102 protein-coding genes (1 of these 102 running past the window's edge) are annotated in these 112,604 nt (G+C 71.5%); 63 read left to right on the plus strand and 39 right to left on the minus strand.

Going from position 1 to position 112,604, the window contains the following annotated elements; translation table 11 throughout:
* Window positions 1–95: 95 nt before the first annotated feature.
* Window positions 96–1,823: a chitinase gene (locus ACFC0Z_RS10840; RefSeq protein WP_376435105.1), complete on the minus strand. Its 1,728-nt coding sequence runs from the start codon at window positions 1,821–1,823 to the stop codon at window positions 96–98.
* Between the two features lie 283 nt (window positions 1,824–2,106).
* Between ACFC0Z_RS10840 and ACFC0Z_RS10845 the strand changes: the two genes are divergently transcribed.
* The 12 genes from ACFC0Z_RS10845 (at window position 2,107) to ACFC0Z_RS10900 (ending at window position 11,323) form a co-directional block, all read left to right on the plus strand.
* Entirely contained in the window at window positions 2,107–3,018 is a 912-nt protein-coding gene (locus ACFC0Z_RS10845; protein ID WP_376435107.1) for a hypothetical protein, read from the plus strand.
* Window positions 3,015–3,722 carry a Flp pilus assembly protein CpaB gene (cpaB, locus tag ACFC0Z_RS10850; protein ID WP_376435109.1) on the plus strand — a complete coding sequence of 236 codons (708 nt, stop codon included), beginning with the start codon at window positions 3,015–3,017 and terminating at the stop codon, window positions 3,720–3,722. The genes ACFC0Z_RS10845 and cpaB overlap by 4 nt, the downstream gene beginning before the upstream one ends.
* Before the next feature lie 68 nt (window positions 3,723–3,790).
* On the plus strand, window positions 3,791–5,053 hold the full coding sequence (locus tag ACFC0Z_RS10855; RefSeq protein ID WP_376435112.1) for a CpaE family protein: 1,263 nt from the start codon (window positions 3,791–3,793) through the stop codon (window positions 5,051–5,053).
* 57 nt (window positions 5,054–5,110) lie between these two features.
* Entirely contained in the window at window positions 5,111–5,449 is a 339-nt protein-coding gene (locus ACFC0Z_RS10860) for a TadE/TadG family type IV pilus assembly protein (protein WP_376435114.1), read from the plus strand.
* Between the two features lie 38 nt (window positions 5,450–5,487).
* Window positions 5,488–5,826, plus strand: a complete 339-nt coding sequence (locus tag ACFC0Z_RS10865) for a TadE/TadG family type IV pilus assembly protein (RefSeq protein WP_376435117.1) — start codon at window positions 5,488–5,490, stop codon at window positions 5,824–5,826.
* The gene (locus ACFC0Z_RS10870; RefSeq protein ID WP_376435119.1) at window positions 5,823–7,169 is read left to right on the plus strand and encodes a CpaF family protein; all 1,347 of its coding nucleotides are present in this window, start codon (window positions 5,823–5,825) and stop codon (window positions 7,167–7,169) included. The genes ACFC0Z_RS10865 and ACFC0Z_RS10870 overlap by 4 nt, the downstream gene beginning before the upstream one ends.
* A gap of 15 nt (window positions 7,170–7,184) precedes the next feature.
* A complete protein-coding gene (locus ACFC0Z_RS10875; protein WP_376435121.1) occupies window positions 7,185–8,129 on the plus strand; it encodes a type II secretion system F family protein in 945 nt (314 codons plus the stop codon).
* A 21-nt stretch (window positions 8,130–8,150) separates the two neighbouring features.
* Window positions 8,151–9,038, plus strand: a complete 888-nt coding sequence (locus ACFC0Z_RS10880) for a DUF5936 domain-containing protein (RefSeq protein ID WP_376436628.1) — start codon at window positions 8,151–8,153, stop codon at window positions 9,036–9,038.
* Between the two features lie 229 nt (window positions 9,039–9,267).
* A complete protein-coding gene (locus tag ACFC0Z_RS10885) occupies window positions 9,268–9,483 on the plus strand; it encodes a Flp family type IVb pilin (protein WP_376435123.1) in 216 nt (71 codons plus the stop codon).
* Window positions 9,432–10,091, plus strand: a complete 660-nt coding sequence (locus ACFC0Z_RS10890) for a pilus assembly protein TadG-related protein (protein WP_376436631.1) — start codon at window positions 9,432–9,434, stop codon at window positions 10,089–10,091. Before ACFC0Z_RS10885 ends, ACFC0Z_RS10890 begins: the two co-directional genes overlap by 52 nt.
* Window positions 10,092–10,105: 14 nt before the next feature.
* Entirely contained in the window at window positions 10,106–10,687 is a 582-nt protein-coding gene (locus ACFC0Z_RS10895) for a hypothetical protein (protein ID WP_376435126.1), read from the plus strand.
* A 9-nt stretch (window positions 10,688–10,696) separates the two neighbouring features.
* Window positions 10,697–11,323: an OmpA family protein gene (locus ACFC0Z_RS10900; protein WP_376435127.1), complete on the plus strand. Its 627-nt coding sequence runs from the start codon at window positions 10,697–10,699 to the stop codon at window positions 11,321–11,323.
* 10 nt (window positions 11,324–11,333) lie between these two features.
* On the opposite strand, the gene ACFC0Z_RS10905 is transcribed toward ACFC0Z_RS10900, so the two are convergent.
* Window positions 11,334–11,531, minus strand: a complete 198-nt coding sequence (locus tag ACFC0Z_RS10905) for a hypothetical protein (protein WP_376435129.1) — start codon at window positions 11,529–11,531, stop codon at window positions 11,334–11,336.
* Between the two features lie 14 nt (window positions 11,532–11,545).
* Window positions 11,546–12,397, minus strand: coding sequence for a helix-turn-helix domain-containing protein (locus ACFC0Z_RS10910; protein ID WP_376435131.1), 852 nt, complete (start codon window positions 12,395–12,397; stop codon window positions 11,546–11,548).
* 324 nt (window positions 12,398–12,721) lie between these two features.
* On the opposite strand from ACFC0Z_RS10910, the gene ACFC0Z_RS10915 reads away from it, so the two are divergent.
* On the plus strand, window positions 12,722–13,216 hold the full coding sequence (locus ACFC0Z_RS10915; protein ID WP_376435134.1) for an ATP-binding protein: 495 nt from the start codon (window positions 12,722–12,724) through the stop codon (window positions 13,214–13,216).
* Between the two features lie 44 nt (window positions 13,217–13,260).
* On the opposite strand, the gene ACFC0Z_RS10920 is transcribed toward ACFC0Z_RS10915, so the two are convergent.
* The 3 genes from ACFC0Z_RS10920 to ACFC0Z_RS10930 form a co-directional block, all read right to left on the minus strand.
* Window positions 13,261–15,744, minus strand: coding sequence for a tetratricopeptide repeat protein (locus tag ACFC0Z_RS10920; RefSeq protein WP_376435137.1), 2,484 nt, complete (start codon window positions 15,742–15,744; stop codon window positions 13,261–13,263).
* A complete protein-coding gene (locus ACFC0Z_RS10925) occupies window positions 15,722–16,111 on the minus strand; it encodes a hypothetical protein (protein WP_376435139.1) in 390 nt (129 codons plus the stop codon). Before ACFC0Z_RS10925 ends, ACFC0Z_RS10920 begins: the two co-directional genes overlap by 23 nt.
* 88 nt (window positions 16,112–16,199) lie before the next feature.
* Window positions 16,200–17,117, minus strand: a complete 918-nt coding sequence (locus ACFC0Z_RS10930) for a hypothetical protein (protein ID WP_376435142.1) — start codon at window positions 17,115–17,117, stop codon at window positions 16,200–16,202.
* A 178-nt stretch (window positions 17,118–17,295) separates the two neighbouring features.
* On the opposite strand from ACFC0Z_RS10930, the gene ACFC0Z_RS10935 reads away from it, so the two are divergent.
* Window positions 17,296–17,688, plus strand: a complete 393-nt coding sequence (locus tag ACFC0Z_RS10935; RefSeq protein WP_376435144.1) for a hypothetical protein — start codon at window positions 17,296–17,298, stop codon at window positions 17,686–17,688.
* Between the two features lie 33 nt (window positions 17,689–17,721).
* Window positions 17,722–18,822, plus strand: coding sequence for a mannosyltransferase family protein (locus ACFC0Z_RS10940; protein ID WP_376435147.1), 1,101 nt, complete (start codon window positions 17,722–17,724; stop codon window positions 18,820–18,822).
* On the opposite strand, the gene ACFC0Z_RS10945 is transcribed toward ACFC0Z_RS10940, so the two are convergent.
* Complete coding sequence (locus ACFC0Z_RS10945) at window positions 18,794–19,153, minus strand: DUF192 domain-containing protein (RefSeq protein WP_376435150.1); 360 nt, start codon at window positions 19,151–19,153, stop codon at window positions 18,794–18,796. The two genes, ACFC0Z_RS10940 and ACFC0Z_RS10945, sit on opposite strands and share 29 nt — an antisense overlap.
* A 41-nt stretch (window positions 19,154–19,194) precedes the next feature.
* Between ACFC0Z_RS10945 and ACFC0Z_RS10950 the strand changes: the two genes are divergently transcribed.
* Window positions 19,195–19,944 (plus strand): prepilin peptidase, encoded by a 750-nt coding sequence (locus ACFC0Z_RS10950; protein ID WP_376435153.1) that lies wholly within the window; start codon window positions 19,195–19,197, stop codon window positions 19,942–19,944.
* Between the two features lie 330 nt (window positions 19,945–20,274).
* Here the strand turns inward: ACFC0Z_RS10950 and mgrA are convergent, their stop codons facing one another.
* A complete protein-coding gene (mgrA, locus tag ACFC0Z_RS10955; RefSeq protein WP_376435155.1) occupies window positions 20,275–21,312 on the minus strand; it encodes an L-glyceraldehyde 3-phosphate reductase in 1,038 nt (345 codons plus the stop codon).
* Between the two features lie 128 nt (window positions 21,313–21,440).
* Here mgrA and ACFC0Z_RS10960 point away from each other — a divergent pair, with 128 nt between their 5' ends.
* The 5 genes from ACFC0Z_RS10960 (at window position 21,441) to ACFC0Z_RS10980 (ending at window position 27,383) form a co-directional block, all read left to right on the plus strand.
* A complete protein-coding gene (locus tag ACFC0Z_RS10960; protein WP_376435157.1) occupies window positions 21,441–22,202 on the plus strand; it encodes an isoprenyl transferase in 762 nt (253 codons plus the stop codon).
* Window positions 22,203–22,553: 351 nt separating this feature from the next.
* On the plus strand, window positions 22,554–23,879 hold the full coding sequence (locus tag ACFC0Z_RS10965; RefSeq protein WP_376435160.1) for a PhoH family protein: 1,326 nt from the start codon (window positions 22,554–22,556) through the stop codon (window positions 23,877–23,879).
* Between the two features lie 399 nt (window positions 23,880–24,278).
* Window positions 24,279–25,001, plus strand: a complete 723-nt coding sequence (locus tag ACFC0Z_RS10970; RefSeq protein ID WP_376435162.1) for a transglycosylase SLT domain-containing protein — start codon at window positions 24,279–24,281, stop codon at window positions 24,999–25,001.
* 115 nt (window positions 25,002–25,116) lie between these two features.
* A complete protein-coding gene (locus ACFC0Z_RS10975) occupies window positions 25,117–26,646 on the plus strand; it encodes an AI-2E family transporter (protein WP_376435165.1) in 1,530 nt (509 codons plus the stop codon).
* Window positions 26,643–27,383 (plus strand): hypothetical protein, encoded by a 741-nt coding sequence (locus tag ACFC0Z_RS10980; RefSeq protein WP_376435167.1) that lies wholly within the window; start codon window positions 26,643–26,645, stop codon window positions 27,381–27,383. Before ACFC0Z_RS10975 ends, ACFC0Z_RS10980 begins: the two co-directional genes overlap by 4 nt.
* 62 nt (window positions 27,384–27,445) lie before the next feature.
* On the opposite strand, the gene ACFC0Z_RS10985 is transcribed toward ACFC0Z_RS10980, so the two are convergent.
* The gene (locus ACFC0Z_RS10985) at window positions 27,446–27,979 is read right to left on the minus strand and encodes an alkyl hydroperoxide reductase (protein ID WP_376435170.1); all 534 of its coding nucleotides are present in this window, start codon (window positions 27,977–27,979) and stop codon (window positions 27,446–27,448) included.
* 16 nt (window positions 27,980–27,995) lie between these two features.
* Window positions 27,996–28,550, minus strand: coding sequence for a peroxiredoxin (locus tag ACFC0Z_RS10990; RefSeq protein ID WP_376435173.1), 555 nt, complete (start codon window positions 28,548–28,550; stop codon window positions 27,996–27,998).
* 134 nt (window positions 28,551–28,684) lie between these two features.
* Between ACFC0Z_RS10990 and ACFC0Z_RS10995 the strand changes: the two genes are divergently transcribed.
* Window positions 28,685–29,662 carry a hydrogen peroxide-inducible genes activator gene (locus tag ACFC0Z_RS10995; RefSeq protein ID WP_376435176.1) on the plus strand — a complete coding sequence of 326 codons (978 nt, stop codon included), beginning with the start codon at window positions 28,685–28,687 and terminating at the stop codon, window positions 29,660–29,662.
* A 65-nt stretch (window positions 29,663–29,727) separates the two neighbouring features.
* Here ACFC0Z_RS10995 and ACFC0Z_RS11000 read toward each other — a convergent pair whose 3' ends face one another.
* Genes ACFC0Z_RS11000 through ACFC0Z_RS11010 form a run of 3 tightly spaced genes read right to left on the minus strand, consistent with a single transcriptional unit; the run spans window position 29,728 to window position 33,295 of the window.
* Entirely contained in the window at window positions 29,728–32,094 is a 2,367-nt protein-coding gene (locus ACFC0Z_RS11000; RefSeq protein ID WP_376435179.1) for an ABC transporter permease, read from the minus strand.
* The gene (locus tag ACFC0Z_RS11005; RefSeq protein ID WP_376435182.1) at window positions 32,091–32,774 is read right to left on the minus strand and encodes an ABC transporter ATP-binding protein; all 684 of its coding nucleotides are present in this window, start codon (window positions 32,772–32,774) and stop codon (window positions 32,091–32,093) included. Before ACFC0Z_RS11005 ends, ACFC0Z_RS11000 begins: the two co-directional genes overlap by 4 nt.
* A complete protein-coding gene (locus tag ACFC0Z_RS11010) occupies window positions 32,771–33,295 on the minus strand; it encodes a PadR family transcriptional regulator (RefSeq protein ID WP_376435184.1) in 525 nt (174 codons plus the stop codon). The genes ACFC0Z_RS11005 and ACFC0Z_RS11010 overlap by 4 nt, the downstream gene beginning before the upstream one ends.
* Before the next feature lie 276 nt (window positions 33,296–33,571).
* Between ACFC0Z_RS11010 and ACFC0Z_RS11015 the strand changes: the two genes are divergently transcribed.
* On the plus strand, window positions 33,572–35,842 hold the full coding sequence (locus ACFC0Z_RS11015) for a transglycosylase domain-containing protein (RefSeq protein ID WP_376435187.1): 2,271 nt from the start codon (window positions 33,572–33,574) through the stop codon (window positions 35,840–35,842).
* An 86-nt stretch (window positions 35,843–35,928) separates the two neighbouring features.
* Here ACFC0Z_RS11015 and ACFC0Z_RS11020 read toward each other — a convergent pair whose 3' ends face one another.
* The 3 genes from ACFC0Z_RS11020 to ACFC0Z_RS11030 form a co-directional block, all read right to left on the minus strand.
* Window positions 35,929–37,998: a SpoIIE family protein phosphatase gene (locus tag ACFC0Z_RS11020; RefSeq protein ID WP_376435190.1), complete on the minus strand. Its 2,070-nt coding sequence runs from the start codon at window positions 37,996–37,998 to the stop codon at window positions 35,929–35,931.
* A gap of 320 nt (window positions 37,999–38,318) precedes the next feature.
* Window positions 38,319–38,984: a DUF402 domain-containing protein gene (locus ACFC0Z_RS11025; RefSeq protein ID WP_376435193.1), complete on the minus strand. Its 666-nt coding sequence runs from the start codon at window positions 38,982–38,984 to the stop codon at window positions 38,319–38,321.
* An 84-nt stretch (window positions 38,985–39,068) separates the two neighbouring features.
* On the minus strand, window positions 39,069–40,478 hold the full coding sequence (locus tag ACFC0Z_RS11030) for a class II fumarate hydratase (RefSeq protein WP_376435196.1): 1,410 nt from the start codon (window positions 40,476–40,478) through the stop codon (window positions 39,069–39,071).
* A 117-nt stretch (window positions 40,479–40,595) separates the two neighbouring features.
* Here ACFC0Z_RS11030 and ACFC0Z_RS11035 point away from each other — a divergent pair, with 117 nt between their 5' ends.
* Complete coding sequence (locus tag ACFC0Z_RS11035) at window positions 40,596–42,125, plus strand: ricin-type beta-trefoil lectin domain protein (protein ID WP_376435199.1); 1,530 nt, start codon at window positions 40,596–40,598, stop codon at window positions 42,123–42,125.
* Between the two features lie 127 nt (window positions 42,126–42,252).
* On the plus strand, window positions 42,253–42,780 hold the full coding sequence (locus ACFC0Z_RS11040; RefSeq protein WP_376435200.1) for a hypothetical protein: 528 nt from the start codon (window positions 42,253–42,255) through the stop codon (window positions 42,778–42,780).
* Window positions 42,781–42,801: 21 nt separating this feature from the next.
* Here ACFC0Z_RS11040 and ACFC0Z_RS11045 read toward each other — a convergent pair whose 3' ends face one another.
* Both ACFC0Z_RS11045 and ACFC0Z_RS11050 read right to left on the minus strand, forming a co-directional pair.
* Window positions 42,802–43,425, minus strand: coding sequence for an HAD family acid phosphatase (locus ACFC0Z_RS11045; protein WP_376435202.1), 624 nt, complete (start codon window positions 43,423–43,425; stop codon window positions 42,802–42,804).
* A gap of 167 nt (window positions 43,426–43,592) precedes the next feature.
* Window positions 43,593–43,943: a winged helix-turn-helix transcriptional regulator gene (locus ACFC0Z_RS11050; protein WP_376435205.1), complete on the minus strand. Its 351-nt coding sequence runs from the start codon at window positions 43,941–43,943 to the stop codon at window positions 43,593–43,595.
* An 81-nt stretch (window positions 43,944–44,024) separates the two neighbouring features.
* Between ACFC0Z_RS11050 and ACFC0Z_RS11055 the strand changes: the two genes are divergently transcribed.
* Window positions 44,025–44,690: an NADPH-dependent F420 reductase gene (locus ACFC0Z_RS11055; protein ID WP_376435208.1), complete on the plus strand. Its 666-nt coding sequence runs from the start codon at window positions 44,025–44,027 to the stop codon at window positions 44,688–44,690.
* Between the two features lie 82 nt (window positions 44,691–44,772).
* Here the strand turns inward: ACFC0Z_RS11055 and ACFC0Z_RS11060 are convergent, their stop codons facing one another.
* Window positions 44,773–46,443 (minus strand): fumarate hydratase, encoded by a 1,671-nt coding sequence (locus ACFC0Z_RS11060; protein ID WP_376435210.1) that lies wholly within the window; start codon window positions 46,441–46,443, stop codon window positions 44,773–44,775.
* Between the two features lie 259 nt (window positions 46,444–46,702).
* Entirely contained in the window at window positions 46,703–47,551 is an 849-nt protein-coding gene (locus ACFC0Z_RS11065) for an NAD(P)H-binding protein (RefSeq protein ID WP_376435213.1), read from the minus strand.
* A gap of 262 nt (window positions 47,552–47,813) precedes the next feature.
* Between ACFC0Z_RS11065 and ACFC0Z_RS11070 the strand changes: the two genes are divergently transcribed.
* Together ACFC0Z_RS11070 and ACFC0Z_RS11075 are read left to right on the plus strand one after the other, a co-directional pair.
* Complete coding sequence (locus ACFC0Z_RS11070; protein WP_376435216.1) at window positions 47,814–48,572, plus strand: DUF1707 domain-containing protein; 759 nt, start codon at window positions 47,814–47,816, stop codon at window positions 48,570–48,572.
* Window positions 48,573–48,706: 134 nt separating this feature from the next.
* Complete coding sequence (locus tag ACFC0Z_RS11075) at window positions 48,707–49,078, plus strand: WhiB family transcriptional regulator (RefSeq protein WP_376435219.1); 372 nt, start codon at window positions 48,707–48,709, stop codon at window positions 49,076–49,078.
* A gap of 96 nt (window positions 49,079–49,174) precedes the next feature.
* On the opposite strand, the gene glpX is transcribed toward ACFC0Z_RS11075, so the two are convergent.
* Window positions 49,175–50,209 carry a class II fructose-bisphosphatase gene (glpX, locus tag ACFC0Z_RS11080; RefSeq protein ID WP_376435221.1) on the minus strand — a complete coding sequence of 345 codons (1,035 nt, stop codon included), beginning with the start codon at window positions 50,207–50,209 and terminating at the stop codon, window positions 49,175–49,177.
* Window positions 50,210–50,326: 117 nt separating this feature from the next.
* Between glpX and ACFC0Z_RS11085 the strand changes: the two genes are divergently transcribed.
* Window positions 50,327–50,860, plus strand: coding sequence for a DUF4245 domain-containing protein (locus tag ACFC0Z_RS11085; RefSeq protein ID WP_376435224.1), 534 nt, complete (start codon window positions 50,327–50,329; stop codon window positions 50,858–50,860).
* A gap of 62 nt (window positions 50,861–50,922) precedes the next feature.
* Here the strand turns inward: ACFC0Z_RS11085 and ACFC0Z_RS11090 are convergent, their stop codons facing one another.
* From ACFC0Z_RS11090 to ACFC0Z_RS11105, 4 genes are all read right to left on the minus strand, one after another.
* A complete protein-coding gene (locus ACFC0Z_RS11090; protein WP_376435227.1) occupies window positions 50,923–51,513 on the minus strand; it encodes a malonic semialdehyde reductase in 591 nt (196 codons plus the stop codon).
* 224 nt (window positions 51,514–51,737) lie between these two features.
* The gene (locus ACFC0Z_RS11095) at window positions 51,738–51,980 is read right to left on the minus strand and encodes an exodeoxyribonuclease VII small subunit (protein ID WP_376435230.1); all 243 of its coding nucleotides are present in this window, start codon (window positions 51,978–51,980) and stop codon (window positions 51,738–51,740) included.
* 48 nt (window positions 51,981–52,028) lie between these two features.
* Window positions 52,029–53,276, minus strand: coding sequence for an exodeoxyribonuclease VII large subunit (gene xseA, locus ACFC0Z_RS11100; protein ID WP_376435233.1), 1,248 nt, complete (start codon window positions 53,274–53,276; stop codon window positions 52,029–52,031).
* A 111-nt stretch (window positions 53,277–53,387) separates the two neighbouring features.
* Window positions 53,388–54,764 carry an APC family permease gene (locus tag ACFC0Z_RS11105; RefSeq protein WP_376435236.1) on the minus strand — a complete coding sequence of 459 codons (1,377 nt, stop codon included), beginning with the start codon at window positions 54,762–54,764 and terminating at the stop codon, window positions 53,388–53,390.
* A 54-nt stretch (window positions 54,765–54,818) separates the two neighbouring features.
* Between ACFC0Z_RS11105 and ACFC0Z_RS11110 the strand changes: the two genes are divergently transcribed.
* Together ACFC0Z_RS11110 and ppgK are read left to right on the plus strand one after the other, a co-directional pair.
* Window positions 54,819–55,850 carry a 4-hydroxy-3-methylbut-2-enyl diphosphate reductase gene (locus tag ACFC0Z_RS11110; protein WP_376435239.1) on the plus strand — a complete coding sequence of 344 codons (1,032 nt, stop codon included), beginning with the start codon at window positions 54,819–54,821 and terminating at the stop codon, window positions 55,848–55,850.
* A gap of 29 nt (window positions 55,851–55,879) precedes the next feature.
* Entirely contained in the window at window positions 55,880–56,635 is a 756-nt protein-coding gene (gene ppgK / locus ACFC0Z_RS11115) for a polyphosphate--glucose phosphotransferase (protein ID WP_376435241.1), read from the plus strand.
* 24 nt (window positions 56,636–56,659) lie between these two features.
* Here ppgK and ACFC0Z_RS11120 read toward each other — a convergent pair whose 3' ends face one another.
* Complete coding sequence (locus ACFC0Z_RS11120; protein WP_376436634.1) at window positions 56,660–57,145, minus strand: DUF6542 domain-containing protein; 486 nt, start codon at window positions 57,143–57,145, stop codon at window positions 56,660–56,662.
* A 430-nt stretch (window positions 57,146–57,575) separates the two neighbouring features.
* Between ACFC0Z_RS11120 and ychF the strand changes: the two genes are divergently transcribed.
* Window positions 57,576–58,664 (plus strand): redox-regulated ATPase YchF, encoded by a 1,089-nt coding sequence (ychF, locus tag ACFC0Z_RS11125; protein WP_376435243.1) that lies wholly within the window; start codon window positions 57,576–57,578, stop codon window positions 58,662–58,664.
* Window positions 58,665–58,744: 80 nt separating this feature from the next.
* On the opposite strand, the gene ACFC0Z_RS11130 is transcribed toward ychF, so the two are convergent.
* The gene (locus ACFC0Z_RS11130) at window positions 58,745–59,326 is read right to left on the minus strand and encodes a Uma2 family endonuclease (protein ID WP_376435246.1); all 582 of its coding nucleotides are present in this window, start codon (window positions 59,324–59,326) and stop codon (window positions 58,745–58,747) included.
* 46 nt (window positions 59,327–59,372) lie between these two features.
* On the minus strand, window positions 59,373–60,503 hold the full coding sequence (locus ACFC0Z_RS11135) for a threonine synthase (RefSeq protein WP_376435248.1): 1,131 nt from the start codon (window positions 60,501–60,503) through the stop codon (window positions 59,373–59,375).
* A 219-nt stretch (window positions 60,504–60,722) separates the two neighbouring features.
* Here ACFC0Z_RS11135 and ACFC0Z_RS11140 point away from each other — a divergent pair, with 219 nt between their 5' ends.
* Both ACFC0Z_RS11140 and ACFC0Z_RS11145 read left to right on the plus strand, forming a co-directional pair.
* Window positions 60,723–62,300: a S8 family serine peptidase gene (locus tag ACFC0Z_RS11140; protein ID WP_376435251.1), complete on the plus strand. Its 1,578-nt coding sequence runs from the start codon at window positions 60,723–60,725 to the stop codon at window positions 62,298–62,300.
* A 110-nt stretch (window positions 62,301–62,410) separates the two neighbouring features.
* Window positions 62,411–63,604, plus strand: a complete 1,194-nt coding sequence (locus tag ACFC0Z_RS11145; protein WP_376435252.1) for a DUF4190 domain-containing protein — start codon at window positions 62,411–62,413, stop codon at window positions 63,602–63,604.
* A 169-nt stretch (window positions 63,605–63,773) separates the two neighbouring features.
* Here ACFC0Z_RS11145 and ACFC0Z_RS11150 read toward each other — a convergent pair whose 3' ends face one another.
* Window positions 63,774–65,102, minus strand: coding sequence for a glycoside hydrolase family 18 protein (locus ACFC0Z_RS11150; protein WP_376435255.1), 1,329 nt, complete (start codon window positions 65,100–65,102; stop codon window positions 63,774–63,776).
* 283 nt (window positions 65,103–65,385) lie between these two features.
* Here ACFC0Z_RS11150 and ACFC0Z_RS11155 point away from each other — a divergent pair, with 283 nt between their 5' ends.
* The 6 genes from ACFC0Z_RS11155 (at window position 65,386) to ACFC0Z_RS11180 (ending at window position 72,204) form a co-directional block, all read left to right on the plus strand.
* On the plus strand, window positions 65,386–66,138 hold the full coding sequence (locus ACFC0Z_RS11155) for a GntR family transcriptional regulator (protein WP_376435257.1): 753 nt from the start codon (window positions 65,386–65,388) through the stop codon (window positions 66,136–66,138).
* 178 nt (window positions 66,139–66,316) lie between these two features.
* Window positions 66,317–68,050 carry a purine-cytosine permease family protein gene (locus ACFC0Z_RS11160; protein WP_376435259.1) on the plus strand — a complete coding sequence of 578 codons (1,734 nt, stop codon included), beginning with the start codon at window positions 66,317–66,319 and terminating at the stop codon, window positions 68,048–68,050.
* A 125-nt stretch (window positions 68,051–68,175) separates the two neighbouring features.
* A complete protein-coding gene (locus ACFC0Z_RS11165) occupies window positions 68,176–68,355 on the plus strand; it encodes an SPOR domain-containing protein (protein ID WP_376435261.1) in 180 nt (59 codons plus the stop codon).
* A gap of 26 nt (window positions 68,356–68,381) precedes the next feature.
* A complete protein-coding gene (locus ACFC0Z_RS11170; RefSeq protein WP_376435264.1) occupies window positions 68,382–68,870 on the plus strand; it encodes a (deoxy)nucleoside triphosphate pyrophosphohydrolase in 489 nt (162 codons plus the stop codon).
* Between the two features lie 172 nt (window positions 68,871–69,042).
* Window positions 69,043–69,477: an ATP-binding protein gene (locus tag ACFC0Z_RS11175; protein ID WP_376435266.1), complete on the plus strand. Its 435-nt coding sequence runs from the start codon at window positions 69,043–69,045 to the stop codon at window positions 69,475–69,477.
* Between the two features lie 153 nt (window positions 69,478–69,630).
* A complete protein-coding gene (locus ACFC0Z_RS11180) occupies window positions 69,631–72,204 on the plus strand; it encodes a SpoIIE family protein phosphatase (protein WP_376435269.1) in 2,574 nt (857 codons plus the stop codon).
* A gap of 70 nt (window positions 72,205–72,274) precedes the next feature.
* Here ACFC0Z_RS11180 and ACFC0Z_RS11185 read toward each other — a convergent pair whose 3' ends face one another.
* Both ACFC0Z_RS11185 and ACFC0Z_RS11190 read right to left on the minus strand, forming a co-directional pair.
* The gene (locus ACFC0Z_RS11185; RefSeq protein WP_376435272.1) at window positions 72,275–72,982 is read right to left on the minus strand and encodes a PspA/IM30 family protein; all 708 of its coding nucleotides are present in this window, start codon (window positions 72,980–72,982) and stop codon (window positions 72,275–72,277) included.
* 38 nt (window positions 72,983–73,020) lie between these two features.
* Complete coding sequence (locus tag ACFC0Z_RS11190) at window positions 73,021–75,183, minus strand: TPM domain-containing protein (protein ID WP_376435275.1); 2,163 nt, start codon at window positions 75,181–75,183, stop codon at window positions 73,021–73,023.
* 130 nt (window positions 75,184–75,313) lie between these two features.
* On the opposite strand from ACFC0Z_RS11190, the gene ACFC0Z_RS11195 reads away from it, so the two are divergent.
* Window positions 75,314–76,105: a transglutaminase domain-containing protein gene (locus tag ACFC0Z_RS11195; RefSeq protein WP_376435278.1), complete on the plus strand. Its 792-nt coding sequence runs from the start codon at window positions 75,314–75,316 to the stop codon at window positions 76,103–76,105.
* Here ACFC0Z_RS11195 and ACFC0Z_RS11200 read toward each other — a convergent pair.
* Genes ACFC0Z_RS11200 through ACFC0Z_RS11210 form a run of 3 tightly spaced genes read right to left on the minus strand, consistent with a single transcriptional unit; the run spans window position 76,086 to window position 79,571 of the window.
* Window positions 76,086–76,871, minus strand: a complete 786-nt coding sequence (locus ACFC0Z_RS11200) for a succinate dehydrogenase/fumarate reductase iron-sulfur subunit (RefSeq protein WP_376435281.1) — start codon at window positions 76,869–76,871, stop codon at window positions 76,086–76,088. The genes ACFC0Z_RS11195 and ACFC0Z_RS11200 overlap by 20 nt on opposite strands.
* Window positions 76,868–78,739, minus strand: coding sequence for a fumarate reductase/succinate dehydrogenase flavoprotein subunit (locus ACFC0Z_RS11205; protein ID WP_376435283.1), 1,872 nt, complete (start codon window positions 78,737–78,739; stop codon window positions 76,868–76,870). The genes ACFC0Z_RS11200 and ACFC0Z_RS11205 overlap by 4 nt, the downstream gene beginning before the upstream one ends.
* A gap of 1 nt (window position 78,740) precedes the next feature.
* Window positions 78,741–79,571, minus strand: a complete 831-nt coding sequence (locus ACFC0Z_RS11210) for a hypothetical protein (RefSeq protein ID WP_376435286.1) — start codon at window positions 79,569–79,571, stop codon at window positions 78,741–78,743.
* 221 nt (window positions 79,572–79,792) lie between these two features.
* Here ACFC0Z_RS11210 and ACFC0Z_RS11215 point away from each other — a divergent pair, with 221 nt between their 5' ends.
* The 14 genes from ACFC0Z_RS11215 (at window position 79,793) to ACFC0Z_RS11280 (ending at window position 98,873) form a co-directional block, all read left to right on the plus strand.
* Window positions 79,793–82,084, plus strand: a complete 2,292-nt coding sequence (locus ACFC0Z_RS11215) for an ABC transporter family substrate-binding protein (RefSeq protein ID WP_376435288.1) — start codon at window positions 79,793–79,795, stop codon at window positions 82,082–82,084.
* A gap of 293 nt (window positions 82,085–82,377) precedes the next feature.
* On the plus strand, window positions 82,378–84,279 hold the full coding sequence (gene typA / locus ACFC0Z_RS11220; protein ID WP_376435290.1) for a translational GTPase TypA: 1,902 nt from the start codon (window positions 82,378–82,380) through the stop codon (window positions 84,277–84,279).
* Window positions 84,280–84,745: 466 nt separating this feature from the next.
* Entirely contained in the window at window positions 84,746–86,386 is a 1,641-nt protein-coding gene (locus ACFC0Z_RS11225; protein ID WP_376435293.1) for an ABC transporter substrate-binding protein, read from the plus strand.
* Window positions 86,387–86,557: 171 nt separating this feature from the next.
* The gene (locus ACFC0Z_RS11230) at window positions 86,558–87,490 is read left to right on the plus strand and encodes an ABC transporter permease (RefSeq protein ID WP_376436637.1); all 933 of its coding nucleotides are present in this window, start codon (window positions 86,558–86,560) and stop codon (window positions 87,488–87,490) included.
* Entirely contained in the window at window positions 87,483–88,436 is a 954-nt protein-coding gene (locus ACFC0Z_RS11235; protein ID WP_376435295.1) for an ABC transporter permease, read from the plus strand. The genes ACFC0Z_RS11230 and ACFC0Z_RS11235 overlap by 8 nt, the downstream gene beginning before the upstream one ends.
* Window positions 88,437–88,450: 14 nt before the next feature.
* Window positions 88,451–89,509 carry an ABC transporter ATP-binding protein gene (locus ACFC0Z_RS11240; protein WP_376435296.1) on the plus strand — a complete coding sequence of 353 codons (1,059 nt, stop codon included), beginning with the start codon at window positions 88,451–88,453 and terminating at the stop codon, window positions 89,507–89,509.
* Entirely contained in the window at window positions 89,502–90,587 is a 1,086-nt protein-coding gene (locus tag ACFC0Z_RS11245; RefSeq protein ID WP_376435299.1) for an ABC transporter ATP-binding protein, read from the plus strand. Before ACFC0Z_RS11240 ends, ACFC0Z_RS11245 begins: the two co-directional genes overlap by 8 nt.
* A 104-nt stretch (window positions 90,588–90,691) precedes the next feature.
* Window positions 90,692–91,921, plus strand: coding sequence for an N-acetylmuramoyl-L-alanine amidase (locus ACFC0Z_RS11250; protein ID WP_376435301.1), 1,230 nt, complete (start codon window positions 90,692–90,694; stop codon window positions 91,919–91,921).
* A 54-nt stretch (window positions 91,922–91,975) separates the two neighbouring features.
* Window positions 91,976–93,604, plus strand: coding sequence for an ABC transporter substrate-binding protein (locus ACFC0Z_RS11255; RefSeq protein WP_376435303.1), 1,629 nt, complete (start codon window positions 91,976–91,978; stop codon window positions 93,602–93,604).
* 95 nt (window positions 93,605–93,699) lie between these two features.
* Window positions 93,700–94,623, plus strand: coding sequence for an ABC transporter permease (locus tag ACFC0Z_RS11260; RefSeq protein WP_376435306.1), 924 nt, complete (start codon window positions 93,700–93,702; stop codon window positions 94,621–94,623).
* Window positions 94,616–95,602 carry an ABC transporter permease gene (locus tag ACFC0Z_RS11265; RefSeq protein WP_376435309.1) on the plus strand — a complete coding sequence of 329 codons (987 nt, stop codon included), beginning with the start codon at window positions 94,616–94,618 and terminating at the stop codon, window positions 95,600–95,602. Before ACFC0Z_RS11260 ends, ACFC0Z_RS11265 begins: the two co-directional genes overlap by 8 nt.
* Window positions 95,603–95,608: 6 nt before the next feature.
* Window positions 95,609–96,592 (plus strand): ABC transporter ATP-binding protein, encoded by a 984-nt coding sequence (locus ACFC0Z_RS11270; protein ID WP_376435312.1) that lies wholly within the window; start codon window positions 95,609–95,611, stop codon window positions 96,590–96,592.
* A complete protein-coding gene (locus ACFC0Z_RS11275; RefSeq protein WP_376435314.1) occupies window positions 96,585–97,712 on the plus strand; it encodes an ABC transporter ATP-binding protein in 1,128 nt (375 codons plus the stop codon). Before ACFC0Z_RS11270 ends, ACFC0Z_RS11275 begins: the two co-directional genes overlap by 8 nt.
* A 192-nt stretch (window positions 97,713–97,904) precedes the next feature.
* Window positions 97,905–98,873 (plus strand): hypothetical protein, encoded by a 969-nt coding sequence (locus ACFC0Z_RS11280; protein ID WP_376435316.1) that lies wholly within the window; start codon window positions 97,905–97,907, stop codon window positions 98,871–98,873.
* A 12-nt stretch (window positions 98,874–98,885) separates the two neighbouring features.
* On the opposite strand, the gene ACFC0Z_RS11285 is transcribed toward ACFC0Z_RS11280, so the two are convergent.
* On the minus strand, window positions 98,886–101,045 hold the full coding sequence (locus tag ACFC0Z_RS11285; protein WP_376435319.1) for an alpha/beta fold hydrolase: 2,160 nt from the start codon (window positions 101,043–101,045) through the stop codon (window positions 98,886–98,888).
* 161 nt (window positions 101,046–101,206) lie between these two features.
* Between ACFC0Z_RS11285 and ACFC0Z_RS11290 the strand changes: the two genes are divergently transcribed.
* From ACFC0Z_RS11290 to ACFC0Z_RS11305, 4 genes are all read left to right on the plus strand, one after another.
* Window positions 101,207–101,401 carry a hypothetical protein gene (locus ACFC0Z_RS11290; RefSeq protein ID WP_360811686.1) on the plus strand — a complete coding sequence of 65 codons (195 nt, stop codon included), beginning with the start codon at window positions 101,207–101,209 and terminating at the stop codon, window positions 101,399–101,401.
* 63 nt (window positions 101,402–101,464) lie between these two features.
* The gene (mshB, locus tag ACFC0Z_RS11295) at window positions 101,465–102,358 is read left to right on the plus strand and encodes an N-acetyl-1-D-myo-inositol-2-amino-2-deoxy-alpha-D-glucopyranoside deacetylase (protein WP_376435323.1); all 894 of its coding nucleotides are present in this window, start codon (window positions 101,465–101,467) and stop codon (window positions 102,356–102,358) included.
* On the plus strand, window positions 102,355–102,759 hold the full coding sequence (locus ACFC0Z_RS11300) for a DUF6113 family protein (RefSeq protein ID WP_376435326.1): 405 nt from the start codon (window positions 102,355–102,357) through the stop codon (window positions 102,757–102,759). Before mshB ends, ACFC0Z_RS11300 begins: the two co-directional genes overlap by 4 nt.
* A gap of 73 nt (window positions 102,760–102,832) precedes the next feature.
* A complete protein-coding gene (locus tag ACFC0Z_RS11305) occupies window positions 102,833–105,223 on the plus strand; it encodes a hypothetical protein (RefSeq protein ID WP_376435329.1) in 2,391 nt (796 codons plus the stop codon).
* 210 nt (window positions 105,224–105,433) lie between these two features.
* On the opposite strand, the gene ACFC0Z_RS11310 is transcribed toward ACFC0Z_RS11305, so the two are convergent.
* A complete protein-coding gene (locus tag ACFC0Z_RS11310; protein ID WP_376435331.1) occupies window positions 105,434–105,658 on the minus strand; it encodes a hypothetical protein in 225 nt (74 codons plus the stop codon).
* Window positions 105,659–105,789: 131 nt separating this feature from the next.
* On the opposite strand from ACFC0Z_RS11310, the gene ACFC0Z_RS11315 reads away from it, so the two are divergent.
* Together ACFC0Z_RS11315 and ACFC0Z_RS11320 are read left to right on the plus strand one after the other, a co-directional pair.
* On the plus strand, window positions 105,790–106,629 hold the full coding sequence (locus ACFC0Z_RS11315) for a Scr1 family TA system antitoxin-like transcriptional regulator (protein ID WP_376435333.1): 840 nt from the start codon (window positions 105,790–105,792) through the stop codon (window positions 106,627–106,629).
* The gene (locus ACFC0Z_RS11320; protein ID WP_376435336.1) at window positions 106,601–106,810 is read left to right on the plus strand and encodes a DUF397 domain-containing protein; all 210 of its coding nucleotides are present in this window, start codon (window positions 106,601–106,603) and stop codon (window positions 106,808–106,810) included. Before ACFC0Z_RS11315 ends, ACFC0Z_RS11320 begins: the two co-directional genes overlap by 29 nt.
* Window positions 106,811–107,722: 912 nt before the next feature.
* Here ACFC0Z_RS11320 and ACFC0Z_RS11325 read toward each other — a convergent pair.
* From ACFC0Z_RS11325 to ACFC0Z_RS11335, 3 genes are all read right to left on the minus strand, one after another.
* Entirely contained in the window at window positions 107,723–108,238 is a 516-nt protein-coding gene (locus ACFC0Z_RS11325) for a hypothetical protein (protein ID WP_376435339.1), read from the minus strand.
* Window positions 108,239–108,335: 97 nt separating this feature from the next.
* On the minus strand, window positions 108,336–109,652 hold the full coding sequence (locus ACFC0Z_RS11330; protein WP_376435341.1) for a S1 family peptidase: 1,317 nt from the start codon (window positions 109,650–109,652) through the stop codon (window positions 108,336–108,338).
* 143 nt (window positions 109,653–109,795) lie between these two features.
* Window positions 109,796–110,365 (minus strand): YceI family protein, encoded by a 570-nt coding sequence (locus ACFC0Z_RS11335; protein ID WP_376435344.1) that lies wholly within the window; start codon window positions 110,363–110,365, stop codon window positions 109,796–109,798.
* A 174-nt stretch (window positions 110,366–110,539) separates the two neighbouring features.
* Here ACFC0Z_RS11335 and ACFC0Z_RS11340 point away from each other — a divergent pair, with 174 nt between their 5' ends.
* Both ACFC0Z_RS11340 and ACFC0Z_RS11345 read left to right on the plus strand, forming a co-directional pair.
* Complete coding sequence (locus ACFC0Z_RS11340) at window positions 110,540–111,736, plus strand: glycosyltransferase (RefSeq protein ID WP_376436639.1); 1,197 nt, start codon at window positions 110,540–110,542, stop codon at window positions 111,734–111,736.
* Window positions 111,737–111,841: 105 nt separating this feature from the next.
* Window positions 111,842–112,604, plus strand: the 5' portion of a protein-coding gene (locus ACFC0Z_RS11345) for a hypothetical protein (RefSeq protein WP_376435347.1). Its footprint extends 392 nt past the window's final position; 763 of the gene's 1,155 nt are visible here — the first part of the coding sequence; it begins with the start codon at window positions 111,842–111,844; its stop codon lies beyond the right edge, outside the window.

The raw sequence follows: 112,604 nt of genomic DNA on the forward strand, positions 1-112,604 counted from the left end.
CCCCCGCCTACCCGCCCCCCCCGCCCCGCGGAAACGGCACAGCGCCGCCGGGGGAGCGGCGGCGCTGCGAGTACTGGCGAGGGGTGGGGCGGGGGTTACGGCAGGGCGTGGACGTGCGGGCCCACCGCGTTCGACCAGGCGTTGCCGGCCGTCGCGTCCCAGTTCGTCGACCAGGTCATGGCGCCGCGGAGCGTCGGCCAGGCCTGGGCCGGCTTGAAGGTGCCGCAGCTGGTGAGCTTGGTCAGGCAGTCGAGCGCGTTCTTCACGATCTGCGGGTCGACGTAGCCGCTGCCCGCGCCCCGCGTGGAGGCGGGGACGCCCAGGCCGACCTGGGACGGGGCCAGGCCGCCCTGAATCTGGATGCAGGCGAGCGCGGTGAGGAAGTCCACCGAGCCCTGGCTGTAGACCTTGCCGTCGCAGCCGAGCATCGCACCGCTGTTGTAGTACTGGGTGTTGACGACCGTGAGGATGTCCTTCACGGCGAGCGCGGTCTTGAAGTACTCCGTGCCGGTGCTCTGCATGTCGATGGTCTGCGGGGCCATCGTGATGACCAGGCTCGACCCCGCCTTGGCGGAGAGCTGGCGCAGCGCCTTGGTGAGGTAGGTGGAGTTGATGCCGTGTTCGAGGTCGATGTCGACGCCGTTGAAGCCGTACTCCTGCATGAGCGCGTAGGCGCTGTTGGCGAAGGCGGTCGCGCTCGCGTCACTGTTGATCGTGACGTTGCCCTTCTCGCCGCCGATCGAGATGATCACGGACTTCCCGGCGGCCTTCTTGGCCGCGATGTCGGCCTTGAAGTCGGCGGTGGAGGTGTAGCCGACGGCCGGGTCGAGGTTGAAGGTGATCTGGCCGGGCGTGGCCGTCGAGTCGGCGAAGGAGACGGCGATGATGTCGTACTGCGACTGGACGTCGCGGATCTTCTGCTTGGCCGCGCCGTTGTCGAAGTTCTGCCAGTAGCCGGTCACGGCGTGCTTCGGGACGGCCGGGCCGGGGCCGGTGTCGCCGGGCTTGGCGGTGCGGGCGGAGACGGCGGCGGACTTCGCGGACTCGCCCGCGGTGTTCGTCGCGGAGACCTGGAACTGGTACGCGGTGTCGGGGTTGAGGCCCGAGACGGTGGTGGACGTGCCGGTGACCGCCACCGGGTTGGCGCCGTCGCGGTAGATCTTGTAGCCGGTGGCGCCGGAGACCGCGCCCCAGGTCAGGTCGACGGAGGACGTGGTGGTGGAGCCGGCGGCGAGGCCGGCCGGGGTGGCGGGGACGACCGGGTCGGGGTCCTGGCCGCCGCCCCCGTCGGGGCCGAAGACGCTCACGTCGTCGACGAAGTAGGGCGAGGTGCCGTACCAGCCGTGGGTGTAGATCTCGACGGACGTGGTGTTCGCGCCGGTGGTGAAGGTGGTCGTGAGCTGCTTCCAGGACGGGCTGTCGGGCGTCCAGGTGGAGACGGTTCCGGTGCCGGTTCCGGTGTTGTTGACGCCGAGGTAGGCGTAGCCGCCCTGGACCCAGGCGCTCAGCGTGTACGTCGAGCCGGGCTTCACGGCGACGGTCTGCACGCACTTGGCGTTGTCGAGGCCGCCGGGGGTGGCCTTCAGGGCGCCGGCCCCGGTCCGTACCGGTGTGGAGACGGCGGCGCCGCTTCCGGCCGAGCAGGACCAGTTGGTCAGGCCGTTCTCGAACCCGGCGTTCTTGGCGACGTTGACGTCGGCGGCCTGGGCGGTGCCGGCTCCGCCGACGAGGACGAGCCCGGATCCGACGGCGAGCGCGAGGGCTCCGCCGAGCCATCGGCGGCCCTGCGGGCGGCCGAGCGGGCGGGTGGTGGTGCGGTCCACGTGCATCCTCCGGTGGGGGAGTTGGGAGGTGGGGATGGGGGATGTGGAGAGGGGGATGGGGAGGCGCCCGTACGTCTTCGTCGTCGCACGGAGGGGGCAGAGGCGGTGGCCACCGTCGTGGCAACAAGTTGGTCCAGACCAATCCTGTTGTCAAGACCTCTGGCACCAAGCGGAGTTCGGTGACGAAAAGGAGGACCGCTTGGCGGATTGTGTGTTCGTCACCCCCAGGGGCGTGGATAGAGTGCGGAGACGGGGGACGGTCGGAGTGGACGGGGGTCTGACGGTGACGGTGCCGACAGCGATCGCGGTCACCAGCGCCGACCTGGCGCTGCCCCCCGCCGATCCCCAGACCCCGCACGCCACCGTGCTCCAGCCCCCCGGGGCACGCTCCCTCGACGCCTCGCTCGCCGACGTGCAGCAGCTCCTCGCCCGCCACGGGCACGTGATCGTCGTCTGCCCCACCTCCGCGCCGCCCGCCGTCGCGCAGCGCCTCCGCACGGTCCGGGGGCTCCTCGAAAGCGACCGGATCGCCCTGGTCGAGACCGACCTCCCGCCGCTCGGCGCCGCCGTACTCGTACGCCAGTTACGGCAGTTGTCCGTCTGCGACTTCAGCGCCGGAGTCCTCGCCTCCGCCGCCCGGCTCCTCGCCCACTACATCTACGCCGGGGCCGTCCTGGGCTCGGTCTCGCGCCTCGACCGCGTCCCCGTCAGCCTCTCCTCCCACCTCAAGGGATGGCTCCCCGGCGCCCACTTCGGCGTCCTCGCCGGACCGACCCCGCAGATCGTCCGCGTCGGAGGAAAGGGCGAACAGCTTCTCGCCGGGCCCGAGTTCGCCACCCGTCTCCTCGTCGCCCGCGGCCAGCTCCAGACCGACTGGCCCGCCGCCGCCCTCGCCCCCGCCTGGCGGATCCAGGGCGCCGCCCAGGAGGTGGCCCTGCCGGAGACCTCGGCCGCCTGGTGGGGGACGGGCAAGCTCGTCGAGTTCGTCGCGTACCTCTCCGATCTGCCCGTCCTCTACCAACTGGTCGCGTCCGTACGGCGCGAGACCTGCCGTTGGTGCGGGATGGAACTCATCGGCGACCGCTGCGGGTTCTGCGCGGCGAGCCCGTCGCCCGCCCCGCTGCCGCCGACGACCACGACCCCGACCACGACCCCGACCACGACCCCGCTCACGATCGAGGAAGTACGGCCATGAACTCCCGCCAGCGCCGCGGCGTGATCCTGCTGCTGCTCTCCGTCCTGTGCGCCCTCGGTGCCTTCGCCGGCGTCCTCACGGTCGTCAGCGACGTGAACTCGAAGGTCGGCCCGGAGGTCACCGCGTACCGCGTCAGCGAGAACGTGGCGCCGTACGCCCCGCTGAAGGCGGACCAGTTCGAGAAGATCACCATGCCGAAGCGCTGGCTCTCCTCCACCGCCGTCACCGACCTCCGCCAGATCGAGGGCCGGATCGCCGTCACCACGCTCAGGGCGGGCTCGCTCCTCCAGGCCGACATGATCGTCGACCGACCCGAACTCAAGCCGGGCGAGCAGGAGATCGCGATCATGATCGACGCGGCGACGGGTGTCGCGGGCAAGATCACCCCCGGTGCCAGCGTCAACATCTACGCCACCTTCGCGGGCGAGAAGAAGGGCGACCCCTCCCAGTCCCGCCTGATCGTCGCCGGAGCCCGCGTCCTCTCCATCGGCAAGCTCACCCCGATCTCCGACAGCAGCGACCGCGCGAGCCGCGCCACCAACGCCGTACCGATCAGCTTCGCCCTCTCCCACCTCGACACCCAGCGCGTCACGTACGCCGACTCCTTCGCCGAACACGTACGCCTCGCCCTGGTCTCCCCGGCCACCGGCGGCGCGCCGGCCGCACCGGGCGACCGCACGTACACGCTCGACAAGGACAAGTGACAAGTGGCAAGCGACAAGTAGCAGTAGCAGCAGAGGAAGAAGAGGAAGAAAAGGAAGGTGAGGTCGGTATGACCACCAGGATCCTGCCGGCCGTCGGCGACCCCGACGCGGCCCGGTCCGTCGTCACCCTGCTCAGCCAGCTCCCCGACGCCGAACCCGCCGCACCCGTCACCGACTCCACCCAGCTCGTCGACACCCTCGCCCGGCTCGCCGCCGACTCCCTCGACGAGCTCCCCGAGGTCGTCCTCGTCCACGAGCGCATCGGACCCGTCCCCGCGCTCGACGTGGTCCGCGAGGTCGCCCTCCGCTTCCCGGCCGTCGGCGTCGTCCTCATCACCGCCGACGCCAGCTCCGTCCTCTTCTCCGCCGCCATGGACTCCGGCGCGCGCGGCCTCGTCACCCTGCCCCTGGGGTACGAGGAGCTCGCCAGCCGCGTCCAGGCGGCGGCCCAGTGGTCCGCCGGGGTCCGCCGCCACCTCGGCGCGGGCGCCGAACTCGCCACGGGCCCCGGCGGCACGGTCGTCACCGTCAGCGGCGCCAAGGGCGGCGTCGGCACGACGGTCACCGCCGTCCACCTCGCCCTCGCGGCCCGCGCCTCGGGCCGGAGCGTCGCCCTCCTCGACCTCGACCTCCAGGGCGGCGACATCGCCTCGTACCTCGACGTCCAGTTCCGGCGCTCCGCCGCCGACCTGGCCTCCATCACCGACATCTCGCCGCGCGTCCTCCAGGACGCGGTGTTCGTCCACGAGACCGGCGTCTCCCTGCTCCTGGCCCCGGCGGAGGGCGAACGCGGCGAGGAGGTCACCGACCGCGCCGCCCGCCAGATCGTCAGCGCCCTGCGCGCCCGCCACGAGGTGGTCGTGGTCGACTGCGGCTCCCAGCTGACGGGCGCGAACGCCGCAGCGATCGAGATGGCCGACACGGCGCTCCTCGTGACGACACCGGACGTGGTGGCGGTACGGGCGGCCAAGCGGACGGTACGGATGTGGGAGCGGCTCCAGGTGAGGAAGGCCGAGGAGACGATCACCGTCGTCAACCGGCACAGCAGGTCGACGGAGATCCAGCCGCCGCTGGTCCAGAAGATCACGGGCACGCGGACGGCGGGCGTGTCCGTCCCCGCCCACTTCAAGGAGCTCCAGGCGGTGGTGGACGCGGGCCGGCTGCACGACCTCGACGCGAAGTCGACGGTGAAGCAGGCGCTGTGGGCGCTGGCGGGGGAGCTGGGCCTGGTGGGCCCCGTGTCCGTACCGTCGCAGGCCCCCGCTCCCGGAAAGCAGCTCGCGCGTGCCGGGGACCGGGGGGCGCTGGGCCTGCGGCGGCGGGGGCGCTGAGCCGTGGGAGGGGAGGCCGGGCGACGGCGGGGAGCCCGCCGGGACGACCGGGGCCAGGTGGCGGTCGAGTTCGTCGGCATGGTCCCGCTGATCCTGCTGACGCTGGCGCTGCTGTGGCAGGTGGTGCTGGTGGGGTACACGTACACGCTGGCGGCGAACGCGGCGGACGAGGGGGCGCGGGTGTGCGCGGTCGGCGGCGACTACGACGCGGCCGCGAAGCGGCACCTGGACGGAGCGTGGGCGAACGGCGCGAACGTCAGCGGCTGCGACGCGGCCGCGCCGCTGGCGACCGTGACGGTGACGGTGGACGTCCCCCTCATCGCTCCCGGGACGGCCGGCCTCTTCCCCGTGTCGGCCACGGCGGGAGCGGTCTCGGAGGAGGCGCTCAAGCGATGAGAAGACACGTTCGTCCAAGGGGTCGGGACCGGGGTCAGGTGGCCATCGAGTACCTCGGCTTCCTCCCCGTCCTGCTGCTCGCGGGCCTGGCGGGCCTCCAGCTCGGCCTGGCCGCGTACGTGGCCCAGCAGGCGGGCACGGCGGCCCGCGCGGCGGCGAGGGCGGACACGACCGACGAGCCGTTCCCCGGCGGAGCCGCGGAAGCCGGTTTCGCCTCCATGAGCGGCTGGGTCCAGGGGCGCGCCCAGATCGCCGTCAGCGGCGGCGTAGCCACGGTCACCGTCACGATCCCCGAGGTCGTCCCCTTCTGGAGCTTCGACCCCGTCACGAAAACGGCCACCATGCCCGTACCCCCGGACGAGGAGGACCTGCCATGAGCCTGCGTTCCCGGATCACCGCCCCCGAGGACAAGGGGGCCGCCGGAGCGGGCCGGGAGGACAGCCACCTCGTCGCCGCCTTCCGCGCCAAGCTCCTGGAGGAGATCGACCTCACCGAGATGTCCGCGCTGGCGGCGGCCGAGCGCCGGGCCCGCCTCGAACGCGTCCTCGGCCACATCATCAGCCGCGAGGGCCCGGTCCTCTCCACGGCCGAGCGCGGCCAGCTGATCCGCCGGGTCGTCGACGAGGCCCTCGGCCTCGGCGTGCTCGAACCGCTCCTCGAAGACGCCTCGATCACCGAGATCATGGTCAACGGCCCCGACCAGATCTTCATCGAGCGCGCCGGCCGCGTCGAACTCCTCCCGCTCCGCTTCGCGTCCCACGAGCAGCTCATGCAGACGATCGAGCGGATCGTCTCGACGGTCAACCGCCGCGTCGACGAGTCGAACCCGATGGTCGACGCCCGCCTGCCCTCCGGCGAGCGCGTGAACGTGATCATCCCCCCGCTCTCCCTCACGGGCGCCACGCTCACGATCCGCCGCTTCCCGCGCGCGTACACGCTCCACGAGATGGTCGGCCTGGGCTCCCTGGACGAGCAGATGCTGCTCCTCCTGTCCGGCCTGGTGCAGGCGAAGTTCAACGTGATCGTCTCCGGCGCCACCGGCACCGGCAAGACGACCCTCCTCAACGCCCTCTCCGGCCTCGTCCCCGAGGGCGAGCGGATCATCACCATCGAGGACTCGGCCGAACTCCAGCTCCAGCAGGCCCACGTCATCCGCCTCGAAGCCCGCCCGCCGAACATCGAGGGCCGGGGAGCGATCTCCATCCGCGACCTCGTCCGCAACTCCCTCCGCATGCGCCCCGACCGGATCATCGTCGGCGAGGTGCGCGGCGGCGAGACGCTCGACATGCTCCAGGCGATGTCGACCGGCCACGACGGCTCGCTCGCGACCGTCCACGCGAACTCGGCGGAGGACGCCCTGATGCGCCTCCAGACCCTGGCCTCGATGTCCGAGGTGAAGGTCCCCTTCGAGGCGCTGCGGGACCAGATCAACAGCGCGGTCGACGTCCTCGTACAGCTCACCCGGCATCCCGACGGCACCCGCCGCGTCACGGAGATCGCCGTCCTGGCCTCCCACGGCCGCGAACGCTTCCTCCTCGCCACGATCTGCCGCTTCGAGGCGCAGCCGGTGGCGGCGGACGGGCGGGTGTACGGGCGCTTCGCGTACCACCCGCTGCCGAGGCGGGTCGCCGAGCGCCTGTACATGGCGGGCCAGCCCATCCCGCAGGCGTTCGGGGTGGCCGCGACGGACGCGGGCCTGGCGACCCGAGAAGCGAACTAGGAGTGCTGACCACTGATGGCCACTGATCCCGTCCGGCTGACGCTCGGCGTAGCGGCACTCTGCTGCGTCCTGGCCGTGGTCGGCATCCAGGTGTACGCGAGCGGGGCCCGCCGCCACGCGGCACTCGTCGCCCGGCTCGACGAGACGGGCGCCCCCGAGACGACGGGCCGCCGGAGGCGCCGCTTCCGGGGCGTCGACCGCCGCGTCCGCCGTACGGCCCTGGGCAGGAAGCTGGAGCTGAGGATCGCGGCGACGGGCCTCGACGTGACACCGGGCGAGTTCACGGTGGCGCTCGCGGCGACGGTGGCGGTGCTGTGGGTAGTGGGCCAGGCGGCGCTTTCCCCCTTCTTCGGCCCGATCTGCGGCCTGCTGGGCATCTGGGTGGCGCTCGGCTACCTCAACTGGCAGCGCCAGAAACGCATCGAGAAGTTCATCAACCAACTCCCGGAACTCTCCCGCATCCTGGCGAACGCGAGCCAGGCGGGACTGGCGCTGCGGATGGCGCTGAGCCTGGCGGCGGACGAGATGGAGTCGCCTGCGGGCGACGAACTGGAGAAGGTGGCACAGCAGTTGGCGGTGGGAAAGTCCCTGGACGAGGCGCTGGGCGAACTGGCGGAACGCCTCCCGTCGAGGGAGCTGGTGGTCCTGGTGACGACCCTGGTCCTGGCGAACAGAGCGGGCGGCACAGTGGTGTCGTCGCTCCGCAACCTCACCCAGACCCTGGAGGAACGCAAGGAGACGAGGCGCGAGGTGCGCACGCAGCTCTCCCAGGTGAGCATGACGGCGTACTCGGTCCCGGTCATCGGCGTCGGCTCCCTCCTCCTGATCGACAACATGCAGCCGGGAGCGCTCGACCGCATGACGGGATCGACGATCGGCCAGTTCGCGGTGGTGGCGGCGTTCGCCCTCTACGTCCTCGGCTTCGCCGCGATCCGCCGCTTCTCGAAGATCGACGTCTAGGGACGGGTGGCGCGCGTACTCATGGAACTCCTCCTGGCCCTCCTCGCCGGCCTGGCGGTGGCGGGCATCTTCACCGGCCTCCGCCTCTACCGCGCGGACGCCCGCCTGCCGGATGACCTTCAGCTGGCCCTGGAAGTGGGCTCCACCCGCACGGGCGCGGTGGACTCGATCGTCGACCGCCTCGGCATGCGCTGGTCACCGGCGGTCCTCCGCCTGATGGGCCCGAAGCGCGTGAGCGCGGTACGGCGCCGCATCGACCTGGCGGGCAACCCGGGAGGCCTGACGATCGACCGCTACGGGGCGAGGCGGGCGGTCTACGGCTTCCTCGGCCTCCTCGGCGGCCTGCTGATGCTGAACAAGGGCTCGGTGCTGGTGGCCCTGCTCCTCTTCGCCTTCGGCGCGTTCTGGACGGAGGTCGGGATCTGGTCGGCGGTCCGCATCCGAAAAGACCAGATCGAACGAACCCTCCCCGACTTCCTCGACGTCCTGGCGGTCGTGGTCTCGGCGGGCCTCGGCTTCCGCCAGGCACTGGAGAGGGTGGCGGAACAGTACGCGGGCCCGTGGTCTGACGAACTCCGCATCACTTTGCGCCAAATGGACATGGGAGTCAGCCGGCGTGAGGCCTTCGACGAACTGCGGAGGCGCAACGACTCGGAACAGGTCGCCCAGTTCGTGACGGCGCTCCAGCAGGGCGAAGAGCTCGGTGCCCCCATCGTCGACACCCTGATCCAGATCGCGACGGACATGCGCCGCACGGACGCGCAGAACGCGCGGCGGAAGGCGGCGAAGGCGGTCCCGAAGGCGACGATGATCATCACGACGGTGATGGTCCCGGCGACGATGATCCTGCTGGGAGCGGGGCTGTTCCTGGGAACGGGAACGGACTTCGGCTCGGTGACGGGCGAGTGACGCGAGCGCCCCCTCATGGCTCACAACAGCCCCATCTTCGCCGAACTCCCCACCAAGACCGGCGAGTAGGGCCTAGCCTTTTGACCGGGCGACTGGACGGGGAGGGGTGGCGCGATGTTCCGACTCCGGCACCGCCTACCCACCCACAGGCCCCTGCTGGGGACCCGCTCTGTCTTACGTTCCCTCCCTGGTGGGAGCCGGGGGACTTCACGAGAGCTGAGGGGATCTGATGAAGGACACGCTGCTGAGGACACTGGTCGGGGCGCGGGTTCGGGCCGGGGAGTGGCTGGACCGGTCGGCCCGGGATCGCGGGCAGACGGCGGTGGAGTATCTGGGGATCATTGTGGTCGTGGTGGCGATCGTGCTGGCGATCACTGGTACGGACATCGGGCAATCGATCAAGACCGCCATCTCCGACAAGATTGCAGACCTGGTCGGCGACTAGGAGCGGGAGACGCGGGGCAAGCTTTCCCCGTCTATATCGCTGCGGTAGCTGGACTGTTATTCCTGGGCTTCGCCTATTTCCTGGTGGGGCAGGCTGCATTTACGCGCAACGGCGCCCAGACTGCGGCCGATGCGGCAGCTCTCGCTGCGGCGCAGGACGCTCGGGATCAGTTGCGGCAGGGGTGGCTTGAGGTCATTCGTGATCCCGACCAGTGGGACAGGTTTATTCTGGCAACGGAGTATGAGAGCGGTCCCGCGTGCGATATAGCAGCGGAATACGCGAGGTTGAACCAAGCCGAGCTTTCGGGAGACCGCTGCCTGGACCTGGAACCCAACGGGTTCCGCGTGACAGTGACGACGACGGGTCCGGAGTCAGTGCATGCGACGGCATCTGCTCAAGCAGTCATCGAGCCGCGCTGTGAGGTGCCCGATTACGAGCCGCCTACGGAGCCGCCCTCGCCACCGCCGACACCACCGGCCGATCCGGAGGACGACGCAGATCCGATTGTCGAACTGGAGTGTGGCGGGGAAGCGCTGGACGTCGATCTGGACGACCCTACGTTGCCCGACGCAGTCGACCTCTTCACCGTCCGATTGGCTGACCAGTAAAGGAAGCGCACTCCATGAACGCGTGGTACGCAGCACATTGCCGAAAGGCGGCAGCTTTGGTTGCTGTGGCGTCGGCAACTCTTGTCCTGGCCGCCTGCGGATCTGACGAGAAGCCACAGGATGCCAAGCCGTCCGCAACCACGGCTGCTCCGCAGAAGACGCAGGACGATCAAGGTAAGGAGACTGCGGGAGAACAGAGCGAGCCGATCGTCGTTCTCACCGGGCGCAAGGGGTTGGAGCTGGCGATTGACTCGGTGGAGCGAGATGCCGGCGGGTTTCTGACGATAAAGGGCCGACTGAGCAACGAGGGGGATTCGGGCACCTCGGTTCCCGCTCAAGTCAGCGGTGACGAGACAGAGGTCGTCAAGCACGGCACGTCGTTGGGTGGAGCCACACTTGTCGACTCTGTCGGGAAGAAGCGGTACTACGTGCTGAGGGATACCGATGGCAGGCCGCTGACTACTGCTGGCCTGGGCATCGTTTCTGCGGGCGACTCGCTGGAAGTGTTCATGCAATTCCCAGCACCCCCCGCCTCCACCACCGAGGTCTCCTTCCAGCTCCCCACCTTCGAACCCGCCACCCTCAAACTCTCCTGAGGCGACGCCATGACGACGACACCCCGCCGCCTGGCCGCCACCCTGGCCCTCGCCTCCGTGATCCTGTGGCCGGTCACCGCCCCCACCGCCCACGCGGACGACGGCCCCGGTCCAGGACCCGCCGCCAGTGCCGAGCCGCCCCCCGCCATCGATCCCAACGCGCCCGGCCTCATGCTCCCGGACGGTGCCACCCTCGCCCCCGCCAAGGTTCTCGACATCAAGCAGATCGTCGAGGAGGAGGGCGGCGCGGAGCGCCGGCAGGACACCAACGTGGACGTCACCTTCGCCCTTCAGGCCGAGGTCCTGTTCCCCAAGAACAGCGCCAAGCTGAGCCCTTCCGCCACCGCCCGTATCGCCGCGATCGCGGCCGAGGTGCGGAAGCTGGGGTCCAGCCGCGTCCGTGTCTTCGGGTTCACCGACAACCTCGGGACCTACGAGCACGGGCTCAAGCTCTCCAAGGAGCGGGCTCTCGCCGTACAGCAGGTGCTGGCGCGGAACCTCGAACCCGGTACCGCCTTCGACATCCGGGGCTACAGCGAGGACTACCCGATCGCCGACAACTCCACGGAGGAGGGCCGGAGGAAGAACCGGCGCGTGGAGGTGTCCTTCCCGCGGACCACGGTCGTCCAGCCCTGACCGGCCCGATCTAGAGCAGGTGGTCCGCCTTGCCGGCCTTGATGTCGAGGATGAGGTTGCGCAGGGCGTCTCGGCTGTCGGTGAGGTAACGGTCCTCCTGGCCGAGGACGGCGATGTAGCTGTTGCCGTCCTCGTCCGTCCCGAGGCGGTAGCAGCTCGCGCCCTCGCCGCAGAGGGGGGCTTCCCAGGTGATGTCCGGGTTCGGCATGGTGTCGGTTCTCCTTACAGGCTGTGTGCGATCGCGCGGATGAAGTTCCGGGACTCGTCGGCCGTGAGGGCGATGCGCTCCATCCAGTCGAGGTGGGCGCGGTACTTGGACAACTGTGCCTCGGCGTGCAGGAATTCCGGCCCGTGGGTGCTGTCGACCTGCACGGTGTCCAGGGCGGGGACCGGGCCCTCGGCGTAGTTCACGGTCTGGCCCGCGCCGGGGAAGGCGCCCGCCTCGAAGGGGATCACCCGGAGCGTGACGTGCTTCCGCTCCGTGGCCGCGAGCAGGTGTTCCAGCTGGGCGCGGGCGACGGCTCGGCCGCCGAAGCGCATCCGCAGGGCCGCCTCGTGGACGATGCCGACGTACGGGGGCGGGTTGGCGCCGTCCAGGACCTGCTGGCGCTCGACGCGGAGCGCGAGCCGGAGCGCGACCTCGCGTTCGGGGAGCGGCGGGAGGACGGCCCGGAAGACGGCGAGGGCGTGGTCGTTCGTCTGGAGGATGCCGGGCACATGCACCGAGTGGGCGGTGCGCATGCGGACGGCGTTCGCCTCCAGCTCGGCGATGTCGAGCAGTCCTGCCGGGAGTGATCCCCGGTACCGGTCCCACCACTTGCGCTTGGGTGGCCGGGCCATGGCCACGAGGGCCTCGATGTAATCCCCGTCCGCACAGTGGCAGTTGCACGCCAGTGTGCGGACGCGGTCCTCGCTGATGGCCCGGACACCCTGCTCGATGTTGGAGAGTCGCGCGCGGTCCACGCCGAGGAGTCCGGCCGCCGTCTCGGCGGACATGTCCGCCGCCAGGCGCAACTTGCGCAGCTCGCTCCCCAGGCGCCTCTGGCGCTCGGTCGGGGACGTCCTCTGGGCCATGGCATTCCTTCCCGTATCCCTGTGTGCGAAGTCTGCCGTGCGCACGGCAACTCCGGTGCCAAGGGGCCCAATTGTCGAGAGTGGGTGGCAAATGTGTCCCCATGCTCGCTACATTATGTAGTGCACCGCTCACGCACCGCATGGGTGGAAGTGCATCACGCGGTCCTGCCCGCAACTCCTTCCCTGGGAGGGGCGCGCCCGCGTCAGGGAGACATGCCACCATCCCGCCCCCTCCGTGAGCCATTCGTGCGCGCCGACGATCGAGTGACCGACGCCATCCCCGTACCTCCAGGTCAACCACCCGTCCAGGCAAGGGAGTCCGCCATGTCGCCGACCCTCCGCACCATCCCCGCCCTCCGTACCGTCCTCTGCCCCGTCACCCCGCCCCCGGCCCCGTCCCCGCCCCGCCCGACCCCCCTCGTATACAGCCTCACCCTCCCCGGCGACCCCCGCAGCGCCGCCGTCGCCCGCGTGGCCGTGGGGTCCGCCCTCCGGGCGCACGGGCTCGACGCGTACGGCCTCGTCGTGCTGCTCGCCGTCACCGAGCTCATCGCCACCGCCGCCCGGCTCACGCCCGGCGCCGACCTCTACGTGTCCCTCCGCCACCGCGCCGACGACGCCCTCCGGATCGTCGTCTGGGACCAGCACCCCACCCACCGCCACGACCCGGACGCCGAGACCCTCTGCGCGGACCGCCGGCGGCGTTCGCTCTGGCTCCTGAACGCGGCCGTCGACGACTGGGGAGGGGAGTGGGGTATCCACGAGGAGCCCCAGCCGCCGCAGCGCGGGACGAAGTCCTGGGTGACGCTGCCTCGGTGACGGCGGCGGGAGGCGGGGGCAGGCGGGGGCAGGGCGGATGCCGCTCAGGCCTCGGGCCCGTCCGCCTTCGCCCCCGTTCCCGCTCCCGCTCCCGCTCCCGTTCCCGTTCCACGGCCGTGGAACCAGCGCCGCCACCCTCGTCGGGCGGAGGGGCGGCGCTGCTGGAGCAGGGTTGATTCCAGGAGGTGCCGAGCGACGGCCTCGGCGGGTTCGTCGCCGGTCCGGCGGAAGATGTCCGCAGCCCGGTTCAGGGCGCTGACGGCTTCGTCGAGGCGCTGTAGTTCGCGTAGGGCGAGCCCGAGGTTGTTCAGGGCCTGGCCGTGCCGGTGGACGTCGCCGAGGTCGCGGAAGATGTCCACGGCCCGGCCGAGGTGGGCGGCGCCTTCGTCGAGCCGTCCGAGCTCGTGGAGGATGCCTCCCAGGTTGTTGAGGGTCTGGCCTTCGCCGTGGAGGTCGTCCAGTTCCCGGCAGATCTCGACGCATTGGGTGAGGGCGCTGACGGCTTCCTCGGAACGGCCCGTGGCGTGGAGGGCCAGCGCGAGGTTCGAGAGCGCGAGGCCTTCGCTGTACCGGTCGTCGCCTTGTCGGCAGAGCGCGAGGCCCTTGGCGTGGGCGTCGACGGCTTCGTCCGGTCGGTCCGTGATGCGGAGGAGGACGCCGAGGTTGTTGAGCGCCGCGCTTTCGCTGGCGCGGTCGTCCAGTTCTCGGTACAGGACGAGATTTCGGCGGTGGACCTCGATCGCCTCGTCGAGCCGCCCCACCGCCTGGAGGGCGATCCCCAGGTTGTTCAGGATGCCGAGCTCCAGACGAGGATCGTCGAACGTGCGTGAGAGGGGGGCGGCTCGGGTCAGGACGTCGATGGCTTCGTCGAAGCGCCGGACTTCCCCCAGGGCCATGCCGAGACCGTTGAGCGCCGAGGCGTGGTCTCCGTGGTGGGTGGTGTCCTCGTAGAGGCCGACGGCTCGGGTGTGGGCCGCGATGGCTTCCTCGAAGAGGCGGAGATCGTGCAGGGCCGTTCCGAGCGCGGTGAACGTCCAGGCCTGTTGGGAGGTGTCGTCTCCCTCAAGGGCGGCCGCGACCGCATACGTCCTGGTGACCAGGGCGTCGCGGAACCGGCGTCGGAGGCGCTGATAGGGGCCGAGGATTTCGGTGAGGGGGATGAGTACCCCGGGGAATCCCTGGCTGATGGGGAGCCAGGCCATGAGGTTGGTGTGCTCGGCGTCGAGCCACGCCAGGGCGGCCGTGCGGTCGGGGAACCGGCCGGCGGCCGGTGCGCCGGGCTCGGCGTTCAGCCGGGCTCTGGCCGCTGCTCCGGTGACGGCGTAGTGCGTGAGGGCGCGCCCCACGGCCTCGGCCTCGGCCTCCTGCGGAGGGAGCCCCCTGGCGTACAACCGGATCAGGTCGTGCGTCCTCCAGCGGTCCGAACCCGTCGGGTGTTCGCTGATCAGGCAGGCGCGGGCGAGGGCGGCGAGACCCGCGCGGCTCTCACGGGCGGGGGAGCCGTTCAGGACGGCGGCGCATTCCGTGGACACGTCGGGACCCGGGTGCAGGGACAGCAGCCGGAAGAGGCGGGCGTCCTCCGCCTTCAAGCGCCTGTACGACAGGTCGAAGGCCGCCCGGACCGCCGACGTCCGGCCCTCCACGTCCTCGTGCCGGAGGGACTCAAGCCGGGTTCGCGCGTCGGCCAGGTCGTCGGCCAGGGTGGCGATCGGGAGGCCCGGGTCGTCGGTCAGGAGGGCGGCGGCGATCGTCAGCGCGAGCGGTAGCCCGCCGCAGTGTCCGGCCAGGCGCTCCAGGGCCTCGGGTTCCCGTTCGGCTCGCGGGTCGTCGTCGCGGACCTGGGTGAGCGCCGTCGTCACCAGCGTGACGGCCGACCCCACGTCGAGCTCGTCCAGGGGTACGAGCCTGGGGCGGAAGTCCGGGGCCGTCAGGGCGTCCCGGGACGTGACCAGCAGGCGGTGGGACGGGTGCGCCGGGACCAGGGGCAGCAGCTGGCCCGGGGAGGACGCGTCGTCCGCCAGGATCAGCACCGGGCCGTACTCCTTCGCCCGGCGCGCCAGCTCCGACTGGTAGAGGCCCGACTGTTCCTCGACCGTCGGCGGCAGGTCCTCCGTCCGTACCCCCAGGGCCCGCAGCAGCGACTCAAGGGCCTGTTCGGGGCCGAGCGCGCCGGCGGGGGCGTAACCGCGCAGGTGCACGAAGAGCGTTCCCCCGGGGAAGTGGCCCCGGTCGACGGCCCGGTGGGCGGCGTGCAGGGCCAGGGCGGTCTTGCCCACGCCGGGGAGCCCTGTCACCACCGTGACGGTTCCCGCGCCGGCCTCCGGGGACAGGGCCTTCACCAGGCGGTCCGTCTGTTCCGTGCGGCCCGTCAGGCGTGGCGCGGGCGGCAGGGCCTCCAGGGCCTGTGGCGTGGGGGAGGCGGCCGGGACCCCCATATAGAGGTCTCGGCCGGCCTGGATGACGCGCCCCTGACCGGAGGCCGTACCGGTCTGGGCGGTGGCGCCCTCAGGAACCGGTCGACTGCTCATCGGACTCCGAACCGCCGACCTGCTTCACGCGTCCCCTGCCCGACGCCTCCCCGTGCTGTTCCACCCGGCCGAGGCCGGGGCCGCCGCCGATCTGCGTGACCTCGCCCTCGTCCGTGGCCGTCGCCCGCTGCGTCACCACCCTCTCGGAGGGAGCCGGAGGCGGCGGTGTCTCCCGGCCCGCCCACCAGCCAAGACCCGCCGCGACCACCGTCGCCGCCACCGTGGCGAAGGCGATGGCCACCGCGAACCGCGTCTCCTCGGTGCTCGGCAGCCATCCCCACGTCACCGCCTGGGCCGCCCACAGGCACCCGCCGAACGTGACGAGCGCCGCCGCCACCGTCGCCAGCCACCGCACAGGACGTGACATCCGTCCGCCCCCTCCCCTCGGGACCCGTTCCAGACCGCCATTCTCCTCAGCGGCCCGCCTGCTTAACGGGGCTTTCCCGAAACGGAGTTCAGGCCCCCAGCGCCGCCCTGATCGTCCCCACCATCCGCTCCGGCGCCGCGAACACCTCCCGCGCCGTGAAGCGCAGCACCCTCCGCACCTCCGGGCACGCCGACAGCGCGTTGAACCTCGCCACGTCCCGTTCGTGGGCCGCGCGGCTGCCGTGGAACGCGTACCCCTCCACCTCCACCGCCAGGCCCGCCTCCCGGAACAGGAAGTCCGGGCGCAGCGTCCACCGGCCGTCGGGGGTGTGGAGGAGCGGCTGGGATTCCGGGAAGAGGGCCGCGTCCCGCATCCGCAGGCGTGCCACCGTCTCCGCCGGGGAGCCCGAGGCCGCCTCCGTCAGGGCGAGCCACGCGCGGGCCCGGCGCCCGCCGGGCCTTCGGGTGGTGGCGAGTTCCGTCGCCAGGTCCTCGTACCGGACCAAGGGGTCCCGGCGTACGCCCTCCACCGTCCGCCTGCCCAGGGCCGAGTCCGCGAGCACCACCGCCTCCTCGCGGCTCGCGCTCGTCCGTATCAGGTCGCCGACCGTCCGCGCCGGGGTCGTCGTCCGCAGGCCGCGTCGCATCGACCAGTCCCCGGGCGTCAGGGGGTGGGAGTGGATCCGGGTGCCGACGACTCGCGTCGAGCGGGGGGACGGGATCGTGAACTCCAGGGGTCCGGCCGGCTGCCGCCCCAGGCGTTCGACGCGGTGCACCCGCGCCGCCGTCCCGTGGCTGCACACCAGCTCCGGGCGCAGCATCTGGACCGCCGTCGCCCGGACCCTCCAGTCCACGTCCTTCCCCGGCATCGCCCACGCCCCCCGGCACACCGGCTGCCAGCCCTCCCGGCGCAGGCGCGTCGTCAGTCGGGACCTGGACCAGCCCGCCGCGAGTGCCCTGCCCGTGAGGAGTACCCCGCCCCTGGCGAGGATCGCCAACTCGTACATACGCGCAACGATCCACGGAAGAGGGACAGTTCGCACCCCCTGTGGAAAACCCTCCGAAAGTCGACGTCAGGAAAGCGCAAAAGTGTCGGGACGCGGTACTCGGGCAGGAGCATTCTGGAACGAGCGGGAAACATCCCCGCCCCCACCTCCACAGCGAGCCCTCCGAAGTGAGCTGCTGATGACGTCGACATCGAGTCCTTCATCGCGTCCCAGTGTTCAGCTGGTCAGTGATCTCGTCACCCGGATCCCCGAGTACCGGGGCGCGTACGAGTCCCATCTCTTCTCCCAGGGCGACGTCCATCCCCACGTCTTCTTCTGGGACGTCGTCCAGGGCACCGTCCGGTCCTTCCTCGGCGAGGACCCCTACGCCGCCGACTGGCGCCGCACCCTCGCCTTCCTCGAAGAGCAGTGCTCTCGCGGTGTCATCGACATCGACGAGGTCATCGTCACCTCCTTCCTCGGCGACCTCCCCTCCCCGCAGGAGCCCGGGCACGCCCTCGTCCACCAGCTGGGGCCCGGCCTCGCCGCGAAGTTCGTCCGCATAAGGCCGGTTTCCTGTTGTCCTGCCTGACCTCGCCCCGTGTGAGCCGTCGATAATCGGGGGATGTCCCAGCGCCCTGCCCTTGCCGCGCCCCGCACCGCCGTCCTCGGTTACCTCGCCGCCCGCCTCGTCGGTCTCGCCGTCCTCGCCCTCGCCTCCGTCGCGACCGGCAAGGACGGGTGGCACCGCCTCAGCGGGCGCTGGGACTCCGTCTGGTACGTGCGGATCGCCGAGAACGGGTACGGGTACGAGGTCACCCTGCCGAACGGGGACGTCCACTCCGACCTGGCCTTCTTCCCGCTCCTTCCCCTCCTGGAGCGGGGGCTGTCGGCCGTCCTCCCCGTCGACGCCGCCACCGCCGGGCTCCTCGTCTCCTGGACCGCCGGGCTCGCCGCCGCCCTCGGCATCTACCGCTGCGGCGCCCACGTCGGCGGCGAGCGCGTCGGCATCCTCCTCGCCGTGCTCTGGGGTGTGTACCCGACCGCCTTCGTGCAGTCGATGGCGTACACGGAGACGCTGTTCACCGCCCTCGCCGCCTGGTCCCTGTACGCCGTCCTGCGCGGGCGCTGGGTCCTCGCCGGTGTCCTCTGCGCCTTCGCGGGGCTCACCCGGCCGACCGCCGCCGCCCTCATCGCCGCCCTCGGGATCACGGCCCTCGTCGCGGTCGTACGGGACCGGCGGCTGCCCCTCCCGATGCTGGCCGGGGTGGTCGTCGCGCCGCTGGGCTGGCTCGCGTACGTCGCCTACGTCGGGGTCCGGCAGGGGAGTCCCACCGCCTACTTCGACGTCCAGGCCGCCTGGGGCAACTCCATCGACTTCGGCGTCGCCCTCGCCCGGTTCATCCTCGGCCTGCCCTGGCCCGCCGCCCTCGGACTCTGCGCCGCGCTCGCGCTCCTCGCCTGGCTCGTCGCCCTCTGCGTCCGGCAGAAGCAGCCGCTGCCCCTGCTCGTCTACACGATCGGCGTCGTCTTCGTCTCGCTCGTCGGCGCCGCCTACTTCGGCTCCCGGCCGCGCCTGATGATGCCCGCCTTCGGGCTGCTCCTGCCGCCGGCCGTCGCCCTCGCCCGCGTGCGGAACCGGACCGCCGTCCTCGTCCTCGCCGGGCTCGCGCTCGCCTCCGGCGTCTACGGGGCCTTCACCCTGCTGGGGTCGGGGCCGCCGTGATCCCGACCCGGACTCCCGGGCGCAGGCCCCAGGCCGCCAGCGCGCCCGCCTCCGCCTCCAGGACGTGCCGGCCGCGCCACCGCACCATCCCGAGCCGTCCCGGGGGCATGGTCACCACCGACAGGACCCGCAGCGAGCCGTCCAGATAGGCCACGTCGATCGGGAAGCGCATACCGAAGGTGTGCACGCTGTTCGTGCGCGTGATCAGCAGCGCGCCCGTGATCCCGTCCCGGCCGAGCAAGCCCCTCCGCCGCGCGCGGTAGGAAGCCGCCACCTCGACGGGGATCCCGCCCGGCTCCAGCGTCCCCGTCCCGTCCGCCCATTTCCCCATGCGCCAGACCGTAGCCGTCCCACCGCCCTAGGGTCAGCCGAGTGCCGTACGTCGCCCTCGTCCTCCTCGCCGCCCTCTGGGGCGCCGCCGCCGGGCTGCTCGTCCCGCGCGCCGCGTACCGGCTCTCCGTCGCTGCCGAGGAGCCCTGGCGGGACCGCTGCCCCGCCGGACACCTCCTCGTCGGACCCGCCCGCGGCTGGCTCGGCGGGCCCGGGCGCGCGGCCTGCGCGACGACCCCCGCCCCGTACACCGCCCCGCTCCTCGCCGGCCTCACCGCCCTGACCTGCGCCGCCCTCGCCGCCGCCACCGGCGGGCCCCGGCCCGAGCTCGCGGTCTGGCTCCTCGGCGCGCCCTTCGCCGTGCTCCTCGCCTGCGTCGACGCGCGCGTGCACCGGCTCCCCGACGGGCTCACCCTCCCGCTCGCCGCCGCCGTGCCCCTGCTCCTCGGTCTCGCCGCGCTCCTGCCGTACGCCGCGGGGTCCTGGCCCGGCGCGCTCCTCGGCGCGCTCGCGCTAGGGGGGTCCTATCTTCTGCTCTTCCTGGTCAACCCGGCCGGTCTCGGCTTCGGGGACGTCAAGCTCGCGCTCCCGCTCGGCGCCGCCCTCGGCTGGTACGGCTGGGGCGTCCTCTTCGCCGGGGCGTTCGCGGGCTTCCTGCTCGGCGCGGTGTACGGGTTCGGGCTCGTCGCCCTGCGCCGCGCCGGGCGCTCCTCGGCGATCCCCTTCGGGCCGTTCATGCTGGTCGGCGGGTTGCTGGGGCTGCTGCTCGGGGCCTTCACCGCCCAGCCGTGAGTCCCGCCGTGAGTCCCGTCATGAGTCCCGTCATGAGCCCCGGCACCGCCGCCGCCCCGCGTCAACCACGCCCCCGTGCCCCCGTCCCCCGTCGGAGGGACGGAACTCCGCCGCCACGCCGGGGCGCAAACCCGCCATCGGGCGTCGGAGCCCTTGTCCCGCCTGGAATCCGTCGAAAACCGAGCGACCAGTTCGCTGCACGTGGCGCGCAACACGGCTAACGAAGGGTTATGGTGGAAACCCCCCCTCGGGCCGGTCCGTATCCCCCCCACGGACCGGCCCGTTTTCTTTGCCCGCACGCGGGCGGGGGCGCGTCGGCCGCGACGGGCGTCAGCCCCGGCGGGCCCAGATGTTCGTGCCCTCGGTGTCGACCGCGAACGAGTCGATCTCCTTGAGCTCCTCCGCCGTCAGCGGGGCGCCCGCGAGCGCGGCCACGTTCTCCTCCAGCTGCGCGACGCTGGACGCGCCGATCAGCGCCGAGGTCATCCGCTCGTCCCGCAGCACCCACGAGAGCGCGAGCTGCGCGAGCGACTGGCCGCGGCGCTCGGCGATCTCCGCGAGACCGCGCAGGCGGCGCAGGACCTCGTCGGAGAGCAGGTTCGGGTCGAGGGACTTGCCCTGGGTGGCCCGCGAGCCCTCCGGGATGCCCTTCAGATACTTGTTGGTCAGCAGGCCCTGGGCCAGCGGCACGAAGGAGATGCAGCCCATGCCGGCCGCCTCCAGGGTGTCGAGGAGGTTGTCGTCCTCGGTCCAGCGGTTGATCATCGAGTACGAGGGCTGGTGGATGAGCGGACGGACGCCCATCTCGCGCAGGATGCGGGCCGCTTCGGCGGTCTGCTCGCTGTTGTACGAGGAGACGCCGACGTACAGCGCCTTGCCCTGCTGCACGGCGGAGGCCAGGGCCCCCATCGTCTCCTCCAGCGGGGTGTCCGGGTCGAAGCGGTGCGAGTAGAAGATGTCGACGTAGTCGAGGCCCATCCGCTTCAGGGAGGCGTCGAGCGAGGACATCAGGTACTTGCGGGAGCCCCACTCGCCGTACGGGCCGGGGTGCATCTCGTAGCCGGCCTTGGTCGAGATGATCAGCTCGTCGCGGTAGGGCGCGAAGTCCTGCGCGAAGAGCTTGCCGAAGTTCAGCTCGGCGGAGCCGGGCGGCGGGCCGTAGTTGTTGGCCAGGTCGAAGTGGGTCACGCCCAGGTCGAAGGCGCGGCGCAGGATCGCGCGCTGGTTGTCGAGCGCGCGGTCGTCGCCGAAGTTGTGCCAGAGGCCGAGGGAGACCGCGGGGAGCTTGAGGCCGCTGCGGCCCGAGCGGCGGTACTCCATCGCGTCATAGCGGTCCGGGGAGGCGAGGTACAGAGGGGAATCAGTCACGTATCCCTCTTTATCACGGACTTGTGACAGTCCCGGGCTGTGAGCGCGTCGCCCTTGCGCAGTAGTGTGGCGGCTTGCGGGCCGCCGCTGCCGGGCGGGTCGCACGGTGCACGGAGAGGTAAAGAACGGTGAACCTGCGCGACCTGGTGTACAGGCTCTACGCACGCCGGGTGGAAGGCCGCCTCGACCACGCTCAGGTGCCCAAGCACATCGGTGTCATCCTCGACGGGAACCGGCGCTGGGCCAAGGCCTCCGGGGGAACTCCGGAGCAGGGCCACAAGGCCGGCGCGGACAAGATCACGGAGCTGCTCGGCTGGTGCGCCGAGACGGACGTCGAGGTCGTGACGCTCTGGATGCTCTCCACCGACAACCTGAACCGCCCCGAGGCGCAGCTCGTCCCGCTGCTCGGCATCATCGAGAACGCGGTGCGCTCGCTCGCGGCCGACGGCCGCTGGCGCGTCCACCACGTCGGCACGATGGACCTGCTCCCCGCCCGTACGCAGGCGGTCCTCAAGGAGGCCGAGCAGTCCACCCGCCACCACACGGGGATACTCGTCAACGTGGCGGTCGGCTACGGCGGCCGGCAGGAGATCGCCGACGCGGTCCGTTCGCTGCTCCTGGAGCATGAGGAGCGGGGCACGAGCTTCGCGGAGCTCGCCGAGATCGTCGACGTCGAGCACATCTCCGAGCACCTCTACACGCGCGGCCAGCCCGACCCGGACCTCGTGATCCGCACCAGCGGCGAGCAGCGGCTGTCCGGGTTCATGCTGTGGCAGAGCGCGCATTCCGAGTACTACTTCTGCGAGGTCCACTGGCCGGCCTTCCGCAAGGTCGACTTCCTGCGGGCACTGCGCGACTACGCGGCGCGGCACCGGCGCTACGGCACCTGAGCCGTCGGGGCCTACGGCACCTGAGCCGTCGGGTGCTCCGGCGCCACGCACGGCCCCCAAAACGATCAGAACCCTCTCGGAACCGATCATCTCGTGTTCATGAACACGTCGTCATATGCCATGGCATGGCAGCACCGGATCGAGGGCATATCCCTGGTGAAGTGAGCGGCACGGAGACCGCCACCCGGGAGGCCCCTTGCACCAGGACGACCGTGCGGGACAAGCACGGGAGAAGCGGAGGGCCGAGGTTCGGCCCGCGCATCGTGGCCTGAGCCCGGTCCCATTCCGCAGCGACACCGGTTCCGTCGCGCCCCGACCTCACAGGGGTCTTCAGAGGGGGTCTGTCCTTCCGTGGTGACCAGCACGAAGCGCCGCCTTAACGACCGGCGCACCTATGTTCTCGACACCAGCGTCCTGCTGGCCGACCCCAACGCCGTGTCACGGTTCGACGAGCACGAGGTCGTGCTCCCGATCGTCGTGGTCACCGAGTTGGAGGCCAAGCGACACCACCCCGAGCTCGGCTACTTCGCCCGGCAGGCGCTACGCCTGCTCGACGACTTCCGGGTGAGGTACGGACGCCTCGACGCCCCGCTCCCCATCGGGGAGCTCGGCGGCACCCTGCGTGTCGAACTCAACCATTCCGACCCCGGCATCCTGCCCGCCGGCTACAGGTTGGGGGACAACGACTCACGGATCCTCGCGGTCGCGCGCAACCTCCAGGCGGAGGGGTACGACGTCACCGTCGTCTCCAAGGACCTGCCGCTGCGCATCAAGGCGTCCTCGGTCGGCCTCCTCGCGGAGGAGTACCGCGCCGAGCTCGCCATCACGGACGCCAACGGCTGGACCGGCATGTCCGAGCTCGCGCTCTCCGGAGAACAGGTCGACCTGCTCTTCGAGCAGCACAGCATCCACGTGCCGGAGGCCGCCGACCTCCCGGTCCACACCGGCCTCGTGCTCCAGTCGGAGCGCGGCAAGGCGCTGGGCCGGGTCACCGCCGAGGGCGACGTACGGCTCGTCAGGGGCGACCGCGAGGCCTTCGGCCTGCACGGCCGCAGCGCCGAGCAGCGGATCGCGCTCGATCTGCTCCTCGACCCCGACGTCGGCATCATCTCCATGGGCGGCCGGGCCGGTACGGGCAAGTCGGCGCTCGCGCTCTGCGCGGGCCTCGAAGCCGTCCTGGAGCGCCGTCAGCACCAGAAGGTGATGGTCTTCCGCCCGCTGTACGCGGTCGGCGGCCAGGAGCTCGGCTACCTGCCGGGCAGCGAGTCCGAGAAGATGAGCCCCTGGGCCCAGGCGGTCTTCGACACGCTGTCCTCGGTCGCGAGCCGCGAGGTCATCGAGGAGGTGCTCAGCCGCGGGATGCTGGAGGTCCTGCCGCTCACCCACATCCGGGGCCGCTCGCTCCACGACGCGTTCGTCATCGTGGACGAGGCCCAGTCCCTGGAGCGGAACGTCCTGTTGACCGTTCTGTCCCGAATCGGGGCGAATTCGCGGGTCGTTCTGACCCATGACGTCGCCCAGCGGGACAACCTCAGGGTCGGCCGGTACGACGGAGTCGTCGCCGTGGTCGAGAAGCTGAAGGGCCATCCGCTCTTCGCCCACGTCACGCTCACCCGCTCCGAGCGCTCCCAGATCGCCGCGCTCGTGACCGAGATGCTGGAGGACGGTCAGATCTGACCAGACAGGGACCGGTAGGTCCCGATAGACAGGGATACGTCCCTGTACGGCAGTTGGCGCCGCCCGGCGAAGCGGAGGAGCTTAGTCGGGCGGCGCTCCCGTGTCCGCATGATCCGTCAAATCACGGACGATTCCCCGGGTGTGAGCTTTCACACGCAACCCGGAATTGCCTTGCGGCGTCGCCGTCCGGCAGAGTCTTGCTTCCGTCAGGCCCCGCATACGGCACACGTGCACCCTCAGGGGTGCGCAACCCCGCAACAACTCCACAGTCGTCAGCCGTATGCCGCCCACAGCACCACGGGCCCGTGTCTTCAGTGACCCAGTACGTCGGAGACCAGCGCAAGGGGCACGATTTCGCCCGCGTGGTCACACGTGCGGGCGATGCTGGAAGGAAACCGTGTGAGCCGGATCTCGGTCCGGGGATTCGCGGTGGCTTCGGCCACTGCGGTCACCACCGTCGGCGCCGTCGTCGGCGTTGCCTCGGGCAACGCCGTCCAGGCCTCGGACGACAACTTCGAGGCCACCGCGGCCGACACGACGCTGCTGGCGGACATCCCCGCGGGCGACCAGGCCCAGGTACAGGTCTCCTCCCTCTCGGAGCAGGCCGACGTCCAGGCCGCCGCCGCCGACTCCACCGCCCGCAAGGTCGCGGAGGAAGCCGCCCGCGTGCGCGCCGCCAAGGACGCCGAGGCCAAGAAGGAGGCGGCCGACGAGGCCGCCGCCAAGGCCAAGGCCGAGGAGGAGCGGAAGCAGCGCGAGAAGGAGGAGGCCGAGCGCGCCAGCCGGTCCGCCATCCGCGAGTCGGTGTCCTACGCCGCGCAGGGCTCGTACAGCGTCTCCGAGATCAAGTCGATCGCCCGGTCGATGATGTCGTCAGGCCAGTTCCAGTGCTTCAGCAACATCGTGGACCACGAGTCCGGCTGGAACTACCGCGCCTCCAACCCGTCCTCGGGCGCCTACGGCCTCGTGCAGGCCCTGCCGGGCTCGAAGATGGCCTCGGCCGGCGCCGACTGGCAGACCAACCCGGCGACCCAGATCAAGTGGGGCCTCAGCTACATGGACGGCCGCTACGGCAGCCCCTGTGGCGCCTGGTCCTTCTGGCAGTCCCACCGCTGGTACTAGAACCGGCGCGCTCAACCTCCGGAAGCCCCTCACCGTCCTACGGTGAGGGGCTTCCTGTGCGTGGGACGTGTAGGTTGCCGAGACGACCGGGGCGAGCGGGGGGAAGAGGAAAGCGATGTCGAGACTGCCGGGATGGCTGGAGCGGCTGGGCCGGAGCCTGAGCCGCATGGGCGAGCGCCTGGACGAGCGCAGGGCCGAGGCCGAGCGCGAGGACCCGCTGGGCCCGCTGCTCGGACCGACGTACGGCGACGAGGACGACCCCGGGACCCCGGGCTCCGTACCGCCGCGCCCCGATCCGGCCCGCCCCTCGCCGGCGTACGAGAAGCGGGCCGGCGTGGCGGACACGGGCGAGGACTCTCCGGCTTCTGCCGCGCCCACGCCCGCGCCCACGCCCGCGCCCGGTCCCGAACCCGAGGCCCACGGCGAGCTCGTCCCCTCCGTTCCCGCGCCGCCCAGGTACGCCCCCGCCGTCGCCGCCCGGCCCGACCCGGTCGCCGCGATCCCCTGGGGCATGCGGGTCGCCGCCGAGGCGAGCTGGCGGCTCCTCGTCCTCGCCGGGACCGTCTGGGTCCTGATGAAGGTGATCAGCTCCGTCCAGCTGGTCGTCCTCGCCTTCGTCGCCGCCCTCCTCGTCACCGCCCTGCTCCAGCCCACCGTGGCCATGCTCCGCCGCAAGGGGCTGCCCCGCGGGCTCGCCACCGCCGTCACCGCCGTCTCCGGCTTCGTGATCATGGGCCTGGTCGGCTGGTTCGTGGTGTGGCAGGTCATGGACAACATCGACAACCTGTCCGACCGGGTCAGGGACGGCATCGAGGAGCTCAAGACCGGACTCCTCAACAGTCCCTTCCACGTCACCGAGCAGCAGATCAACGGGATCGCGAAGAACCTCAGCGACTCCATCGGCGCCAACGCCGAACAGATCACCACCGTCGGCTTCCAGGGCGTCACCGTCCTCGTCGAGGTGATCACCGGCATCCTGCTCGCCATGTTCTCGACGCTCTTCCTGCTCTACGACGGGAAGAAGGTCTGGGAGTGGACGCTCAAGCTGGTGCCCGCCCAGGCCCGCCCCGGCGTCGCCGGAGCCGGGCCGCGCGCCTGGCGCACCCTCACCGCCTACGTGCGGGGCACGGTGCTCGTCGCCCTGATCGACGCCGTCTTCATCGGCCTCGGACTGTGGTTCCTCGACGTGCCGATGGCCGTACCGCTCGCCGTCTTCATCTTCCTCTTCGCCTTCATCCCGCTGGTCGGCGCGGTCATCTCCGGGGCCCTCGCGGTCGTCGTCGCGCTCGTCACCAACGGCCTCTTCACCGCGCTGATGGTGCTCGTGGTCGTCCTCGCCGTCCAGCAGATCGAGGGCCACGTCCTCCAGCCGTTCATCCTCGGCCGGGCCGTGCGGGTCCACCCGCTGGCCGTCGTCCTCGCGGTCGCGGCGGGCGGTCTGACGGCCGGCATCGGCGGCGCCGTCGTCGCGGTCCCCCTGGTCGCCGTCTCCAACACGGTGGTCGGCTACCTTCGCGCGTACAGCACCGAACAGGCGTTGCGCACGGCACCGGAACCGCGCGGGGCGACCGCGTTCGAGGTGGCCCCGACCCCTGCCCCGGGCGCGGTCGCCGACCGGACCAGGGGCGAGGGGGAGAGCACGTGATATCGGAACCGGAGCTGGGCGACGGGGACCCGTTCTACTCGGCGGAGGTCCTCACCGAGAGCCCGCCGCCCGGCGAACCCCGCCCGCCCCGGGCCGGCCGCCCGTGGCTGTGGGCGCTCGGCGGCGCGGTGGTGGCGTCGGCGGTGTGGGGCGGTGGGCTGTACGCGTACGAGCGGGGGCGCGGGGACGAGGGGGTCGACCTCGGCGGGTACAAGGCCGTGGGGAACCTCTGCGAGAAGGCGGAGCTGAGGCAGCTCGTCGGCATCCTCGGGAAGCGGTCCTCCGACAGCGGGGACAGCGCGTCGAGGAGTCCGCAGGGGGATCCGGTGGAGGGCGACCCGGAGGACCGCACCAGTGAGTCCACGATGGACGTGGCGAACTGCTCGCTGATGTTCGGGCCGCCGGACACGGGCTACAGCGCGACGGTCAACTACGTCCGCCACCTCGTGACCGACCCCGGTCCCGAGTTCGACGACAACGCCCGGCGCTTCTACGGAGGGCTGCCGCTCGCGGGGGTCGGCGAGAAGGCGTACATGGACGTCAGCCAGGACAACGGCGGAGCGTCGATGCAGGTGCTCGACGGACAGGTGGAGATCGCGATCCACCTCTACACCGTGTCCAGCTGGGACGAGGAGAAGGGCGAGTCGGTCCGGAAGACGAAGCCGATCGACCTCTCCGGGATCGAGACCCCGCTGAGCCAGGACATGCTGGCCCTGATGAAGGCGCTGAAGGCGTGACGGAAGGGCCCCGGAGTCGTGAGACTCCGGGGCCCTTCCCGTCCGTACGGCTGTGCTTCCGACTACTCGGCGAGCACGGCCTCCGCGTCCAGCGTGACGCCGACCGCCTGGATCACGGCGGCGATCTTGAACGCCTCCTGGATCGTCTCGCGGTCGACGCCGGCCTGGCGCAGGACCTGCTCGTGCGAGTCCAGGCACTGGCCGCAGCCGTTGATCGCGGAGACGGCCAGCGACCAGAGCTCGAAGTCGACCTTCTCGACGCCCGGCTTGCCGATGACGTTCATCCGCAGACCCGCGCGCATCGTCCCGTACTCGGGGTCCGACAGCAGGTGCCGGGTCCGGTAGAAGACGTTGTTCATCGCCATGATCGCGGCGGCGGCCTTGGCCGCCTCGTACGCCTCGGGCTTCAGGTTGGCCTGGGCCTCGGGCTCCAGCTCCTTGAGGACCTTCGGCGAGCGCGAGGCGATCGCGCAGGCGAGCACGGTGCCCCAGAGCTGCTGCTGCGGGAGCTCGCTGTTGCCGATGACCGAACCGAGGTTCAGCTTCAGGTCCTTCGCGAAGTCCGGTATGGCGGACTTGAGTTCGTCGAGAGCCATCTCAGTTCACGCTTCCTTACTCGCCGGAGAGGAGCGCGGCGGCGTCGAGGGTGCCCTCGCCCTTGTTCCAGTTGCAGGGGCAGAGCTCGTCGGTCTGCAGGGCGTCGAGGACCCGCAGGACCTCCTTGGGGTTACGGCCGACGGAGCCGGCGGTCACCATGGTGAACTGGATCTCGTTGTTCGGGTCCACGATGAAGACGGCGCGCTGGGCGAAGCCGTCCTCGCCCTCGACGCCGCAGTCGCGCATGAGCTCGTGCTTCGAGTCGGCGAGCATCGGGAAGGGCAGGTCACGCAGGTCGGCGTGGTCCTTGCGCCAGGCGTGGTGGACGAACTCGGAGTCGCCGGAGACGCCGAGGATCTGGGCGTCGCGGTCCGCGAACTCGTCGTTCAGCTTGCCGAACGCGGCGATCTCGGTGGGGCAGACGAAGGTGAAGTCCTTCGGCCAGAAGAACACCACGCGCCACTTGCCCTCGTAGGCCTTGTGGTCGATCTGCTCGAACTCCTTGCCGCTCTCCAGCGACACGCAGGCGGTCAGGTCGTAGGTGGGGAACTTGTCACCGACAGTGAGCACGCGCTCTCCTTGCGAAACGGGAAGGTTCCCTTTTGGGGGCTTCCGTGGGGGTTGGACGTGTTCCCAGCATGGCACGGAGTGCATTGATCAGGGAAATAGCTAGAGTGGGTCGTGTTGATCGAAGGTGGTTATCAGTGGCATCCCCGTACAGTCCCGCGCACGGCCCGTCCCGAGGCAAGCAGCCGAGCCTCTCGCAGCTCAGGGCGTTTCTCGCGGTCGCCGAGCATCTGCACTTCCGCGACGCGGCGGCGGCCATCGGCATGAGCCAGCCCGCGCTCTCGGGCGCGGTTTCGGCGCTCGAAGAGGCACTCGGTGTCCAGCTCCTTGAGCGTACGACGCGGAAGGTGCTGCTCTCGCCCGCCGGGGAGCGGCTCGCGGTCCGCGCGCGGGCCGTCCTCGACGCCGTCGCGGAGCTCATGGAGGAGGCGGAGGCCGCGCAGGCGCCCTTCACCGGGGTCCTGCGGCTCGGCGTGATCCCGACCGTCGCGCCCTACCTGCTGCCGACCGTCCTGCGGCTCGTCCACCGCCGCTATCCCGACCTCGACCTCCAGGTCCACGAGGAGCAGACCGCCAACCTCCTGGAGGGGCTCGCGGCCGGGCGGCTCGACCTGCTCCTCCTCGCCGTGCCGCTCGGGGTCCCCGGTGTCACCGAACTCCCGCTCTTCGACGAGGACTTCGTGCTCGTCACCCCGGAGGGGCATCCGCTCGCCGGGCGGGACGACATCCCGCGCGAGGCCCTCAAGGAGCTCCGGCTGCTGCTGCTCGACGAGGGGCACTGCCTGCGCGACCAGGCCCTCGACATCTGCCGGGAGGCGGGCCGCACGGACGGGGCCGAGGTCACCACCACGGCCGCCGGGCTCTCCACCCTCGTGCAGCTGGTGGCCGGCGGGCTCGGGGTGACCCTGCTGCCCCGCACCGCCGTGACCGTCGAGACCGCCCGCAACCACGCCCTGTGGACGGGGCTCTTCGCCGAGCCCGCGCCGACCCGGCGGATCGCCCTCGCGATGCGCGCGGGCGCGGCCCGGCACGCGGAGTTCGAGGAGCTCGCGGAGGCGCTGCGGGAGGACATGCGGGGCCTCCCGGTACGCGTGTGCGAGGCCGAGGGCGCCTGAAGAGGGGGGCGGGGGGCGCGGTTTCCCGAAACCGCGCCCCCGCCCTCGTACACCCGCTCGGCGGGTTACTCCGTGCGCAGGCCGTCCGCGCGCATCAGGCGCCACAGGAGCGGCATGCTCAGGAGCGTCACCGCCGCGATGAGCGCGGTGCCGATGCCGACGACGGGGAGGAACGCCCACCAGTCGCGGACCTGCTGGCCCGTCAGCCGGAGCAGGACCGCCCCGAGCGCGAGCCCTCCCGCCACCGCGAGCGCGAGGCCGAGGAGGATCGGGACCGCCGTCTGCCAGAGGACCGACCAGCTCAGGGTGGAGCGGCGGGTGCCGAAGGCGACGAGCGAGGACAACAGGCGCTTGCGGTCCCGCAGTTGCTCCAGGGTGGTGACCAGGAGCGACGCCGCGACCAGGAGCATCGTCAGCGTCGAGCCGACCAGGATGCCGGTGCGGACGCTGTTGAACTGCGCGCTCGCCTGGGTGTCCTGGAGCGTGCGGACCCAGGTCGTCGGGTCGATGGCCGCCGCCTCGTTCCGTACGAGCTCGGCGGCGTCCGGCACCGACGGGTCGAGGCGGACCATGGCCTGCGCGTCGGGCTCGTCGAGGAGGGCCGCGTCGACCGCCGACGGGGTGGCGAGGACGCCGTACTGGTAGATGCCCGTCGGGTCGGGGCGGGAGTCCACGACCTTGGCGTCGGCGGGGATCCGCCACTGGGGCGCCTTCCCGGGCCGCTTGGGCGCGCTCGGGTGCGGGTGCGGGTCGCGCAGGGAGACCGCCGCGCCGGGGCGGGCGGCGTCGGTGACCCAGGTGTCGGCCGGGTTGCCCTGGGCCCCGTGCGCGAGGAAGACGAACACGTCGCCGTCCTCGCAGGAGGGCAGGGTCGCGAACTCCCCGAGGGAGGCGCAGTCCCCGACCCGGAGATTCGCCATGGGGGCGAACTCCTCGCCCGCCTTGAGCGGGCCGGGCCGCCACACGTGCGACTCGATCACGCCGATCACCCCGGTCACGCCCTCGGTCCGGCCGATCCGGTCGATCATGGCGCGGGCCTCGGGGCCGGTCGTGGCGTCGGCACCGACGGCGATCTGAGCGCGCGAGGTGTCCTCGCCGGTGTTCTGGGTGAAGTTGGTCTCCATCGCCTGGAAGAGCATCTGGAGGGCGATCGCGCCGGTCGCCGCGACGACGATGCCGCTGACCGCGCGGGCCGCCGTCCCGCTGCTCAGCTGGAGCCTGCGGACCGCGAGCTGCCAGGACACGGGGCCGCCGCGCAGCCGCTTCACCGCCGCCTCGACGAGCCACGGCAGGAGCGTGGTGAGACCGATCAGGGCGAGCGTGGTGCCGGCCACGACACCGGCGGTGTCGATGCTCGTCTCCTCGACCCGGACCTTGCCGACGAGCGGCGCGAGGAAGGCCGCGCCGCCCAGGAGGAGGAGCAGGCGCCACCACAGCCTGCGGCGGCGCGGGGTGGAGGTGCGGACCACGCCGAGCGGTTCGATCGCCACCCCGCGCAGGGCGAAGAGGGTGACGACGACCGAGGCGACGGGGACGACGGCGAGGACGAGGACGGCGAGCGCGGTCATCGGGACGACGTCGCCGGGGTAGGCGTTGACGTCCCAGATCGTGAAGACCCCAGCGAACTGCCGGGCCACCGCGAAGAGCCCGAGGCCCGCGACGAGGCCGAGCAGGGCGCCGGCCAGGGACTCGCCTGCCGCGATCCGCCGGGTCATGGCGGTGTCCGCGCCGACCAGCCGGAGCGCGGCGAGACGCCGGTCGCGCTGCTCGCCGCCGAAGCGGACGGCGGTCGCGACGAAGACGAGGACCGGGAGGAGCAGGACCACGCAGGCGACGACGACGAGGAGGATCAGGAAGGCGTTCATCGGCTCCTCGGGCACCGACCAGCCGTAGCGCTTGCCGCGCCCGTCGAAGTTGTCGGTGGTGAGGAAGTCGACGTGGGCGACGTACCGCAGCTCGGCGGGGCCGATGAGCCCGGCGGGCCCGATCGTCCCGGCGACCTTGTAGGGGAGCCGTTCCCTGAGGAGGGCGCCCTCGGGGGAGTCGAGGAGCTCGCGGAGCGCGGGGGAGACGAGCATCGTGCCGGTCGCGGGGAAGGCGTCGGCGCCCGGCGGGACCGGCGGCCTGTCGCCCTCGGGGGTGAGGAGGAGGCCGGAGACGACGTCGTCGCGGTAGACCGTGGTCTGTCCGAGGTGGAGGAAGGAGTCGGGCCGGGGCGCGAGGACCTGTTCGCTGCCGTCGACGGCGCGGACCGATTCCCGTACCTCCCGCTGGAAGAGCATGTTCGGGAAGGACGCGGCGAGCAGCAGCAGCGCCACGCCGAATCCGACGCCGGTCGCCGTCAGGGCCGTACGGAGGAGGCCGGACCGGCCTCCGGTGACCGCGAACCGGGCGCCGAGCGTCAGGTCGCGGGCCCAGGTGCCGAGGCTCACGCGACCCACTCCGCGTCCCGGACGGAGCCGTCGCGGACGACGATCTCGCGGTCGGAGTAGGCGGCGACGCGGGCCTCGTGGGTGACGAGGACGACGGCGGCGCCGGTGTCCCGCGAGGCGTCGGTGAGCAGGGTCATGACCCGCTCGCCGTTGAGGGAGTCGAGGGCGCCGGTCGGCTCGTCGGCGAAGATCACGCGCGGGGCGGTGACGAGCGCGCGGGCGACGGCGACGCGCTGGCCCTGGCCGCCGGATATCTCGCCGGGGCGGTGGGAGGCGACGGTGTCGACCTCCAGGCGGGCGAGCCACTCGGCGGCCCTCGCCTCGGCCGGCTTCCGCTTCTCGCCGTTCAGGCGGAGCGGCAGGGCCACGTTCTCGACGCAGGTCAGCTCGGGGACGAGCTGGCCGAACTGGAAGACGAAGCCGAAGTCCGTACGGCGCAGGGCGCTGCGCGCGGTGTCGGAGAGGGCGGTGAGATCGCGGCCGTCGTAGGTGATCGTGCCCGCGTCGGGGCGCACGATGCCGGCCAGGCAGTGCAGGAGCGTGGACTTGCCGGAGCCCGAGGGGCCCATGACGGCGACGACCTCGCCGGCGCGGAGGGAGAAGTCGGCGCCGGAGAGGGCGGGCGTGGAGCCGTACGCCTTGGCGAGGCCGGCGGCCCGCAGCAGGGGAGTGGAGCTCATCGGAGGACCTCCTCGGCGAGCCGGTCGAGACGGGCGGTGGTCAGCTCCAGCCAGCGCAGGTCCGCTTCGAGGTGGAAGAGCGCGTGGTCGCAGATCAGCTGGTCGGCGAGGTCGCCGTCCTTCTTGCGGCGGGTGAGCTCGCGCATGAGCCGCAGGTGCTCGGACCGCTGGGTGTCGAGGAGCTCGGCGGCCCCGCGGCCGGTGAGCAGGGCCAGGACGACCTTGGTGTAGAGCGTGGAGTGGAGGTACGGCTCCGGCTTCTCCGGCGTCGCGAGCCACTGGGCGACATCGGTGATGCCGGCCTCGGTGATCGCGTACCGCTTCCGCTCGGGGCCGCCGCCGGCCTCGACGCCGTCGACGACGACCAGGCCGTTCTTCAGGAGCCGGGACATCGTCGAGTAGACCTGGCCGTAGTGCAGGGGCCGGTCGTGGCCGAATCGCTCGTCGAAGGCGCGCTTGAGGTCGTAACCGTGGCGCGGCCCGGACTCCAGGAGCCCGAGAAGGGTGTGACCGATGGACATGTGCCGCACTCTACACGGGGTGTATACGCACGATGTATAGCCGGGTGCGAGGACCGGAGCCCGGCCCGGTTGATCATGAACTTGCCCTGGGGGCGCAACCATCGGCCCCGTACGAGCGTCGGTTCCTCTGGGCGTGGGTGCTGATTCTCACGTCCCGAAAAGGCGTGATCGGTTGTTTTTTGTCTGCATCGTCAGTGTTAGCTTGCTGAGCTGATCCGGCGTGGACGGAGCCAGCGCCGAGGCGCCGAACACACGACGAGCGGAGCGACAGGACCCATGGGCCGACCTAAGAAGAAGAGCAAGGCGAAGAAGAGCGGCATACGCCGCCTCTTCACCTGGAAGAAGCTCCTGGGCACCTTCTTCGTGGCCTGCCTGCTCGGCATCGGCGCCCTCTGCGCCGTCTACGTCATGGTCCCCGTCCCGACGGCCAACGCCGAGGCGACCATGCAGAGCAACATCTACAAGTACTCCAACGGCAAGATCCTCGCCCGCACCGGCAAGATCAACCGCGAGATCGTCGGCCTGGAGAAGATCCCCGAGAAGGTCCAGAAGGCCTTCGTCGCCGCCGAGAACAAGACCTTCTACAAGGACAACGGCGTCGACATCAAGGGCACCACCCGTGCCGCCTGGAACACCCTCACCGGCAAGGGCAAGCAGGGCGGCTCGACCATCACCCAGCAGTACGTCAAGAACTTCTACCTGAGCCAGGACCAGACGGCGACCCGCAAGCTCAAGGAAATGGTCATCGCCATCAAGGTCGACCAGCAGATGGAGAAGAGCGACATCCTCGCCGGGTACATGAACACGAGCTACTACGGCCGCTCCGCCTACGGCATCCAGGCCGCCGCCCGCGCCTACTACGGCGTCGACGCGACCCAGCTCACCACCGCCCAGGGCGCCTACCTCGCCTCGCTGCTCCAGGCCCCGAACCAGTACGACTGGACCTCCGCCAGCACCACCGGCCGCAAGCTCGTCGAGGAGCGCTGGAACTACGTCCTCGACAACATGGTCGGCGAGGGCTGGCTCACCCAGGCCGAGCGCGCCGGGATGAAGTTCCCCGTCCCGCAGAAGCCGAAGCCCGCCCCCGGCATGGAGGGCCAGACCGGCTACATCGTCGAGGCCGCCAACCAGGAGCTGATGCGCCAGGGCGTCAGCGAGGAGGACATCAAGGCCGGCGGCTGGACGATCACCCTCAACATCGACGAGAAGCGCCAGAAGGACCTGGTCAAGGCCGTCGACCGGCAGCTGGAGGCCAAGCTCGACCGCAAGGGCGACGCGAAGGACGCCACCGTCCAGGCCGGCGCCACCTCCGTCGACCCGAAGACCGGCGCGGTCGTCGCCATGTACGGCGGCGTCGGCGCCACCGAGCACTGGATGTCCAACGCCACCCGCCGCGACTACCAGCCCGCCTCGACCTTCAAGCCGATCGTGCTCGCCTCCGCCCTCGACAACAAGGCGGAGACGCAGGGCGGCTGGGACATCGGCCTCGGCACCACCTACAGCGGCAACAGCAAGCGGCCCGTCGTCGGCAGCGACATCCCCTTCGCGCCGGAGAACGAGGACAACCGCAGCTACGGCGACGTCTCCGTCCAGCGCGCCCTGAACAGCTCCATCAACTCGGTCTTCGCCCAGATGATCGTCGACGTCAGCCCCGGCGCGACCAAGAGGACCGCGCTCGCCCTCGGTATGAAGGACGGCCAGGACTTCGGCGCGACCCCCGCCATGTCCCTCGGCACCATGGGCGCCTCCACCATGGACATGGCCGGCGTGTACGCCACCCTCGACAACCACGGCAAGAAGGTCACCCCGACCCTCGTGAAGGCCGCCGCCCACAAGGAGCGCAAGGTCGAGACCGTCGACGGCATCGGCGGCCAGGTCATCGGCCGCGAGGCCGCCGACACCGTCACCAAGGGCATGCAGGGCGTCGTCCAGAGCGGATCCGGCTTCCGCGCCGCCGGCAACTACGCCGCCGCGGGCAAGACCGGCACCTCCGAGAACAACCGTTCCGCCTGGTTCGTGGGCTACACCCCCGAACTCGTCACCGCCGTCGGCCTCTTCGGCGAGGACACCAAGGGCAACCAGGTCACCCTGACCAACACCATCAACGAGGGCCGCGCCAACGGTGGCCGCACCCCCGCGCAGATCTGGGGCGACTACACCTCCGCCGCCCTCGACGGCGGCTCGAACGCGCAGTTCGACCTGGAGACCACGGGCTCCAGCTACGGGGGCGAGCCGACCCAGGAGCCCACCAAGGACGAGGAGACCACCAAGCCTCCGACGGAGGAGCCCACCGACGAGCCGACCACGGCCTCCCCGGACCCGACGCCCCCGCCGGCCTCCACGGCCACCACGCCGCCGGAGCCCACGCGGAACCCGACCACCACGCCGCCGGAGCCCACCCAGGAGCCGACGACGCCGCCGGCGACCGAGGAGCCGACGGAGGAGCCCACGTTGAAGCCTCCGACGGACCCGGCGACCGAGCCCGGACCGGACCCGGAGACGACGGAGGGCGTGGCGGACACGGGGCAGGGACGCCAGAAGCCGTAGGACGTCTCGTACCGAAGAGGCCCGGCCCTCTCCCCGTACGTCTCGTACGGGGAGAGGGCCGGGCCTCTTCGCTGTCCTGGGTGCGGTCAGGTACGGGTCGCCAGCTCGAACCAGACGACCTTGCCGCCCGAGAGCCGCGTCGCCCCCCAGCGCCGGGCCAGCCGGTTCACCAGGAACAGCCCGCGCCCGCCCTCGTCCGTGTCCCGCGCCCGCCGCTGCCGGGGCAGCTGCGGCGAGTCGTCGCCGACCTCGCACCGCAGCACGTCCGTCCGCAGCAGCCGCAGCGTCACCGGCCGCTCCGCGTACCGCACGGCGTTCGTCACGACCTCGCTGATCAGCAGCTCGACCGAGTCGGTCAGCTCCTCCAGGTCCCAGCGGGCGAGCGCCCGCCGGGCCAGCCGCCGCGCCCGCCCCGGAGCCGCGTCCTCCGGCTCCAGGAACCAGTACGCCACGTCGCTCGGCGCGATCCCGTCGAAGCGGGCCGCGAGCAGCGCGATGTCGTCGTCCCGGTCGCCCGGGCCGAGCATGTCGAGGACGTCGTCGCAGAGCGCCTCCAGCGGGGGCGCGTGGTCCGGGCCCGTCAGCTGCGCGGTCGCCGCGAGGCGCTCCCGCAGCTGCTCGATCCCCGTCCACACGTCCCGCAGCCGGGACTCGACCAGGCCGTCCGTGTAGAGCAGCAGGGTCGCGCCCGCCGGGGCGTCCAGCTCGACCGCCTCGAAGTCGACCCCGCCGACCCCGATCGGGGCGCCCGGAGGCACCCGCAGCACCTCGGCGCGGCCGCCGAGGTGGAGCAGTATCGGCGGCGGATGGCCCGCGTTCGCCACGGTGATCCGGTGCGAGACCGGGTCGTACACCGCGTACATACAGGTCGCCATGCGGTTCTCGCCGAGCCGCTGCGCCTGCTCGTCCAGGTGGTGCAGCACCTCCTGCGGCGGCAGGTCCAGCCCCGCCAGGGTCTGCGCGGTCGTCCGCAGCTGGCCCATGATCGCCGCCGAGGTCATCGAGTGGCCCATGACGTCGCCCACGACGAGCGCCACCCGGCTGCCGGGCAGCGGGATCGCGTCGTACCAGTCGCCGCCCACCCGGGCCGTCTCGGCGGCCGGGAGGTAGCGCGAGGCGAGCCGGACACCGGTCGGCTGCGGCAGCGAGTCCGGCAGCATCGTCCGCTGGAGCTCGTCCGCGATGTACGCCTCGCGGCCGTACAGGACGGCCTTGTCGATGCCGAGCGCCGTGTGCGTGGCCAGCTGCGCCGCCACCAGCAGGTCGTTCGGCTCGAAGCCGGCCCGCTCGGGGCGGCGCAGGAACACGGCCGCGCCGATCACCCGGCGCCGCCCGCGCAGCGGCGCGAGGACGGCCCGCAGGCCGCCGGGCAGCGGGTGGTCGGCACCGAGGAGCTCCCGCAGCGCCGCCTTGGCGGCGGCGGAGTCGCCGAAGACCGGCCGCACCCCGCGCAGTATCTCGGCGAGGGCGCCACCGGACCGCACCTCGCAGAGTTCGGCCGCGGGGGTCGGATCCGGATCCGGTACGAGGACGAGCTCCTCGCCCTCCTGATCGCTTAACCGCAGCCGGTCGGTGCGGCGCAGCCGCAGCATGAACGGCGCCACCGGGCGCTCGTCGCCGACCGGGAGCGGGTCGCGGAGGTAGACGAGGATCTCGTCGGAGAAGGTGGGGACGGTCGCCCGGCACAGGCCGAGCACGATCTCGTCCAGGTCGAGGCCGCGCGCGATCCGCCGGGTCGCGGCGCCGACGAACCGCAGCCGCTCGCCCTCGCGGCGCGCGGCCGCGTCGGGGCCGCCGCCGAGGGCCCCGCCGGGGCTCTGCGGGGAGACGGCGACGGCCTTGGTGCCGGGTCCCCCGGGCGGGGGGACCGGGACGACGGGGCTCTCGGCGTCGACGGGCGCCGCCGGCGGGACCGGCTCGACCGGCGCGATCGCGGAGACAGGCGAGACCGGCGAGGCCGGTGAAGGGATCGCCGACGACGGGGCCGTCGACTGGACCGGTGGTGGCGTCGCCGCCGGCGTCTCGGGAGCGCGCGGTGTGTCCGGCGCACCCGCCGCGCCCTCCGCGCCCGTCGCCTCCTGGCGTGGGCGCGCGCGTTCGTGCGGCCCGGCAGCCAGGGGCTGCCGGCCTTCGTGGGAGGTGGGATGCTCCGTCACGCGTGGGGTTCCGTCCGTCCGGGCCGGTGGTGCGATGCACTCGCTCTTCTCGCCGATGCCGCGCCTTCGGCGGGGATAAACCCCTCGTATGCAGCGGATGTGGACGCTCCGCGAGCGGCGGCTACGGCAGGGGGCGAAAGGGGAGGAACACCCGGGCGCGCGTCCGGCACTGCTCTCCCCCTCGTGGATGACTTCTGGTCAGGTCATGTACGGCGCTGCGTTGTTGACGTGCCGTCCGGTCGGTCCGACGTGGTGCGCGATCCGCTTCTGCCGTGCGGAGGACGATCCTACGTTTGAACCCCGGGGGCGCATCAAGGGTCTCACGGGGCCGTGTGCGCCGGAGTGCGGTCCCAGTCGGCCGGCAGCTCCGGAACGGGCCACGCCGGATCGGGCCGCCACGCCTCCCAGCCGTCCGAGAACGGCGCGGACCAGGCACGGATCCGCTCCACCGCGAGCCGCCCCGCCGCCTCCACGCGCGCGGCCTGCTCCGGGCCCATCAGGCCGGACCGCTGGGCCTGCGCGAACTCGTCCTCGTCCCGCCACAGCCAGCTGCGGTCGGGGTAGACGGAGATGTCGAGGAAGTGGTCCTCGGAGTCGACGCCGCCGGACCAGCGGGTGCGGGGCTCCTCGAGGTTCACGTACCAGCTGCGGAAGCGCCAGCCGCGCTCCCAGAACAGCCAGACCGACCACGGGTCCCCGGGCCTGGCCAGCTTGAGGACGCCGCTGCCGAACCATCGGGACCGCTCCGTGGTGCGCGGGGCGGTGTACCGGGTGGCGAGCGGCTCCTCGTGCACCGCGGTGCCGTCCGCGAGCACGGGCCGTACGCATTCGGTGCCGGGCGCCATCCAGACCGCGAGCAGATCGGGTGTGTCCTGGACGACGGTCACCGGCCGGCAGATGTGCACCGCGCCGGTGCCGTTGTCGCGGTAGCGCCAGAGGATCTGCTCCCCCGGCGCCCAGTGCTGAGGGCCGCCCGATCCTGTCATGGCCAGATCTTAGGGGCGCGCTCCCACGACCGCTGCGGTACAGGTCACGGATGAGTCAGGGGTGTACGTCACTCGCGGCGGCCCTCAGGGGCGGGTCATCCGCAGGACGTCGAGCGCCTCGTCCAGCTGCTCCACGGTCAGGTCGCCCCGCTCCACGTACCCCGAGTCGAGGACGACCTCGCGGATGGTCCGCCGTTCGGCGAGCGACTTCTTGGCGACCTTGGCGGCCTCCTCGTACCCGATGTACTTGTTCAGCGGGGTCACCACGGACGGCGAGGACTCGGCGTACTCGCGGGCCCGCTCGACGTTGGCGGTGATGCCGTCGACCGTGCGGTCGGCGAGGAGCCGGGCCGCGTTGGCGAGGAGCCGGACGGACTCCAGGAGGTTCTTGGCCATCACCGGCAGCATGACGTTGAGCTCGAAGTTCCCGGCGGCGCCCGCCACCGCCACGGTGGTGTCGTTTCCGGTCACCTGGGCGGCGACCATGAGGACGGCCTCGGGGACGACCGGGTTCACCTTGCCGGGCATGATCGAGGAGCCGGGCTGGAGGTCGGGGAGGTTGATCTCGGCGAGGCCCGTGCGGGGGCCGCTGGACATCCAGCGCAGATCGTTGGCGATCTTCGTGAGGGAGACGGCGATGGTCCTGAGCTGCCCGGACGTCTCCACGAGCGCGTCCCGGGCGCCCTGCGCCTCGAAGTGGTCGCGGGCCTCGGTGAGGGGCAGGCCGGTGGCCCGCGCGACCTCGGCGATGACGGCCGCCGAGAAGCCGGCCGGGGTGTTGATGCCGGTGCCCACCGCCGTACCGCCGAGGGGGAGCTCCGCGAGCCGGGGGAGGGCCGAGCGGAGCCGGTCGGCGCCGTACCGGACCTGGGCCGCGTAGCCGCCGAACTCCTGGCCGAGGGTGACCGGGGTGGCGTCCATGAGGTGCGTACGGCCGGACTTCACGACCGTCGCGAATTCGGCTGATTTTCGCCCAAGGGAGGCGGCCAGGTGGTCGAGGGCCGGGACGAGGTCGCGGGTGACGGCGGCGGTGGCGGCGATGTGGATGGAGGACGGGAACACGTCGTTGGACGACTGCGAGGCGTTGACGTGGTCGTTCGGGTGGACGGACCGACCCTCGGGCAGCCGCTCGGTGGCGAGGGTCGCGATGACCTCGTTCGCGTTCATGTTGGAGGACGTGCCGGAGCCCGTCTGGAAGACGTCCACGGGGAAGTGGTCGTCCCAGCGCCCCTCGGCGACCTCCTCGGCCGCCGACACGATCGCCTCGGCGAGGTCCCGGTCGATCACCCCGAGCTCGGCGTTGACGGTCGCCGCCGCGGCCTTGATGCGGGCCAGGGCATCGATGTGGGCCCGTTCGAGGCGCTGGCCCGAGATCGGGAAGTTCTCCACGGCCCGCTGGGTCTGGGCCCGCCACTTGGCGTGCGCGGGGACGCGCACCTCGCCCATGGAGTCGTGCTCGATCCGGTAGCCGTCGGTGCCGGTCGTGTCGTTCATCGCTCTCATCCTCCGCCAACGTGCACTAAAAACATGAGCACTTGTCTTGTTCGATGTATTCCCAAGCGTCGTACCGACCAGTAAAAACCGTGGGTAACCCCACCTCCAGGAGGCGCAATGAAGCGCACCAGGTACAGACTCCGCTGGCCCATCGCCGCCGTCGCGGCAGCGGCCGCCGCCCTCGGCACGATGACCGCCGCCGCCCCCGCCGGAGCGGCCGAGGCGAACACGACGGCGGTGACCGCCTCCGTACCGCTCCCGCCCGAGCTGGAGGCGATCCGCGCCGCCGAGGCCACCAGGATCTACGGCGACCCCGCCGAGCGCCCGCTCGCGCAGCGCAAGACCGGCCTCATCTCCCTCGGCGACAGCGAGATCTCCGGCGAGGGTGTCGGCAGCTACGAGTCCCCGACCAACGGGCCGACCAACTGGTGCCACCGCTCCCCGGACGCGGCCATCCACCGCACCGGCATCCCCGCGGACCTCACCTTCAACGTCGCCTGCTCCGGCGCCTACACCGGGAACATCCGGATCGGCGGATCGAAGCAGTACGCCGACGAGCTCGTCCAGAGCGACAACCTCGCCATCAAGGCCCGCAACACCCGCATCAAGATGGTCCTGCTCGTCGCCGGCGCCAACGACGACCTCCAGTTCGGCCCGGTCATGACCGACTGCGTCACCCGGTACGTCCTCAGCCAGGGCACCTGTGAGCCCAAGTACGCCCCCGGCTGGCAGTCCCGCGTCGACGCCCTCGTCCCCAAGGTCGAACAGACCGTCCGCGACCTCCAGAGCGTCATGCGCGGTGCCGGGTACGCCGACGGGGACTACAAGCTCGTCGTCATGGGCTACCCCAGCCCCATCGGCCCCGACTTCTACGACAACCCCGACTTCCCCGGGAAGCTCACCTGCGGCGGCATGGGCTACGACTCCGACACCAAGTGGGGCCGCAACACCGCCGTCCCCGCCTTCGAACGCGGCATGCGCAAGGTCGCGGCGAACACCGGAGCCGTCTACCTCGACAACTCGCGGCTCTTCCACGGCCACGAGGTCTGCATGGAGGACACCTGGGCCCGGGGCCTCTACATCGACCTCTCGAAGCCCGGCGGGATCGACGACAACACCACCCGCCAGTCCTTCCACCCGAACCAGCGCGGCCACGCGGCTTTCGCCTCCTGCCTGACGCAGATCTACAACGCGGGCCTGCGCGAGGCCGGCTGCGCCGACGTCAACTCCTCCGGCACGCCGACGCTCTTCCCGGTCGCCTGGGACGACGCGTACAAGCCGCTCACGGTGGAGGCCACGGGCAACTGCCTCGACGTCAACGCCTCCGAGTCCGCCAACGGCACCGCCGTCCTCGGCTGGGACTGCCACGGCGGCCGGAACCAGGGCTGGTGGTACGACTCCGCCCGGAAGACCTTCCACACCCAGCTCACCCAGGACCGCTGCCTCGACGTGCCCGGGGCCGTCTACCAGGCGGGCAAGGCGCTCATCGTGTGGAACTGCAGCGGAGCCGCCAACCAGAAGTTCGTCCGCGACGGCGCCACGGTCCGCCCGGCCGCCGCGACCGGCCTCTGCCTCACGCAGGGCGCGGCGAGGGAGCCGATCCGGCTCCAGAGCTGCAACGGCTCGGCGAACCAGCGGTTCGTCTAGCTGTAGCTGTAGCTGTAGCTGTAGCTGTGCAGGTGACGGGGGTGCGCGTTACGCCGAACGGGCGGATCGGGTGCCCCCGTCGCACAATGAAGCGTGCCGGGGGAAGCCACCCGCAAGGAGGCACGACATGACCCGGAGCTTCAGGAGGTTCGGCGCGCTCGGCGCCGCCACGGCGGCGACGGTGGCCTTCGGCGCCGTCGCGTTCGGCGCGGCGGCACCCGCCTCCGCCGACAACGGGGACGGGTACGAGTTCACGATCTACTCCAAGGAGGTCCCGGCGGCGGGTGCCGACGAGGGATCCGGGGAGAACATGGCGAAGCCGAAGGCCGGGGACGCCTTCACCTTCGCCGACGACCTGTTCAAGACCAAGGGCGGCGACAAGATCGGCCGCGACGGCGTCACCTGCACCATCGTGCGCGTCTCCGGGACCCAGGCCGACGCGCAGTGCGTCGGCACGTTCGTCCTGAACGGCGGCCCGGGCGGACAGCTCACCGCCCAGGCCCTCACCACCTTCGACACCGAGTCGGAGGCGGTCTCCGCCTACGACGTCGCCCTGACCGGCGGAACCGGCGACTTCAAGGACGCGCGCGGCTACGTCCGGGTGACCCCCGACGGCGACTACGAGCGGATGGAGTTCCACATCAACACCGGCTGACCTCCGGGAGGTTCAGGACGTTCAGGACAGCTTGCCGCCGTAGTCCGGCAGCTTGAAGGCGCGCTCGGCGTGACCGCCGACGATGTCGGTGGTGTTGTTGCCGATGTTCGCGATGATCGTGTAGCCCTTGGCCTCGATCTCGGCGCGCTTCGCCGTCTTGTACGCGCTGACCTCGGCGAACAGGTCGGGCAGCGCGCGCACGTACAGTCCGTCGACCGGGTAGCCGACCTTCTTCAGGTTCCAGTCCGTCAGGGAGTGGATGATCCCGGGACGCGCGGTCACGAAGAAGACCGCGACCCCCTTGGCGTGGGCGTCCCTGACCAGGGTGCGGACCTCCGCGATGGCCGGGGTCGGCAGCTCCCAGAACGGGTGGAAGTCGGTCTCCAGGGAGGAGTTGTCGATGTCGAGGACGATGGCCTGCTTCTCGACGTCGGCGTCCTCGGCGCGCCGCTCGATGTACGGGCGCGCCTCGGCGACGACGGCGGCCACGTCCCGGCGCCAGGTCGTGTAGTCGACGTCGGCGAGGGCGGCGGCGGAGGTGACGTGGGTGTCCGGGTCGGCGGCGAGCGCGGCGGGGGCGGGACCGACGGCGACGAGGGCGACGGACAGGCCGAAGCCGGCGAGGGTGGTCTTGGCGGAGGGCATGGTGGGGGCTCCCGAGTGGTCTACCTGCTCAGTGGTTGACATGCTCGCGGCCAATACTGACTGGTAGGTAACGTCCTGACTACCGGGCGGTAGCGACTTTCCGTCCTCGCGTCGACAGGCCCGGCCCGGCCCGGCCCGGACAGGGCGGGACCGGACCGGGCCGGGCCTCACCCGCCCCGGCGCTCCTGCGCGGCCATCACCTCGTCACCGTGCTCGAACGCCCACGCGCCCAGCGTGTCGATCGGGCCCAGCAACGTCCGCCCCAGGTCGGTGAGTTCGTACTCGACCCGCGGCGGCGCCCCGCCCAGCGCGCGGCGCTCCACGAGCCCGTTGAACTCCAGCCGCCGCAGCGTCTCCGTCAGGACCTTGGGACTGATGCCGCCGATGCGCGCGCGCAGCTCGCCGGGGCGCTGCGGGCCGCCCTTCAGCACCCAGATCACCACCGCGTTCCAGGTGTTCGAGAGCAGGTCGAAGGCGAGGCGGGCCCGGCAGTCCGCGAGGAAGGCGTCGGTCGTCACGTACCGAATGGTGCCTGACGGGCTTCCTAGTGTCGTCCCGTAGGCAGGCTTCGGAACGGACGCGGAGAGGGACCTGACGACATGAGGATCGGCGTACTGGGAACGGGCAACATGGCGGACGCCCTGGCCACGCAGTGGGCGCGGGCCGGACACGAGGTGTTCGTCGGAGGACGGAACGAGGAGGCCGCCCGGCGGCTCGCGGCCCGCGTCGGCGCGGCGGGGCACGGCGGCGGCGCGAGCCACGGCGGCCTGCGGGCGGCGGCCGGCTTCGGCGAGGTGGTGCTCGCGGCGCTGCCGTACGGCGTGGGCGAGGAGGTCGTACGGGAACACCGGTCGGAACTGACGGGGAAGACCCTGCTCGACTGCGCCAATCCCGTCGGGCCCGGGTTCCGGCTGCTGACGGAGGGCGGACCCTCGGCGGCACGCCGTCTCGCCGGGGCGGCGCCGGGCGCGCACGTCGTCAAGGCGTTCAACCTCTGCCACGAGGACGTCTGGCGGATGACCCCGCCGGTCTTCGAGGGGGCGCCCCTGGGCGTCCCGGTCTGCGGGGACGACGAGGAGTCACTCGCGCGGACACGCCGGCTCGTCCGGGACATGGGCTGCGAGCCCATGGCCGGGGGCGGGCTCGACCGCGCCGGGCTCCTGGAGGCGACCGCCGCGCTCTTCATCGGACTGTGGGTGGCGGAGGGCGCGGACGTACGGACGATCGCGCCGCCCCTGGCCTACGCCTCGGGCCCACGGGACTGAGGCTCCCCGGCCCGCACCGGGGGGAGCCCCCGGCCCGTCCTCGCTCGCGGAGGGCGGACCGGGGGCTCGTGTGGCGCGAGGGTCAGGAGAGACCCGGGCCCCGCACCGGGATGTGCGTGAACGTCGGCTCGGGGGCCGGGTTCTGGAAGAAGTCGTTGCCCTTGTCGTCGACGACGATGAAGGCCGGGAAGTCCTCGACCTCGATCTTCCAGACCGCCTCCATGCCGAGCTCCTCGTACTCGACGACCTCGACCTTCTTGATGCAGTCCTGCGCGAGACGCGCCGCCGGGCCGCCGATCGAGCCGAGGTAGAAGCCGCCGTGCGCGCCGCACGCGTCCGTGACCTGCTTGCTGCGGTTGCCCTTGGCCAGCATGACCTTCGAGCCGCCCGCCGCCTGGAACTGCTCGACGTAGCTGTCCATGCGGCCGGCCGTCGTCGGGCCGAAGGAACCGGAGGCGTACCCCTCGGGGGTCTTCGCCGGGCCCGCGTAGTAGACCGGGTGGTCCTTCAGGTACTGCGGCATCTCCTCGCCCGCGTCCAGGCGCTCCTTGATCTTGGCGTGCGCGATGTCGCGCGCCACGACCAGCGGGCCGTTGAGGGAGAGGCGGGTCTTCACCGGGTACTTGGTCAGCTCGGCGAGGATCTCGTCCATCGGCTGGTTGAGGTCGATGGTGACGACGTCGCCGGCCTCGTCCAGGTGGGAGTCCTCGGTCTCCGGCAGGAAGCGCGCCGGGTCGGTCTCCAGCTGCTCCAGGAAGACGCCCTCGGCGGTGATCTTCGCGACGGCCTGGCGGTCGGCCGAGCAGGAGACGGCGATCGCGACGGGCAGCGAGGCGCCGTGGCGGGGGAGGCGGACGACGCGGACGTCGTGGCAGAAGTACTTGCCGCCGAACTGCGCGCCGATGCCGATCTTCTGCGTGAGCTCGAAGACCTTCTCCTCCAGCTCCTTGTCCCGGAAGCCGTGGCCGGTGGCGGCGTCGCCCTCGGTGGGCAGCTCGTCCAGGTAGTGCGCGGAGGCGTACTTCGCGGTCTTGAGCGCGAACTCGGCGCTCGTGCCGCCGACGACGATCGCCAGGTGGTACGGCGGGCAGGCGGCCGTGCCGAGCGAACGGATCTTCTCCTCCAGGAACTTCATCATGGAGGCCTCGTTCAGGACCGCCTTGGTCTCCTGGTAGAGGAAGGACTTGTTGGCCGAGCCGCCGCCCTTGGCCATGAAGAGGAACTTGTACGCGCCGCCGTCGGTCGCGTACAGCTCGATCTGCGCGGGCAGGTTCGAGCCGGTGTTCTTCTCCTCCCACATGGTGACCGGGGCCATCTGCGAGTAGCGGAGGTTCAGCTTCGTGTACGCGTCGTAGATGCCCTTCGACAGGGCCTCCTCGTCGCGGCCCGAGGTCAGCACGTTCTGGCCGCGCTTGCCCATGACGATCGCGGTGCCGGTGTCCTGGCACATCGGGAGGACGCCGGCGGCGGCGATGTTCGCGTTCTTGAGGAGGTCGAGCGCGACGAACTTGTCGTTGCTCGACGCCTCCGGGTCGTCGATGATCCGGCGCAGCTGGCCCAGGTGCTCCGGGCGCAGGAAGTGCTGGATGTCGTGGATCGCCTCGGCGGCCAGCTTGCGCAGGGCCTCGGGCTCGACCTTGAGGAACGTACGGCCGTCGGCCTCGAAGGTGGAGACACCTTCGGAGGTCACCAGGCGGTAGGGCGTGGTGTCCTCTCCCAGGGGGAGCAGATCGGAGTACGAAAACTCTGGCATGACGGCGGCCATTCCTCACTCGGCAGACAGCTGCGCGCCGCCTCCGTTGGCGGGCGCGCCCTCCAGCGTATGCCGCGGGCGCGGCCCCGATCCTGTGAGGTAAGGCTCACTAGGGGGTGTCTTGCCGATCAGGCCGGGCTCGCGGCCTGATCGGCAAGACACCCCCAGGCACCGGGACCGCGCCGTTGCGGCGTCTTTACGGGGCTCTACTGGGCCGCGGTGACCGTCAGGCGGTACGGGTTCGCCCGGAGCGGCGAGGTCAGCGGAAGTCCGCCGCGTGGTCCACCGCCCACTCCCGGAAGGACCGGGCCGGAGCCCCCGTGATGCGCTCCACCTCGTCGTTCACCGGCTCCGGGCGGTCGAGCATCTCCGCCTGGGCCGGCAGGACGGCGTCGACGAGATCGGCCGGGTACCCCGCGGCCCTCATCCGCTCGACGGCCTCGTCCAGGGTGATCTCCTCGAACCGCACCGGCCGCCCGATCGCCTCGCCGATCAGGGCCGCCTGCCGTTCCTGGGTGACCGGTTCGGGACCGGTGACGAGGGGGCGGGTGCCGATCAGGGCGTCGGTCGTCAGGGCCTGGACGGCGACCGCGGCGATGTCCGCCTCGTGGATCAGCGGGCGGGCCAGGCGCGCCAGCGGAGCCCGTACCGCACCGGTGGCGCGGATCTCCTCCGCCCAGCCCAGGGTGTTGCTCGCGAACCCGGTGGGCCGCAGCGCCGTCCACTCCAGGCCCGACGCCTCGACCAGCCGCTCCAGCTCCGTGTGGAACGCGGTGATCGGGTCGCCGGGCTCCTCCGCGGCGCCGACCCCGGCGGACGACAGGTACACCACCCGCCGGGCGTGCTTCCCGATCGCGTCGACCACGACCGACGCGCCCTCGGCGCTCAGGAACGGCCACACCAGGAAGACCGCGTCGACGCCCTCCAGGGCCGCACCGAGCGACGCGGGATCGGCGAGGTCGCCCCGTACCGCCTCGACGCCCTCGGGGAGGTCCGCCGCTCCCCGTACGAGCGCCCGCACGGGCACGCCCGTCGCGTGCAGCCGGGCCACCACCGCGCCGCCGACCCTTCCGGTCGCTCCGGTCACCAGAATCCTGGGCTGCGTCATCGTCGGTCTCCTCGTCTTGGTGCTCGATGACGGGACTCTCGCTCCTCAACCAAGGTTGAGGTCAAGCGTCGGCCCGAGCGGCCGTCAGTTCCCGTGGCGACGGACCGCGCGACGCGCCGGGGTGTCCGGGAGAGGCGGAGTCCCGCCGTGGCTTCAACCCGCCATGCGCGCCTCTCCGTTCGGTTTCCGTCCCCGACCCGGAGGTATCCCCTAGGGGACGTCCCTCTGTTCGCGATCTATCGCGTTTGGCTAGGCTGGTCGGGTGGACCTCGAAAAGAAGCCCGAATCCGGACCCGGCCCCGAATCCGCGCCCGCCCAGGCCCCCGCGCCCGCCTCCGCCCCGGCCCCCGCGCCCGCCCCGGCTCCGGCGCCCGCTCCGGCCCCCGCCCCGGCCTTCGCGGACCCCCAGGGATCGCTGCGGGCGTCCGACGCGGACCGGGACAGGATCGCGGACATCCTCGGGGACGCCCTGGCCGAGGGCCGGCTCGACGCCGAGGAGCACGCGGACCGGATCGACGCCGTCTACCGGGCCAAGACCGTCGGCGAGCTGGAGCCGATCGTCGGCGACCTGCCGGGCTCCCTCGCCCAGCGCAAGCCGGAGCCGGCGCCCGTGTACGGGGAGGAGCCCGAGGGACCGGTCGACAGCCTGGTCGCGATCTTCTCCAGCACCACCCGCAAGGGCCGCTGGCGCGTCAGCCCCCGGACGAACGCCTTCTCGCTCTTCGGCAACATCGAGATCGACCTGACCGAGGCGCTCTTCGCCCAGCGGCTCACCACCATCAACGCCACCGCGATCTTCGGGAACGTCGAGGTCAGGGTCCCGGAGAACATCAGCCTGCGGGGCAACGGCAGCGGCGTCTTCGGCAACTTCGAGGTCGTGACCCTGGAAGGCGTCGATCCGCAGGCGCCGGTCGTCGTGGTCAACGGCTACTCGGTCTTCGGGAACGTGGAGGCACGCCCCAAGCGCGGCAAGTGGGTCACCGACCTCCAGAACAAGCTGCGCAAGCACCTCGGCCACTGACGGCGCCCTGACCGAAAGTCGCCGTCCGGCGTCCGCTGACGGGAACCGGAGGGCACCCGGTGCATAGGCGCGCGCACAGCGGGTAGGGCTGCTCCATCGCCGCTCGCTCGCGAAGCCGTCGTCAGGAGTAGACCGTGCTGCAACTGCCGCATCAGCCCCTCCAGGTCGCCGCCGTCCCCCCTCAGCGCACCCCTGTCAGGGAGGACGAGGCCGGCCCCTGGCACGCGGAGGCGGTGTGCCGTCGGGACGAGGCGGGGCTGTTCTTCGCCCCTTCCAAGGAGCCGACCGCCGCGCGCCTCGCCCGCGAGGAGGCGGCGAAACGGGTCTGCGCGCGCTGTCCCGTGATGGTCGAGTGCCGGGAGCACGCGCTGCTCCAGCCGGAGCCGTACGGGGTGTGGGGCGGGCTCACCGCGGCCGAGCGCCGTGTGGTCCTGGCCCGGCGCCGGCGGCGGGACGTGGAGCTGAAGAAGGCGTCCGCGGCGGACCGGATCGCCCAGGCCGGCTGACGGGAAGCGGGAATACGGGGAGGGGCGCCCCCACCGCACATGGGGGCGCCCCTCTTCGTACTGCCGAACGCCGACGACGGGCCGTGGGCCCGGGCGTCAGTTGGCGCGGTCGAAGTCGATCTTGCTGTACGCGCGCAGCTTCGAGAGCCGGTGCGTCGAGTCGATCTGGCGGATCGTGCCGGACTTCGAGCGCATGACGAGCGACTGCGTGGTCGCCGTCTCGGCGCGGTAGCGCACGCCGCGCAGCAGCTCGCCGTCGGTGATGCCGGTGGCGACGAAGAACACGTTGTCGCCGCTGACCAGGTCGTTCGTGGAGAGCACGCGGTCCAGGTCGTGGCCCGCGTCGATCGCGCGCTGACGCTCGGCCTCGTCCTTCGGCCACAGCTTGCCCTGGATCACGCCGCCGAGGCACTTGATGGCGCAGGCGGAGATGATGCCCTCGGGCGTGCCGCCGATGCCCATGAGCAGGTCGACGCCGGTGCCCTCGCGGACGGCCATGATCGAACCGGCGACGTCGCCGTCCGAGATGAACTTGATCCGGGCGCCGGTCTCGCGGATCTCCTTGACGATGCCCTCGTGGCGGGGGCGGTCGAGGATGACGACGGTGATGTCCTCGGGCGAGGAGTTCTTCGCCTTGGCGACCCGGCGGATGTTGACCGAGACGGGGGCGTTGATGTCGACGAAGTCGGCGGCCTCGGGGCCGGTGACCAGCTTGTCCATGTAGAAGACCGCGGACGGGTCGAACATGGTGCCGCGGTCGGCGGCGGCCAGGACGGCGATGGCGTTGGGCATGCCCTTGGCGTTGAGCGTGGTGCCGTCGATCGGGTCCACGGCGATGTCGACCTCGGCGCCGGTGCCGTCGCCGACCCGCTCGCCGTTGAAGAGCATCGGGGCCTCGTCCTTCTCGCCCTCGCCGATGACGACGACGCCGTCCATCGAGACGGTGGAGATCAGGGTCCGCATGGCGTTGACCGCGGCGCCGTCCGCGCCGATCTTGTCGCCGCGGCCGACCCAGCGGCCCGCGGCCATGGCGGCGGCCTCGGTGACGCGCACCAGCTCAAGGGCCAGGTTGCGGTCGGGAGCCTCGGGGGAAACGACAAGCTCGGGCGGAAGGTTCTGGTGCTCGGTCATCGGAACGCACCTTTCTGTACGGCGACGGCCGGAAATAAGAGGGTGCTGCGACTCTATCGGTACGTCGACAAAATGAGCAGAGGGCCCCACGTATGAGCGCGAGACCGTGATGCGACCATGGGGGGCGTGGCAGGTATGCGAGGCAGGCAGACGGTACGCGGGATGATCAAGTCCCTTGGTGTGATCATGATCGCGGCGGGGGTGATGTACCTCTTCATCCCGCACGACGAGGAAGCGGCGCCGGTCAAGGCGAAGGACTACCGGGTCGAGCTCCTGACGGCCCAGCGGGCGGCGCCGTACCCGGTGCTGGCCCCCGAGGGCCTCGGCGAGGGCTGGAAGGCGACGGTCGTCTCGTACAAGCGCGAGAAGTCCGACGCGTGGCAGCTCGGCTTCCTCTCCCCGGACACGCAGTACGTGGCGATCCACCAGTCGACGGCGGCGCCGCGCGAGTACGTGCCCGAGGTCACACAGGAGGCCAAGGACACCGGGAAGACCCAGACGGTGGCCGGCAAGGTCTGGCACCGCTGGGAGGGCCCGAAGTACGACGCGCTCGTCCGCACCGAGGGCGGCGCGACGACCGTCGTCACCGGCACGGCCTCCTTCGAGCAGCTGGCCGAGATGGCCGGCGCGCTCCAGTCGAAGAAGGTCTAGGACGCGCGAAAGGGCCCCGCACTCCGAGGAGTGCGGGGCCCTTTCGTATGTCGTGCTCAGGCTCAGACGGTGGTGATGACCTCGTCGTAGGCCAGACGCGGGGAGCGCGGGAACCAGGCGTTCTCGCCGGCGTGGCCGATGTTGATGACCATCAGCGGGGTGTGGTCGTCGTCCAGGAACTCCTTCTGGACGCCGGCGAAGTCGAGACCGGTCATCGGGCCGGCGGCGAGGCCGGCGGCGCGGATGCCCAGGATGAAGTAACCGGCCTGGAGGGACGCGTTCACCGTCGCGGCCTGCTCGCGGACCGGGCGCTCCGAGAAGAAGACGTCCTTGGCCGCCGGGAAGTGCGGGAAGAGGGTGGGGAGCTCCTCGTGGAACTCGTTGTCCGCGGAGAGGATCGCGACCAGCGGGGCGGAGGCGGTCTTCGCCTGGTTGCCCTCGGCCATGTGCTTCACCAGGCGCTCGCGGGCCTCGGGGGAGCGGACCAGGGTGATGCGCAGCGGGGTCTGGTTGAAGGCGGTGGGGCCGTACTTCACCAGGTCGTAGATCGCCTGGACCTGCTCGTCGGTCACCGGCTCGTCGGTGAACGTGTTGGCGGTGCGGGCCTCGCGGAAGAGGAGATCCTGGGCTGCGGAGTCAAGGGCGAGAGACATGCTGCGTACCTTCCGGACTGCAAAGGGGGAATCGCTGGGGAGTCGCTCTTCACGACGTTCCGAGCGATGCCTCGACAGTACGCCCAAAGTTGGTGAAACTTCAACTACCTAATCCGGATAGTGATCCGCTTCACTGCCGAGCCCGAGTCTACGCCGCCGGTACGGGGGCCGGGCCCCTGCGCCGACGACTCTTCGTGCCGCGTTAACAAACCGACGTGACCGGGCTACTCCCCGTCCTCGGACTCCCCGGCCGCGCGCTCCGCCGCGAGCGAGGCGTCGAGCCGGGCCCGGGCGCCTTCGAGGCGCCGGCGACAGATCTTCGCCAGCTCCTCGCCACGCTCCCAGAGCGCGAGGGAGTCCTCCAGGGACGTTCCGCCCGCTTCGAGCCGTCGAACGACCTCGATCAGCTCGTCGCGCGCCTGCTCGTACCCGAGCGCCGCCTCTTCCGCGCTGCTGTCGACCGCCATGTGTGTCTCCACCCTCCGGTTGTTGCTTGCTTCCTTATCCCGGACCGATCAGGCCTGATCGGTCCCGGTCCCGGTCCCGGTCCCGGTCCCGGCCACGCGCCGCACCGCGAACTCGCCCTCCGCGACCCGGGCCCGCAGCTCCTCGCCGTCCGCGACCTCCTCGGGGGAGCGGACCACGGCCCCGTCCGCCCGCTGGAGGACCGCGTACCCGCGCTCCAGCGTCGCGGCGGGCGACAGCGCCCTGACCCGGGCGTGCGTGTGGGACAGCTCCGAGTCGGCCCGGTCCAGAAGGTGCCCGAGGACCCGGCGGCTGCGGGCGAGCAGCGCGTCGACCTCGGCCTCGCGGACCTCGACCATCCGCTGCGGATGCTCCATGACGGGCCGCCCGAGCGCGTGCGCGAGCCCGCGCTCCTCCCGCTCCAGGAGTCCGCGCACGGTCCGCAGCGCCCGGTCCCGGAGCCCGCGCACCCGGTCGAGCTCCTCGCCCACGTCCGGGACGACCTTCTTGGCCGCGTCGGTCGGCGTCGAGGCCCGCAGGTCGGCGACCAGGTCGAGGAGGGGCGTGTCGGGTTCGTGCCCGATGGCCGAGACCACGGGCGTACGGCACGCGGCGACGGCCCGGACGAGCTGCTCGTCCGAGAACGGCAGCAGGTCCTCGACGCTGCCGCCGCCCCGGGCGACGATGATCACGTCGACCTCCTCGTGGGCGTCGAGCTCCTTCACCGCCTGGACGACCTGCGGAACCGCCTTCACGCCCTGCACCGGCACGTTCCGCACCTCGAAGCGGACGGCGGGCCAGCGGCGGCGCGCGTTCTCCAGGACGTCCCGCTCGGCCGCCGACGCGCGCCCGCAGACGAGCCCGACGAGGTGCGGCAGGAACGGGAGCGGCTTCTTCCGGTCGAGCGCGAAGAGCCCCTCGGAGGCCAGGCCCCGCTTGAGCTGCTCCAGGCGCGCGAGGAGCTCGCCGATCCCGACCGGCTTGATCTCCACGGCCCGCAGCGAGAGCTGCCCCCGCGGCGCGTACCACTCCGGCTTCGCGTGGACGACGACCCGGGCGCCCTCGGAGACGAGGTCGGCGACGGAGTCGAAGACCTGTCTGTAGCAGGTCACGCCGATCGAGATGTCGTACGAGGGGTCCCTCAGCGTCAGGAAGACGACCCCGGCGCCGGGCCGCCGCGACAGCTGCGTGATCTGCCCCTCGACCCAGATCGCCCCGAGCCGGTCGATCCAGCCCCCGATCAGCCGGGAGACCTCACCGACGGGAAGCGGTGCTTCGGCGGACGTAGTCAGAGCCATGGACCGAGCGTAACCGCGCGGTACGACAACGTCAGGACCGCGCGGCAGCGGAGCCGTACAAGATCACGTACGTCTCCTGCTCGCGTACGCCTCCTGCTCACGTACGTCTCGTTACTCGCGTACGGCCGGTGTCCGCGTGGCCCCCTGCACCGCCAGCACCACCAGGCCCACGCCCAGCCACGCCACGCCCACCACCTGGGCCGCCGTGGACGCCTCCACGATGACCGCGACGAGGATCGCCGCGCCGAGCACGGGGACGACGACGTGCTTGAGCCAGTTCGGCGGACCCTCGGCCCGTCGCACCGCGAACCAGCCGACCACGCTCGCGTGCAGCAGGACGAAGGCCGTCAGCGCGCCGACGTCGACCACCGAGACCAGGTGGTCGAGGCCGTCGTCCCGGCTCGCCGCCCACAGCGCGGCGGTCATCGTGACCGTCGCCGACACGAGCAGCGCCACGCGCGGAACGCCCGAGTCCGTACGGGCGAGGACGTGCGGAAGGCGCCGGTCGCGGCCCATCGCGAAGAGCAGCCGCCCGCCGGCCGCCTGCCCCGCGAGGGCGGCGAAGGCCGCGCCGATCGCCTTCGAGACGGCGACGAGGTCGTGCAGCCAGCCGCCGACGGAGGCGTCGACGGCGTCGTAGAAGGCCGAGCCCTGCTTCGCCGGGTCGGCGGCGAGCTCGGCGGAGGAGACCGGTTCGAGGAGGGCGACCAGCCAGGTCTGCGCGACGAAGAGGATCCCGGCGAGGGCCAGGCAGAAGAGCACGGCCCGCGCGACCTTCGCCGAACCCCCGGTGACCTCCTCGGCGAAGGAGGCGATGGCGTCGAAGCCGAGGTACGAGAGCACGGCGACCGACACGGCCCCCAGGACGGCGGCGAGCGAGAAGCCGCTGTCGCCGGTGAGCGGCGACCACCAGTCGCGCGTGGCCCCGTCCCGTACGAGCACGACGACCGCCGAGACGACGAAGACGAGGAGGACGACGATCTCCATGGCGAGCACCGCGAAGCCGACCCGGGCCGCGGCCCGGACGCCCCACAGGTTGAGCAGGGTGGTGACGACCACGGCGATCCCGGTCCACACCCACCGGTCGACCTCGGGGACCAGCGCCTCCATGGCGATGCCGGCGAAGAGGTAGGCGACGGCGGGGATGAGGAGGTAGTCGAGCATCGCCATCCACCCGGCGATGAACCCCGGCCCCTCGCCGAGGCCCTTGCGGGCGTACGTGAAGACGGAGCCGGCCTGCGGGGCGACGCGGATCATCTGCGCGTAACTGAAGGCCGTGAACGCCATGGCGACGGTCGCCACGAGGTACACCAGTGCGACCGCGCCGTCCGACTTGGCGTCGAGGGTGCCGAAGACCCCGACGGGGGCCATCGGGGCGATGAACAGCAGTCCGTACACGACAAGGTCGCGGAACCCGAGATTCCGTCGTAGCCCCTCGTGCCCCTGGGGCTCCGCCCCCCGCGTCCCGCCGCCCGTCTCCTCAGCCATGGCGCCAGTCTCGGCCACGGCACCGGCCAAACCGCTCACCGACGCGGCCTTACGATGGGACGCATGACTGCAACGCCCGCGTCGACGCCCGAGTCCGCCCCCGTGACGAACCGCCCGAAGCGTGTCCTGCTCGCCGCTCCCCGCGGCTACTGCGCGGGCGTGGACCGTGCCGTGATCGCCGTGGAGAAGGCCATCGAGCAGTACGGGGCCCCCATCTACGTCCGCCACGAGATCGTCCACAACAAGTACGTGGTCCAGACGCTGGAGCGGAAGGGCGCGATCTTCGTCGACCAGGCGACCGAGGTCCCGCCGGGCAACATCGTGATGTTCTCCGCGCACGGCGTCGCCCCCGCCGTCCACGAGGAGGCCCGCGTCGGCCGCCTCGCGACGATCGACGCGACCTGCCCGCTGGTCACCAAGGTCCACAAGGAAGCCGTCCGCTTCGCCAACGAGGACTTCGACATCCTCCTCATCGGCCACGAGGGCCACGAGGAGGTCATCGGCACCTCCGGCGAGGCCCCCGACCACATCCAGCTGGTCGACGGCCCCGAGGACGTCGCGAAGATCGAGGTCCGCGACCCCGACCGGGTCGTCTGGCTCTCCCAGACCACGCTCTCGGTCGACGAGACGATGGAGACGGTCGACGCGCTGAAGGAGAAGTTCCCGAACCTGATCTCCCCGCCGTCCGACGACATCTGCTACGCCACGCAGAACCGCCAGACCGCGATCAAGGAGCTCGCCGGCCAGGCCGAGCTCGTGATCGTCGTCGGCTCGAAGAACTCCTCGAACTCGATCCGCATGGTCGAGGTCGCCAAGCAGGCCGGCGTCCCCGCCGCGTACCTCGTCGACTTCGCGAGCGAGATCGACGAGGCCTGGCTGGAGGGCGTGACCAGCGTCGGCCTCTCCTCCGGCGCCTCCGTCCCGGACGTCCTCGTGCAGGAGGTCCTGGAGTGGCTGTCCGAGCGCGGCTACGCGGACGTCGAGATCGTGAAGACGGCCGACGAGTCGCTGACCTTCTCCCTCCCGAAGGAGCTCCGGAACAAGGACCTGCGGGCGGTCGCGGAGAGCCTCGGCAAGAACGGGTAAGACCGTGCCGCGGCCCGTACGGTAGGTCCATGAACGACTTCGTCAGCCTCTTCGGAGTGGACATCGGCGGCTCGGGCATCAAAGGTGCCCCCGTGGACCTGGAGCGCGGCGCGCTCGCCGAGGAGCGCCACAAGGTACTGACCCCACAGCCCGCCACACCCGACGGTGTGGCGGGCTGTGTCGCGGAGGTCGTGGAGCACTTCGGCTGGACGGGCCCGGTGGGGGTGACCTTCCCCGGCGTGGTGACCGGCTCCACGATCCGTACGGCGGCGAACGTCGACAAGTCCTGGATCGGCGTCGACGCGGGCACCCTGCTCTCGGACCGGCTGGGCGGACTCCCCGTGACCGTCCTGAACGACGCGGACGCGGCCGGCGTCGCCGAGATGACCTTCGGCGCGGGCCGGGGCCGCAAGGGCACGGTGATCCTGCTGACCCTGGGCACGGGCATCGGCTCGGCCCTCTTCGTGGACGGCCGGCTCGTCCCGAACACGGAGCTCGGCCACCTGGAGCTGAAGGGCCACGACGCGGAGAAGCGGGCGTCGACGAAGGCGAAGGACGACGAGGGCCTGACCTGGGAACACTGGGCGAAGCGGCGGCTGACCAAGTACCTCGCCCACGTGGAGATGCTGTTCTCGCCGGAGCTGTTCATCATCGGCGGCGGCGTGAGCCGCAAGGCGGACAAGTTCCTGCCCCTGATCGAGGGCATCCGCGCGGAGATCGTCCCCGCGGAGCTGCAGAACAACGCGGGGATCGTGGGAGCGGCGATGACGGCGGCGAAGGCCTGAGGGGTCTCGGGGCCGGCTGAGAGGTCAGGTCTCGGAATCGGCTGAGAGGTCTCGGGGCCGGCGCTTCGGCGGCGCCGGCCTCCGCCGCCGCTGCCCCATGTCCACGACCTTCCGTACGCAGGTGATCAGCCCGGCGACGAGCGTGCCGCCGTACAGCCAGCCCGCGTGGACGGCGAGGGCCGTGACCACGGCCATGGCCTGGCCGCCGAGTCCGCCCGTACCGCCGGCGATGGGGACGACGCCGACGGCGAAGGCGATGGGGACGGCGATGGGGGCCGTGACCAGGTCGGCGGTACGGACCCAGAGGGCGGTGAGGGCGCTGACGGGCAGGAACAGCAGCCCGAAGACGAGGGGCGAGCCGTCCAGGAGCAGCCGGTCGAGGAAGCCGACGACCAGCATGGCGACGGAGGCGAAGAGCCCGGCGCCGAGCCCCGTGAGGCGGGGGGAGGGCAGCCGGCGGAGGGCGAGGACGACCGGCGGTACGGGCCGGGCGGCGGCAGCACCGCCCATCGCGGCCCGCGCGGAGCCGCCGCCCACCGCGGCCCGGGCGGCGACGGGCTCGAACCGGCCGGCACCGACGGGCCGGGAGTCCGGCCCGCCCGGCCGCAGGCCTCGGGCGCGGTACACGGCCGCGCCCCCCTCCAGAATCACGCCCTCCACACGGGCACCCTGAGACTCGGCGGGTGCCGCGGGCGCTTTCGGGGGCGCGGAAACGGGGTTCCGGGGCCGTCGGCGGCCGGGCGGCTGACTAGTCCTGTGCTGCTCCACACCACCAACGTAGGTCGGGAAGGGCCGGGAAACGGGTCCGGGACACGCCCTTTGGGTGACCTTGACCCGGAGATCACCGGGATCCCGGGAGGCGGGCGGCGTCACCGCCCACCGCGACCCGCCCGTAAACTGGGGGATCGGCCCACCATCCACACTTCAGGAAGTCGCCACCGTGTCGCTCACGATCGGAATCGTCGGTCTGCCGAATGTCGGCAAGTCGACCCTGTTCAACGCCCTGACCAAGAACGACGTGCTGGCGGCCAACTACCCGTTCGCCACGATCGAGCCCAACGTCGGCGTCGTCGGTGTCCCCGACGCCCGCCTGACGAAGCTCGCCGAGATCTTCGGCTCGCAGCGCGTCCTCCCGGCGACGGTCGACTTCGTCGACATCGCCGGCATCGTGCGCGGCGCGAGCGAGGGCGAGGGCCTCGGCAACAAGTTCCTCGCGAACATCCGCGAGTCGGACGCGATCTGCCAGGTCATCCGCGCCTTCAAGGACGAGAACGTCGTCCACGTCGACGGCAAGGTCTCGCCGAAGGACGACATCGAGACGATCAACACGGAGCTGATCCTCGCGGACCTCCAGACGATCGAGAAGGTCCTCCCGCGCCTCCAGAAGGAGATGCGGATCAAGAAGGACACGGCGCCGAAGGTCGCCGCGGTCGAGGCCGCCCAGGCGATCCTGGAGAAGGGCGACACCCTCTTCTCCCAGGGCATCGTCCAGGGCTCGGAGAAGGCGGAGCTCCTCCACGACCTCCACCTCCTCACCACGAAGCCCTTCCTCTACGTCTTCAACGTCGACGAGGACGAGCTGACGGACGAGGCCTTCAAGGCCGAGCAGAGCGCCCTGGTCGCCCCGGCCGAGGCCATCTTCCTCAACGCCAAGCTGGAGCAGGACCTCGCCGAGCTCGACGAGGCGGACGCCATGGAGCTCCTGGAGTCCGTCGGCGCCGAGGAGCCCGGCCTCGCCATCCTCGCCCGCGTCGGCTTCGCCACCCTCGGCCTCCAGACCTACCTGACGGCCGGCCCGAAGGAATCCCGCGCCTGGACGATCAAGCAGGGCGCGACGGCCCCCGAGGCGGCCGGTGTCATCCACACCGACTTCCAGAAGGGCTTCATCAAGGCCGAGGTCATCTCCTTCGCCGACCTGGTCGAAACCGGCTCGGTAGCCGACGCCCGCGCCGCCGGCAAGGCCCGCATGGAGGGCAAGGAGTACGTCATGCAGGACGGCGACGTGGTGGAGTTCCGCTTCAACGTCTAGTCACGGGTGACTCCGTAAGAGAACAGGGCCGGACTCGAAGGAGTCCGGCCCTGTTCGCGTGTCCGCCCGCCGGTCCGCGCTCAGCCCGTGCGGGGCGGTGTGAGCTTGTCGAGGTCCAGGGTGACCTCGAAGGGGACGGGGCGGGTGAGGGTGCCGCGGAAGATTCCGGCGGGGGCGTAGGCGCCGGTGGGTTCGTCGAGCTCGTAGACGTGGACGACGGGTGATCCGTCCTCGTCCTCGACGCGCCAGTAGTGCGGGATGCCGGCCTCCGCGTACTTGCGGAGCTTCACCGTGCGGTCGCGGTGGGCGGACTCGGGGGAGACGACCTCGATGACGAGCTGGATGTGCTCCGGGGCGTACCAGGTGCGGTCGGGGTCGTAGGGCAGGCTGGTCAGCAGGAGGTCCGGCTCGGGGCGGTTGCGTGCGTCGAGGCGGATGGTCATCTCCCGCTCGACCTCGAAACCGGCCGGTGTCTGTGCCATGAGCGCGGTGGTCAGGGCGGTGACGAGGCGGCCGTGCCAGGCCCGCTGGGGCGACATCATGAAGACGAGGGCTCCGTCGATCAGTTCAGTGTGGCGCGGCGCCTCGGGGAGGCGGTCGAGGTCCTCCGCGAACCAGCCTTCCGCGCGCGGCGGGCGCATCCAGTCGGGCAGTGAGGTCATGCGGCAAGCCTAGGGCTTGACCGGCCACGGGGCGTCGTCCGCGGGCTCAGGGCGCCATCCCCGTCTTCGCGCCCGCGCCGCACAGGGGGAGCACCGTCAGGCCCGGGTGGGGTGGGGTGGTGCGGATGGCTGCCCAGCAGGCTGCCGCCGTGGGTTCGACGAAGAGGCCTCGGTGGGCCAGGTCCTGTTGGGCGGTGCGGATGTCGGTGTCGGTGACCGTCAGGAACGTGCCGCCGGTGGCGCGTACCGCTTCGAGGATCTGGCGGGCGCGGGGCGGGGCGGTGATCGCGATGCCTTCGGCGAGGGTGGGGCGGGACGGGGTCGGGGGGAGGGTGTCCGTGTCCGCGTGGAAGGCCCGGGCCAGGGGGGAGACCGGTTCGGCCTGGACCGCCACCAGGGTGGGGCGGGAGTCGGTGAGGCCCTGGGCGCGGAGTTCGGTCAGGGCCAGGGCCGCGCCCAGGAGGAGGGTGCCGTTGCCCACCGGGACCACGATCGTGTCCGGGAGCCGGCCGCCCAGGTCCTCCCAGAGTTCGAGGACGTACGTCTTCGTGCCCTGGAGGAAGTACGGGTTGTAGACGTGCGAGGCGTAGAAGGTGCGCGGGGCGTTCGCCGCCTCCCGCGCGGCGCTCGCCGTGGCCTCGCGGTCGCCGGCCACCTCGACCACCTCCGCTCCGTGCGCCCTGATCTGCTCCAGCTTCTTCGGGCTGGTGCCCTCGGGGACGTACACCGTCGTGGCCAGGCCCGCCCGCGCCCCGTACGCCGCCACCGCCGTGCCCGCGTTGCCGCTGCTGTCCGCCACCATCCGGTCCACCAGGCCCAGGCGGGCGAGGCGCAGGGCGTGGGCGGCGAGCATCACCGCGCCCCGGTCCTTGAAGGAGAGGGTCGGCATCAGGAAGTCGAGTTTGGCCGAGACGGTGTCGGTGAGGGGGACGAGGGGCGTGCGGCCCTCGCCGAGGGTGACCTCGGGGGCGTACGGCATCACGGGGAGCGCTTCCGTGTAACGCCAGAGGGAATTCGTGCGGGGCGCGAGGGCGGGGAGGGGCGGGAGGGGAGGGTGGGGTTCCGGCGTCTCCAGGTCCCAGGGGCCGCCGCACTTCGGGCAGCACCAGGTCAGCGCGGTCGTGGGGGACCGGACGTCGCAGTTCCGGCAGAGGTAGGTGTCCGTGGGGGTGCTCATGGGGTCAGCGTGTCAGCCGTGTGTCGGCCGCGTGTCCCGTTCGCCGTGCCTCTTGTGAGATTCCTATGGATCCGTCAATCTTTCGATCGGCAGGCGGACTTGAAGAAATCGTGACTTGTCATGGGCATGTCTTTAAGTATGCCCTCGCGTCGTCACGTGCCTCCCGTGCGCCCGCCACACCCCCACAGCAACGCACCACCAATGAGGAGGACCCCTCACATGTCAGTGATGCGTGATCCACAGCGCCGCAGCCGGCTCGCGGCGGCCGCGGCCGTCGCCGTCGTCGCCCTCGCCCTCGGCTCCGCCTCCACCCTCCCGGCCGCCGCCTCACCGGCCGCCGCCGAGGGCGTCATCGAGAACGCCGGAGCCGAAGGCGCCATCCCCGGCAGCTACATCGTCACCCTCGACGAGTCCGCCCAGGCGGAGACCGCCAAGGGCCGGGCGGTCGCCGCCAGGTTCGGCGCGAAGATCGAGCGGACGTACACCGCCGCGCTCAACGGCTACGCCGTCGCGCTCTCCGAGGCGCAGGCGAAGAAGCTCGCGGCCGACCCCGCCGTGAAGTCCGTCGTCCAGAACCGCGTCTTCACCGTCGACGCCACCCAGCCGTCGCCGCCCTCCTGGGGCCTCGACCGCATCGACCAGAAGGCGCTCCCGCTCAACCAGAGCTACACCTACCCGGACAGCGCGGGCCAGGGCGTCACCGCGTACATCATCGACACCGGCGTGCGGATCTCGCACACCGACTTCGGCGGCCGCGCCTTCAACGGCTACGACGCCATCGACAACGACAACGTCGCCCAGGACGGCCACGGCCACGGCACGCACGTCGCCGGTACGGTCGCGGGCACCTCGTACGGCGTCGCGAAGAAGGCGAAGATCGTCGCCGTCCGCGTGCTCAACAACCAGGGCTCCGGCACCACCGCGCAGGTCGTCGCCGGCATCGACTGGGTCACGCAGAACGCCGTGAAGCCCGCCGTCGCCAACATGAGCCTCGGCGGCGGCGTCGACACCGCGCTCGACACGGCCGTGAAGAACTCGATCGCCTCCGGCGTCACCTACGCCGTCGCCGCGGGCAACGACAACTCCAACGCCTCCAACTACTCCCCGGCGCGCGTCGCCGAGGCCATCACCGTCGGTTCCACGACCAACACCGACGCCCGCTCCAGCTTCTCGAACTACGGCTCGGCCCTGGACATCTTCGCCCCCGGATCCAACATCACCTCGTCCTGGGGCACGGGCGACACCGCCACCAACACCATCTCCGGTACGTCCATGGCGACCCCGCACGTCGCCGGCGCCGCCGCCCTCTACCTGGCGGACAACCCGACGGCGACCCCCGCGCAGGTCTCCACGGCCCTCGTGAACGCCGCCACCCCGAACGTCGTCACCAGCCCCGGCACCGGCTCCCCGAACCGGCTCCTGTACGTCGGCGGCGGCACCACCACCCCGCCCGGGCCGCGCTTCGAGAACACCGCCGACTTCGCCATCGCCGACAACACGACCGTCGAGTCCCCGGTCACCGTCAGCGGCGTCTCCGGCAACGCCCCGGCCACCCTCCAGGTCCCGGTCAACATCGTCCACACCTACATCGGCGACCTCCAGGTCCAGCTGATAGCCCCCGACGGCACCGCCTACACGCTGAAGGCGTACGGCACCGGCGGCAGCTCGGACAACATCAACACCACCTACACCGTGAACGCCTCCTCCGAGGTCGCCAACGGCACGTGGAAGCTCCGCGTCTCCGACAACGCCGCCGCGGACGTCGGCAAGATCGACTCCTGGGCCCTGCAGTTCTGAGCCCGTAGCAGTACGTAGTCAGGGGGCGGTCTCCTTCGGGAGGCCGCCCCTTCCGTACGATGTGCGACCGATCGTTTGTTCGTGTCAGTCGCCCCTAGGAGCACCCCGCCGTGGAGCCGACCCCGCCGCACCAGCCGCCGCAGCCTCCGCAGTTGCAGCCTCCGCAGCAGGGCGGCTGGCCCGCCCCGCAGGCCCCCGGCCCGTACACCTCGCCCGGGATGCCGTACGCCCCCGGCCCCTACGGCATCCCGCCCCGGCCCACCACCAACGGGCTCGCGGTCGCCTCCTTCGTCACCGGGTTCGTCTGCTGCCTCCCGCCGCTCGGCCTGGTCCTCGGCCTCTTCGCCCTCCCGCAGATCAAGAAGAAGGGGCAGCGCGGCAAGGGCTTCGCGATCACCGGAATCGTCCTCTCCGCCGTCAGCTGCCTGCTCGTCGTCCTCGGCTTCGCCACCGGCGCGTTCCGCGCGATAGGCGAGGAGTTCAAGGAGGGCATGGACGAGGCCGCGCGCACCAAGACGCCGTTCTCGCTGCGCACCGGGCAGTGCTTCGACGAGGGTGCCAGGGACGGGGGCGAGGTGACCGACGTCGAGGTCCTCGACTGCGACCAGCCCCACGAGGGCGAGGTCACCGGTGGCTTCAAGCTCATCGGCTACGCCAAGTGGCCGGGGGAGAAGGAGATCTTCGAGCAGGCCGACGAACGCTGCGACACGGTGAACCTCGCCTACGCGAGGGACTCCTGGGCCATCCCCGAGCGGCTCCTGGTCTCCTACTACTACCCGACCAAGGAGAGCTGGCGCACCGGCGACCGGACCGTGACCTGCACGTTCGCCACCGACAAGAAGCCCGTCACGGGGTCGGTACGGGCGGACGCGACCACCCTGACCGCCGACCAGCTGGCCTTCCTCACGGCGCTCAACCCGGTCGAGGAGGCCGGCTACCGGGAGCCCGAGGAGGACCCGGACGAGGACTTCGCGGGGAACAAGGCCTGGGCGAAGGAGATGCTGACGGCGATCGACGGAGCCCGGACGGGGCTCGACGCCCAGAGCTGGCCCGGCGCCTCCACGGCCCCCGTCGCGGCGCTCGGGAAGGAGCTCGACGAGGCCTCGGCGCTGTGGAAGAAGCTCGCCACGGCGCCCGACGCGGACGCGTACTGGGACGCGTACGACGCGGCCTGGGACGCCCTGCCCGAGGACCTCGGCGCCGACGCGCGGACCGGTCTCGGCCTGACGGACACCCTGCCGGAGCGGGACGGCGGCGGCGCGACCGGCGGCGGGGCGACCGGCGGCGGGACCGGCTCCGCCTGAGCGGTACGGGAACGGGGCCGGGTCTCGTCAGGAGACCCGGCCCCGTCGCGTGCGGACCGGGTGCCGTGGCCCGGGGTCACGAGGGCCCGTGACCGACCGTCGTGACCCCGGGACGCACTGCCGGAGGGGGGCCGGTCCGCGGTTCAGGGGGAGGAACCTTCCTCGCGCCTCAGCGGCGGGTGAGGCCCCGGTCGATCGCGGTGATCAGTTCGCCGTCCGCCGTGTCGGCGTCGAGCGACCAGACCATGGCGCCGCCCAGGCCCGTCCGGCGGACGTACTCCGCCTTGGTGCGCAGCACCGTCGGGTCGTCGTAGGTCCACAGGGTGGTGCCGTCGAACAGCCAGGCGTGGCCGTTCCGGTGGCCCCGGTAGAGCGTGTACGTCCCCGATTCGGCGAGCTTCTTGAGGTGCTTGTAGTCCTCCGTGCCGGCCACCCAGGTCGCCGGGGCGGGGCCGGCCGCGGGCTGGCCCAGGCCGTCGCCGCCGCCCGTGACGCCGGTCCAGCCCTGGCCGTAGAAGGGCATGCCGACCACGAGCTTGTGGGCGGGGGCGCCGCGCCGCAGCCAGGACTTCACGGTCCCCTCGACGCTCCAGTCGTTCTTCGCGAAGAGCGCGGACTGCTGGGCCGTGGTCGTCTCGCCGGAGACGTGGAAGTCGTAGCCCTGGAGGTTCACGAAGTCGAAGTCCCGCATGATCGCCGCGACTTCGAAGCCCGCGTCGATCTTGGCGGGCGCCGTCGGCACGTACGCGCTGAGGTCGAAGTGCGTGCGCTTCGGCAGCGAGCGCCCGTACGCGTCGAGCTGCGTGCGGAACTCCCGTACGAGCTTGGTGAAGTTGGGCTTGTCCTCGGGGCGGATCACGTTCCCCGGGTTGCCCTCCGAGCCGGGCCACTCCCAGTCGAGGTCGATGCCGTCGAAGACCCCGGCGGCCGCCCCGGCGCCGCCGCGCGCGCCGTCTGCGGGGAGGTTGCCCTTGAGGAAGAGGTCGATGCAGGAGGCCACGAGGGCCTTGCGTCCGGCCTGGGTGCGCACGGCGTCGGAGAAGTGCGCCGATCCGCTCCAACCGCCCAGCGAGATCATGACTTTGAGGTTCGGGTGCAGCGCCTTCAGCTCGCGCAGCTGGTTGAAGTTTCCGGCGATCCGCTGCTCGGCGGTGTCGGCGACGCCGTCCACGGAGTTGGCGGCGTCCACCGGGCGCACGTAGTCGGCCCAGGTGTCGGGGGTGGCGCACTTGCCGTCCGAACTGACGACGCCGAACGCGTAGTTGATGTGGGTGAGCTTGGCGGCCGTGCCGCTCGTCTCCAGGTCCTGGACCTGGAAGTCCCGTCCGTAGATGCCCCATTGGGTGAAGTACCCGACGCGCTTGAGGGCGGGGGAGGGGTGGGCGGGGGCGGAGGGGCGTTCGTGGGCGCTCGCGGTGGGCGTCAGGGTCGCGAGGAGGCCGAGGGTGGCCGCGGCCGCGGCACCGAGGGTCAGCTTCGTGAAGGCTCTGGGGCGCATGGGCTCGTTCCTGTGGGAGCGGAGGGAGCTTGCGGGGTGGAGCTGTGCGTGGAGCTGTGCGTGGAGCTGTGCGTGGAGCTCGGCGATGGACGTGCTGGCACAGGAAAGTATTGGTCTGGACCAATGAGGTCAAGGGGTCAGGTGCCACTTACTCCCGGTGACCGGCGGTAGCAAGCCCCCCACCAGGCAGTCATCACTTCGAGTGAAACTTTGGCCCATGCTTGCGCTCGGCGACCCTCGGTTGTCACTCTGTAGCTGTAAGTCAACCTGAGGGGAGTGTCCTGTGACGTTCGGTGAGCAGCCCGCCTATCTGCGCGTGGCGAGCGATCTGCGGGAGAAGATCGCGAACGGCTCGCTTCCGCCACACACGCGTCTCCCGTCGCAGGCCCGCATCCGCGAGGAGTACGGGGTCTCGGACACCGTGGCCCTCGAAGCCCGCAAGGTGCTCATGGCGGAGGGGCTCGTCGAGGGCCGCTCCGGCTCGGGGACGTATGTGCGCGAGCGCCCGGTGCCGCGCCGGATCGCCCGCTCCGGCTACCGCCCCGCGTCCGGCGCCACCCCGTTCCGGCAGGAGCAGGCGATCGAAGGGGCCCGCGGGACCTGGGAGTCGAGCAGCGCGCAGGAGCCGGCCAGCGCCGAGGTGGCCGCGCGGCTCGACATCGAGCCGGGCGACCGCGTGATGCGCACGCGGTACGTGTACCGGGACGGGGGCGAGCCGATGATGGTCTCCACCTCCTGGGAGCCCCTCGCCGTCACGGGGCGGACACCCGTGATGCTGCCCGAGGAGGGCCCGCTCGGCGGCTGCGGTGTCGTGGAGCGCATGGCCGCGATCGACGTCGTCGTGGACAACGTGGTGGAGCAGGTCGGCGCCCGGCCCGGGCTCGCCGAGGAGCTCGTCGAGCTCGGCGGCGTGCCGGGGCACGTGGTGATGGTCGTCGAGCGGACGTACTACGCGTCGGGGCGGGCCGTCGAGACGGCGGACGTCGTGGTCCCGGCGGACCGCTACCGGATCTCGTACCACCTGCCGGTCAGATGACGGCCCGTCGGGTGGCCGGTCCGGTGAGCGGGGTCCGTCGTCCGGGGCGTGTTTCCGTGAGTTAACCGCACGTCGGGGCGCGTAACCGGCCCGCAATCGCGCGTTGTGACGTGCCGTCACGACCGGCTCCTACGTTCCTGGTCCGTACCCGCGATCCGGTCGGACCACAGGAGCCCTCATGACGGACACGGCCCTCACTTCTGCCTCGGGGGGTGCGGTCTCCCCGCCGCCCCCGTCCCCGACGCCGCCCCGCCGCAGCTATGCCAAGCTCGCCGCCGACGAGAGCCGCGAGGACTACTCGCTGCGCTACGCCCCGCACTCCTTCCGGCGCTGGTCGCCGGTGACCGTGGCCGGGACGGCGCTCGGCGGCATCGCCTACCTCGCCGACTTCGCGATCGGCGCCTCGATCGTCTTCACCTACGGCTTCACCAGCGGTTTCGCCTCGATCCTCACCGCCGCCGCGATCATCTTCCTCACCGGCATCCCCATCGCCCGGGCCTGCGCCAAGTACGGCCTGGACATGGACCTGATCACGCGAGGCGCGGGCTTCGGCTACTTCGGCTCCACCCTCACCTCCCTCATCTACGCCTCCTTCACCTTCATCTTCTTCGCGCTCGAGGGCTCGATCATGGCCCAGGCCATGCACCAGGCCGTCGGCCTTCCCGTCGAGATCGGCTACCTCGTCACCACGCTGATCGTCATCCCGATCGTCTTCCGCGGGATGGGCGCGCTCGCGAAGGTCCAGGCCTGGACCCAGCCGATCTGGATCATCGGCATGGTCCTCCCGTTCGTCGTCCTCGCCTTCGAGGCCCCCGACGCCTGGGGCGCCTTCGCCTCCTTCGGCGGTACGGAGGGGGCCGGCGCGGGCTTCTCGTGGGTCGGCTTCGGTCTCGGCACCGGCATCGCGCTCTCCCTCATCGCCCAGATCGGCGAGCAGGCCGACTACCTGCGCTTCATGCCGGCGAAGACGGAGACGAACCGCCGCCGGTGGAACCTCGCCGTGCTCGCGGCCGGACCCGGCTGGGTGATCATCGGCGCGGCCAAGCAGCTCGGCGGGGCCTTCCTCGCCTTCGTCGCCCTGGAGGCCGTCGGCAAGACCCACGCCCTGGAGCCGATCGCCCCGCAGATCGAGGCGCTCAAGCCCTGGCTCGGCACCTTCGCGCTGCCCGCCGCCGCGCTCTTCGTGATCGTCTCCCAGGTCAAGATCAACGTCACCAACGCCTACAGCGGCTCGCTGTCCTGGTCGAACTTCTTCTCCCGCGTCACCCACCGCCACCCCGGCCGCGTCTGGTACATCTTCCTCAACCTCGCCATCGCGCTGACGCTGATGGAGATGAACATGTTCGCGGCCCTGGGCAAGCTGCTCGGGTTCTACTCCAACGTCGGCATCGCCTGGATCGCCGCCGTCGCCGCCGACCTCGTCATCAACAAGCGGGCCGGCTGGAGCCCGCCGTACATCGAGTTCAAGCGCGCCTACCTGTACGCGGTGAACCCGGCCGGCTTCGGGGCGATGGTCATCGCCTCCGTCGTCTCGATCCTCGCCTTCTTCGGCCTCTTCGGCACCTACGCGGAGGCGTTCTCCACCTTCATCGCCGCCGGGCTCGCCCTCGTCCTCTGCCCGCTGATCGCCTGGGCCACCAAGGGCCGCTACTACCTGGCCCGCCCGAACCCGGTGAACGGACCGGGCGTCGACGTGGCCGACGTGCGGGCGACCCACACGTGCGCCGAGTGCGAGACGGCGTACGAGCTCCCCGACATCGCCGACTGCCCGGTCCGCTCGGGCCCCGTCTGCTCCCTCTGCTGCTCGCTCGACGCGACCTGCGGCGACGTCTGCCGCAAGGACCCGGAGGGCGCCGGGGCGCCGGTCCTGCTGCCCGTACCCACGCTGCCCTCGCGGACAGCCGAGGCGTGACGTTCGGCCTCCCTCCGTCGGTTACCGGCCGATCCGTATCTCTTTGTGCAAACACATATCCGCTGAGTGAAGGTCAGGCGTAAGCTCCGGCATATGCGGATTGCGGTTGCGGAGGGAGAAGCCTGATGGGCGACAGCGGGGCCCTTCTTACCTGGGTCGTCGTGCGACAGGACGACAACGGCAACCGCTATCGGGTGGGCCGGTACGAGACCGAGGACGAGGCCCGGAAGATGGCGGACAGCCTCGATTCCCGGGGACACAAGCAGCTGTACTGGGTCGAGCGGGTCGGCAGCCCCGCGCTCTGAACCGTGCGACGTCTAGTCTCGCGGTCATGACGGAACAGCACCAGACTCATCCGCCCGTCGTGGTCGTCGTCGCGGGCGCCGTGTACGACCGGGGGCGCCTGCTCGCCGCGCGCCGCAGCGCCCCCGTCGAGCTCGCCGGCCGTTGGGAGCTCCCCGGCGGCAAGCTCGAACCGGGCGAGAGTCCCGAAGAAGCCCTGGTCAGGGAGTTGCGCGAGGAGCTCGGCGTCGAGACCGAGCCCGGCGAGCGGATCCCCGGAGAGTGGCCGCTCAAGCCCGGTTACGTCCTCCGGGTGTGGACCGCCCGGCTGCTCTCCGGCGAGCCGCGCCCCCTGGAGGACCACGACGAGCTCCGCTGGCTCGCCCGGCACGAGCTGGACTCGGTCGACTGGCTCGACCAGGACCGCCCCGCCGTGGCCGAGGCGGCGCTGCGTCTTCCGGAGACCGCCCCGGAGACCGCCCCGGGGATCGCTTCGGAAACCGCTCCGGAAGCCGTCCCGGACGCGAGCGGCGCCTGATCCGAGGCGTGTGTGCGCCCCACGGCCCGGTTTCTACGCCGTTCGTGCCACCGTGCGCCCGTGCCTGCGCCCTACGCGATATCCCGCCCCGAATTCCGGGTATGTCCAGAATGACCCCCTGGGGGAGTGCTGGGGTCTTCCTGCTGACACACGGCTGGGGAAGTGATCGGGTGTGATCGACACCGACGGCGGCCGCGCCGAGTGGACCTTCCCGGCAGAGGCCGATGCCGTGCGCACCGCCCGTCACGCGGTGCGCGAGGCGCTCAGGGCCTGGGACCTCGACGCGGCCCTCGGTGACGTGACCGTCCTGCTGGTCAGCGAGCTGGTGACCAACTCCCTGCAGCACGCCTCCGGGCCCATCGGGGTCCGTCTCGTCCGCCCTCACCCGCCCGGCATCGACCCCGGGGACGGGCCCGCCCCGCCCTCCGCCCTGCTCGTGGAGGTTTCCGATCCGCTTCCGGATCCCCCGACGGAACGGTCGGCCGGGCCCGAGGACGAAGGGGGGCGCGGACTCGGGCTCGTGGCCTGTTCCGCTCGGCGCTGGGGGACCCGTAAGGGAAGGACGGGCAAAACCGTATGGTTCGAGCTGGCTCTCCCTGGTGAGTAAACAGGGAGGGACAACGATCACCGGTACTCGCCGTGGAGGGGACGAAGCGACCGAGACCACCCTGTGATCGTGAACGTCGTGCCGTCGGGGCCTGCCGTATTGAATACTGCGGGCATGGCCGGTCCGGTGCGGTGAGCTGGAGGGGACGGTCGCGTGAGCGAGATATCCGAGACGGCGAGCGGCGTCGTGTGGCAGAGCAGCCCGCCCGGCTCGATCTATGACTACATCCGGGTCGCGTCCTTCTCGATCGGGCCCGACGGCCTCGTCGAGCAGTGGAGCAGGCGGGCCGTGGACCTCTTCGGCGTGACCGCCGAACAGGCGATGGGGAAGGATCCCGTCGATGCCTTCATGCCCTCCGACCTGCGAGAGCGTGCCCACCGGCGGGTCCGGGAGATCCTCGACGGCAAGGAGTGGACGGGCCTGGTCCCGTTCCGCATGCCGGGGGAGGACGAGCCCCGCGGCATCGCCGAGATGTACGTGATGCCGAGCGAGACCGAGACCGGTGAGCGGGCCGCGCTGTGCATCGTCGTCGACGTCCGCGCCCTGCGCCGTATCGAGACCGACCTCGCCGCCTCCCAGGCGATTTTCGGCCAATCCCCCTTCGGCTTTCTCCTCTTCGGCACGGACCTCACGGTGCAGCGGGCCAACCAGCGCTTCGCGACCGTCTTCGGCGGCTCCGCCGACGACCACCGGGGCCGTACCGTCCACGACTACCTCGCCCGCTCCGAGGCCGACCGGATGACCGCCGCCCTCCGCAAGGTCCTGGAGACCGGCGACTCCGTCACCGACCTCCAGATCGTCGGCGCCGCCCCCGGCGCCCGCGACCGGCGCCACTGGTCCATCAACCTCTACCGCGTCCACAGCGGCTCCGGCCGCCCGATCGGCGTCGCCGGCCTCGGCGTCGACGTCACCCGCCGGCACAACGCGGCCCGCGAGGCCGCCAGCGCCCGCCGGAACCTCGCCCTCCTCAACGAGGCCGGAGCCCGCATCGGGAACTCCCTCGACCTGGAGGCCACCGCCCGCGAGCTCCTCGACGTCGCCGTCCCCGGCTTCTGCGACCTCGCCTCCGTCGACCTCTACCAGGGCCTCCTGACCGGCGACGAGGCCCCGCCGGGCCGCTGGGGCAGCTCCCACGACGTCGGATACGGGGCCGGCAGCGCCGAGCTCCGCCGGGTCGCCCACGCCAGCGCCGTGTCGGACACCCCCCGCAGGACCGACGAGGGTCACGGCCCCGACAGCGGCTGCGGACCCGTCCCGATCGAGGTCGGGGCCGTCCACCGCTTCCCCTTCAACTCGCCGTGCGCCGGAGCGCTGCGCACCGGCCGGCTCAGGACCGTGCCCGGCGGCGAGGGGGAGCTCGTCCAGTCCACCCTGGTCGTCCCGATGGTCGCGCACGACATCGTCGTCGGCCTCGTCCAGTTCTCCCGGACGAAGGGCAGCGAACCCTTCGGGGAACGGGACCGGGCCCTCGCCGTCGAGCTCGCCGCCCGCGCCGCCGTCTGCATCGACAACGCGCGCCTCTACCGCCGCGAGCACGAGCGGGCCCTCATCCTCCAGCGCAGCCTCCTCCCGCCCGGCGACCCCGAGGCCGCCGGCCTCGACATCGCCTGCCGCTACCTCCCCGGCACCGCCGCCACCGAGGTCGGCGGCGACTGGTTCGACGTCATCGAACTGCCGGGACACCGCACCGCCCTCGTCATCGGCGACGTCATGGGCCGCGGCCTGCGCGCCGCCGTCGCCATGGGCGAACTGCGCACCGCCGTCCGCACCCTCGCCCAGCTCGACCTGGAGCCGGCCGAGGTCCTCTCCCACCTCGACGAGATCGCCCGCGGCCTCGGCGCCCCCATCGGCGCCCAGCAGTCACGGGCGACGAAGTCGCAGAAGTCGCGCGGCCCCGAGCTGTCCGAGGTCTACCTCGCGACCTGCGTGTACGCGGTCTACGACCCGGTCACCCGGCGCTGTACGTTCGCCAACGCGGGCCACCTCCCGCCGGTGGTCGTCGCGCCCGGCCGGGACGCCGTCCTCCTCGACGTACCGCCGGGGATGCCGCTCGGCGTCGGCGGCGAACCCTTCGAGGAGGTCGAGGTCGAGCTGCCCGAGGGCGCGCTCCTCGCGCTCTACACGGACGGGCTCGTCGAGTCCCGCGACCACCCGCTCGACGAGGGGCTCAGCGCCTTCCGGCGGGCCCTCGCCGACCAGGACCGTCCCCTGGAGGACGTCTGCGACCGGGTCCTGACCAGCCTCGACACCGGGCACGGCGAGGACGACATCGCCCTCCTCATGGCCCGTATCCAGGGCCTGCCCAGCGAGGCCGTCGGCGACTGGCGGCTCCCCAGGGAGCCCCGCTCGGTGGGCAGGGCCCGCGAGCTCGCCCGTGCCCAGCTGCGCGCCTGGGACCTCGACCCGCTCGTCGACACCGTCGAACTCCTCGTCAGCGAGCTCGTCACCAACGCCCTGCGCTACGGCGAGGGGGAGATACGGCTCCGCCTGCTGCGCGACCGGACCCTCGTCTGCGAGGTCTGGGACGCGGGGCTCGTCCAGCCCCGGCGGCGCCGGGCCAAGGACACCGACGAGGGCGGCCGGGGGCTCCAGCTGGTCGGGCTGCTCAGCTCCTCGTGGGGATCGCGCCGCACCCCGCGCGGCAAGACGGTCTGGTTCGAGCTCGCCCTGCCGGACGGGGAGGGGGCGGCGGAGCCCACGGTGGAGCAGCTGCTCAGCATGTTCTGAGACGCCGGGGAAGACGCCGGGGCAGACGAAGGGCATACGCCGGGGCAGACGAAGGGCAGACGCCGGGGGATCACTGCTTCAGCGCGGCCAGCCTGGCCTCGATCTCCGCGCTGTCGCCGAGCGCGTCCAACTGCTCGAACTGCGCGTCCAGCGAGGAGGCGGCGAGCTCCTGCTTGCCCATCGCCTTCGCCTCCTCCCGGCGCACCTTGTCCTCGAAGCGGCTCAGTTCGCTCGTCGGGTCGAGGACGTCGATGTTCTTCACCGCGTCCATCATCGTGTTCTGCGCCTGCGCCGACTTCGCGCGCGCCACGAGCTCGTCCCGCTTCGCCTGCAACTCGGTGAGCTTGGCCTTCATCTGGTCGAGGCCGGACTTCAGCTTCATCACCACCTCGGTCTGCGCGGCGATCGTCGGTTCCGCCGTGCTCGCCTCCTTCTCGGACTGGAGCTGACGGCCGAGCGCCACCTTGGCGAGGTTGTCGAAACGATCCGCCTCGGCCGCCTGCCCGCCGGTCCGCAGCTCGTCCGCCTTCCTGCTGGCGGCGAGCGCCTTCCCGCCCCACTCCTTCGCCGCTTCCACGTCCTCCTGGTGGTCCTGCTCCATCAGGCGGAGGTTGCCGATGGTCGAGGCGACCGCCTCCTCCGCCTCGGAGATGTTGTTCGCGTAGTCGCGGATGAGCTGGTCCAGCATCTTCTGCGGGTCCTCGGCCTGGTCGAGGAGGGCGTTGATGTTGGCCTTGGCCAGCTGGGTGACGCGGCCGAGGATGGTCTGCTTGCTCATGGCTGCTCTCTTCTTCCGTGGATAGAGGGCGTACGGGCTCAGAACCGGCCGCCGCCGCCCAGCCGGCCGCGCGTGCCGCTGCCGCCGAAGCTGCCGGGCCCGCCGCCGAAACCTCCGCCCCCGGAACGCCCCCCGGAACCCCCGCCGAAGCCCCCGCCGAAGCCGCCCGAACCACCCCTTCCGCCGCCGAACAGGCCGCCGAGGATGATCCCGCCGAGCACGGCCCCGCCGAGCCCGCCGCCCCCGCCGCCCGCGACCCCCGTCGTGCCGCCCATGCCGTTCGGATTGCCGTACGTGCGCACGTCCTGCTCGGCGAGCTCCTGCGCGCGCCGGGCCAGCGCGTCCGCCTGCTGGGCCTCCGCGAGCGCCGCCTGCGGGTCGCCGCTCCCGGACTCCCCGTCGCCGGACAGGGCCCGCGCCTTCTCCCAGCGGCGCTGCGCCTCCGCCAGGCGCGTACGGGCCTCGCTGCCCACGGCGCCCCGGTGGGTGGTCACGTAGTCCGAGGCCGCCCCGATCGCCGAGCGGGCCGTCAGCATCGCCTGGTCCAGGAGCGCGCGGGCCCGCCGGCTGCCCGACTCGCGCTCCCTGGCCCCCGCGAGGGCCTCGTCGAGCGCCGTGTCGGCCTCCTCGACCCGCCGGAGCGCGTCGATCGGGTCGTACCGCCCGGCCTCGATCCCGCGCCGCACCTCCGCGAGGACGGACTCGGCGCGGGCGATACGGCCCTGGAGGTCGGCCGTCGAGCCGCCCTCGGCCGCGCCTTCGAGGCCCTTCAGGAGTCCGCGCGCGTCGGCGAGGTCCGCGTCCGTCTCCGAGAGCGCGCTCGTCAGCTTCCCCACGGCCTCGGCCAGGTCCTGCGCCCGCCGGTCCACGGCCTCGACGAGCCGGGCCGCCTGGTCCACGGCGCCCTCGGCGGCCCGGATGTGCACGGCGGCGGCGCCGTTGTCGCCGTCGTCGATCAGCTGGCGGGCCTGGTTGACGTGGGTCGTCGCGAAGACGAGCCGGTCCTTCGCCTGTTCGACGTCGCCGGCGACCGGGGAGGCGGCGGTCTCGGCGTACCGCTCGCGCATCGCGGTCAGGGCGGCCTCGGCCAGGCCCATCCGCCCGTTCTGCTCGCGGAACGCGGCTTCGACCGCCGCGAGCGCCTCGGGGGCGGTCCGCTCCAGGTCGCGGAGCCGGTCGAACTCCTCGCTCTCGGCGTCGAGCCGCGCGTCGGCCTCGGCACAGCGGCGGAGGATCTCGTCGAGCATCGAGCGGCGGGTGGCGTCGTCCTCGGGGAAGGAGTCGTCGAGCTTCTGCCGCAGCCGGAACGAGGCCGTCAGCTGCTCCTTGGCGAAGGCGACGGCCTCCGTGAAGGGCCGCACGGCCTCGTCGCCGAACTGGGCGGTCGCGAAGCCCAGCTCCTCCTGGCTGGTGCGGACGGCGTCGTCGGTGGCGACGAGCGCGTGCCGCGCCTGCCCGTCGAGCTCCTCCAGGGACGGCGGCGGGGGCCCGGACTCCCGCGGCGGGCCCCAGCCGGCCTGGCCCGCCCGGCCGCCGCCCGGGGTCGTACGGGTCCGGGTCCGCCGCTTCCGCTTCGTGTACGCGTACGCCGCCACGGCCCCCGCGCCGCCGACCAGCACCACCGGCAGGACCAGGTCGGTCGCGGAGGTGCCGTCCTCGGCGGCGGACCCGCCGGGGTCGGCGGGGCCCGGGGTGATCGCGGGCGCGGGGACGGGCTGTCCGGCGAGGACGGCGGCGTACCCGTTGGCCGCGCCGATCGCGGCGCCCGCCCAGTCGTTCTGCCGCAGCGCGGGCTCGATCGCCGTGCCCGCCACCTCGTCCAGCTGCGCCTGGGTGAAGCGCGAGTCCGGGTCGGCGGAGTAGCCGTACCGCCGGTCGTGGGTGGCGACGGCGAGCAGCACGTCCTCCCGGCCCAGCCCGTTGCGCTCGGCGGTCTCGTCGGCCCAGCTCTGTCCCGAGCGTCCGGAGAAGTCCCGTACGTACACGACGAAGAGCTGCACGCGCCGGTCGTCGTAGAGCTGGTCGAGGGCCTGGACGACCGAGGCGCGGCGGTCGCCGAGGGCTCCGACCTTGTCGGTGATCTGCCCCTCGCGGGACAGGGCGACGGGGTCGTCGGCGGAGGCACCGTGAACGGCGGGCACGAGGAGCCACCACGCCGCCACCAGTGCCGCGAGAAGGGCTCGGGCGGCTGTTCGCGTCACAAAAGGGAGGCTATGTCCGCGTATACGGCTTCGCTACCGGACCCGATGCTTCCTCGGCGGAGGCCCGTGACGCAGGATGAGGGCGCACGGACCCGACCCGTCCGTGTGAACGAGGGGGAGTACGTACGCCATGACCAGCCGCATGCTGATGCCGATCCGTGCCGACCGGAAGCGCCCCGAGCCGTCCCGCGAGGGGGCCGAGGCCGTCGGATCGACCGGCGCCACGCCGATCCTCGACCTCGGCCACCCCCGGGTCCGCGCGCTCGTCGCGCGGGTGGAGCGGGAGGCGGCGGCGCGGGGCGCGACCGGCGACCGCGACCGGCTCCGTACCGCCCACTCCCTCCTCGTCGCCGCCGTCCGGCCGGTGTACTCCGTCGAGGACCTGCACCCCGTCTCGCGGACGCTCCGGCTCGGGCGCGGCTCGTGCAGCCAGCGCATGGCGGCCCTGGAGGCCGTGGCCCGGTCGCTCGGGGTGCCGACCAGGGTGCGGGGCCTGCTCGTCGACGGCGTCTTCTGGTACCCGCGCTTCCCGAGGCTGCGCGCGTTCGTGCCGGACGAGGTCCTGCTCGCCTGGCCGGAGTTCCTCCTCGACGGAGCCTGGACGCCGATCGCCGAGCTGTTCGACGGCCTCCCCGCCCCCGCGCACGGCGGCGGGTTCACCAACTCCGGCGCCGAGACCCTCTTCGAGGCCGTCGCCCGGACCTCCGTCGACTGGGACGCGCCCGCCGCCTGCGACGGCGCCGCCACCTGCGACCTCTCCGCCCACCTCCGTACCGACCTCGGGCGGTTCGACTCGCGCGACGAGCTCTTCGCGCGGCACGGCCAGACGATGTGCCGCCTGGCCCGTACCGTCGCCGAACCCGTCCTCGGCCGCTGGAGCGCGGGCGCGGGGAGCCCGGCCGTCAGTCCTTCCGCCGCCTGATCGTCCTCCCGAGCCAGACGAGCGGGTCGTACCTCCGGTCCACGACCCGCTCCTTCATCGGGATCAGCGCGTTGTCGGTGATCCGGATGGACTCGGGGCACACCTCCGTACAGCACTTGGTGATGTTGCAGTAGCCGAGCCCGTGCTCCTCCTGCGCGCTCGCGCGCCGGTCGAGGCCGTGCTCAGCCGCCGCGTCCAGCGGGTGCATGTCGAGCTCCGCGATCCGCATGAGGAAGCGGGGCCCGGCGAAGGACTCCTTGTTCTCCTCGTGGTCGCGGACCACATGGCAGGTGTCCTGGCACAGGAAGCACTCGATGCACTTCCGGAACTCCTGCGAGCGGTCCACGTCCTCCTGCCGCATCCGGTACTCGCCGGGCCCGAGACCGGCCGGCGGCACGAAGGCGGGGACCTCGCGGGCCTTGGCGTAGTTGAAGGAGACGTCCGTGACGAGGTCGCGGATCACCGGGAAGGCGCGCATCGGCGTCACCGTGACCACCTCGTCCCGCGCGAAGACCGACATCCGCGTCATGCAGAGCAGCCGCGGCCGGCCGTTGATCTCGGCCGAGCAGGAGCCGCACTTGCCGGCCTTGCAGTTCCAGCGCACGGCGAGGTCCGGCGCCTGGGTGGCCTGGAGCCGGTGCACGATGTCGAGGACGACCTCCCCGTCGTGCACCTCGACCGTGTAGTCGGTGAGCTCCCCGCCCCCGGCGTCGCCCCGCCAGATCCGGAAGCGGGCCCGGTACGTGTCCGCGCTCGACGTGCTCATGCGTCCAGCTCCTCTTCCGCGAGGTACTTCGCCAGCTCCTCCTTCGCGAAGAGCGCGAGCAGATCGGGCCGGATCGGCTCGGTCCGCACCCGCTCCAGCACGACACCCGAGTCCCCGAGCCGGCACAGCAGGTTCACCGGCCGCCAGGACCGCTCCATCGCCGGCCGGTCCTCGCGGGTGTGGCCGCCCCGGGACTCGGTGCGCTCCAGGGCCGCGCGGGCCACGCACTCGCTGACCAGCAGCATGTTCCGCAGGTCGAGGGCGAGGTGCCAGCCGGGGTTGAACTGCCGGTGCCCCTCGACCGCGAGCCGCCCGGCCCGCTCCCGCAGGACCCCGATCCGCTCCAGGGCCTCGGCCATCTCGCCCTCCCGCCGGATGATCCCGACGAGGTCGTTCATCGTCTGCTGGAGCTCCTGGTGGAGGGCGTACGGGTTCTCCCCGCCCTCGCCGAAGGGGGCGAGGGCTTCCGCCCGGGCCGCCGCCACGTCGGCCTCGACGACCGCGCCGCGCGAGCCGCGCGCGCCCGACATCGCGTACCCCGCCGCGTGGAGCCCGGCCCGCCGTCCGAAGACCAGCAGGTCGGAGAGGGAGTTCCCGCCGAGCCGGTTCGAGCCGTGCATCCCGCCGGCCACCTCGCCGCAGGCGAAGAGCCCCGGGACGCCCGGTGTGGCGGCCGTCTCCGAGTCGACGGCGACCCCGCCCATCACGTAGTGGCAGGTCGGCCCGACCTCCATCGCCTCGGCCGTGATGTCGACGTCCGCCAGCTCCTTGAACTGGTGGTACATGGACGGGAGCCGCCGCCGGATCGTCTCCGCCGGCATCCGCGTCGACACGTCGAGGAACACCCCGCCGTGCGGGGAGCCCCGCCCCGCCTTCACCTCGGCGTTGATGGCCCGCGCCACCTCGTCGCGCGGCAGCAGCTCGGGCGGGCGCCGGTTGTGGTCGGGGTCCTCGTACCAGCGGTCGCCCTCCTCCTCCGACTCCGCGTACTTCTCCTTGAAGACGTCGGGGACGTAGTCGAACATGAACCGCCGGCCCTCGGAGTTCCGCAGGACGCCGCCGTCACCCCGTACGGACTCGGTGACGAGGATCCCCTTCACCGACGGCGGCCAGACCATCCCCGTCGGGTGGAACTGCACGAACTCCATGTTCACCAGCGGCGCCCCCGCGAGCGCGTGCCCGTCGCCCGTGTACTCCCACGAGTTCGAGGTCACCTTGAAGGACTTGCCGATCCCGCCGGTCGCGAGGACGACGGCCGGGGCCTCCAGGACGTGGAAGCGGCCGCTCTCCCGCTCGTAGCAGAAGACCCCGGAGACCCGCCCGTCCCCGTCCTTCAGGACGCGGGTGACGGTGAACTCCTGGAAGACCTTCAGACCGGACTCGTGGTCGCCGGTCTCGCGGCGGTCCTCCTGCTGGAGCCCGACGATCCGCTGCTGGAGGGTCCTGATCAGTTCGAGCCCGGTCCGGTCGCCGACGTGCGCGAGCCGGGGGTACTCGTGGCCGCCGAAGTTCCGCTGCGAGATCCGGCCGTCCGGGGTCCGGTCGAAGAGCGCGCCCCAGGTCTCCAGCTCCCAGACCCGCTCGGGCGCCTCCTGGGCGTGCAGCTCGGCCATCCGCCACTGGTTGAGGAACTTCCCGCCGCGCATGGTGTCGCGGAAGTGGACCTTCCAGTCGTCGTGCCCGTTGGCGTTGGCCATGGCGGCGGCGATGCCGCCCTCGGCCATCACCGTGTGCGCCTTGCCGAAGAGGGACTTGCAGATCACGGCGGTACGGGCGCCCGTGAGGCGCGCCTCGATCGCGGCCCGCAGCCCGGCGCCGCCCGCGCCGACCACGACCACGTCCCACTGCTGTCGTTCGACCACTGTCATCTCAGAAGAACCTCGGGTCGTCGAAGGTGCCGGTCGCGAGCAGGAACACGTACAGGTCGCAGACGGCGACGCTGACGAGCGAGGCCCAGGCGAGCTTCGCGTGCCGGGTGTTGAGCCGTCCCAGCCAGGTCCACAGCCGGTAGCGGACCGGGTGCTTCGAGAAGTGCCGCAGCCGGCCGCCGACGACGTGCCGGCAGGAGTGGCAGGAGAGCGTGTACGCCCAGATGAGGACCGTGTTGGCGAGGAAGACGAGGGTCCCGAGCCCCGCGTGGCCCCAGGCGTAGGAGGCGTCGCGGAAGGTCAGGACGGTGTCGTACGTGAGGATCGCCGCGACCGGCACCGCCGCGTAGAAGAAGTACCGGTGGAGGTTCTGGAGCAGCAGCGGGAACCGCGTCTCGCCGCTGTACGAGCGGTGGGGCTCGGCGACCGCGCAGGCCGGGGGAGAGGACCAGAAGGCCCGGTAGTAGGCCTTGCGGTAGTAGTAGCAGGTCAGCCGGAAGCCCAGCGGGAAGACCAGGATCAGCAGGGCGGGGGAGAGGACCCACCAGCTGCCGAAGAGCTCCCAGTTCGGCCCGCCCCGCATCGGGACGCAGTTCGATGCGAGGCAGGGCGAGTAGAAGGGGGAGACGTAGGGGGCGGCGTAGTAGTCGGCGTTGGCGAACGCCCGCCAGGTCGAGTACGCGACGAAGGCGAGCAGTCCGGCGGCGGTGGCGGCGGGGGCGAGCCACCAGCGGTCGGTGCGCAGATGGCGGGCGGCGAGGGCGGCGCGCCCCGGGGAGCGCACCCCCGTCGCGGCGCTGGTGCTCCTCGGGGGTTCGGTACCTGTGGCCAACAGGGCCTCCTCGGCTCCACGGCGGGGCAGTCGGAGTGTCGCGCGCCGCTCCGTACTTGTGAAGGCGTGCGGACGTGATCGCCTTCGTTGCGCCGCCCGAGTGGGCTTTTCAGCCGTGCCGCCGTGCCTCCGTGGCCGGAAACGCCCTGTCCCGTTCAGTGGATGAACACGAGGTCTGATGATCTCTAAATTGCACAAATCTGGACGAAGGGGTACAAGTCATGTCCCAGTTCGGCGCCCCTCGCGGGAGGACATGCTCCAGGAGCCCCCGCTCCCGCACGCTCCGCTCCGTCGCCGCCCTCACCAGCGCGGTGCTCGCCGTCACCGTGCTCGCGGGCTGCAGCTCCGACGAGGCGGCCGAGGACGGGCCGGCCGCGGCGATGGACAACGCGCCCGCCGCGCGCGACGCCGTCGCCGACGGCGGCACCCTGCGCTGGGCGGTCGACGCCCTGCCCACCACCCTCAACGCCTTCCAGGCCGACGCCGACGGCGCCACCGCCCGCGTCGCCGGAGCCGTACTCCCCTCGCTCTACACGCTCGACGAGCGGGGCCGTCCGGAGATGAACCCGGACTACCTGGAGTCCGCGCAGATCGTCGAGGCCGAGCCCAAGCAGGTCGTCCTCTACAAGCTCAACCAGCAGGCCGTCTGGAGCGACGGACGCGAGATCGGCGCGGCCGACTTCGTCGCCCAGTGGCGCGCGCTGAGCGGCCGCGACACCGCGTACTGGACCGCCCGCAACAGCGGCTACGAGCGGATCGAGAAGATCGAGAAGGGCAAGAACGACCTGGAGGTGCGGATCACCTTCGCCAAGCCCTACGCCGACTGGCAGTCCCTCTTCACCCCGCTCTACCCGAAGCAGGTCATGGGCTCCCCGGCCTCCTTCAACGACGGGGCGCGCACCACGCTCAAGGCGACCGCAGGACCGTTCCTGCTGAAGTCGGCCCGCCGTGAGAGCGGCGACATCACCCTCGTCCGCAACCCCCGCTGGTGGGGCCAGGCCCCCAAGCTCGACAGCCTGGTCCTCAAGGCCGTCCCGCGGGCCGACCGGGCCGCCGCCCTCGCCGCCGGCAAGCTCGACCTGGCCGAGATCGACCGGTCCACCGCCGAGCGGATCGCCCTCGCCCTCCGCGACGCCCGCGCCCAGCAGGGCGCCAAGCAGGGCACCGGACAGAGCGGCCCCCAGGCCGCCCAGGCCGCCCAGTCCCTCCAGGCCCCCCAGACCCCCCTCGCCCACGGCCCCGGCTCGTCGATCACCCCCGGCAAGGCCCTCAAGTCCTGGGCCGTCGCGTACGGCTCCGACGAGGAGCGGGCCGAGGAGGTCCAGGCCGCGCGCGCGAAGAACCGGAAGGCCGTCGCCCGGTACGCGACCGAGCAGAACGCCCTCGCGGGCTTCACCGTCCGCAAGTCCCTGGAGCCCGCCTACACCCAGCTCTCGCTGAACGGCGAGTCCGGCGCGCTCGCCGACGAGCGGGTGCGCAGGGCGGTCGCCCGCGCGATCAACCGCCAGGAACTGGCCGAATCCGTCCTCAAGCCGCTCGGCCTCCCCGCCACGCCTCCCGGCAGCCACCTCGCCCTCGCGGGCCAGGCCGCCTACGCCGACAGCAGCGACGCGCTCGGCGACCAGGACACCAAGGAGGCGCGGGCGCTCCTCGCCGACGCGGGCTGGGTCCCGGGCGGGGCGCAGCGCAAGCCGGCCGGGACGAAGGACACCAAGGCGGTGAAGAAGGAGGCCGGCTCGACCGACGCGAAGAAGAAGGCCGCGACCGGCGGCGACACCGCCTCCGACGAGGGCCTCTACATCGTCGGCGACGACAAGCCGGGCCGCGGGCAGGTCCTCGACGCGAACAACGGCGCCGGCGCGGTCACCAAGCCCGACCGGGGCGTCGCCGGGGCCTACGCCCCGCTCGGCACCGCGGCCCCCGTGGCGGTACCGGAGGCGGCGCAGGCCCTCGGCAAGGACGGCAAGCCGCTCAGCCTCCGCTTCGTCCTGCCGTCGGGTCCCGGCTCCGACTCGCTGCGGGCGGTCGGCGACCGGATCGTGCGGATGCTGGACGCCGTGGGTATCCGTACCCAGGTCACGAAGGTCTCCGACGAGAGCTTCTTCAAGGACCACATCGCCTCGGGCGACTACGACCTGGCCCTCTACTCCTGGCCGGCCTCCGCGTTCCCGGCCACCGACGCCCGGCCGATCTTCGCCAAGCCCGAGCCGGCCTCGGACGGCTCGCTCCTGGTCGAGCAGAACTACTCGCGCGTCGGCACCGACCGCATCGACCAGCTGTTCGACCAGGCGGCGGGGACGCTCGACGAGGAGGAGGCCCGCGACCTCGTCCGCCAGGCGGACGCCCGGATCTGGGCCGCGGCCGGATCCATCCCCCTCTACCAGCGCCCGCAGCTCGTCGCCGCCAGGGCCGACGTCGTGAACGCCGGGGCCCTCGGCTTCGCCGCACCGCGCTACCAGGACATGGGCTTCAAGAAGCCCGAATCCGCCAAGGGAGCCGAGCGAAACCGCTGAAAGCTCCAGGCCCCCGGAAAACCCCGGGACGCAACCTCAGATCGCGCTCAATTTCCTTGCCCGCCGGTGACCCCGGCGGGCAGGATCGCGTCGGCCCCTTGACCCGGCCCGTATGACCTTCCCCACACCCTCGAAACCCCCTTCGCGCCCGCGCGCGGACCCTCTCGGATCAGCCGGGGAAGCCACCCCGTGTGGCAGCCCCGTACCATAGGACATAGCCGTGGCGCGTCCGCCCGGCGGGCGTACGAGGAACTGACGCCGCATCCCACGATCCGAGAGAAGCGCAAGCACCCATGCCCACGCGCAACGACATCCGTAACGTCGCCATCGTCGCCCACGTCGACCATGGCAAGACGACCATCGTCGACGCCATGCTCAAGCAGGCCGGTGCTTTCGCCGCCCACCAGCAGCTCGACGACCGCATGATGGACTCGAACGACCTGGAGCGTGAGAAGGGCATCACGATCCTCGCCAAGAACACGGCGGTGAAGTACCACCCCAAGGACGGCGGGGAGCCCATCACGATCAACATCATCGACACCCCCGGTCACGCCGACTTCGGTGGCGAGGTCGAGCGTGGTCTGTCGATGGTGGACGCGGTCGTCCTCCTCGTGGACGCCTCCGAGGGCCCGCTCCCGCAGACCCGCTTCGTGCTGCGCAAGGCTCTCCAGCAGCGCAAGCCCGTCATCCTCTGCATCAACAAGACGGACCGCCCGGACTCCCGCATCGACGAGGTCGTCAACGAGACCTACGACCTCTTCCTCGACCTGGACGCGGACGAGGACCAGATCGAGTTCCCGATCGTCTACGCCTGCGGCCGTGACGGCATCGCCTCGCTGACCAAGCCGGAGAACGGCACGGTCCCGCAGGACAGCGACAACCTGGAGCCGTTCTTCTCGGCCATCCTGGAGCACGTCCCGGCCCCGTCGTACGACGAGGAGGCCCCCCTCCAGGCCCACGTCACCAACCTCGACGCCGACAACTTCCTCGGCCGCATCGCGCTGCTCCGCGTCGAGCAGGGCGAGCTCCGCAAGGGCCAGACGGTCGCGTGGATCAAGCGTGACGGCACGATCTCCAACGTCCGCATCACCGAGCTGATGATGACCGAGGCGCTCACCCGCAAGCCGGCCGAGGTCGCCGGCCCCGGTGACATCTGCGCCGTCGCCGGTATCCCGGACATCATGATCGGCGAGACGCTGGCCGACCCGGAGAACCCGATCGCGCTCCCGCTGATCACGGTCGACCAGCCGGCCATCTCCATGACCATCGGCACCAACACCTCGCCGCTCGTCGGCCGCGGTGGCACGGGCAAGGGCGCGGACGCCAAGGCCGCCGTCAAGAACCGCAAGGTCACCGCCCGCCAGGTCAAGGACCGTCTGGACCGCGAGCTCATCGGTAACGTCTCGCTCCGCGTCCTCGACACCGAGCGCCCCGACGCCTGGGAGGTCCAGGGCCGCGGTGAGCTCGCGCTCGCCATCCTGGTCGAGCAGATGCGCCGCGAGGGCTTCGAGCTCACCATCGGCAAGCCCCAGGTCGTCACCAAGCTCGTCGACGGCAAGGTCCACGAGCCGGTCGAGCGCCTCACGGTCGACGTCCCCGAGGAGCACATGGGCGCCGTCACGCAGCTCATGGGTGTCCGCAAGGGCCGCATGGACAACATGTCGAACCACGGCTCCGGCTGGGTCCGCATGGAGTTCGTCGTTCCGTCCCGTGGCCTCATCGGCTTCCGTACGGAGTTCCTCACCAACACCCGCGGTACGGGCATCGCCCACTCCATCCACGAGGGCCACGAGCCGTGGTTCGGCACGCTGACGACCCGTAACAACGGTTCGCTGGTCGCCGACCGCGCCGGTGCGGTCACCGCCTTCGCGATGACCAACCTCCAGGAGCGCGGCGTCCTGTTCACCGACCCCGGCACCGAGGTGTACGAGGGCATGATCGTCGGCGAGAACTCCCGCTCCGACGACATGGACGTGAACATCACCAAGGAGAAGAAGCTCACCAACATGCGCTCCTCCTCGGCCGACTCCTTCGAAGCGATCGTCCCGCCGCGGAAGCTCTCCCTGGAGCAGTCCCTGGAGTTCTGCCGCGACGACGAGTGCGTCGAGGTGACCCCGGAGGCCGTCCGCATCCGCAAGGTCATCCTCGACCAGAACGCGCGTGGCCGTGCGTCTTCCCGCGCCAAGAACGGCTGAGTAGGGTCTCCCTGACGTCGTAGCGCGGTCGCAGCACCGTCCATAGCACCGAGCCCGGCCCCCCGCAGACACCTGCGGGGGGCCGGGCTTTTGGCCGGGCTTCTGGGTGGCTCACGTCAAGTTCCGTCAACTTGATTTCCAAGATCACGTGTCCGGATATCGGCCATCGCTCTCCGGTACGTGTGTTAACGGTCCGTTTCGGGCGTGTCTGTCTGTGCTCAGTTTGTCCGGATTTCGGTATCTCACGGCTTGGTGATGTTGTCAAAACGAGACCACTTAAGTGTGGTTTACAGCCCGGACGTACTTAATAGTTGGCTCCATTGAGCTCGGGTCAATGGGTCACGCACTGTGGGGAGTGCCGACTCACGAGCACACTCGGGGCACTTGAGTGCAACGCCGTCAGGGGTGTCGGCGAATCTCGAAGTGCCCCTCTTGTAGTGACAAGTGGACTCATGAGGAGGAACCCATGCGCGGTGCCAAGAGCGCCAAGTGGGTAACGGGCGCGATCATCGTCGCCCTGGCTGCGACCGCCTGTGGCGGGGGTAAGGACGACGACGCCGCAGGCAAGGGCGGCGCTGTCGACCCGAACGGAATCTTCTCCATCGAGCTGGGCGAGCCTGAGAAGCCCCTGCTCACCGGTGACACGATGGAGTCCAACGGCTCCGCGGTCATGGCCGGTCTGTTCTCGACCCTGGTCGACTACAAGGCCGACGGCTCGCTCGAGATGATCAACGCCGAGTCGGTCACCACCACGGACTCGAAGCTGTGGACCGTCAAGCTCAAGCCGGGCTGGACCTTCCACGACGGCACCCCGGTGACCTCCAAGTCCTACGTGGACGCGTGGAACTGGAACGCCAGCCTGAAGAACGCCCAGGGCCTCGCGTCCTGGTTCGCGGACATCAAGGGCTACGACAAGGTCCACCCGGACGCCGAGGGCGCCAAGCAGACCGCCGACAAGCTCGACGGCCTGAAGGTCGTCGACGAGAACACCTTCACCATCGAGCTGTCGAAGGCTGTTCCGTACTTCGGTCACAAGCTGGCCTACATCGTCTTCGCGCCGATGGCCGAGTCCTTCTACAAGGACCCGACCAAGGGTGGCCAGGCTCCGGTCGGCAACGGTCCCTACAAGTTCAAGAGCTGGGACCACAAGAAGAAGATCGAGATCACTCGATTCGACGGCTACAAGGGCCCGAACAAGGCGAAGAACGGCGGTGTGGTCTTCAAGAACTACACCACCCTCGAGGCCGCGTACGAGGACCTGAAGTCGGGCAACGTCGACGTCCTGCGTCAGATCGCCCCGAAGGACCTCCCGGTCTACCGTCAGGACCTCGGCGACCGCGCCGTGGACCAGGCGTACTCCGCGATCCAGACCATCGCCGTCGCCTTCTACGCCGACCAGTGGAAGAAGCCGAAGCCGGTCGACCCGCGCGTCGTCCAGGGCCTCTCCATGGCGATCGACCGCGCGACCATCACCAAGACGGTCCTGCAGGGCACGCGTGAGCCCGCGACCGGCTGGGTCGCCAAGGGCGTCCTGGGCTTCCAGGAGGACGGCGGCAACGGCGTCACCAAGTTCGACCCCGCGAAGGCCAAGGAGCTCATCAAGGCCGGCGGCGGCGTCCCGAACAACGCCATCTCCATCCAGTTCAACGCCGATGGCGGTCACAAGGAGTGGGTCGACGCTGTCTGCAACAGCATCACCCAGTCCACCGGCGTCAAGTGCGTCGGCGACGGCAAGCCGGACTTCCAGGCCGACCTGACCGCTCGCAAGACCAAGCAGGTCAAGTCGCTCTACCGCTCCGGCTGGGTGCTCGACTACCCGGTCAACGCCAACTTCATCTCGGACCTGTTCCGCACGGGTGCGGCGGGCAACCAGGGCGACTTCTCCAACAAGGAGCTGGACGCCAAGATCGCCAAGGCTGACTCCGCGGCGACGCTGGACGAGTCGGTCAAGCAGTTCCAGGCCATCGAGAAGGACCTGAAGAACTACATGCCGAGCATCCCGCTCTGGTACTACAAGGTCAACGCGGGCTACTCCGAGAAGGTTTCGGGCGTGGCTTACGGCCAGGACGGCGACCCGATCCTGACCGGCGTCGAGGTCAAGAAGTAATCACCCAAGCGTAGTCCGCACGCCGTCACGGGACTGACGGACCGTCAGTCCCGTCTCGGTGCCTTACGCAGTGGCTGGGGGGCCCTTCCACGACATAGCCATGCCCGCATCCGGGCATGGTGTCGAGGAAGGGCCCGTCGGCTGCCGCCGCTACATCTCAACGGAGGCATGATGGGGCGTTATGTCGCACGACGACTGCTCCAGATGATCCCGGTATTCCTCGGGACGACCCTGCTGATCTTCCTCATGGTGCGCAGCCTGCCCGGCGACCCCGTGCTTGCCATGTTCGGCGACAAGGGCGCCGACCCGGCGACGCTCGCCGCGAAGCGCCATGAACTCGGTCTCGACCGACCTCAGTGGGTGCAGTACGTCACGTATATGTGGGACATGGTCTGGCACCAGGACTTCGGTACCCAGATCCGCAACGGGCGTCCGGTCACGGAAGTGCTCGGCGACGCGTTCCCCATCACGCTCCAGCTGGCGGCTCTGGCCTTCGCCATCGAGCTGATCTTCGGCATCGGCCTCGGCATCATCGGCGGCCTCCGTGCCGGCCGTTTCGCCGACAACGCGATCCTGATCTTCACCCTGCTGATCATCTCGATCCCGGTCTTCGTGCTCGGCTACATCATCAAGATGGTGTTCGCCTTCAACCTGGGCTGGATCTCACCCAACGTCAGCACCGAACCGGTACTGAGCGAGATGATCGCTCCGGCCATCGTCCTCGGTGGTCTCTCCCTTGCCTATGTGGCGCGCCTCACGCGTACGTCCATGGCGGAGAACCTGCGCGCCGACTACATGCGTACGGCCGTGGCCAAGGGCCTCCCGCGCCGCCGCGTCATCGGCGTCCACCTGATGCGCAACTCGATGATCCCGGTCGTCACCTTCCTCGGCACCGACATCGGCGCCCTCATGGGCGGTGCGGTCGTCACCGAGGCGATCTTCAACATCAAGGGTGTCGGCGGCGTCATCGCCGAGTCGATCTCCCGGCGTGAAGGCGAGACCCTCGTCGGCCTCGTGACCATCCTGGTGATCGTCTACCTCATCACCAGCCTCCTCATCGACCTGCTGTACGCGGTCCTGGACCCGAGGATCCGGTATGCCTGACGTGACCAAGACCGCGACCGCAGTCGACGGCGCCGTCGCCGCTCCCGCGGCCGGCGCGGCCGCTCCGGTGGAGAAGCCGGAGAAGGCGCGCAGCCTCTGGGGCGACGCCTGGGCCGACCTCCGCCGCAACCCGTACTTCATCGTCTCGTCCGTGCTGATCGCGCTGCTGCTGATCATCTCGGCCCTGCCGAGCCTCTTCACCAGCGCGTCGCCGACCACCGGTGACCTGGTCCACCACTTCCTCAGCAAGCCGGAGCTCGGCTCCATCGGCTCGCCCGAGTGGCTGGGCTACGACCAGCAGGGCCGTTCCGTCTACGCCCGACTGATCTACGGCACCCGTGCCTCGATCATCGTCGGCGTCGCGGTCACCGCGATCGTCACGCTCATCGGCGGCATCATGGGCATGATCTCCGGCTACTTCGGTGGCTGGGTCGACGCCGTGCTGTCCCGCCTGACGGACGTCTTCTTCGGCATCCCGTTCCTGCTCGGCGCCATGGTCGTCCTGCAGTCCTTCGTCGAGCGGACCGTCTGGGTCGTCGTCTTCGCCCTCGCGTTCCTCGGCTGGACCCAGATCACCCGCGTCATGCGCGGTGCCGTGATCACGATCAAGCAGGCCGACTACGTCCACGCCGCCAAGGCCCTCGGCGCCGGTACGTCCCGGATCCTCTTCCGGCACATCCTGCCCAACGCCATGGCGCCCGTGATCGTCGTCGCGACCATCGCGCTCGGCGGCTACATCTCGGCCGAGGCCACCCTGTCCTTCCTCGGCCTGGGCCTCGCCGCCCCGACCGTCTCCTGGGGTGTCGACATCTCCGCGGGTGTCTCCCAGATCCGAGTGGCCCCGCACGTCCTGCTCTGGCCCTCGATCATGCTGAGCCTCACCGTTCTGGCGTTCATCATGCTCGGCGAAGCCGTCCGCAACGCCCTCGACCCCAAGCTGCGCTGAGGAGGGCGTAAAAGATGAGCATCATCGACAAGACCGCGACCGTCCCGTCGCCGCGCGGCGACTCCGACTACAACGGTCCGCTGCTCGAAGTCCGTGACCTGCACGTCGAGTTCCACACCCGTGACGGTGTGGCCAAGGCGGTCAACGGCGTCAACTACTCGGTGAACGCCGGCGAGACCCTCGCCGTCCTCGGCGAGTCCGGCTCCGGCAAGTCCGTGACGGCGCAGGCCATCATGGGCATCCTCGACATGCCCCCCGGCAAGATCCCGCAGGGCGAGATCCTCTTCCGCGGCCAGGACATGCTGAAGATGTCCGAGGAGGAGCGCCGGAAGATCCGCGGCCGGAAGATCGCCATGATCTTCCAGGACGCGCTGTCCTCCCTGAACCCGGTCCTCTCCGTCGGCTACCAGCTCGGCGAGATGTTCCGCGTGCACCACGGCATGTCCAAGAAGGACGCCAAGGTCAAGGCCATCGAGCTGATGGACAAGGTCAAGATCCCCGCCGCCAAGGCGCGGGTCACCGACTACCCCCACCAGTTCTCCGGCGGTATGCGCCAGCGCATCATGATCGCCATGGCGCTCGCCCTGGAGCCGGACCTGATCATCGCCGACGAGCCCACCACGGCTCTCGACGTGACCGTCCAGGCCCAGGTCATGGACCTCCTCGCGGAGCTCCAGCAGGAATACAACATGGGCCTGATCCTGATCACCCACGACCTCGGCGTCGTCGCCGACGTCGCGGACAAGATCGCCGTGATGTACGCCGGCCGGATCGTCGAGCAGGCGCCGGTGCACGAGCTGTACGGGCGCCCCGCGCACCCGTACACCCGGGGTCTTCTCGACTCGATCCCGCGCCTGGACCAGAAGGGCCAGGAGCTCTACGCGATCAAGGGCCTCCCGCCCAACCTCCTGAAGGTGCCCACCGGTTGCGCCTTCAACCCGCGCTGCCCCAAGGCCGACGACCTGTGCCGCACGGAGATCCCCGCGCTGGTTCCGGTCAGCGAGCTGGACGGCGCGGAGCTCCCGGGCCGCAAGAGCGCCTGCCACTTCTGGAAGGAGACGATCCATGGCTGACATCAACAACGAGGACGCCGTGGCCGCCGCCCTCGAGGTCCCCGTGGGCCGAGGCGAGCCGATCCTCCAGGTGCGCAACCTGAAGAAGCACTTCCCGCTGACGCAGGGCATCCTCTTCAAGAAGCAGGTCGGCGCGGTCAAGGCCGTGGACGGGGTCTCCTTCGACCTCTACCAGGGCGAGACCCTCGGCATCGTGGGCGAGTCCGGCTGTGGCAAGTCCACGGTCGCCAAGCTCCTCATGAACCTGGAGCGCGCCACCGCCGGCGAGGTCTTCTACAAGGGCCAGGACATCACCAAGCTGTCCGGCCGCGCCCTGAAGGCCGTCCGCCGCAACATCCAGATGGTGTTCCAGGACCCGTACACCTCGCTGAACCCGCGTATGACGGTCGGCGACATCATCGGGGAGCCCTTCGACATCCACCCCGAGGTGGCTCCGAAGGGCGACCGTCGCGCCAAGGTGCAGGAGCTCCTGGACGTCGTCGGTCTCAACCCGGAGTACATCAACCGGTACCCGCACCAGTTCTCCGGCGGTCAGCGCCAGCGCATCGGCATCGCCCGAGGCCTCGCGCTCAACCCGGAGATCATCATCTGCGACGAGCCGGTCTCGGCCCTGGACGTCTCCGTCCAGGCGCAGGTCATCAACCTGATGGGGAAGCTGCAGGACGAGTTCAACCTCTCCTACGTCTTCATCGCGCACGACCTGTCGATCGTCCGGCACATCTCCGACCGTGTCGGCGTCATGTACCTCGGCAAGATGGCCGAGATCGGTACGGACGAGCAGATCTACGAGCACCCGACGCACCCCTACACCCAGGCGCTGCTCTCCGCGGTGCCGGTGCCGGACCCGCAGGCCCGCGCGCACCGCGAGCGGATCATCCTGACCGGTGACGTCCCCTCGCCGGCCAACCCGCCGTCGGGCTGCAGCTTCCGCACCCGTTGCTGGAAGGCGCAGGACAAGTGCGCCCAGGAGACCCCGGTCCTCGCGATCCCGGAGCGCTTCCAGGGCGTGAACACCCCGGCCGCTCACTTCTCGGCGTGCCACTTCGCCGAGGAGAAGCAGGTCGTGCCGGTGCACTGACGCCAGTGCGCTGAGAAACACCCCGTAGTACGGTCCGGCCCCCGGGCGCCCCAGAGGCGCGCGGGGGCCGGACCGCTTTTCGGACAAGCGCTACGGCCTCTCAGGTGAAGTACGGCCAGGGGTACGGCGCCGTCTCCACGGCGCGGCGAGCCGCCCGGGACATGGTCGTGCCCATGATCATCGCGACCGGACCGACGAACCCCCGCCGCCGCACCTTCCTGACCGGCGCGCTCGCCCTGGGTGCGACCGTCGCCCTGCCGGCCGCGGCGAGCGCCGCCGCCCCCACCCCCACGCCCGCCCCCACGCCCGCCCCCACGCCGGCCCCCACCGCCACGCCCACCGGCACCCCCACCCCCACGGCCCCCGCCATCGCCGACTGCGGAACCTGGGGAGCCGTCCCCCCGAGCGAGCCCCTGACGGTCGTGCCGACCCCGCCCGTCAAGATCCTCGTCCACCACACGGCCACGCCCAACGTCACCGACCACAGCCAGGAGGCGGCCTTCCGCCTCGCCCGCTCCATGCAGCACTGGGCGATCGCCGACCGGGGCTGGAGCGACACCGGCCAGCACTTCACCCTCAGCCGCGGCGGGTACGTCGTCGAGGGCCGGCACGGTTCCCTCGCCGAGCTCCGGCGGGGCACCCGTACGGTCGAGTCCGCGCACTGCACCGGGCAGAACACGGTGGCCATCGGCATCGAGACCGAGGGCACGTACGGCTCCGTCGCACCGCGCGAGGCGCAGTACGCGGCCCTCGTCGGCCTCTGCGCCCACATCTGCCGCCAGTACGGCCTGCGGGCGTACCAGATCTACGGCCACCGTGACTTCAACGCCACCGAGTGCCCCGGCGACCGGCTGTACGCGCTGCTGCCGAAGCTGCGCGCGGACGTGGCCGCGCGGATCGGCGGCGACCCCGAGGCCCCCGCCTGGCCCGTCCTCCGCCCCGGCGACTCCGGCCCGCCCGTGCGGGCGCTCCAGCACCTCCTGGCCGGCCGCGGCGCGGCCCTCGCCCCCGACGGCTTCTACGGCGCCGCCACCGACCGGGCCGTACGGGACTTCCGGGCGCTCGTCCGCGCGACCCCGGACGCCCTGGCGGGCCCTCAGCTCTGGCACCAGCTCTCCGCGCCGGTACGGCGGGACGCCTCGGGCGATGCCGTCAGGGCCGTACAGCTGCTGCTCGGCGCGCGCGGCGTCCCGACCCCGCTCGACGGAGCCTTCGGGCCGGACACGGAGGAGTCGGTCGCCGCCTTCCAGAAGGGGGCGGGACTGCCCGTCGACGGGCTCGTCGACGCGCGCACATTCGCCCGTCTGCTCTCCGACAACATGCAGGCCTTCTGATTTCGGGTCATATTGGGCTCCAAGTCACACTTAGGGACATATGGGAGGCACTCCATGCGCGGAGCCACGCACGCCAAGTGGGCCGCACTGGCCACCGCAGTCGCCCTCGCGGCGACCGCATGTGGCGGCGGCGACGACAGCGGCGGTGGTGGAGGGGCCGACGGCATCGTGACCTCCTCGTGGGGCGACCCGCAGAACCCACTGGAGCCCGCGAACACCAACGAGGTGCAGGGCGGCAAGGTCCTCTCCATGATCTTCCGGGGTCTGAAGGAGTACGACCCGAAGACCGGCGAGGCCAAGGACATGCTCGCCGAGAAGATCGAGACGACCGACTCGACGAACTTCGCCATCACGGTCAAGGACGGCTGGACCTTCTCCAACGGCGAGAAGGTCACCGCCAAGTCCTTCGTGGACGCCTGGAACTACGGCGCCCACCTGAAGAACAACCAGAAGAACGCGTACTTCTTCGGCCAGATCGAGGGCTACGACAAGGTCCACCCCGAGTCGGGCGAGCCGACCGCCGAGACCATGTCCGGCCTCAAGGTCACCGGCGACCGGACCTTCACGGTCAAGCTCACCCAGAAGTTCTCCACCTGGCCCGTGACCCTCGGCTACGCCGCCTTCGCCCCGCTGCCGAAGGCCTTCTTCGACGACCACGCGGCCTGGCTGTCGAAGCCCGTCGGCAACGGCCCGTACACGATCGACTCGTACGCCAAGGGCTCGCAGATGCAGCTCAAGCGCTGGGACGACTACCCCGGCGCCGACAAGGCGCAGAACGGCGGCGTGACCCTCAAGGTCTACACCGACAACAACACCGCCTACACCGACCTGACGGCCGGCAACCTCGACCTCGTCGACGACGTCCCCGCCGCCCAGCTCAAGAACGTCTCGGCGGACCTCGGCGACCGGTACATCAACGTCCCCGCCGGCATCATCCAGACGCTGTCGTTCCCGTTCTACGACGCCAACTGGAACAAGCCCAACCAGAACAAGCTCCGGCAGGGCCTCTCCATGGCGATCGACCGGGACCAGATCACCGAGACGATCTTCCAGAAGACCCGCACCCCCGCCAAGGACTGGACCTCCCCGGTGCTCGGCGAGGAGGGCGGCTTCAAGGACGTCTGCGGCGAGTTCTGCCAGTACAACCCGACGAAGGCCAAGGCCCTGGTCGCGGAGGGCGGCGGCATCCCCGGCGGCACGATGAAGATCTCGTACAACGCCGACACGGGCTCCCACAAGGAATGGGTGGACGCGGTCTGCAACTCCATCAACCGCGCCCTCGGCAACAACACCGCCTGCGTCGGCAACCCGGTCGGCACCTTCGCCGACTACCGCAACCAGGTCACCACGCAGAAGATGACGGGCCCGTTCCGCGCCGGCTGGCAGATGGACTACCCGCTCATCCAGAACTTCCTCCAGCCGCTGTACTACACGAACGCCTCGTCCAACGACGGCAAGTACACGGACAAGCAGTTCGACAAGCTGGTGGACCAGGCCAACGCCGAGACCGACACCGCCAAGGCGGTGCAGCTCTTCCAGCAGGCCGAGGGCGTCCTCCGCGACGACATGGGCGCGATCCCGCTCTGGTACCAGAACGGCAGCGCCGGCTACTCGGAGAAGGTCTCCAACGTGAGCCTGAACCCGTTCAGCGTCCCGGTCTACGACCAGATCAAGGTCAACTGACGTCGTAGCAGGTCGGAGGCGTACGGCCCGGCCGGCGGACACCCCGCGCCGGGCCGTACGTCTTTCGAAGGCCCCACAACCCCCCGGAGCCCCTCATGGGTCGTTATGTGATCCGGCGACTGCTGCAGATGATCCCGGTCTTCTTCGGCGCCACGCTGTTGATCTTCCTGATGGTGAACGTGATGGGCGACCCCATCGCCGGACTGTGCGGCGACCGCGCGTGCGACCCGGCGACCGCCGCCCAGCTGAGGAAGGAGTTCGGACTCGACAAGCCGGTCTGGCAGCAATACCTGACCTACATGGGCAACGTCTTCACCGGAGACTTCGGCACCGCCTTCAACGGCCAGCCCGTCACCGAGCTGATGGCCACCGCCTTCCCCGTCACCATCAGGCTCACCATCATCGCGATCCTCTTCGAGATCGTCATCGGCATCAGCCTCGGCGTGCTCACCGGCCTCAAGCGCGGCCGCCCCGTCGACACCGTCGTCCTGCTGCTCACCCTGGTCGTCCTCGCCATCCCGACCTTCGTCACCGGCCTGCTCGTGCAGCTCCTCCTCGGCGTCAAGTGGGGCTGGATCAAGCCCGCCGTCTCGCCCGAGGCCCCCTTCAACGAGCTCATCGTCCCCGGCCTCGTCCTCGCCTCGGTCTCCCTCGCGTACGTCACCCGGCTCACCCGCACCTCGATCGCCGAGAACAAGCGGGCCGACTACGTCCGCACCGCCGTCGCCAAGGGCCTGCCCCGCCGCCGGGTCATCAGCCGCCACCTGCTGCGCAACAGCCTCATCCCCGTGGTGACCTTCATCGGCGCGGACGTCGGCGCGCTCATGGGCGGCGCCATCGTCACCGAGCGGATCTTCAACATCCACGGTGTCGGCTACCAGCTCTACCAGGGCATCCTCCGCCAGAACACGCAGACCGTGGTCGGCTTCGTCACCATCCTCGTCCTGATCTTCCTGCTGGCGAACCTGCTGGTCGACCTCCTGTACGCCGTCCTTGACCCGAGGATCCGCTATGCCTGAGCCGCTCGAACCCGTCGAAGAGGGCCGCTCCATCGCCGCCACCGGCGCCGGAGGCGCGACCGACCTCGCCATGGCCGAGGCGGAGACCCTCGAGAAGACCCCCGGAGGCCCCCGGGGCACAGGAGCCGACAAGAAGCCCCGCTCCCTCTGGTCCGACGCCTGGCACGACCTGCGCCGCAACCCCATCTTCATCATCTCGGGCCTGGTCATCCTCTTCCTGGTCGTCATCGCCATCTGGCCGCAGCTCATCGCCTCCGGCGACCCCCTCGACTGCGACCTCTCCAAGGCCCAGGAAGGCTCCCAGCCCGGCCACCCCTTCGGCTTCAACGGCCAGGGCTGCGACGTCTACACCCGTACGGTCTACGGAGCCAGGGCCTCCATCCAGGTCGGCGTCTTCGCCACCCTCGGCGTGACCCTCATCGGCTCCCTGCTCGGCGGCCTCGCCGGCTTCTTCGGCGGGTTCTGGGACGGCATCCTCTCCCGGATCACGGACGTCTTCTTCGCCATCCCCGTCGTCCTCGGCGGCCTCGTCCTGCTCTCCGTCGTCAGCAACGCCACCGTCTGGCCCGTCATCGGCTTCATGATCCTGCTCGGCTGGCCGCAGATCTCCCGCATCGCCCGAGGCTCGGTCATCACCGCCAAACAGAACGACTACGTCCAGGCCGCCCGCGCGCTCGGCGCCTCCAACTCCCGGATGCTGCTCCGGCACATCACGCCCAACGCCGTCGCGCCGGTCATCGTCGTCGCCACCATCGCGCTCGGCACCTACATCGCCCTGGAGGCGACGCTCTCCTTCCTCGGCGTCGGCCTGAAGCCCCCGACCGTCTCCTGGGGCATCGACATCTCCTCGGCGTCGCCGTACATCCGCAACGCGCCGCACATGCTGCTCTGGCCCTCCGGCGCCCTCGCGATCACGGTGCTCGCGTTCATCATGCTCGGCGACGCCGTCCGCGACGCCCTCGACCCGAAGCTGAGGTAGGGACCCATGCTGCTCGAAGTGCGCAACTTGCACGTGGAGTTCCACACCCGTGACGGCGTCGCCAAGGCCGTCAACGGCGTCGACTACTCGGTCGACGCCGGCGAGACCCTCGCCGTCCTCGGCGAGTCCGGCTCCGGCAAGTCCGTCACCGCCCAGGCCGTCATGGGCATTCTCGACATGCCCCCCGGAAAGATCAGCCAGGGCGAGATCCTCTTCCAGGGCCAGGACCTCCTCAAGCTCAAGGAGGAGGAGCGCCGCAAGATCCGCGGCGCCAAGATGGCGATGGTCTTCCAGGACGCCCTGTCCTCGCTCAACCCCGTCGTCAGCGTCGGCGACCAGCTCGGCGAGATGTTCCAGGTCCACAAGGGCATGTCCCGGAAGGACTCCCGGACCAAGGCCGTCGAACTCATGGACCGGGTCCGCATCCCCGCCGCCAAGGAACGCGTGGGCCAGTACCCGCACCAGTTCTCCGGCGGCATGCGCCAGCGCATCATGATCGCCATGGCGCTCGCCCTCGAACCCGAGCTGATCATCGCCGACGAGCCCACCACCGCCCTGGACGTCACCGTCCAGGCCCAGGTCATGGACCTCCTCGCCGAGCTCCAGCGCGAACTCAACATGGGGCTCATCCTGATCACCCACGACCTCGGCGTCGTCGCCGACGTCGCCGACAAGATCGCCGTCATGTACGCCGGCCGGATCGTCGAACGGGCCCCCGTCCACGAGATCTACAAGGCCCCCGCCCACCCCTACACCCGGGGCCTCCTCGACTCCATCCCGCGCCTGGACCAGAAGGGCCAGGAGCTGTACGCGATCAAGGGCCTCCCGCCCAACCTCCTGAACATCCCACCCGGCTGCGCCTTCAACCCCCGCTGCCCGATGGCCCAGGACGTCTGCCGGACCGACGTACCCCCGCTGTACGAGGTGACCGAGTCCCCGGTACCGCGCTCCAGCGCCTGCCACTTCTGGAAGGAGTGCCTCCATGGCTGACACGGCGACGACGGCGAAGCCCGCCACGACGGCCGAGGCCATCCTCGAAGTCCGGGACCTCCACAAGCACTACCCCCTCACCCAGGGCATCCTCTTCAAGAAGCAGGTCGGCGCCGTCAAGGCCGTCGACGGCGTGGACTTCTCCCTCGCCGCCGGCGAGACGCTCGGCATCGTCGGCGAGTCCGGCTGCGGAAAGTCCACCGTCGCCAAGATGCTCGTCAACCTGGAACGCCCCACCTCCGGCGAGATCCGCTACAAGGGCGAGGACATCACCAAGCTGTCCCCGCGCGCCCTCAAGGCCGTCCGCCGCAACATCCAGATGGTCTTCCAGGACCCGTACACCTCGCTCAACCCCCGCATGACGGTCGGCGACATCATCGGCGAGCCGTACGAGATCCACCCCGAGGTCGCGCCCAAGGGGGACCGCCGCCGCAAGGTCCAGGACCTCCTGGACGTCGTCGGCCTCAACCCCGAGTACATCAACCGCTACCCGCACCAGTTCTCCGGCGGCCAGCGCCAGCGCATCGGCATCGCCCGCGGCCTCGCGCTCCAGCCCGAGATCATCGTCGCGGACGAGCCCGTCTCCGCCCTCGACGTCTCCGTCCAGGCGCAGGTGGTCAACCTCCTGGAGAAGCTCCAGCAGGAGTTCTCCCTCTCGTACGTCTTCATCGCCCACGACCTGTCGATCGTCCGGCACATCTCCGACCGCGTCGGCGTCATGTACCTGGGCCGCGTCGTCGAGATCGGCAGCGACGCCGAGATCTACGACCACCCCACCCACCCGTACACCCAGGCGCTCCTGTCGGCCGTCCCCGTCCCCGACCCCGAGGCCCGCGCGCACCGCGAGCGGATCATCCTCACCGGCGACGTCCCCTCCCCGGCCAACGTCCCCTCCGGCTGCCGCTTCCGCACCCGCTGCTGGAAGGCGCAGGAACGCTGCGCCCTGGAGGTCCCCCTCCTCGCCGTGCCCGCCGTCTTCCGCCTGACGGACAGCCCGGCGAAGCACGACTCGGCCTGCCACTTCGCCGAGGAGAAGCAGGTCGTCCCGCCGGAGAACGGCGGCGAGGAGCCGCCCGCCCCGGAACCCCCCGCCGAACCCGGCGGCCCCAAGTCCCTTTAACCCAGGGGCAACTTGACGGAATCCGTACCGATATACGGACACGTGAGACTGCTCTCTGTACGGCCGTGCGGGTGCCGTAAGCCGGGCCGGAGGCGCGCCATGTCGCCCCCGGCCCGGCTTCACACCACCAGGGCCCCGCGCGTTACGCGGAACCGCTTGTTTCGCCGGGCCACGACCGTGAGTATCGGAACCGTGACCCTGACGCGACCGGCACGTCTCACGGGCGCCGCGCTGTGCGCCGTGCTCGCACTCGTCTCCGCCGTGTGGGTCCTCAAGGACCTCGCCGCGGTCGGTTCGCCCGCCGACCTCTTATGGGTCTGGGCCGGTGACTACCAGTACGTCCTCCGGGGACGGGCCACCACCTCCCTCCTCGACCCCCTCCTCCTCGCGGTCTCCGTCGCCGCCGCCGTCGCCGCCCTGCGCTCCCGCCACGCGGCCTCCGCGCTCGCCGCCACCGGGGCCGTCACCCTCGCCGTACGCCTGCCCGGCGTCTGGGGCGCCGACAACACGGTGCTCGTCACCTCGCTGCTCGACATCGCCCTCGCCGTCGGCCTCCTCGTCACCACCGCCGCCGGCCGCCGCGACCCCCACTCGCCCGCCGACCAGGTCCCCACCCGGCCCCTGCCGGGCCGGGCCGCCGCCGCGGGCACGCTCCTCCTGACCGGCGCGCTCGTCGTGCTCGGGTGGGAGGTGTACGTCGCCACCGAACTGCCCCTGGAGTACATGGTCGACCGCTTCCTCGGCGGCCGGACCGTCATGGCCACGACCCTCGCGCCCCCGCCCACCTGGATGGCGCTGACCCTCCTCGGCCTGTACGGGACGGGGGCCCTCTCCGCCTTCGCCCGCGCCGGCCACGCCCGGGCCTTCGGGCTCCTGGGCGGCGCGTTCCTGACGACGTTCGGCCTCGCCGCGACCGTGGCGTACGTCCGCCTGGGCACGTTCGTCCACGTCTGGGACGGCGGCTCGGCCCTGGAGATCCTCTCCCTCCTCACCACCGTCTTCGAACTGCTCGCCGGGACCGCCGTCCTCGCCCTCCTGGCCGGCCGCGGCGCCCCCGCCGCCACGCCCGCCCGCCCCGGCCCGTACGGCCCCCAGGGCGCGTACGGACCGTACGGATACGGCCCGCCCGCGCCCCCGTCCTCCCCGCCGCCCGGCTGGTGACCGGAGAGCGTCCTACCTCGTGATCCCCAGCGCCCGCTTCAGGAAGTCCACCTGAAGCAGCAGCAGGTTCTCCGCCACCTGCTCCTGCGGCGTCATGTGCGTGACCCCCGACAGCGGCAGCACCTCGTGCGGCCGGCCCGCCGAGAGCAGCGCCGACGAGAGGCGCAGCGCGTGCGCGACGACCACGTTGTCGTCGGCGAGGCCGTGCACCACCATCAGCGGCCGCCCCGGCTCCTCGGGCGCGACGAGCCCGTCGTCGGTGAGCAGCGACTGCGTCGCGTACACCTCCGGGTCGTCCTGCGGGGTGCCCAGGTACCGCTCCGTGTAGTGGGTGTCGTACAGCCGCCAGTCCGTCACCGGCGCCCCCGCGACCGCCGCGTGGAAGACGTCGGGCCGCTGGAGGACCGCGCGCGCGGCGAGATAGCCGCCGTACGACCAGCCCCGGACCGCCACCCGCTCCAGGTCGAGCGGGAACCGCTCGGCGAGCGCGTGCAACGCGTCCACCTGGTCGTCCAGGGTCGGCGTGAAGTCGCGCAGGATCGCCTTCTCCCACGCGGGGGAGCGGCCCGGCGTGCCCCGCCCGTCCGCCACGACCACCGCGAAGCCCTGGTCGGCGAACCACTGGGACGTCAGATGCGGGTTGTGGGACGCCGTCACGCGCTGCCCGTGCGGGCCGCCGTACGGGTCCATGAGGACCGGCAGTGGCCCGTCCCCCTCCGCGTACCCCGTCGGCAGCAGCACCGCGCACGGGATCCGCCGGACGCCCGCCTCCGTGAGCCGTACGCGCGCGGAGATCACCGGCTTCTGGGCGTACGAGGCCACCACGGCGACCTCCTCGCCGTCGCGCAGCACCCGGGCGACGCTCCCCGGCGCACCGGGCCGCGCCGTGACCAGGACCGTCACCGGGCCGTTCCGTACGGCCCCGTGGACGCCGACGCCCTCGGAGAGCCGCTCGGCGCCCCCGGCGGTCACCCGGTAGACGTGGACCTCGCCGGTCTCCGGCGCCTCCGCCGAGGCCCCGGCGGAGGCGGAGACGAGCACGTCGTCCGCACCGGACCCGAGCACCGCCCGCACGTGCAGGGACCCGTCCGTCAGCGTCTCCTCGCCCACGACGAGCGCCCGCGCCCCGCTCTCGTCCGAGACCCGCACGAGCCGACCGTCCGGCGCCCACGCCGGCACCCCGGGGAACAGTTCGAGCCAGGCCGGGTCCTCCTCCGCCCGGACGGCCGACGTCTTCCCCGACGTGACGTCCACCGCGAGGTTCAGCTGCGCCCGCTGGTCCCGGCTCTGGACGACGAGGAGCGGCGCGCCCGCCGCCGACCAGTGCACCCGCGCGAGGTACGGGTACCGCCCGCGGTCCCACGCGACCTCCGTGCGCTCCCCGTCGAGACCCATGAGGAAGAGCCGTACCTCCGCGTTGGCCGTCCCCGCCGCCGGGTACGCGACCCGCTGCGGCTCCCGGTCCGGGTGCGCCGGGTCCGCGATCCACCAACGGCGTACGTCCCCGTCGTCCGCGCGCGCGACGAGCAACCGGTCGGAAGCGGGGGACCACCAGTACCCGCGGTCTCTTCCCATCTCCTCCGATGCGATGAATTCGGCCAATCCGTAGGAGACGTGCCCGTCCTCGGTTCCGGCGACCTCCCGATCGCCGGAACCGTCCGCTCCGATCACCCGCAACGCCCCCCGCGCCACATAGGCCACCAGCCGCCCGTCCGGCGACGGACGAGGGTCGATGACCGGACCCGGCACCGCCAGCTCCCGCGCCGTCCCGGCCCTCAGCTCGGCCGCGAACAGCCGTCCTGACAGGGCGAACGCCGCCAGCTCGACCGCCGAGTCCACCGCGTACGCCACGATCCCGGACGAGCCCTCCCGACTCCGCTCGCGCCGCGCCCGCTCCTCGGCGGACAGCTCCTCGGCCGCGCCGCCGAGCAGCACCGCCGGGTCGGCGGCCACGCGTTCGACCGGCGCGCCGTCGCGCGGCAGATCGAGAACCCACAGCTTGTGCGTGTGGTCGTCACCCGCGCCCGATCGGACGAAGACGACCCGCTCCCCGTCGGGGGAGACCGAGAAACCCCGGGGAACGCCCAGCGTGAAGCGCTGTGTCCGGGCGAACTGACGGGGGAAGGAGAGCGTCGCCCGGGGTGTGGGCGGCGTGTGCGGCGTAGAGGTCATGCGGCTGAAACTAGCGCCGTGCGCCCCCCTCGTGCCTCCGTCCGCCGATCGATGCGGCGGCACGGATAGTTATGATCCGTAGCGCTAGGTGGGTATGTACTCACCCGGCACATGCTCGTCGACCGTTCCGACCGACAGAAGAAGCGTGGAGGTGAACCGCCGTGGCACTCTCGATTTCGGTGGTGGTGCTGCTGGCGATCGTCGTCTTCCTGCTCATCCGGAAATCCGGTCTGAAGGCGGGACACGCGGCGATCTGCGCGCTCCTCGGGTTCTACCTGGCGAGCTCCTCCATCGCCCCGTCCGTCAGCACCCTGACGACGAACGTGGCCAACATGATCGGCGGCATCAAGTTCTGACGGGACGTCCCGACGGACCCTTCTGACGGGAGCGCCGTCCGGGAGGTCTCGTAGGCTGGGGCCATGTCCGATCTCCCCGCCCGTCGTCTGCTCCTCGTGCACGCGCACCCCGACGACGAGTCGATCAACAACGGCGCCACGATGGCCAGGTACGCGGCCGAAGGCGCCCTTGTCACGCTGGTCACCTGCACGCTCGGCGAGGAGGGCGAGGTCATCCCGCCCGAGCTCGCCCACCTGGCCCCCGACCGCGAGGACCGGCTCGGCCCCCACCGCGTCGGCGAACTCGCCGCCGCCATGGCCGAGCTCGGCGTCACCGACCACCGCTTCCTCGGCGGCCCCGGACGCTTCCGCGACTCCGGGATGATGGGCGCCGAGCAGAACAAGCGGGACAACGCGTTCTGGAACACGGACGTCGACACCGCCGCCCCGTACCTCGTCGAGATCGTCCGCGAGACCCGCCCGCAGGTCCTCGTCACCTACGACCCCGACGGCGGCTACGGCCACCCGGACCACATCCAGGCCCACCGCGTCGCCACCCGCGCCGCCGAACTCGCGGCGGACGCCTCGTACCGCCCCGACCTCGGCCCGGCCCACACGATCGCCAAGATCTACTGGAACCGCGTCCCGCGCCCGGTCGCCGAGGCCGGCTTCGCCCGCCTCCGTACCGAGGGCTCCGCCTTCCCCGCCGTCGCCGAGGTCGCCGACGTCCCCGGCGTCGTCGACGAGGACCGGATCACCACCGAGATCGCCCCCGACCCGGCGTACGCGGCCCGCAAGACCGCCGCCATGGCCGCGCACGCCACCCAGGTCGCCGTCGACGGCCCCTTCTTCGCCCTCTCCAACGACCTCGCCCAGCCGATCTTCACCACCGAGTACTACGAGCTGGTCCAGGGCGTGCCCGGCGCACCCGAAGGCACCCGCGAGACCGACCTCTTCGCGGGGGTGACCACCGCATGAGCACGCCGACCTCTTCCAGAGCCTCTTCCGGGGCCTCTTCCCCCGCCGCCGTCTCCCCGGCCGCCCGCTACACCTGGTACGGCGTCCTCCTCGTCCTCGGCGCCCTCGTCGGCACCGCCGGAGCGCTCGTCCAGGCCGCCTGGTTCCCCGCCGGCCTGCTCCTCGCCCTCCTCGCCACCGCCGGACTGTTCTACGGAGGGCTGCGCGCCACCGGCACCCAGCTCGGCGTCGGCGCCGCGGGCGGCGGCTGGCTCCTCGCCGTCATCTTCCTGAGCTTCGGACGCCCCGAAGGGGACGGCGTGTTCGGCGGCGGCATCGGAGAGCTGCTCTTCCTCTTCGGAGGCATGGCCGTCGCTGTGATCTGCACCACGATGTCCCGGCTCCCGCGACCGCCCCGGTGAACAGCCGCACTTGAGGCCCCGGGCGGCCCGACTTCGGCCGGAATACACGTCGTCGGCCGCCCGCGGGTCGGGTATGCGGCGGCGGTGCCCAGTATGGTGGTGCGCGCCGCCGAACCGCCCGGGTTACACGAGCCTCAGCAAGAGCGGGCGGTGGAGCCAACCGGGAGATCCTGCTTTGAGTCGTGAAACTGGTCGAGAGACTGACAGTTCGTCCTCCGGCGCCCAGGGGCGCGGTGGACAGGGACGCGGTGGAGCCGCGTACCCGTCGGGTACCCAGCCGTACGGATCCCGCCAGTATCCGTCGCTCCACCCCACGCAGGACGCGGCGGAGGAGACCCCCGCCGCGCCCGAGCCGCCGGAGGAGCCCAAGACCGAGACGACGCTGACGACCCGGATCCGGATCAACATCCCGGGTTCGCGTCCGATCCCGCCGGTCGTGGTCCGCACCCCGGTCGCCGACACGGCGGTCGACGGGACCGCGGACGCGGAGCCGGCGCCGGAAGCGGCGGCCCCCGCCGCGGAGCCGGCGCCCGAGCCCGTCGCGGCCCCCGAGCCGGTGACGGCCGAGGAGACGGCGCCGAAGGCGAAGTCCAAGGAGACGAGCGACTGGTTCGCCCCGCGCAAGGCGGCGCCGGGGCCCGCTCCGGCCGCGCTCGCGGCCTCTCCCGCGCCCTCTGCGCCTTCCACGCCTTCCGTACCCTCCGTGCCTTCCGCGCCGTCCATGTCGGACACCCAGGCCATGGGCTTCGCGGCCTCCGCGACCTCCGGCGTCCCGACGGTCGGCACGACCCCGTCGAGCCGCCCGGTGACGACGCCGACGCCCGGCCCGCAGGGTGCGGTCCCCGGCGCGGGCAACCCGCTGTACGACATGGGCACGCCGGCCGCCGGCGTACCGATGTACGACGGGACCCCGGCGGCGGGCACGCCGATGTACGACGGGACCCCGGCCGCCGGCGTCCCGATGTACGACGGAACCCCCGCGGCGGGCACGCCCATGTACGACGGCGGCGGCCTTCCCGTCGGCCCCACGGGCCCCCAGGGCGGCCCCGCCGGGCCGACGACCGGCCCGGTCACCGGCACCGCGAACCTCGCCGCCGGCGGCGCCCCCGCTCCGACGGCCCCCTTCCCCGGCACGGCCCCGACCCCGTCGGCGCCGTTCCCGGGAGGCCAGGGAGGCCAGGGAGGCCAGGGAGGCCCCGGCAACCCGGCGGGCCCCGGCGCGCCCGGAGCCCCCGCAGCCGGCGCGCCCCGCCTCTCCGACGACACGGCGATCCTGACCCCGCAGGCCCCGGCCCCCGCGCCGCGCCCGCCGCAGGGACAGCAGCGCCCGACGGCCCCCGGCGCCCCGGGCGCCCACGGCCGTGCCCCCGGCGACACCCTCTCCGGCGGCATGCAGGCGGTCCCGCCCACGGCCGCCCGGCCCAACCTGACCCCGCGCGTCGAGGAGCCCCGCAACCCGGCCCCCGCGCCCGCCCCGCACCCGGCGGCCCCGGCCCCGAACCGCGCCCAGGCGAAGAAGGGCCGCTCCAAGCTGGTCCTCGCCGCCGTCGGCGTCTTCGGCCTCGCCGGTGTCGCGTACGGCGCGGGCCTGCTCCTCAACCACGCCGACGTCCCGAAGGGCACCACCGTGCTCGGCGTGGACATCGGCGGCAGCACGAAGGAGGAGGCCGTCGCCACCCTGGAGGCGACCCTCGGCAAGCGCGCCCACACGCCGCTCCAGCTCAGCGTGGGCGGCAAGAAGGTCGCACTCGCCCCCGACAAGGCGGGCCTCGCCCTGGACACCCAGGAGACCGTCCGCGCGGCCGCCGGCAGCGACTACAACCCGGTCTCCGTCATCGGTTCCCTCTTCGGCGGCGAGCGGGTCGCCAAGCCCGTGTTCCCGGTCGACGACGAGAAGCTCGCCGTCGCCCTGACCGACCTCGCGGGCAGCTCCGCGCAGGCCACCGAGGCGACCATCCGCTTCGCGCCGAACAAGGTCACCCCCATCGAGGGCAAGGCCGGCGCCGGCCTCGACGTCCGCCACTCGATGATCTCGGTCAAGGACGCCTTCCGCGCCCAGGTCGAGACGGGCCGGAACAAGGTCGTCCAGCTCCCGGTCACCACCCTCAAGCCCTCGATCTCGAAGGCCGAGCTCGACCGGGCCATGAAGGAGTTCGCCCAGCCGGCGATGTCCGGCCTCGTCACCATCAAGGCGGGCGGCAAGCCGATCCAGTTCGGCCCCGCGCGCTCGCTGCCGCAGATCCTCTCCATGCGGGCCGTCGACGGCCGCCTGGTCCCGGTCTACGACACGAAGGCGATCGACCGTCTCCTCGACGGAGCCTTCGACGGCATCATGATCACGAAGGCCGACGGGACCAAGCAGCAGGTCTCCGCCGAGGACGTGGCCAAGGTGATGGGCAGCGCGCTGCTCGGCAAGAACGACGCCGAGCGGACGAAGACGATCGACCTGAACGCCAAGGGCTGACCGTACGCACGCGAAGGGCCCCACCCGGGAGGGTGGGGCCCTTCGCGTGTCGTCAGCGCTCCGGCTTCGCCGCACACCGGCGACACCCGCACGGCGGGTACCGCAACGGAGACTCGATCGGTACGGGCACGGGACCGGGCCCGCGCTCCGGTCGGTACGTCCGGCGGGGCGACCACGTACGCCCGCCGTCACGGGACACGCGGAGCGTGATCACCACTCGCCCCCGTACCGCTCCTGCTTCGCCCGCAACCACTCCTGGATCTCCCGCGTCTCGACCGCGTTCGCGGGCCGCAGGTCGCCCGCCCGGATCGTCGCCACGAAGTGCGTGAACCGCACCCTCCGCTGCTCCCCGTCCACGCCGATCACCTTGCCGGGCCCGTAGACGTCGGTACCGGTATGGGCGACGAAACTGCCAGTGTCGAGGGGGATTCCCATCGCGCGCCTTCCGCTCGGATTTCGCTGTGTGTGTTGTTCCGGTCACACAGTGCCGTGTCCGTCGCTAGCCTCGGGAGGGGGACGCGCGTGACTTCGGAATCAGCACAAGAGGGCTCGTGGGGAGGTCGCCGATGGCGATCGAGGACAACCCGGAAACCCGCCGGAAGTACGGCGAGGAACTGAAACGGCGGCGGGAGGCGGCCGGCCTGACGCAGGAGCAGCTCAGCGAGATCACGGTGATCTCACGCACCCATTTGGCACACATGGAGGCGGGGAGGCGGCGGCCGTCGGTGGAGGACGCGCAGCGGATCGACGGGGCGCTGAAGTCGGGGGACTTCTTCGTGAGGTTCCTGCCGACGCTGGACGGGAAGGTGGTGGCGGAGCACTTCGCGGAGGCGTTGGAGTTCGAGGGGGAGGCGGTGGCCATCCGCCTGTACGCCCCGAAGCTCGTTCCGGGCATTCTCCAGACAACTGCGTACGCACGCGAGGTCCTGAGTTCAGGCTCACCGCCGAAGAGAGACGAGGAGCGTGACAGGCTGCTCGTCACACGTTTGGAGCGGGCGCAGATCCTGGAAGATTTCGAGTCTCCCGTCGTCTGGGTCATGCTGGACGAGGAAGTGCTGAGGCGGCCGGTCGGCGGCCCGGCAGTGATGTGCGAGCAGCTGCGGCACATCCTGAAGCTAGGCGAGAGCCGCAGGATAAGGGTGCACATCCTGCCCCTCACGGTCGGCTACCACTCCCTGATGGAGGGTCTCGTCACGCTCATGTGGTTCGCGGACCAGCCCCCGATCGCGTACTCCGAGGGCCTCAAGTCCGGCCGAATCCTCGAAGATCCGACCGTACTGCGGGAATGTCAGGTGGCCTACGATCATGCTCTCGGCGACGCGCTCTCGCATCGCGAGTCGCTGGCACTGATCAGATCGGTAGCGGAGGAATACGAGCATGCAGCACGGTACGACCAGCATCCCTGACGCCTCGATCCTCCCGGCCTGGCGCAAGTCTTCCTACAGTGGCGGCGAAAGCGGCGACTGCCTCGAAGTCAACGACTCCGTCGTCGACGCCGTCCCCGTCCGTGACTCCAAGGTCCCCAACGGCCCTGCCGTGGTCTTCGGTTCGGCTGCCTGGGGCCGGTTCGTGGACGGTCTGAAGTAGGAAACCGGTAGAGGCTCCCAGGGCGGGGGTTTCTTGAGGGTTCCTGGTGCGGCCGCCCTCTTTCCGAGTGTGGCGGCCTCCACCGCCGCGTCAAGGGCAAGTCGGCGGAGCCGATGGCCTGCGGCCACCCTTGACCCGGCGGCGGAGGCCGCCTGTTCACACTCGGAGGGCGGCCCGGGGCGGGGCCGCCGGGCAGGCCCGGGCAGTGTCCGGGGTTGGGGGCGGAGTGGCACGCCGGTGGGGTGGGGCTGGGTTCGCGGCCGATGCCGGTGGACGAAGTCCGGCCGGTGGGGTCGCGCGGCAGTGGAATGGGGCGGCGGGGCCGAGCTAAGCGGCTCCCGGCCGTCCCCGGGCTGGGCTTCAGGCCCCGCTGGTCACTCAGATCACTTTGACCACTTCCGCCGCTCTGGCTGGGTGGTGGATGAGCATTTCCCTCGCGAACTCGCGGTGACCCCACGGGAGTGGGGTGCAATCCCGGCATTTCCACCCTGTGGGCGTCAACCGCGCGACTTTGGTCGATCCGAGGGGCCTCACCTCCCACCGGGAGTGACCGGCGGGGCTTGAGTCCCGACTCCCTGCCGACGTGAGTCGCTGAGCCGGGCCCGGCAGCCCCATCCCACTCTCGCGCGACCCCACCGGCGGGACTTCGTCCACCGGCCTCGGCCGCGAACCGAGCCCCACCCCACCGGCCGGTCACTCCGCCACCCACCCCGGACACTGCCCGGGGCTGGCCGGTGACCCCGGCCCTCGGGCCGCCCTCCGAGAGTTGTTGCGCAGCTTCCGGTGCCGGGTCAAGGGTGGCCGTAGGCCATCGGCTTCGCCGACTTGCCCTTGACGCGGCGCCGGAAGCTGCGACTCTCGGAAAGAGGGCGGTCCCACCAGGAGCCCGTCAGACACCCCCGCCCTTCGGGCCTAACCCCCCGACGCAGTCGGGGTGTTGTTGACCGCGAAGACCTGGTGGCCCGCCGCGCAGGGGTGGTCGGCGTACTTGTCGGACGTGCCGCCGCCCAGGGTGACCTTCTCGCCCTCCTTGGCGAAGACCTTGCCGTCCGGCTCGTACACGACGGCTTTGCCGTCCTCGATGCGGGCGGTCCAGCCGTACCCCCAACTGAGGGGAACGACGTTTCCGCCCTGCGCCGCCTTCGCCGCCACACAGTTCTCGTCGGTGACCACGAGGGTTCCCGGCAGGGCCGCCAGGAGCGCGGCCGTGGGGTCGTTCTTCGCCCGCAGGATCAGCCGGGGTGGCGTCGCGGGGGCGGGGGCAGAGGTCGCCCGCGAGGTCGGGGTGGTCGGGGTGGTCGGGGTGGTCGGAGGAGTCTCGGTGGGGGAGCCGCAGCCCGCGACTCCGGTCAGCAGGAGCACTCCCGCCGTGGCGGCCGCCGCTCGGCGTGCTGTGGTGCGGGTTCTGGTGCCGAACTGGTCTGTCATCGCATCCCGTCCGATCGTCGGGCGCACGAGTGAGGTGCGCTCCGGAGTGGGACGGCGGTGCCGCCGTACGGGTTCCGTGCGGCGGCACCGCCGTGTGTCAGCCGACTTCCAGCGAGACGCCCCAGGTGTTCAGGACGGTGCTGATGGGCACGTAGTTGATCCAGCGCGAGCAGCCGACGTTGTAGGCGTCGGGGTTCACGGTGCCGCACGCGTTGGTCATGGGGCCGGCGTTGATGTCCGCGCTGATGAGGATGCCCCGGGCCTGTACGCCGCCGGTCACGGTCTTGAACATCGGGCCGCCGCTGTCGCCGTGGCCGCCCATGATCTGACCGGCCGGGGCCGCCACCTGGATGACGCCGATGCGCACGCCGTGTTCGTTCACGTAGACGTCGGAGTCGTCGTAGACGGTGCCGCAGTGCTCGCCGGTGGTGGCGCCCGAGGAGCAGACCGGGTCGCCGGGCCAGTTGGAGGCCCACCCTTTGACGAGCGAGGTCGTGGTGGAGGCGTAGCCGCCGCGGAAGACGCTCGGGGTGGTGGCGGGCGAGTCGGACGGGTCGATCAGCATCGAGTCGATGCTCTCGATGACGGCGACGGAGGCGCTGCCGGGGGCGATGGTCTGCCCGGCCCCGTCCCGTACGGCCAGGTTCCCGGTGAAGTCGCAGTGGCTGGCGCTGAGGAGCTTGCCCGTCGATCCGGCCAGCACGGCGAAGCCGGTCGAGCAGAGCCCGTCGTTGTTGCTGGTGCGGATTCCGCCCTTCCAGGGCGGGGCGTCGTTGGTCCGGGAGAAGAGGGCGTCGTCGGTGAGCGCCTTCACGCCGAGCTTGAGCTTGACGTCGGGGACGCGGGCCGCGTCGCGCAGTTCGGGCAGGGGGTCGACGGCGGCCCGGGTGCGGGCGGCGACGCCGACCGTGACCCCGCTGCCGTCCGCGTTCAGCTCGCTCCAGGTGATGCCGAGGCGGGCGGCGGCGGGGCTGTTGAGCAGCCGGGTGCGGGCGGCCTCGGCCTCGGCGCGGGAGTACTTGGCGCCGGTGCGGATGGTGACCTTGACGCCGTAGGGGTTGCCGGCGGCGTAGGCGGCGATGTCGGCCGGGGGAGTGCCCTTCCAGAGGAGGGTGATGGCCCGGCCCGGGTAGTCGGTCTCCTGGCGGGCGAAGCCGCGGGACGCGCCGAGTTCGTAGAGGCGCTCCGCCACGACGGGTATGACGTCGTCCGCCGGGGAGGCGGCGTCGAGCCCGGCGGGCGGAGGGCTGGGTTCCACGGTCCACGCGGAGCGGTCGAGGGGCTCGTAGGGGACGGCCTGGGCCTGCGGGGGCGTGGGGCTGTCGGGCCGTGGTGCGGCGGCTCCGGGTGTGCTTCCGAGTGCGAGAGCGAGCAGGGTCGTGCCGAGCGTTACGGGTAAGAGTCTGCGTTTCACGTGTCCTCCGTGCCGGAACGAACCCCGGGAGGGGGATACCCCCCGGGGGTTATCGACGGCACTTTAGGACGTACGTGTGTTCGTGTCTGCTCTCTTCCGTGTTTTCCGTGAGGAGTGGCCGGATACGGTCGCTGCCCGCGCGGTCAGCCCTGCTTGATCGCGGAGATGTCGAACTCGAGGACGACCTTGTCGCCGACGAGGACGCCGCCGCCTTCGAGAGCGGCGTTCCACGTCACTCCGTACTCCTTGCGGGAGATGGTGACCGAGCCTTCGAGTCCGACGCGGAGGTTCCCGTAGGGGTCGACGGCGTTGCCGGTGTACTCGAAGTCGATGGAGACCGGCTTGGTCGTGTCCTTGATGGTCAGGTCGCCGGTGACGCGGTACTCGGTGTCGGACGTCGGCTCGACCTTCGTGGACCGGAAGGTGATGTCCGGGAAGTTCGGGGCGTCGAGGAAGTCGTTGTTGCGGAGGTGCTGGTCGCGCTGCTCGACGCCGGTGTCGATGCTCTCGGTCTTGATGACCACCTGGACGGTGGACTTGGCCGGGTCGGCGCCGTCCAGGCGGGCGGAGCCCTCGAACGTCTCGAAGTGGCCGCGCACCTTCGTCACCATGGCGTGACGGGCGACGAACCCGATGCGGGTGTGGGTGGGGTCGAGGACGTACTCGCCGGTGAGCTCGGGAAGCGAGACGCTGGTGCTGATGGACGTGGTCATGGTTCCTCCGTGGGGGTGAGGGGATTCCCGACGCACGCTAGGGCGCGGACGAATTCCGACCGCCGGGACGGCACGGAGTCGCGTCGGATTGCACCCGTACCGGTGAAGCCCGCTTCCCCGATGACGAATGCCTCGCGGCGGCGGGGGCAGACTGGCGGCGTGCGCATCGTGATGATGACGGCGGGGTCGCGGGGCGACGTCGCGCCGTACACGGGTCTGGCCGCCGGGCTCGTGACGGCCGGACACGAGGTGACCCTGGCCACGCACGGGATGTTCGAGCCTCTCGTGGCGGGGTCGGGGGTGCGGTTCCGGCCGCTTCCCGTGGACCCCCGGGCCGAGCTGCACTCCGCGCGCGGCCGACGGCTGCACGACGCGCGGACCGGCGCGGGGAAACTCGTACGGCTGGCGGCCATGGCCAGGGGGTCGGTCGACGAGATGACGGCGGCCCTGGTGGACGTTGCGCGAGGGGGCGAGGTCCTGCTGGTCGGCGGGGCGCTGGGGCCGCTCGGGTACGCCATCGCCGACGGCCTCGGGGTGCCCGCCGTGGGGCTGCACCTCCAGCCGCTCCATCCGACCGGGGAGTTCCCCGCCCCGGTCCTGGGGACGCGGTCGCTGGGCGCGGTGGGGAACCGGCTGAGCGGACGGGCCGTCATGGCGTCCGTGGAGGGGATGTTCGCCGGCTCCGTGCGCTCGCTGCGCAGGCGGCACGGCATCGCGACGGCGGGCCGGTCCCGGCGGCCGGCGCGCGTGGTCATGCACGGCTACAGCGAGCTCGTCGTCCCCCGGCCGCCGGACTGGCCCGCCGAACTGGTCACGGCCGGGTACTGGTGGCCGCACGAGACGAGGGGGCTGTCCCGGGAGGTGGAGGACTTCCTCGCCGCCGGGCCCCCACCGGTCTTCGTCGGCCTGGGCAGCGCCACCGTGCCCGACCCCGCACGGGTCAGCCGCGAGATCGTCACCGCCCTGCGCGCGGCCCGGGTGCGCGGGATCGTCCAGCGGGGCTGGGCCGGGCTGGACGCCCGGGGCGACGACATCCTGACCGTCGACGACGAGCCGCACTCCCTGCTCTTCCCCCGGACGGCCGCCGTCGTCCACCACGCGGGCGCGGGCACGACCGGCGCCGTCCTGCGCGCCGGGGTGCCCAACGTGCCGGTCCCCGTCCAGTTCGACGCGGCCTTCTGGGCGTCACGGCTGACCGCGCTCGGCGTCGCCCCCGGCGTCCTGCCGCTCCGCCGGCTCACCTCCGAAGCCCTGACCGCCGCCCTGCGCCGGGCGACGCGGGACGACGCCCACCGCGAGCGGGCCCGCGCCCTGGCCCACCGCCTGGCCGATGAGGACGGAATCGCCCCGGTTCGTGCCGTGCTCGCGTGAGGTGGAACCATGGGGGCCGGTCGCGTGGGTTCGCGTGGCCGGGCCGGCCGCATGACGGCCGGCAGTCGAAACCAGCGGGCCGAAGACGTGAGAAGTGATCGCTGCATGAAAGCCTCCGGCACACCGGCGGGTGCTCCTGGTGAGGCCGCCGGGAGGCCGCCGAAGCGCGAGCGGGCCTGGGCCCTCGTGGCGTGCCTGACCGGGCTTCTGCTCGTGGTGGTGGCCGGATGGATCGTCGCGGTGCCGGTGGCGGCGGGTGAGCGGACCGAGGAGGCGTTCCGGCAGGCGCCCCGGTGCGCACCGGAGACGGACGGCCGGGATCCGGAGTGCGTCAGCCGCCGGGACGGCCTGGTCCACGGCTTCCGGAAGGAAGAAGGCAGGCAGCCGACGTACTGGGTCGGGGTTCCCGGTCCCGAGGGGTCGGCCGACGGCATCGACTGGATCCGCCTTGAGGACGGGTCCTCCTTCACGGACCGGGTGCGGGCGGGCGACGCGATCGCCCTGTACTCCTGGCGGGGAGCGGTCCGCACGGTGGTCGCCGGCGGGCGCGTCCAGCCCACCGCCGCGACGCCGGTCGCGAGCTGGAGTCCCCTGCTCGGCCTGGCCGTCGGCCTCTTCCCGGTGGGTCTCGCCCTGCTGGGCTGCGGCCTGTGGTGGCGTGCGCGCGCGGCGTCCCATCCCGCCAGGAGCCCGTGGCAGATCAGTCTCATCGGCCTTGCGGGAATCCTCCCCGGCATCTTCCTCGGCGTGGGGGTCGCGGTCGGTGCCTCGTCGGTCGACCGGACCCTGAAGGCCGCCGCGATCGTCTGTGCCGCGTCCGCCGCGACCGTGCTGCTCTCCTGGCCGTTCCTCGCGCGCAGGGAGCGGC

It is taken from the genome of Streptomyces sp. NPDC056144 (genome assembly GCF_042264145.1).
In the GTDB taxonomy this organism is placed as follows: Bacteria; Actinomycetota; Actinomycetes; order Streptomycetales; family Streptomycetaceae; genus Streptomyces.

Bases quoted from the DNA above. Each gene is read 5' to 3' on its own strand.
- ACFC0Z_RS11240 (WP_376435296.1), top strand. From the start codon at position 88,451: ATGAGCATCATCGACAAGACCGCGACCGTCCCGTCGCCGCGCGGCGAC.
- ACFC0Z_RS11005 (WP_376435182.1), bottom strand. From the start codon at position 32,774: ATGAGCTCCACTCCCCTGCTGCGGGCCGCCGGCCTCGCCAAGGCGTAC.
- ACFC0Z_RS11305 (WP_376435329.1), top strand. From the start codon at position 102,833: ATGCGGCGGCGGTGCCCAGTATGGTGGTGCGCGCCGCCGAACCGCCCG.
- ACFC0Z_RS11285 (WP_376435319.1), bottom strand. From the start codon at position 101,045: ATGACCTCTACGCCGCACACGCCGCCCACACCCCGGGCGACGCTCTCC.
- ACFC0Z_RS10900 (WP_376435127.1), top strand. From the start codon at position 10,697: ATGACGACGACACCCCGCCGCCTGGCCGCCACCCTGGCCCTCGCCTCC.
- ACFC0Z_RS11275 (WP_376435314.1), top strand. From the start codon at position 96,585: ATGGCTGACACGGCGACGACGGCGAAGCCCGCCACGACGGCCGAGGCC.
- ACFC0Z_RS11040 (WP_376435200.1), top strand. From the start codon at position 42,253: ATGACCCGGAGCTTCAGGAGGTTCGGCGCGCTCGGCGCCGCCACGGCG.
- ACFC0Z_RS11225 (WP_376435293.1), top strand. From the start codon at position 84,746: ATGCGCGGTGCCAAGAGCGCCAAGTGGGTAACGGGCGCGATCATCGTC.
- ACFC0Z_RS11255 (WP_376435303.1), top strand. From the start codon at position 91,976: ATGCGCGGAGCCACGCACGCCAAGTGGGCCGCACTGGCCACCGCAGTC.
- ACFC0Z_RS10870 (WP_376435119.1), top strand. From the start codon at position 5,823: ATGAGCCTGCGTTCCCGGATCACCGCCCCCGAGGACAAGGGGGCCGCC.
- ACFC0Z_RS11150 (WP_376435255.1), bottom strand. From the start codon at position 65,102: ATGCGCCCCAGAGCCTTCACGAAGCTGACCCTCGGTGCCGCGGCCGCG.
- ACFC0Z_RS11015 (WP_376435187.1), top strand. From the start codon at position 33,572: ATGGGCCGACCTAAGAAGAAGAGCAAGGCGAAGAAGAGCGGCATACGC.
- ACFC0Z_RS11085 (WP_376435224.1), top strand. From the start codon at position 50,327: ATGGGGGGCGTGGCAGGTATGCGAGGCAGGCAGACGGTACGCGGGATG.
- ACFC0Z_RS11195 (WP_376435278.1), top strand. From the start codon at position 75,314: ATGACCAGCCGCATGCTGATGCCGATCCGTGCCGACCGGAAGCGCCCC.
- ACFC0Z_RS11340 (WP_376436639.1), top strand. From the start codon at position 110,540: ATGACGGCGGGGTCGCGGGGCGACGTCGCGCCGTACACGGGTCTGGCC.
- ACFC0Z_RS11045 (WP_376435202.1), bottom strand. From the start codon at position 43,425: ATGCCCTCCGCCAAGACCACCCTCGCCGGCTTCGGCCTGTCCGTCGCC.
- ACFC0Z_RS11160 (WP_376435259.1), top strand. From the start codon at position 66,317: ATGACGGACACGGCCCTCACTTCTGCCTCGGGGGGTGCGGTCTCCCCG.
- ACFC0Z_RS11315 (WP_376435333.1), top strand. From the start codon at position 105,790: ATGGCGATCGAGGACAACCCGGAAACCCGCCGGAAGTACGGCGAGGAA.
- ACFC0Z_RS11130 (WP_376435246.1), bottom strand. From the start codon at position 59,326: ATGACCTCACTGCCCGACTGGATGCGCCCGCCGCGCGCGGAAGGCTGG.
- ACFC0Z_RS10975 (WP_376435165.1), top strand. From the start codon at position 25,117: ATGTCGAGACTGCCGGGATGGCTGGAGCGGCTGGGCCGGAGCCTGAGC.
- ACFC0Z_RS11230 (WP_376436637.1), top strand. From the start codon at position 86,558: ATGGGGCGTTATGTCGCACGACGACTGCTCCAGATGATCCCGGTATTC.
- ACFC0Z_RS11140 (WP_376435251.1), top strand. From the start codon at position 60,723: ATGTCAGTGATGCGTGATCCACAGCGCCGCAGCCGGCTCGCGGCGGCC.
- ACFC0Z_RS10910 (WP_376435131.1), bottom strand. From the start codon at position 12,397: ATGGCCCAGAGGACGTCCCCGACCGAGCGCCAGAGGCGCCTGGGGAGC.
- ACFC0Z_RS10895 (WP_376435126.1), top strand. From the start codon at position 10,106: ATGAACGCGTGGTACGCAGCACATTGCCGAAAGGCGGCAGCTTTGGTT.
- ACFC0Z_RS11335 (WP_376435344.1), bottom strand. From the start codon at position 110,365: ATGACCACGTCCATCAGCACCAGCGTCTCGCTTCCCGAGCTCACCGGC.
- ACFC0Z_RS11165 (WP_376435261.1), top strand. From the start codon at position 68,176: ATGGGCGACAGCGGGGCCCTTCTTACCTGGGTCGTCGTGCGACAGGAC.
- ACFC0Z_RS10915 (WP_376435134.1), top strand. From the start codon at position 12,722: ATGTCGCCGACCCTCCGCACCATCCCCGCCCTCCGTACCGTCCTCTGC.
- ACFC0Z_RS11260 (WP_376435306.1), top strand. From the start codon at position 93,700: ATGGGTCGTTATGTGATCCGGCGACTGCTGCAGATGATCCCGGTCTTC.
- ACFC0Z_RS10920 (WP_376435137.1), bottom strand. From the start codon at position 15,744: ATGAGCAGTCGACCGGTTCCTGAGGGCGCCACCGCCCAGACCGGTACG.
- ACFC0Z_RS11110 (WP_376435239.1), top strand. From the start codon at position 54,819: ATGGGACGCATGACTGCAACGCCCGCGTCGACGCCCGAGTCCGCCCCC.
- ACFC0Z_RS11320 (WP_376435336.1), top strand. From the start codon at position 106,601: ATGCAGCACGGTACGACCAGCATCCCTGACGCCTCGATCCTCCCGGCC.
- ACFC0Z_RS11170 (WP_376435264.1), top strand. From the start codon at position 68,382: ATGACGGAACAGCACCAGACTCATCCGCCCGTCGTGGTCGTCGTCGCG.
- ACFC0Z_RS11095 (WP_376435230.1), bottom strand. From the start codon at position 51,980: ATGGCGGTCGACAGCAGCGCGGAAGAGGCGGCGCTCGGGTACGAGCAG.
- ACFC0Z_RS10945 (WP_376435150.1), bottom strand. From the start codon at position 19,153: ATGGGGAAATGGGCGGACGGGACGGGGACGCTGGAGCCGGGCGGGATC.
- ACFC0Z_RS10855 (WP_376435112.1), top strand. From the start codon at position 3,791: ATGACCACCAGGATCCTGCCGGCCGTCGGCGACCCCGACGCGGCCCGG.
- ACFC0Z_RS11135 (WP_376435248.1), bottom strand. From the start codon at position 60,503: ATGAGCACCCCCACGGACACCTACCTCTGCCGGAACTGCGACGTCCGG.
- ACFC0Z_RS10875 (WP_376435121.1), top strand. From the start codon at position 7,185: ATGGCCACTGATCCCGTCCGGCTGACGCTCGGCGTAGCGGCACTCTGC.
- ACFC0Z_RS11200 (WP_376435281.1), bottom strand. From the start codon at position 76,871: ATGAGCACGTCGAGCGCGGACACGTACCGGGCCCGCTTCCGGATCTGG.
- ACFC0Z_RS10905 (WP_376435129.1), bottom strand. From the start codon at position 11,531: ATGCCGAACCCGGACATCACCTGGGAAGCCCCCCTCTGCGGCGAGGGC.
- ACFC0Z_RS10930 (WP_376435142.1), bottom strand. From the start codon at position 17,117: ATGTACGAGTTGGCGATCCTCGCCAGGGGCGGGGTACTCCTCACGGGC.
- cpaB (WP_376435109.1), top strand. From the start codon at position 3,015: ATGAACTCCCGCCAGCGCCGCGGCGTGATCCTGCTGCTGCTCTCCGTC.
- ACFC0Z_RS11030 (WP_376435196.1), bottom strand. From the start codon at position 40,478: ATGAACGACACGACCGGCACCGACGGCTACCGGATCGAGCACGACTCC.
- ACFC0Z_RS11025 (WP_376435193.1), bottom strand. From the start codon at position 38,984: ATGACAGGATCGGGCGGCCCTCAGCACTGGGCGCCGGGGGAGCAGATC.
- ACFC0Z_RS11055 (WP_376435208.1), top strand. From the start codon at position 44,025: ATGAGGATCGGCGTACTGGGAACGGGCAACATGGCGGACGCCCTGGCC.
- ACFC0Z_RS10925 (WP_376435139.1), bottom strand. From the start codon at position 16,111: ATGTCACGTCCTGTGCGGTGGCTGGCGACGGTGGCGGCGGCGCTCGTC.
- xseA (WP_376435233.1), bottom strand. From the start codon at position 53,276: ATGGCTCTGACTACGTCCGCCGAAGCACCGCTTCCCGTCGGTGAGGTC.
- ACFC0Z_RS10885 (WP_376435123.1), top strand. From the start codon at position 9,268: ATGAAGGACACGCTGCTGAGGACACTGGTCGGGGCGCGGGTTCGGGCC.
- ACFC0Z_RS11215 (WP_376435288.1), top strand. From the start codon at position 79,793: ATGTCCCAGTTCGGCGCCCCTCGCGGGAGGACATGCTCCAGGAGCCCC.
- ACFC0Z_RS10880 (WP_376436628.1), top strand. From the start codon at position 8,151: ATGGAACTCCTCCTGGCCCTCCTCGCCGGCCTGGCGGTGGCGGGCATC.
- ACFC0Z_RS11235 (WP_376435295.1), top strand. From the start codon at position 87,483: ATGCCTGACGTGACCAAGACCGCGACCGCAGTCGACGGCGCCGTCGCC.
- ACFC0Z_RS11010 (WP_376435184.1), bottom strand. From the start codon at position 33,295: ATGTCCATCGGTCACACCCTTCTCGGGCTCCTGGAGTCCGGGCCGCGC.
- ACFC0Z_RS11105 (WP_376435236.1), bottom strand. From the start codon at position 54,764: ATGGCTGAGGAGACGGGCGGCGGGACGCGGGGGGCGGAGCCCCAGGGG.
- ACFC0Z_RS11120 (WP_376436634.1), bottom strand. From the start codon at position 57,145: ATGGGCGGTGCTGCCGCCGCCCGGCCCGTACCGCCGGTCGTCCTCGCC.
- ACFC0Z_RS11310 (WP_376435331.1), bottom strand. From the start codon at position 105,658: ATGGGAATCCCCCTCGACACTGGCAGTTTCGTCGCCCATACCGGTACC.
- ACFC0Z_RS11205 (WP_376435283.1), bottom strand. From the start codon at position 78,739: ATGACAGTGGTCGAACGACAGCAGTGGGACGTGGTCGTGGTCGGCGCG.
- ACFC0Z_RS11185 (WP_376435272.1), bottom strand. From the start codon at position 72,982: ATGAGCAAGCAGACCATCCTCGGCCGCGTCACCCAGCTGGCCAAGGCC.
- ACFC0Z_RS11270 (WP_376435312.1), top strand. From the start codon at position 95,609: ATGCTGCTCGAAGTGCGCAACTTGCACGTGGAGTTCCACACCCGTGAC.
- ppgK (WP_376435241.1), top strand. From the start codon at position 55,880: ATGAACGACTTCGTCAGCCTCTTCGGAGTGGACATCGGCGGCTCGGGC.
- ACFC0Z_RS10985 (WP_376435170.1), bottom strand. From the start codon at position 27,979: ATGGCTCTCGACGAACTCAAGTCCGCCATACCGGACTTCGCGAAGGAC.
- ACFC0Z_RS11035 (WP_376435199.1), top strand. From the start codon at position 40,596: ATGAAGCGCACCAGGTACAGACTCCGCTGGCCCATCGCCGCCGTCGCG.
- ACFC0Z_RS11265 (WP_376435309.1), top strand. From the start codon at position 94,616: ATGCCTGAGCCGCTCGAACCCGTCGAAGAGGGCCGCTCCATCGCCGCC.
- typA (WP_376435290.1), top strand. From the start codon at position 82,378: ATGCCCACGCGCAACGACATCCGTAACGTCGCCATCGTCGCCCACGTC.
- ACFC0Z_RS10935 (WP_376435144.1), top strand. From the start codon at position 17,296: ATGACGTCGACATCGAGTCCTTCATCGCGTCCCAGTGTTCAGCTGGTC.
- ACFC0Z_RS11090 (WP_376435227.1), bottom strand. From the start codon at position 51,513: ATGTCTCTCGCCCTTGACTCCGCAGCCCAGGATCTCCTCTTCCGCGAG.
- ACFC0Z_RS11060 (WP_376435210.1), bottom strand. From the start codon at position 46,443: ATGCCAGAGTTTTCGTACTCCGATCTGCTCCCCCTGGGAGAGGACACC.
- ACFC0Z_RS11300 (WP_376435326.1), top strand. From the start codon at position 102,355: ATGAGCACGCCGACCTCTTCCAGAGCCTCTTCCGGGGCCTCTTCCCCC.
- ACFC0Z_RS10940 (WP_376435147.1), top strand. From the start codon at position 17,722: ATGTCCCAGCGCCCTGCCCTTGCCGCGCCCCGCACCGCCGTCCTCGGT.
- ACFC0Z_RS11065 (WP_376435213.1), bottom strand. From the start codon at position 47,551: ATGACGCAGCCCAGGATTCTGGTGACCGGAGCGACCGGAAGGGTCGGC.
- mshB (WP_376435323.1), top strand. From the start codon at position 101,465: ATGTCCGATCTCCCCGCCCGTCGTCTGCTCCTCGTGCACGCGCACCCC.
- ACFC0Z_RS11325 (WP_376435339.1), bottom strand. From the start codon at position 108,238: ATGACAGACCAGTTCGGCACCAGAACCCGCACCACAGCACGCCGAGCG.
- ACFC0Z_RS11245 (WP_376435299.1), top strand. From the start codon at position 89,502: ATGGCTGACATCAACAACGAGGACGCCGTGGCCGCCGCCCTCGAGGTC.
- glpX (WP_376435221.1), bottom strand. From the start codon at position 50,209: ATGACCGAGCACCAGAACCTTCCGCCCGAGCTTGTCGTTTCCCCCGAG.